At 42.5% G+C, this 115,343-nt stretch carries 85 protein-coding genes, 8 tRNA genes and 1 pseudogene (1 of these 94 running past the window's edge); 25 read left to right on the forward strand and 69 right to left on the reverse strand.

All coding sequences use genetic code 11. The features are described from left to right. Nucleotides 1-95 precede the first annotated feature (95 nt). From L2729_RS12750 to L2729_RS21835, 8 genes and pseudogenes are all read right to left on the reverse strand, one after another. Nucleotides 96-929, reverse strand: a complete 834-nt coding sequence (locus L2729_RS12750; protein WP_248988615.1) for a hypothetical protein — start codon at nucleotides 927-929, stop codon at nucleotides 96-98. Between the two features lie 118 nt (nucleotides 930-1,047). Next, on the reverse strand, nucleotides 1,048-3,885 hold the full coding sequence (locus L2729_RS12755; RefSeq protein ID WP_248988616.1) for a DEAD/DEAH box helicase: 2,838 nt from the start codon (nucleotides 3,883-3,885) through the stop codon (nucleotides 1,048-1,050). Nucleotides 3,886-4,311: 426 nt separating this feature from the next. Continuing rightward, nucleotides 4,312-4,779 carry a restriction endonuclease subunit S domain-containing protein gene (locus tag L2729_RS12760; RefSeq protein WP_248988617.1) on the reverse strand — a complete coding sequence of 156 codons (468 nt, stop codon included), beginning with the start codon at nucleotides 4,777-4,779 and terminating at the stop codon, nucleotides 4,312-4,314. Between the two features lie 482 nt (nucleotides 4,780-5,261). Continuing rightward, the gene (locus tag L2729_RS12765; protein ID WP_248988618.1) at nucleotides 5,262-6,116 is read right to left on the reverse strand and encodes a hypothetical protein; all 855 of its coding nucleotides are present in this window, start codon (nucleotides 6,114-6,116) and stop codon (nucleotides 5,262-5,264) included. Nucleotides 6,117-6,205: 89 nt separating this feature from the next. Next, entirely contained in the window at nucleotides 6,206-6,643 is a 438-nt protein-coding gene (locus tag L2729_RS12770) for a hypothetical protein (RefSeq protein ID WP_248988619.1), read from the reverse strand. A gap of 150 nt (nucleotides 6,644-6,793) precedes the next feature. After that, entirely contained in the window at nucleotides 6,794-7,696 is a 903-nt protein-coding gene (locus L2729_RS12775) for a DUF5677 domain-containing protein (protein ID WP_248988620.1), read from the reverse strand. Nucleotides 7,697-8,646: 950 nt separating this feature from the next. Then, nucleotides 8,647-9,432 (reverse strand): helix-turn-helix transcriptional regulator, encoded by a 786-nt coding sequence (locus L2729_RS12780; protein ID WP_248988621.1) that lies wholly within the window; start codon nucleotides 9,430-9,432, stop codon nucleotides 8,647-8,649. A gap of 18 nt (nucleotides 9,433-9,450) precedes the next feature. Beyond that, nucleotides 9,451-9,984, reverse strand: a pseudogene (locus L2729_RS21835) (YbhB/YbcL family Raf kinase inhibitor-like protein). An 869-nt stretch (nucleotides 9,985-10,853) separates the two neighbouring features. Here L2729_RS21835 and L2729_RS12790 point away from each other — a divergent pair. From L2729_RS12790 to L2729_RS12810, 5 genes are all read left to right on the forward strand, one after another. Then, nucleotides 10,854-13,007 (forward strand): S8 family serine peptidase, encoded by a 2,154-nt coding sequence (locus L2729_RS12790; RefSeq protein ID WP_248988622.1) that lies wholly within the window; start codon nucleotides 10,854-10,856, stop codon nucleotides 13,005-13,007. 12 nt (nucleotides 13,008-13,019) lie between these two features. Then, a complete protein-coding gene (locus L2729_RS12795) occupies nucleotides 13,020-13,493 on the forward strand; it encodes a hypothetical protein (protein WP_248988623.1) in 474 nt (157 codons plus the stop codon). 120 nt (nucleotides 13,494-13,613) lie between these two features. Continuing rightward, nucleotides 13,614-16,235 carry a TonB-dependent receptor plug domain-containing protein gene (locus L2729_RS12800; protein WP_248988624.1) on the forward strand — a complete coding sequence of 874 codons (2,622 nt, stop codon included), beginning with the start codon at nucleotides 13,614-13,616 and terminating at the stop codon, nucleotides 16,233-16,235. Nucleotides 16,236-16,546: 311 nt separating this feature from the next. Continuing rightward, nucleotides 16,547-17,083: a phiTE_072 family protein gene (locus L2729_RS12805; RefSeq protein WP_248988625.1), complete on the forward strand. Its 537-nt coding sequence runs from the start codon at nucleotides 16,547-16,549 to the stop codon at nucleotides 17,081-17,083. A 433-nt stretch (nucleotides 17,084-17,516) separates the two neighbouring features. Then, on the forward strand, nucleotides 17,517-18,647 hold the full coding sequence (locus tag L2729_RS12810) for a major royal jelly family protein (RefSeq protein WP_248988626.1): 1,131 nt from the start codon (nucleotides 17,517-17,519) through the stop codon (nucleotides 18,645-18,647). Between the two features lie 605 nt (nucleotides 18,648-19,252). Here the strand turns inward: L2729_RS12810 and L2729_RS12815 are convergent. The 5 genes from L2729_RS12815 to dsrO form a co-directional block, all read right to left on the reverse strand. Then, complete coding sequence (locus tag L2729_RS12815; protein WP_248988627.1) at nucleotides 19,253-22,810, reverse strand: ABC transporter permease/M1 family aminopeptidase; 3,558 nt, start codon at nucleotides 22,808-22,810, stop codon at nucleotides 19,253-19,255. An 11-nt stretch (nucleotides 22,811-22,821) separates the two neighbouring features. After that, complete coding sequence (locus tag L2729_RS12820; RefSeq protein ID WP_101090668.1) at nucleotides 22,822-23,703, reverse strand: ABC transporter ATP-binding protein; 882 nt, start codon at nucleotides 23,701-23,703, stop codon at nucleotides 22,822-22,824. 1,277 nt (nucleotides 23,704-24,980) lie between these two features. Beyond that, a complete protein-coding gene (locus L2729_RS12825) occupies nucleotides 24,981-28,073 on the reverse strand; it encodes a tetrathionate reductase subunit A (protein WP_248988628.1) in 3,093 nt (1,030 codons plus the stop codon). A 17-nt stretch (nucleotides 28,074-28,090) separates the two neighbouring features. Then, nucleotides 28,091-29,194, reverse strand: coding sequence for an NrfD/PsrC family molybdoenzyme membrane anchor subunit (gene nrfD, locus L2729_RS12830; protein WP_248988629.1), 1,104 nt, complete (start codon nucleotides 29,192-29,194; stop codon nucleotides 28,091-28,093). Beyond that, nucleotides 29,191-29,958 (reverse strand): sulfate reduction electron transfer complex DsrMKJOP subunit DsrO, encoded by a 768-nt coding sequence (gene dsrO / locus L2729_RS12835; protein WP_248988630.1) that lies wholly within the window; start codon nucleotides 29,956-29,958, stop codon nucleotides 29,191-29,193. Before dsrO ends, nrfD begins: the two co-directional genes overlap by 4 nt. Before the next feature lie 169 nt (nucleotides 29,959-30,127). Here dsrO and L2729_RS12840 point away from each other — a divergent pair, with 169 nt between their 5' ends. From L2729_RS12840 to L2729_RS12855, 4 genes are all read left to right on the forward strand, one after another. Further along, entirely contained in the window at nucleotides 30,128-31,948 is a 1,821-nt protein-coding gene (locus L2729_RS12840) for a sensor histidine kinase (RefSeq protein WP_248988631.1), read from the forward strand. Between the two features lie 2 nt (nucleotides 31,949-31,950). After that, nucleotides 31,951-32,565 (forward strand): response regulator transcription factor, encoded by a 615-nt coding sequence (locus L2729_RS12845; protein ID WP_248988632.1) that lies wholly within the window; start codon nucleotides 31,951-31,953, stop codon nucleotides 32,563-32,565. A 269-nt stretch (nucleotides 32,566-32,834) separates the two neighbouring features. Beyond that, on the forward strand, nucleotides 32,835-33,125 hold the full coding sequence (locus L2729_RS12850; protein WP_248988633.1) for a hypothetical protein: 291 nt from the start codon (nucleotides 32,835-32,837) through the stop codon (nucleotides 33,123-33,125). Between the two features lie 63 nt (nucleotides 33,126-33,188). Further along, complete coding sequence (locus L2729_RS12855; protein WP_248988634.1) at nucleotides 33,189-35,456, forward strand: TonB-dependent receptor; 2,268 nt, start codon at nucleotides 33,189-33,191, stop codon at nucleotides 35,454-35,456. 645 nt (nucleotides 35,457-36,101) lie between these two features. Here L2729_RS12855 and cyoE read toward each other — a convergent pair. From cyoE to L2729_RS12885, 6 genes are all read right to left on the reverse strand, one after another. Beyond that, a complete protein-coding gene (gene cyoE, locus L2729_RS12860) occupies nucleotides 36,102-37,034 on the reverse strand; it encodes a heme o synthase (protein ID WP_248988635.1) in 933 nt (310 codons plus the stop codon). Nucleotides 37,035-37,047: 13 nt separating this feature from the next. Next, nucleotides 37,048-37,383, reverse strand: coding sequence for a cytochrome o ubiquinol oxidase subunit IV (cyoD, locus tag L2729_RS12865; protein WP_101090659.1), 336 nt, complete (start codon nucleotides 37,381-37,383; stop codon nucleotides 37,048-37,050). Next, on the reverse strand, nucleotides 37,383-37,994 hold the full coding sequence (gene cyoC, locus L2729_RS12870; protein ID WP_248988636.1) for a cytochrome o ubiquinol oxidase subunit III: 612 nt from the start codon (nucleotides 37,992-37,994) through the stop codon (nucleotides 37,383-37,385). Before cyoC ends, cyoD begins: the two co-directional genes overlap by 1 nt. Then, nucleotides 37,991-39,976 carry a cytochrome o ubiquinol oxidase subunit I gene (gene cyoB / locus L2729_RS12875; RefSeq protein ID WP_248988637.1) on the reverse strand — a complete coding sequence of 662 codons (1,986 nt, stop codon included), beginning with the start codon at nucleotides 39,974-39,976 and terminating at the stop codon, nucleotides 37,991-37,993. The genes cyoC and cyoB overlap by 4 nt, the downstream gene beginning before the upstream one ends. Nucleotides 39,977-39,978: 2 nt before the next feature. After that, the gene (gene cyoA / locus L2729_RS12880; RefSeq protein ID WP_248988638.1) at nucleotides 39,979-40,881 is read right to left on the reverse strand and encodes a ubiquinol oxidase subunit II; all 903 of its coding nucleotides are present in this window, start codon (nucleotides 40,879-40,881) and stop codon (nucleotides 39,979-39,981) included. Nucleotides 40,882-41,071: 190 nt separating this feature from the next. Next, nucleotides 41,072-41,461 (reverse strand): hypothetical protein, encoded by a 390-nt coding sequence (locus L2729_RS12885; protein ID WP_248988639.1) that lies wholly within the window; start codon nucleotides 41,459-41,461, stop codon nucleotides 41,072-41,074. A gap of 352 nt (nucleotides 41,462-41,813) precedes the next feature. Between L2729_RS12885 and L2729_RS12890 the strand changes: the two genes are divergently transcribed. Further along, nucleotides 41,814-41,996: a hypothetical protein gene (locus L2729_RS12890; RefSeq protein WP_248988640.1), complete on the forward strand. Its 183-nt coding sequence runs from the start codon at nucleotides 41,814-41,816 to the stop codon at nucleotides 41,994-41,996. A gap of 265 nt (nucleotides 41,997-42,261) precedes the next feature. Here L2729_RS12890 and L2729_RS12895 read toward each other — a convergent pair whose 3' ends face one another. After that, nucleotides 42,262-42,603: a zinc ribbon domain-containing protein YjdM gene (locus tag L2729_RS12895; RefSeq protein WP_248988641.1), complete on the reverse strand. Its 342-nt coding sequence runs from the start codon at nucleotides 42,601-42,603 to the stop codon at nucleotides 42,262-42,264. 574 nt (nucleotides 42,604-43,177) lie between these two features. Next, nucleotides 43,178-43,900, reverse strand: coding sequence for an oxygen-insensitive NADPH nitroreductase (gene nfsA / locus L2729_RS12900; RefSeq protein ID WP_248988642.1), 723 nt, complete (start codon nucleotides 43,898-43,900; stop codon nucleotides 43,178-43,180). A gap of 353 nt (nucleotides 43,901-44,253) precedes the next feature. Here nfsA and L2729_RS12905 point away from each other — a divergent pair, with 353 nt between their 5' ends. From L2729_RS12905 to L2729_RS12930, 6 genes are all read left to right on the forward strand, one after another. Next, nucleotides 44,254-44,814, forward strand: a complete 561-nt coding sequence (locus L2729_RS12905; protein ID WP_248988643.1) for a CBS domain-containing protein — start codon at nucleotides 44,254-44,256, stop codon at nucleotides 44,812-44,814. A gap of 359 nt (nucleotides 44,815-45,173) precedes the next feature. Next, the gene (locus tag L2729_RS12910; protein ID WP_248988644.1) at nucleotides 45,174-46,556 is read left to right on the forward strand and encodes a metal-dependent hydrolase family protein; all 1,383 of its coding nucleotides are present in this window, start codon (nucleotides 45,174-45,176) and stop codon (nucleotides 46,554-46,556) included. 65 nt (nucleotides 46,557-46,621) lie between these two features. Beyond that, the gene (locus L2729_RS12915) at nucleotides 46,622-47,293 is read left to right on the forward strand and encodes a DUF3299 domain-containing protein (protein WP_248988645.1); all 672 of its coding nucleotides are present in this window, start codon (nucleotides 46,622-46,624) and stop codon (nucleotides 47,291-47,293) included. 13 nt (nucleotides 47,294-47,306) lie between these two features. Beyond that, complete coding sequence (locus L2729_RS12920) at nucleotides 47,307-48,560, forward strand: carbohydrate porin (protein WP_248988646.1); 1,254 nt, start codon at nucleotides 47,307-47,309, stop codon at nucleotides 48,558-48,560. Between the two features lie 108 nt (nucleotides 48,561-48,668). Beyond that, entirely contained in the window at nucleotides 48,669-49,667 is a 999-nt protein-coding gene (locus tag L2729_RS12925; protein WP_248988647.1) for a helix-turn-helix domain-containing protein, read from the forward strand. 194 nt (nucleotides 49,668-49,861) lie between these two features. Then, the gene (locus L2729_RS12930) at nucleotides 49,862-50,860 is read left to right on the forward strand and encodes a lipid A deacylase LpxR family protein (protein WP_248988648.1); all 999 of its coding nucleotides are present in this window, start codon (nucleotides 49,862-49,864) and stop codon (nucleotides 50,858-50,860) included. Nucleotides 50,861-50,954: 94 nt separating this feature from the next. Here the strand turns inward: L2729_RS12930 and L2729_RS12935 are convergent, their stop codons facing one another. Next, the gene (locus tag L2729_RS12935) at nucleotides 50,955-53,186 is read right to left on the reverse strand and encodes a cation:dicarboxylate symporter family transporter (RefSeq protein WP_248988649.1); all 2,232 of its coding nucleotides are present in this window, start codon (nucleotides 53,184-53,186) and stop codon (nucleotides 50,955-50,957) included. A 13-nt stretch (nucleotides 53,187-53,199) separates the two neighbouring features. After that, on the reverse strand, nucleotides 53,200-54,363 hold the full coding sequence (bshA, locus tag L2729_RS12940) for an N-acetyl-alpha-D-glucosaminyl L-malate synthase BshA (RefSeq protein WP_248988650.1): 1,164 nt from the start codon (nucleotides 54,361-54,363) through the stop codon (nucleotides 53,200-53,202). A gap of 308 nt (nucleotides 54,364-54,671) precedes the next feature. On the opposite strand from bshA, the gene L2729_RS12945 reads away from it, so the two are divergent. From L2729_RS12945 to L2729_RS12955, 3 genes are all read left to right on the forward strand, one after another. Next, nucleotides 54,672-56,831: an LruC domain-containing protein gene (locus L2729_RS12945; protein WP_248988651.1), complete on the forward strand. Its 2,160-nt coding sequence runs from the start codon at nucleotides 54,672-54,674 to the stop codon at nucleotides 56,829-56,831. A gap of 11 nt (nucleotides 56,832-56,842) precedes the next feature. Further along, nucleotides 56,843-57,361 (forward strand): hypothetical protein, encoded by a 519-nt coding sequence (locus L2729_RS12950; protein ID WP_248988701.1) that lies wholly within the window; start codon nucleotides 56,843-56,845, stop codon nucleotides 57,359-57,361. Nucleotides 57,362-57,740: 379 nt separating this feature from the next. Further along, on the forward strand, nucleotides 57,741-58,235 hold the full coding sequence (locus L2729_RS12955; protein ID WP_248988652.1) for a CIA30 family protein: 495 nt from the start codon (nucleotides 57,741-57,743) through the stop codon (nucleotides 58,233-58,235). 60 nt (nucleotides 58,236-58,295) lie between these two features. Here L2729_RS12955 and L2729_RS12960 read toward each other — a convergent pair whose 3' ends face one another. From L2729_RS12960 to L2729_RS12985, 6 genes are all read right to left on the reverse strand, one after another. Continuing rightward, entirely contained in the window at nucleotides 58,296-58,880 is a 585-nt protein-coding gene (locus tag L2729_RS12960; protein ID WP_248988653.1) for a lipid-binding SYLF domain-containing protein, read from the reverse strand. A 443-nt stretch (nucleotides 58,881-59,323) separates the two neighbouring features. After that, the gene (locus L2729_RS12965; protein ID WP_248988654.1) at nucleotides 59,324-60,337 is read right to left on the reverse strand and encodes an HD-GYP domain-containing protein; all 1,014 of its coding nucleotides are present in this window, start codon (nucleotides 60,335-60,337) and stop codon (nucleotides 59,324-59,326) included. 34 nt (nucleotides 60,338-60,371) lie between these two features. Further along, a complete protein-coding gene (locus L2729_RS12970) occupies nucleotides 60,372-65,096 on the reverse strand; it encodes a response regulator (RefSeq protein WP_248988655.1) in 4,725 nt (1,574 codons plus the stop codon). A 63-nt stretch (nucleotides 65,097-65,159) separates the two neighbouring features. Then, the gene (locus L2729_RS12975) at nucleotides 65,160-66,227 is read right to left on the reverse strand and encodes a DUF2955 domain-containing protein (protein ID WP_248988656.1); all 1,068 of its coding nucleotides are present in this window, start codon (nucleotides 66,225-66,227) and stop codon (nucleotides 65,160-65,162) included. Then, nucleotides 66,217-67,377: an HlyD family secretion protein gene (locus L2729_RS12980; RefSeq protein WP_248988657.1), complete on the reverse strand. Its 1,161-nt coding sequence runs from the start codon at nucleotides 67,375-67,377 to the stop codon at nucleotides 66,217-66,219. Before L2729_RS12980 ends, L2729_RS12975 begins: the two co-directional genes overlap by 11 nt. A gap of 268 nt (nucleotides 67,378-67,645) precedes the next feature. Next, nucleotides 67,646-70,927, reverse strand: coding sequence for a S41 family peptidase (locus L2729_RS12985; protein WP_248988658.1), 3,282 nt, complete (start codon nucleotides 70,925-70,927; stop codon nucleotides 67,646-67,648). 243 nt (nucleotides 70,928-71,170) lie between these two features. Here L2729_RS12985 and L2729_RS12990 point away from each other — a divergent pair, with 243 nt between their 5' ends. Continuing rightward, nucleotides 71,171-71,584, forward strand: coding sequence for a hypothetical protein (locus L2729_RS12990; protein ID WP_248988659.1), 414 nt, complete (start codon nucleotides 71,171-71,173; stop codon nucleotides 71,582-71,584). Between the two features lie 67 nt (nucleotides 71,585-71,651). On the opposite strand, the gene L2729_RS12995 is transcribed toward L2729_RS12990, so the two are convergent. From L2729_RS12995 to purE, 3 genes are all read right to left on the reverse strand, one after another. Continuing rightward, nucleotides 71,652-72,281: a hypothetical protein gene (locus L2729_RS12995; protein WP_248988660.1), complete on the reverse strand. Its 630-nt coding sequence runs from the start codon at nucleotides 72,279-72,281 to the stop codon at nucleotides 71,652-71,654. Then, a complete protein-coding gene (locus L2729_RS13000) occupies nucleotides 72,274-72,828 on the reverse strand; it encodes a sigma-70 family RNA polymerase sigma factor (protein WP_248988697.1) in 555 nt (184 codons plus the stop codon). Before L2729_RS13000 ends, L2729_RS12995 begins: the two co-directional genes overlap by 8 nt. A 320-nt stretch (nucleotides 72,829-73,148) precedes the next feature. Beyond that, entirely contained in the window at nucleotides 73,149-73,652 is a 504-nt protein-coding gene (gene purE / locus L2729_RS13005) for a 5-(carboxyamino)imidazole ribonucleotide mutase (RefSeq protein ID WP_101090631.1), read from the reverse strand. Between the two features lie 901 nt (nucleotides 73,653-74,553). Between purE and L2729_RS13010 the strand changes: the two genes are divergently transcribed. Then, nucleotides 74,554-75,765: a sensor domain-containing diguanylate cyclase gene (locus L2729_RS13010; RefSeq protein ID WP_248988698.1), complete on the forward strand. Its 1,212-nt coding sequence runs from the start codon at nucleotides 74,554-74,556 to the stop codon at nucleotides 75,763-75,765. A gap of 500 nt (nucleotides 75,766-76,265) precedes the next feature. Here L2729_RS13010 and L2729_RS13015 read toward each other — a convergent pair whose 3' ends face one another. The 4 genes from L2729_RS13015 to L2729_RS13030 form a co-directional block, all read right to left on the reverse strand. Further along, nucleotides 76,266-76,883, reverse strand: coding sequence for a transglycosylase SLT domain-containing protein (locus L2729_RS13015; RefSeq protein WP_101090630.1), 618 nt, complete (start codon nucleotides 76,881-76,883; stop codon nucleotides 76,266-76,268). Nucleotides 76,884-77,006: 123 nt separating this feature from the next. Then, nucleotides 77,007-77,414: a hypothetical protein gene (locus L2729_RS13020; protein WP_248988699.1), complete on the reverse strand. Its 408-nt coding sequence runs from the start codon at nucleotides 77,412-77,414 to the stop codon at nucleotides 77,007-77,009. A gap of 23 nt (nucleotides 77,415-77,437) precedes the next feature. After that, nucleotides 77,438-79,003, reverse strand: coding sequence for a glutamate--cysteine ligase (gene gshA / locus L2729_RS13025; RefSeq protein ID WP_248988661.1), 1,566 nt, complete (start codon nucleotides 79,001-79,003; stop codon nucleotides 77,438-77,440). Nucleotides 79,004-79,180: 177 nt separating this feature from the next. Continuing rightward, nucleotides 79,181-82,018, reverse strand: coding sequence for a M16 family metallopeptidase (locus L2729_RS13030; protein ID WP_248988662.1), 2,838 nt, complete (start codon nucleotides 82,016-82,018; stop codon nucleotides 79,181-79,183). A gap of 493 nt (nucleotides 82,019-82,511) precedes the next feature. Here L2729_RS13030 and L2729_RS13035 point away from each other — a divergent pair, with 493 nt between their 5' ends. Next, nucleotides 82,512-83,762 carry a dicarboxylate/amino acid:cation symporter gene (locus tag L2729_RS13035; RefSeq protein WP_283104229.1) on the forward strand — a complete coding sequence of 417 codons (1,251 nt, stop codon included), beginning with the start codon at nucleotides 82,512-82,514 and terminating at the stop codon, nucleotides 83,760-83,762. A 97-nt stretch (nucleotides 83,763-83,859) separates the two neighbouring features. After that, complete coding sequence (locus tag L2729_RS13040) at nucleotides 83,860-84,048, forward strand: hypothetical protein (protein ID WP_101090627.1); 189 nt, start codon at nucleotides 83,860-83,862, stop codon at nucleotides 84,046-84,048. Between the two features lie 58 nt (nucleotides 84,049-84,106). On the opposite strand, the gene L2729_RS21720 is transcribed toward L2729_RS13040, so the two are convergent. The 21 genes from L2729_RS21720 to alaS form a co-directional block, all read right to left on the reverse strand. Further along, a complete protein-coding gene (locus L2729_RS21720; RefSeq protein ID WP_283104230.1) occupies nucleotides 84,107-84,232 on the reverse strand; it encodes a hypothetical protein in 126 nt (41 codons plus the stop codon). A 253-nt stretch (nucleotides 84,233-84,485) separates the two neighbouring features. Next, complete coding sequence (locus L2729_RS13045) at nucleotides 84,486-85,616, reverse strand: sodium ion-translocating decarboxylase subunit beta (protein WP_202288842.1); 1,131 nt, start codon at nucleotides 85,614-85,616, stop codon at nucleotides 84,486-84,488. Nucleotides 85,617-85,624: 8 nt separating this feature from the next. Beyond that, the gene (gene oadA / locus L2729_RS13050) at nucleotides 85,625-87,433 is read right to left on the reverse strand and encodes a sodium-extruding oxaloacetate decarboxylase subunit alpha (protein ID WP_248988663.1); all 1,809 of its coding nucleotides are present in this window, start codon (nucleotides 87,431-87,433) and stop codon (nucleotides 85,625-85,627) included. A gap of 17 nt (nucleotides 87,434-87,450) precedes the next feature. Next, nucleotides 87,451-87,696 (reverse strand): OadG family protein, encoded by a 246-nt coding sequence (locus L2729_RS13055; protein ID WP_248988664.1) that lies wholly within the window; start codon nucleotides 87,694-87,696, stop codon nucleotides 87,451-87,453. A gap of 521 nt (nucleotides 87,697-88,217) precedes the next feature. Then, the gene (locus L2729_RS13060; RefSeq protein WP_248988665.1) at nucleotides 88,218-89,483 is read right to left on the reverse strand and encodes a BatD family protein; all 1,266 of its coding nucleotides are present in this window, start codon (nucleotides 89,481-89,483) and stop codon (nucleotides 88,218-88,220) included. Continuing rightward, complete coding sequence (locus L2729_RS13065; RefSeq protein ID WP_248988666.1) at nucleotides 89,476-91,056, reverse strand: BatA domain-containing protein; 1,581 nt, start codon at nucleotides 91,054-91,056, stop codon at nucleotides 89,476-89,478. The genes L2729_RS13060 and L2729_RS13065 overlap by 8 nt, the downstream gene beginning before the upstream one ends. After that, complete coding sequence (locus L2729_RS13070; RefSeq protein ID WP_248988667.1) at nucleotides 91,046-92,047, reverse strand: VWA domain-containing protein; 1,002 nt, start codon at nucleotides 92,045-92,047, stop codon at nucleotides 91,046-91,048. Before L2729_RS13070 ends, L2729_RS13065 begins: the two co-directional genes overlap by 11 nt. Further along, nucleotides 92,031-92,504, reverse strand: coding sequence for a DUF4381 domain-containing protein (locus L2729_RS13075; RefSeq protein WP_248988668.1), 474 nt, complete (start codon nucleotides 92,502-92,504; stop codon nucleotides 92,031-92,033). The genes L2729_RS13070 and L2729_RS13075 overlap by 17 nt, the downstream gene beginning before the upstream one ends. After that, a complete protein-coding gene (locus L2729_RS13080) occupies nucleotides 92,501-93,439 on the reverse strand; it encodes a DUF58 domain-containing protein (protein WP_248988669.1) in 939 nt (312 codons plus the stop codon). The genes L2729_RS13075 and L2729_RS13080 overlap by 4 nt, the downstream gene beginning before the upstream one ends. A gap of 19 nt (nucleotides 93,440-93,458) precedes the next feature. After that, the gene (locus L2729_RS13085; RefSeq protein WP_248988670.1) at nucleotides 93,459-94,436 is read right to left on the reverse strand and encodes an AAA family ATPase; all 978 of its coding nucleotides are present in this window, start codon (nucleotides 94,434-94,436) and stop codon (nucleotides 93,459-93,461) included. A 101-nt stretch (nucleotides 94,437-94,537) separates the two neighbouring features. Beyond that, nucleotides 94,538-96,088 (reverse strand): arylsulfatase, encoded by a 1,551-nt coding sequence (locus tag L2729_RS13090; protein ID WP_248988671.1) that lies wholly within the window; start codon nucleotides 96,086-96,088, stop codon nucleotides 94,538-94,540. 459 nt (nucleotides 96,089-96,547) lie between these two features. Beyond that, nucleotides 96,548-96,639: transfer RNA gene (locus L2729_RS13095), tRNA-Ser, on the reverse strand. Nucleotides 96,640-96,743: 104 nt separating this feature from the next. Continuing rightward, a tRNA-Arg gene (locus tag L2729_RS13100) sits at nucleotides 96,744-96,820 on the reverse strand. Nucleotides 96,821-96,853: 33 nt separating this feature from the next. After that, nucleotides 96,854-96,930: transfer RNA gene (locus L2729_RS13105), tRNA-Arg, on the reverse strand. 30 nt (nucleotides 96,931-96,960) lie between these two features. Continuing rightward, nucleotides 96,961-97,037: transfer RNA gene (locus L2729_RS13110), tRNA-Arg, on the reverse strand. A gap of 33 nt (nucleotides 97,038-97,070) precedes the next feature. Further along, nucleotides 97,071-97,147: transfer RNA gene (locus L2729_RS13115), tRNA-Arg, on the reverse strand. A gap of 32 nt (nucleotides 97,148-97,179) precedes the next feature. After that, nucleotides 97,180-97,256: transfer RNA gene (locus L2729_RS13120), tRNA-Arg, on the reverse strand. A 32-nt stretch (nucleotides 97,257-97,288) separates the two neighbouring features. Further along, nucleotides 97,289-97,365, reverse strand: a tRNA-Arg gene (locus tag L2729_RS13125). A gap of 21 nt (nucleotides 97,366-97,386) precedes the next feature. Continuing rightward, nucleotides 97,387-97,478, reverse strand: a tRNA-Ser gene (locus L2729_RS13130). A 200-nt stretch (nucleotides 97,479-97,678) separates the two neighbouring features. Further along, complete coding sequence (csrA, locus tag L2729_RS13135) at nucleotides 97,679-97,876, reverse strand: carbon storage regulator CsrA (RefSeq protein ID WP_101090617.1); 198 nt, start codon at nucleotides 97,874-97,876, stop codon at nucleotides 97,679-97,681. A 474-nt stretch (nucleotides 97,877-98,350) separates the two neighbouring features. Beyond that, nucleotides 98,351-100,975, reverse strand: a complete 2,625-nt coding sequence (alaS, locus tag L2729_RS13140; protein WP_248988672.1) for an alanine--tRNA ligase — start codon at nucleotides 100,973-100,975, stop codon at nucleotides 98,351-98,353. 60 nt (nucleotides 100,976-101,035) lie between these two features. Here alaS and L2729_RS13145 point away from each other — a divergent pair, with 60 nt between their 5' ends. Further along, nucleotides 101,036-101,251 carry a hypothetical protein gene (locus tag L2729_RS13145; protein ID WP_248988673.1) on the forward strand — a complete coding sequence of 72 codons (216 nt, stop codon included), beginning with the start codon at nucleotides 101,036-101,038 and terminating at the stop codon, nucleotides 101,249-101,251. Nucleotides 101,252-101,704: 453 nt separating this feature from the next. On the opposite strand, the gene recA is transcribed toward L2729_RS13145, so the two are convergent. Beyond that, nucleotides 101,705-102,772, reverse strand: coding sequence for a recombinase RecA (gene recA, locus L2729_RS13150; protein ID WP_101090615.1), 1,068 nt, complete (start codon nucleotides 102,770-102,772; stop codon nucleotides 101,705-101,707). A gap of 319 nt (nucleotides 102,773-103,091) precedes the next feature. Here recA and mutS point away from each other — a divergent pair, with 319 nt between their 5' ends. Beyond that, nucleotides 103,092-105,674, forward strand: a complete 2,583-nt coding sequence (mutS, locus tag L2729_RS13155) for a DNA mismatch repair protein MutS (protein ID WP_248988674.1) — start codon at nucleotides 103,092-103,094, stop codon at nucleotides 105,672-105,674. Between the two features lie 75 nt (nucleotides 105,675-105,749). Here the strand turns inward: mutS and rpoS are convergent, their stop codons facing one another. The 11 genes from rpoS to mazG form a co-directional block, all read right to left on the reverse strand. Next, entirely contained in the window at nucleotides 105,750-106,718 is a 969-nt protein-coding gene (gene rpoS, locus L2729_RS13160; protein WP_248988675.1) for an RNA polymerase sigma factor RpoS, read from the reverse strand. A gap of 76 nt (nucleotides 106,719-106,794) precedes the next feature. Continuing rightward, nucleotides 106,795-107,691 (reverse strand): peptidoglycan DD-metalloendopeptidase family protein, encoded by an 897-nt coding sequence (locus L2729_RS13165; RefSeq protein ID WP_248988676.1) that lies wholly within the window; start codon nucleotides 107,689-107,691, stop codon nucleotides 106,795-106,797. A gap of 82 nt (nucleotides 107,692-107,773) precedes the next feature. Next, the gene (locus tag L2729_RS13170) at nucleotides 107,774-108,409 is read right to left on the reverse strand and encodes a protein-L-isoaspartate(D-aspartate) O-methyltransferase (RefSeq protein WP_101090611.1); all 636 of its coding nucleotides are present in this window, start codon (nucleotides 108,407-108,409) and stop codon (nucleotides 107,774-107,776) included. Nucleotides 108,410-108,443: 34 nt separating this feature from the next. After that, nucleotides 108,444-109,196, reverse strand: coding sequence for a 5'/3'-nucleotidase SurE (surE, locus tag L2729_RS13175; protein ID WP_248988677.1), 753 nt, complete (start codon nucleotides 109,194-109,196; stop codon nucleotides 108,444-108,446). Then, nucleotides 109,193-110,260 (reverse strand): tRNA pseudouridine(13) synthase TruD, encoded by a 1,068-nt coding sequence (gene truD, locus L2729_RS13180; protein WP_248988678.1) that lies wholly within the window; start codon nucleotides 110,258-110,260, stop codon nucleotides 109,193-109,195. The genes surE and truD overlap by 4 nt, the downstream gene beginning before the upstream one ends. Nucleotides 110,261-110,275: 15 nt before the next feature. After that, nucleotides 110,276-110,755 carry a 2-C-methyl-D-erythritol 2,4-cyclodiphosphate synthase gene (gene ispF, locus L2729_RS13185; RefSeq protein WP_248988679.1) on the reverse strand — a complete coding sequence of 160 codons (480 nt, stop codon included), beginning with the start codon at nucleotides 110,753-110,755 and terminating at the stop codon, nucleotides 110,276-110,278. Nucleotides 110,756-110,793: 38 nt separating this feature from the next. Then, the gene (gene ispD / locus L2729_RS13190; protein WP_248988680.1) at nucleotides 110,794-111,495 is read right to left on the reverse strand and encodes a 2-C-methyl-D-erythritol 4-phosphate cytidylyltransferase; all 702 of its coding nucleotides are present in this window, start codon (nucleotides 111,493-111,495) and stop codon (nucleotides 110,794-110,796) included. 33 nt (nucleotides 111,496-111,528) lie between these two features. Further along, nucleotides 111,529-111,825 carry a cell division protein FtsB gene (gene ftsB / locus L2729_RS13195; RefSeq protein ID WP_248988681.1) on the reverse strand — a complete coding sequence of 99 codons (297 nt, stop codon included), beginning with the start codon at nucleotides 111,823-111,825 and terminating at the stop codon, nucleotides 111,529-111,531. 90 nt (nucleotides 111,826-111,915) lie between these two features. Next, nucleotides 111,916-113,211 (reverse strand): phosphopyruvate hydratase, encoded by a 1,296-nt coding sequence (gene eno / locus L2729_RS13200; RefSeq protein ID WP_101090605.1) that lies wholly within the window; start codon nucleotides 113,209-113,211, stop codon nucleotides 111,916-111,918. 128 nt (nucleotides 113,212-113,339) lie between these two features. Continuing rightward, entirely contained in the window at nucleotides 113,340-114,977 is a 1,638-nt protein-coding gene (gene pyrG, locus L2729_RS13205) for a CTP synthase (protein ID WP_101090604.1), read from the reverse strand. Nucleotides 114,978-115,093: 116 nt separating this feature from the next. Then, a protein-coding gene (mazG, locus tag L2729_RS13210) for a nucleoside triphosphate pyrophosphohydrolase (protein WP_248988682.1) crosses the window boundary here: on the reverse strand, nucleotides 115,094-115,343 show its 3' portion. It continues 554 nt past the right edge of the window; 250 of the gene's 804 nt are visible here — the last part of the coding sequence; the start codon falls outside the window, past its right edge; it ends in the stop codon at nucleotides 115,094-115,096.

Here is a 115,343-nt window from a genome sequence, read left to right on the forward strand (position 1 = left end):
TTACAACCAAGTCAGGCCACATCAGTACAACGGTGGTTTGACGCCTGCAGAGTCTGAACGATTATTTCAGAATGACTCTAAGTCCTTGGCCAAAATTAGTTGACCACTTCAGTAGGTTCATAAGCAACAAAAGATAAATCTTCTATGTTCTTTAAAGTGAACTTAGGATCATTAACAATGTGATCATCGGATGGAAAACCAAAGGCAGCTGCTAAGGACTTAGTAATGGTTTCGAGACTCAGAACTATTTCATCTCCCTTAAGGTTTTCTGAAAGGCGTTTAATATATTCATAGACCGTTGGAAACTTAGCCGATGCAAGCATGTTTGCATGCAATGCCTTAGTTTTTTCATGGGCTTGGCTTTCTTTTTCAGCTGCCCGTTTACTTTTCTCTAGCTCTAGTTTTGCTTGTTCCGTATCTAACTTAACCTTTTCAGCGATAGCTTCTTCTCTTTCCATTTCAGCAACTTTTGTTGCAGCTTCGGCTACAGTCTTCTTAGCATTAGCTTCTATCTGCTCAATATCAGCTTTTATCTTAAGGCCAATATAGTCATTTTCGGGGTTGGACTTATACTTCTCCTCATTAAGCTCGCCAAGCTTCTTTTCCTTTTCAATGTCAGTTCCTACAACTTCATTGTGTCTCATTAACTCAGAATGTCTCTTTAACTTTTGAGTCAGTACATTTAAGTATGGCAAGCCAAACACATAAACTAATGCCACCAGTAGTGGCCACAACCAGAACTGTAAATCAGCAAAATTGGCTGTTTCTTGGAAAGCTTTTAAACGCATATCAAGTTTGCCTTCCCCCCAAAACAGTAGCAAGAATTTATCCCAGTTAAATAAAACCCACGCACTTATAAATGCACCAACAACCGGGCTCGTTAGCTTAATTTCACTATCCTTTGCCCACTGAGAGAGTATGTCCTTCACTACTTATATTTCCTATATTTTTTGCTAAACAGCCTGTTCGACGATGGTGTCGGTGAGTTAAACTGGTACCAAGTAAGTAGTAACTAACTGCACCCCTTTGATCCTTATAATCATATCGCTAATGATTAACAGTAAGCCCCTTCCCTAATAAGCCTAAAGCATCTGTAAAGTAAGGCAGTGCAGACCACTGTTTATAACAGCCAATTATATATACCCGTTTTTTTGCCCTAGTCACAGCAACATTAAGTAAATTAGGCTTGCTAGCAGCCCACTTAGCTGCTCCTGCGCTTTCTGTTGCGCCTAGAACAAAAATCACCAGTTTTTCCTCTTTACCTTGAAAAGTATGGACTGTACCCACTCGCCCTTTTAGCCAGTTAGTAAATTTCGAACTTGGTACATCTGCATGTGAAAAATTTTGTTCAAGGTAATCAAGTACCCCTACCTTCACATTCGAAAATGGTGAAATGATGTAGCAGTCAGGTAAATCGTTTTCTTCATCAACGAACTCATAAATCATATTGAGAACATGCTCTGCTTGCTCAGGTACATAATGCTTACCATCTTCAGAGCCGCTAATGTCAAACCAACAACTCGGTCCCCACACAAACTGAGCAGATTCAGCTATTTTATCTAAGCCATGTAACATTTTATTGTTATAAGCTATTTGGTTAGAAATTGAGAACATAGGATCACTACAACGTCTATGAACACGAAGTGGACTGCCTAACCATTTATCAACTGCAATTTGCGAGGTTCCATAAGGATTCACTCTATCGGCTAACTCTTGTACTGAAATCATAGAAGGAGACCAATCAAACCAATTTTCTTGGAGTAGCCTTCGACCTAAATGTTCAACAATATCGGGAGGCGTTGTAAATACAGGCTCAATTTGAAGCGGGTCACCAACGACGACTGCTTTTTGGGCTCTCAATAAAGCGCCTACAGCTTGGGGAGGAGTTGCTTGACCAGACTCATCAATAAACAACCAGCCAATATCACCCTGCCCAAAACTTGAAAATTGATTTGCGACCGAAGCAAAGGCTGATGACACAACTGGGCATACCATAAATAACGTTTGCCACATGAGCTTAGCATCAGCTGGCAGTGCTATTTTATCTTGTAATAAGTTGGGCAATTGATTAATAGTCTGCTTAAAACTAGTATCATAACTTGCTACCAACCAAGCTTGATGAAGTTCAAATGCACTTGCCGATAATTTAGAGCGTAATAGATTTAGTTTACCGCTATGACCAAACGCTTTACGCTGAATACAATCTGAATCTAAACTTTCATTTTCTTGTGAAAATATTACATCATGATGCACTTTTACAATGAGTACACAATCATTTAATTCACGCTTGAGCTTCGTCTCAAAAAGGTTCGCAAGACTTTTAAGCTTTTCACTCTTCAACCTTTTTTGTTCGGTCAGCATGCTATATGCACTACAAATGGCACGTGACCGACACCCTTTAACAATTTTATAATGCCACCAAGGTAAGCATTTACGCTTTAATTTTGCTAGATTTGCCATGTGCCTTTTATAAGTTAACTCACTTTCTAAATAGGCTATTCTCATTGTTTCAAATTTGCGCTTTTTAGCCTCAAGCGCCTCTAAGCGCTGCAAGTCACTCAAAGCTTGTTTAACTGCCTTTTCAGACTTTAAATAAGCCAGTTGCGCATTTGCAAACTGCTTGTTGGGATCACCTTCCTTAATGATCGCTTTGATCGCATCAACAAGCGTCGAATAATGACTAGATATTTCGTCTGTACTCATGCTCTGTGGCTTATCAAAAAAAACTTTGCTGCTAAACCTTTTCCGGTTTCCGGAGTTACCTAATGCTGCGGCAATGAATCCCCAACAATCATCTTGCTCAGCTAAAGCGAGTAATCTTTTGGGTTTTTCTTTATCGTTTACTGTAGCCGCGACTTTTTGCGCGACCGGTTTTAAGTAACTAAGTTCTTTAAACTCACTTCCTAAAGCTTTAGTTTGGGGAAGTTCCTTAGTTATATTTTCAACAGCGGTGTTATTACTCGATACCACCACCATTTCATAGCCAATTAAGGCCGGAATGAGTACTTTTACATCAACGGGTTTGTCACCAACTTTAATTTTTTTACTGGATGCAAATGCTGCCTCTGCATTTTTTAATCCAGCTAAAACCTTTGCTCTTTGAACGATATTGTCGGCAATAATATCGCGTAACATCGTCGTTTTACCGGTACCTGGCGGACCATTAACCGAATATAATCCACCTAGGTTAAGCTGCTCATCTAAGGTATTGATGGCAAATTGCTGCATTAAACTCATAGTATGCGCAGGATCATCTGGCCAACGGCCTAATGGTGTATTTTTAATCTCTAACTTATGTCTTACAATATTTTCGCCAGCTTCATGTAGTAAATCAGCTTGATAACTTGGCGTAGCGAGTAAAAAAGCTCGCAAAGGAGAGCACTCGCTCAACTTATCTGTTTGAACCAGCTTAATAGCATTGGCAATATCATTAACAAAAAAACTATTTAATAGAGGTATGTCATTTTCATTTTTCAGTGATGCGGTATCACTATCAGAACTAGATGAAGGGCTGTCTTCCTCAATATCAGTTTCTTTAATTAATAGTGGTAGACGTTTAAATTGCTCAATTGTTTTATGCGGTAATGCTAGGGCGCTTGCTAACGGCTTATCTTTGGGTGGTTTATTTAGCTGAACGATAAGCGCAAAGCGGGTTTCATCAGGAACAAAACCAGCCCACTCAGATAGCAATTTAAGAATTTCAAATAATTCAAAATGAGTAAACGCACTACTGGCATCAGTTTCACTTTTAATATTGCTCGCAAGTTTATGTATTTGCTGTAGGCGATCAGTAAACACTTGTACTTCTGCGTCAAAGTCGTCTTTACTTAGTTGATCAACATTACCTTTTAATAACTTACCCAATGCCCACGGTGCTGTAGACATTTCAAGCGTATCCAGTTGCAGTTCCGCTTGGCTGTTCAGCTTGATTTTTGCACAGCACGTTATCCCGTCATCATCACGACGTTGCTGCCAATCTTCGTCACTTTCAGTATTTAATACCGATATATTTTCATGTTGTTTAAAGTACCTATTTGCTTGCTGCGCAAATTCGCTACGGTTAAATAAGCCTAGATATAAGGTAAATGAGTAAGCTTTGTTAGGCTGATAATCCTTTCCTGCCAAACGAATACATTGACGATTAAACCAGGGTAAGCATTGAGGATCTAAAGAGAGTTCTTTCGAAGTAAACTGCAGCGCACCGCCGTCGCCATCAGGTAATAGCTTTTTAAGATCTAAGGTACTAAAAAACTCTGTTTGTAACCAGAACGACAAGACTTTAAGTGCATGCTGTTTATCAAAGCTCATGGCCTATTTTACCGCCTGTTCGACGATGGCATCGGTGAGGTGGAGCTGGGTAGTTTGGGCATCAGTTAAACGGGCTTTGAGTTGGTCGCACAAATCCATTAGCTCATCGACTTTTGCGACAATTTTATCTTTCTCTTGCTTTGGTGGTATTGCGATTAAACAACCTCGTAATTGAGTTTTGTTTATTGAAGCAAGGTTAGTAGTTTGTTTACTTGACCCTGCAAAATAATCACGAGCGTAAAGACCATTCAGGTACTTTTCTAACCAGACCTCGCTTTGTTCTTCAAGAAAGATACGGGCTTTAAATACGTGATTCTGATGAGCTACATACGGCAATTCATCCGACCAAATCGCAGTACGACCAACTTTGTCCCTAAACATGTGAGTTTTCCAACCAGCTTTACTGATCGATGGAGTGATAAACTTGGTACAGATATCGCGTTCGCTAAGTTTCTTTTTATCTAAGCTCATCCCTAAACTCACTCCTAACAAAAATTATCGCACACCCTCGGATTGTAGATTGTGCCACACCACATCCTGTAAACACACGATTCATATCAAGAAAATAGGAAACAACTTCAAATCTAATCAATACTAAACGAGCAAGTTCGTAAACTCTATCACTAGTAAATGTCGCGACCAATGGAGTGCACAATAGAGTGGTTGTAGCTAAAAACATAGACCAGGTTTTATAGCCTACTAAGCACCTCATCAGTTAGTATCTTTCCCGCCAACACTGAAGGCCTTGGCGACCCGGCCAAATGTGATGAGGTTTACTTTAAGAATGAGACTAAGCCGCTTATCCGGAAGATGGTTAATGCAGTAGAGCAAGATCCCGTAGTAGGCGGCAAGTTGGAATTGGTGTTTGATTTGGGATGAGCTAGATATGAAATAGGCCGTGTAGCAATAACTACACGGCCTATTGAATTTGGTAAAGCCTAAATCACCTACAATTATTGTAGTGGCAGTGCTTTCAAATGCTTTTCAAGAGCTTCATTCATTAATTTTAACTTATAATAGAAACTAGCATCAAAGAATATTTGACTTGAAATAAAAAATGGTTCAACTATTTTTTCCATTAATTTATCGGGGCTAAAGGGAGTTTTTGGCGTGTTATTATCCCATAAAATCACCTGTCCCGTAGTAACGTCATATTTCCAATTTCGATGAGACGCAGCATTTCTTAACCATACAATATCCTTGTGTAACAGCAAAGGGTAATTAGATTTTAAGCTTTCCACTTGTTGTGGCATACCCCCTAGCTTTTTACTCGGATATTTATTTTCATTAGATAACACATACTTACATGAAACTAGAAATGATAGATAAACTTTATAGCAATCTTCAATTAAAGTTGGTGCAATTGAAATTACTTTTCTAGCTAGCTTTTCGCCACTAAGTCCGTCTAATTGAGCAACTAGGCTATGACCTTCAAGCCTGTTTTCCATGGAGCCAAGAATTCCGGAAGATTCGATTAGCTCAACAGCTTTATTTGGTTCAACAGCATCAACATCAGCAAACAACTGTAACAACTGATCAAAAATTCGATTAGCAGCATTTCGTTCTTTAACTGTTTGAAGTTGTGTACCTAAAGTTTGAGAAAGTAACTCAATAAAATTTTCTTGAGAGCTTAATATATCAATGAGTTGAGGTTCCATTTTATTTAGCATGCCTTCATCAACTTCTAATGCATTCTCAAATCTACTTTTAAAATCCGATAATGACGATAAAGGCGCTTCAAAGTCGACAACCTCTCCGCGCTCTAGCTCATCAAGCACTTTTTTAAGCTCATCCGTTTCTTTAAACATCTACCTCTCCTAAATTTATAACGCCTTGCTAAGTGGAAAATAATGGTTGGTTATAATCGCGAAGCACTGGCCAAATGTTATGCACAACCTTAAAAACTGGTTAAATCATCAGCAGTTACGGTAGTATCTTTGCCTTGAATAATTTTACGAATTTTAACCAACATTTGCTTAGTGGTTGTCATACCCTGATGAGCAAGAAGATTGTTTAATTCTTTTGTTTCTTCATCTGGTAACCATAAAGAAGCTTCCCATAATAGCTTGTGAAGGTGTTTTTTATCTACTGGGTTACTAACCCACTCAGCTAGTAATTCAGCAACGAAAGCAGACTCTTCACGCTTTTTGGTATTAAAACTGAGGACAGATTTGATTTCTTCTAATTTATTATCATACTCATGCTTGATAGAGTAAGTTATTTTACCTTTTAGCCAGACGGCAATTAAAAATTGAATTCCAGATAGTAAGATTGTAAATAATCCAAGATCAGTCCATCCCAGTATCATACCGAATTCATTAATGCTACTTTCCATTTCCTCTCCAAACTATGATATATGTATAACGCTGCATTAAGATGTGAGCAACGCTACTACCATGCTTAAACCATTGCGTCTTAAACACGAAACCCAACCTTGAACTAAGAATGCCATGCGTTGGGAATCACTCTAAAATACTTTTTAGGTTCATTTCACTTGTATTTGCTCTCTTATTAGTTCTGGACCGCGCTCAACAACGAGAGTTATGGTTTCAACTGTTTTATTTGTTAATTGGCCTAAACTTTCTACGTCTATTCCAAATTTCGCGATATACATTGCCGAAGCCGTAATATGATATTTTAGGGCAGTTAGAAGAAGATAAAGTGAAAAGTTATATTGTTCAATCCACTGTGCCTCTTCCATTCCTGAAACGTTTTCTATAACACGAGACATTATTTTATTCAGGATATCTTCAGCGTCGTTATGTGCTTGAGAACACAGTGCTGCATAAACTGTTCTATAACCGACTTCATCATCAATTTCTTTAAAGCGGTCAAATATACTAGGCCATTTCAGATCTACTGCATCAAAATCCACTCCGGAAAGCTTCAATGAGCCCTTTAAAGCTTCTTCATAATAATTAAGTGACGCTTCTTTTTCTAAAATCCTATCCAAATGATGATCTTTTGCATCTTTTGAATAAGCTGATGCTTCAACACTCTGTTTCCAGTTTTTATTTTGCTTACGCTCTGTTACCAGGTGATTCTTGAAATAGGCGATTTGCTTACCCATAGCATCACCAAGACTAACGTAGTGTAAGTTGACTGCACCTTCGATAGCCGTTCGACTCAGTGCTTCGCTTGATTGGAACTGTCCAATCAAAAAACAGCTTAGAACTCCACAACAATACTCATAGTTTCTTTTGTACATGTCGTGCATAGTTGGCCAAGGAACATTTTTTACTAATTCGTCTTGATTCTGTTCACACAGTTCTTCAACCAACTCATTGGATTTTTCCAAATACAATATTGCATTATATAAAGGCTCATTGAGATCCATATCTTGAGACAAAGCTCTTTTCTCAATAAAATTCACCACTAATTTGTCCATTTACTCTCCTAAATCTCTAATGTTTTTATATTACGGCCCTTGCAAGGTTAAAGCCTATGATAACCAAATAAATGGCGCATGATATTGTTCTATATAAAATTTCACAAAAAATATTGCATATGACAAACATTACCATTCCAGACTCGTAGTGCTGTTCAAAAACACAGTGTTATCACGTAAACTAAGCAGATTAAATCAATTGGGAGGTTGTGATACGGCTTCTTTGTCCCGGCTGTGGTTCTGTTGCTATAATTGGAAAAATAAATCGGCTGAGTCTGACCCATGCCGTTCTGTATTGTTCATGAGCTACACCATAAAATTTATCGGTTTTATGGTTACGAAAAAACGACACAGTAGAGCCGAATGAGCTTATATTGGTAAAAGGACAAATTTGTCCATAAGACTCCAGACAGCCCGTATTGCATTAACAACCTTTGCACTAATTCACTTTAAGAAAAAATATTATTGATTAGTTCAGAGAATAGCGGTGGTACCATCAAATTAATGTAACACCCAATGGAACACCACGAGAGGCACAGAGCAACCAACACCAAAATAAACAATACCTTACTAGAGCAACTAGAGCCCCGCCGCCTCCACCAAATATAAAAAGCCCCGATACGAAAGTATCGGGGCTTTTTTCTGCCTGTAAAACACCAAAATCAATAACTGAGCGTCTATTAACGGCTATTACATTAATGGCAAGTGCAGTTAGGCTGCCCGCGAGCTTCTTGCTAAAGGCATTGTCTCTCAATCTCACCTACAACAAAACAAAGCGAAATTCCCCAAGAATGATTAACAGCATATTCAGAATCCTTCTTTAGTTCATTTCAGAAACAAAAGTAAGCATTGAGAAAACTTTAGCTCACCGAATTAAGATTAGTAAAGCAAAGACAAAGCAATGGAGGAAATATCAAAATTAGAAAACACTCGTTTTCTGGCCATCGGAATTATTTAACGACGACCGTTTTAATATAATCACTTGGTGTCTGACCGAATTTTCCTTTGAAACGTTGACCAAAACGCCCTTGGGATTGATAGCCGCACAATTGCGCTAGCATTGCGACGTTGTAGTGACCATTTTGCATTAAATACAGCGAATGGTTTAAGCGTACTTCTACCAGCACTTCCCTATACTGCGAGCTTTCTTGCTTGAGTTTCCTTATCATAGTTGCACGGCTCATAGCAAAGCGTTTTGCTACTGCTTCTAGCGTATGATCCTCACCAGGAGAGTACGACAGGTAGCGACTCAATTTCTGAGTTAATGTCGTGTTCTTACTAGTAAATAGGTGATGTAATACACCCCGCTCCGCCAACTGTTGATAAACCCCCATGACCCAAAAAGTTTGCATTTCGTTACTCATGCTGTGTAGGTCAAATGAGAACAGCGCATTGAGAGTATCTTGCAACGCTTTGTCGGCTTCTACCATAAGAGTTTGCCCTCCATCTCCGTTGCGCTTACTCTGTTCAATCATCCAATCACTAGGTAAGCAATAGAAGTTAAATACCCTGGAAAGAAAACGCCTTTTTTGTGGTACGTTCTCAAAGCTCAATGAGACAGAAGCTTCACAGAGTAATAATCCTAAGTGAGAAATGTCTATGACTGAATCTTTCCAAAATAAACGCTTACTGCCAGTAATGATTTGAATAATACTAGGGGAATGAATCCTCACGTTTCTAAGCCTCTGGAGTTGTTCGGCACGAAATGTTGTAACTTGATATTGATGACTCATCATTCCCATTTACCTTTCAATCTAGCGTTTATAAGTAGCGGTCAATTTCGCTTTGCCTAACGCATTGCTGTTCAATGAAAAACCCACGACAGCAGCTGGTGTATTTTCATCTAGCTGCATTTTTGAAGTCGGTAACGCCCAAATTGTAAATTGATAACGGTGCATGCCATCTCCTTTTGGAGGGCAAGCACCACCGAAACCTACGGTGCCGTAATCGATACGAGATTCTTTTCCATTCAACTTTTTATATTCACACCACGCGGCAGTTCATTCACCGACGCAGGAATATTGAATGCTACCCAATGCCAAAAACCACTGCCTGTTGGTGCATCTGGATGCATAAGCTGTTATTGCAAAGCTCTTAGTCCCTGCAGGTGCATCTTTCCACATTAGCTGTGGTGACTGATTGCCACCACCACAACCCCAGTTGTTGAATTCAAAGGTCTTGGCCATTGGATGTCCTTCTTTAATATCTTTACTCGTTAACTCAAACCCTTGAGCCGAGCCAACCGCCAATACGCCTAGTGCTAATACAGATATAGTGATTACTTTCATAATTATGTTCCTATTCTTGAGTATGAACTAAGTGTATTCCTCCCAAGAAATATTTTGAACTCAGTAAGTATCACAAATAGTCATTATGCATTGCCTTTTGATACTTTAAGCGTAAATAAAAATTAGGACTCAAGTCTTGCCTTTTTCCACTCGTTATTGTCTTTTCTACAGACTAGTAATATATCAATTGTCTAGTTTTAAATTTAAGTCATATGTAAAAAATCAGTCAACATCCAAATATTTTATATGGTTACAAAGTTACTTTATTCATACTTAATCATGCCTTTCGTACCTACTAATACAACTTTAATAAATAGAAACTTAAAAAGTAAATCAAAATCCGACTAAATATGACTCGCTAACCTACGACGACTCATAAGAGACAACAACCTATTTGTTACAAGACTGTTAGTGAAAAATCAGTCATCCAGTTTAAAAACAAGTGAAACTCTTTGTAATTTCACTTCGCACATCAACAAACAGTTTCTTAAGTTAAACTTTAAGTTAAGCAAACTAAAAGTATATTAAATACAAATATTCATTCTAGAGTTGCTTTACACATAGTAGTTAATTAATGCCTCTTTCAGGTAATAAATCGAAATTTATTCCTAACTCATCCAAAGTTCCACTTCTTAAATTAAAATTAATCGATGTTGTTTTTTTGTTAGATTTATATCAACAACTAATTATATAGCAATAGCTTAAGCGATACTTTCATGTGAACAAGATGTAACCACTTATAGATAGATACATCCTGTTACATGTGTTGAGTTTGGAGGTGGTTTTATATCTTTTACATTGAAGCCGCTTCGTATCAATCGAAGGAAGGAAGTTAATTATTAAAAGGTATTTATAAAAAGGTATTAAAAATGTATAAAAAAACAATACTTTCTATTTGTATTACTACAGCTATTTTAGCCGGCTGTGGTAGTGATAAGAATGATAGTAATAAGAACATTTTGTCACCGACAAGCTCTGATGTAACGGTCAGTGCAAGGCAGTCAGTTACCGTTACGGGTACACTTACTGGAAACGATAAAGATAGCGATATTACTTTCTCAATCGTTGATCCTGATTCAGTAAAATTGGGCAAGCTAGTCATAACTGATGCAGCGAAAGGCACATTCACTTACACCACTTCTGCTAGCGAAGGAGTTGAGGTCATTAATTTTAAAGTTAGTGACGGGGTAAATAAGGACTCTATATCAGAACTAACGATTAACATTGATGGAGGTGATCCGCTATATACTCAACAATGGCACTTAAATAACACGGCTCAGAACTCGTTTTCCTTAGGTCGAGGTCTAGCTGGTAACGATCTTAATGTTGAGGGCGCAATTTCGAGCGGTGCTACCGGCAAAGGTATTATCGTTGCTGTTGTGGATAACGGTGTAGAAATTTCCCATGAAGATTTACAGAATAATGTAATTGCCGGGGGCTCTTATAACTTAATTACCGGGACAAATAATCCAACACCTTTTGCAAATAGCGCTGCGCATGGAACTGAAGTCGCCGGTATTATTGCGGCTGAAGGGTGGAACGGTATAGGCGGTCGTGGAGTTGCGCCAGATGCAAGCTTAGTGGGCTTCAACTTTTTAGATCAAGATCCATTATGTGCTCAACCTACATTAGATAATTTCTCAACTTGTTTAGCTGGTGTGCAGACATTTTCTAACTTCGCTAAATCCCATGGTAAGAGTGCTTTTAGCGACACCGCAAGAGTGTTTAATCAAAGTTACGGCTATTCACCAACCCTACCCTTTACTGCCGATACAGATGAAGACGAGCTGATGCTAGATGTCGTCAATCATGGTCCAGATGGAAATGGAAGTTTATTTGTAAAAGCTGCTGGCAACGGATTTCAATACTTCAAATTTCAAAATGCATATTGGGCACCAAGTATCGCAGTAATCAGAGGTGAAGATAACAACCACGGTCTACCTTTCCACAATGCCAATATGTCACCAGATAATACTAACGTGTTCAATTTGGTTGTTAGTGCAACCAATGCAGCAGGTCAATTATCAAGCTATTCATCGATTGGCTCTAACGTGTTTGTCGCTGGAGCTGGTGGAGAATATGGTGTAGAAGCTCCTGCCATGGTGACAACCGATAGAATGACTTGCACAAAAGGAAGCGCAACAACCAATGATCGCCCCAGTACGGGCTTTATGGGCGGCGCTCATCCTCTAAATGAGCAATGTAACTACTCATCAACAATGAATGGAACATCAGCTGCAACGCCAAGTGTAGCAGGTGTTATCGCATTGATATTAAGTGCTAATCCTGATCTAAACTGGCGTGATGTTCGTGAAATATTGGCGAAGACATCAACCAAAATAAACCCTGAACTATCACCAATAATGCTCGATGTTGCTGGTAAAGCTGATTTTGAAGCTATGGGTGCATGGATTGATAATGCTGCAGGCTACCACTTCAATAACTTATATGGCTTTGGTCGCGTAGACGCAACAGCCGCAGTAAATCTTGCTAGGGCCTATAAAGTAAATTTAGGCGTTTACGTCATTAGTGATTGGACTCAAAAAGACAAATTAGATAAGGCAATTCCTGATGGCAATCCAAGTGGCGTAACTGATTCGAATACAGTTCTAGACAACCTCGTTATTGAGGGGGTTCAAATAGAGCTAAACATCGATCATAAGCGCTTACCTGACTTAGCTATCGAGCTTATATCTCCATCCGGTACTCATAGCATGGTCATGACACCATACAACGGTTTTACATACCAAGGTGTCGCAGATCAAACGAAACCTGACGAAATCGTTACAGGCTATGTAGATACCCCAATGCTATCTAATGCTTTTTATGGTGAAGAGTCGGCTGGCGATTGGACTCTTAAAGTGACTGACGTAAATAACGGCCAATATAGCTTCTGGACTCAATATAGAGCAGGTACAGCTCAGAATCCTACCGCTAATAAGAAAGTCGTTGAAATACCTAACGATGCAAACGGGCTACTTAAAGGTTGGTCTATCCGTTTCCATGGTCATGCAGCCAGCTAATTGGAGTTACAAATGAAAAATTTTAAAACAGTTATTTGCTTATCTGTATTACTCACCTCCTTTGTAGGAACACTTGCGTTCGCTGAGTCGAATAAAGCTGAGAAGCTAGAAGTGGCTGATACTAAAATAAATGAACAAAACCTCGTTGACCGTACATCGTCTACAGAAGGTGCATACAAAGTGCTGCAAGGTGACTCCATTGTTCGTTCAGATACCCTCAACAAAGGTCAAATTGTCTTTGACCGATTGTCTCAACCATCAATAGTCACGGGTGATCTTGTTATTAAGCTGCGAGATAGTGCGTCATCGGAAACATTTGCTAAAGACCATGGTCTGTCTGTTTCTATGAATACGGAATCTAACTTAGGGGTTTATACACCTATTAGCGATGCTGGCTTAGTTAAATTACTTGAATCAATAAAGAAAGATGCCCGTGTAATTAGAGCCAAGTTGGATAAATCTACTAATAAATATCAAATCCAGTGATAGATATATTTCAATAATCCGAACTAAAAAAAATACATTTATATTAACCCTCTTAGTGATTAGTTTTTAATTAAAACTTCTTGTATCTGAGGGTTATAAGAACAAATTTGGAGATAAACAATGTTTAATACAAATAAATCAACAATCAGTATCCGAATTGCTCTGTTAGCCGGAGCGACAGCAGCTTCAATGGCTTCTATTGGAGCCTTTGCAGCTAATGATGAACAACAAGTTGAACGCATACAAGTAACAGGTTCTCGAATCAAGACGACCGATTTAGAAGGGTCTTCACCAGTAACCACCATTAATATAAGTGACATTGATAAAACGGGTCAAATGTCGGTAGCTGACTTACTTCGTAGCAGCAACTTAAATACGTTTGGTTCAACGTCCGAGCAGTCGGGTAATGCTTCACAATCACAAGCTTCTGTTAGTTTGCGTGGTGTGGGTGCAGACCGAACACTAGTACTGCTTAACGGAAAGAGAATGCCGGGGTCACCAACATTAGGCGGTACCGCAGTAAACCTCAATGCTTTGCCTACTGCTGCTGTTGAAAGAATTGAAATACTAAGTGATGGCGCTAGTGCGATTTATGGCTCTGATGCTATTGCGGGTGTAGTGAACATCATTACTAAGAAGGGATATGATGGGCTAGAAATTTCAGCCACTAAAAGCAATCCTACCCAACCCGGCGGCGAAGAGTGGAAAGCGAGTGTTATCGGTGGTGTGTCTGGCGATAAGGGCAATGTCACATTCTCTGTTGAGCACCAGCAACGCGAAATCATCTTCCAGCGTGATCGTTGGTTCTCTTCTTCTACTAATTTAGATGCTAAAAAATACTCAGATGTAACAGGCGTTTCTACTTATGCTCGTAACTTCAATGACAGCACGTCTTACGTCACAAGCCCATTAGCAGGCTGTAAAAACCCTGATATGGTCGGTGATGGCCATATTTATGATGCAGAAGATGGTGATTACGTATGTGGATACGACTACACATCACAAGCCGCTGATCATGCAGCAAGAAAATATGACGCTGGCTTTGTAAATGCTGATTATCAAATTTCAGATGATGTTCGTTTCGAGGGGCAGGCTATCTACTCCCGCAATCAGACATTTGGACGTTATGCACCAGCTGCGGGGAAATTCAAAGTTGATGCCGGGGCAGTAGACGTTCAACATTATGATGCGTCAGGCAATTATGTAAACACGACTAAGAACGAACATGCAGGGCAAGCGTTATACCGTTTCACTGGTGTAGGTACTCGTGATAGCACCACTACGGATTACACTACAGACTTACAGCTAGGCTTTGTCGGTGAACATGATTCCTTTGGTTGGGACGCTACGTACCATTACAGCCTACAAGAGAACAACAATAACGGTACTGGCTATGTCCATCGCCCAACTGTTGAAGCTTTGGTGAAAGATGGCAAATTTAACTTTGGTCCAGAAGGTAATACACCAGAAGTCATCGCGGCTATTACGCATGATGTATTCCAGCAAGATGCTATGGAGTTTCAAAGCGTGAATGCAGGTATTAACTTCGATGGTGCTGATTTGCTTGGCGCTGGTGAAATGGGCTTGTACTTCGGTACTGAGTTTATGAAGTACAAGTACACATCAAAAGTAGATGCTGAATCAGCTAATGGTGAAATCATTGGCTCTGCTGGTAATGGTTCATCAGGTGATCGAGATGTATCGGCGGCATTTGGTGAAATGTCACTACCAATCACTGATGATTTATCACTAAGTGCTGCCTTACGCTATGACAAGTACTCTGACTTTGGTTCTGCTGTAACGCCTAAAGCATCTATACGCTATGCGGCTACTGATGATTTAGTGCTACGTGCTTCATGGGGTAAGGGCTTTAGAGCACCATCCTTATCTGATTTGTATGCTGCTGATTCATTTAGTGCTGATTTTGCGACTGATTACCATTACTGCGAACAAACGGGTAAAGCTATTTCAGAGTGTAGACAGTCTCAGTACGATGTGACCCGAACAGCTAATGAAGACTTAGAAGCTGAAACCTCTGATTTCTACAATGTGGGCGCTATCTGGGATATAACAGATAACTTTAGTACTAAGATCGAGTACTACAACTTGAAGATAGATAACGTGATCACCTTTGTGTCACTTGATTCATTACTAAGTGAAGAGAAGAAAGTTGGTTATGGCAATTTAGCTTTAGGCAACATCAAGCGCTTTGGTGATAATCCTAATGGTAAGATTGAAGAAGCTACCACTCCGCAAGTTAACGGTAATAGCCTTGCTACATCAGGTATCGACTTTAATCTTGCTTATCGCAACCTAGAAACCTCTATTGGCGATTTCAGCGCTAATATCGATACTACCTATGTAATCGACTACAGCGATGAAGAGTACTTCAATGGCCCTGTACACAACAAGATAGGTCGTAACGGGTTACCGCAGATTCGATCAACAGCTACGTTAGATTGGGAGTTAGGCGATAACACTGCATCACTGGTAGCACATTACATTGACAGCCAAACAGAGAAGACAGACCCTAATACTTATGAGCAGCTAGGACACTTAAGTTCACAAACCACATTTGATGCTAGCTATGGCTATGCAACATCTTGGAATGGAAAGGTATCTATAGGGGTTCGGAACTTAACAAATGAAGATCCAGTATTAGATTCGAATATTGATTATGATAAGACTCTATATAATCTATATGGACGTACTTATAACTTATCGTACACTCAGATGTTCTAAAGTAAGTGGTTTTCACTATGTCACTACTGACTTGTCTTATGCACTCTTAACAAGCTAGATGAAGCCCTTAGCCGAAAGGCTAAGGGCCTCTTATCTATAGCTGTGCCCAACAGGCAGATAAAGTTTAATATGAACATTTCTCCCCTGTCATCCCTACATTACAGGCCAAAAAAATCGAGAGTCGAATAAGGTTAGCATGCAGTCGAAAATATCACATTGATAATACTTTGAAATAATGTGGCGCAATTAAAATGTAGGAATTAATGATCCATTAACTACATGTTAGTTTAAAAACATCAGGAGATAAGACCATGAAAATAAAACATTCAAACTATAATTACATAAATATAAAAATTTATGACCCTCAATGCACAAAACCTTTAAACGTGATAATTAAAGACATATTACCCGGGGTAAGCCAAATAGATTTTTATCGTGTTGACAAATATTATTCAGCTACGTGGGCGGCTATGAAAACTGACATGGTAAAATTTGTCATTTCAATTAGCGATGAATTTTTATCCAAAAATTGTGGAGGACCAAGAAAGATGATAGATGATAATAACGAAGCTATCATTATAATTAAAAAAACGGCATTTGAAGTTCATGGCGCGAAGCATGAAATAACACTAAAATTAAATAGATTCACAGAAAGCGAAGTGAACATGGCTAGAAATCAAATAAGTAGGGAAATGCTTAACCACCTAAATGAAAATGATAGTTTAGAAATTATATTTCCAACCAAAGTAAACCCAGAATGGAATAGCTTTTGTAGAACAACAAAAATACTGAGAGAAGGTTTAATTAAATACAAGGAAGATACTGAATCAACCCTAAAAATTGAGTAACAATGTCTAATTCAGGCCATTGGTAGTATACTGGTTCAGTCTAAAAATTAGAGTGAGTGGTTATAAGTTTATAGAATAGGATATAAATATCCCTCCGTCACATAATCAAATTAAAATATTTAGGCAACTATCGAAAATATTCTTAAAAAAGTAGCATTAAATTAGAGGGATATTGAAGTGAAAGTATGCCATCGTTTTGGTGGGCAGAAATTTATCACTGTTTACTCCCTAACGATTACAACGGGTTTATAGATAATTGAACATCTAAAATACAGAACTAACACTATTATAGATCTATCTGTACTCGTATACAGTTCCCAAATTTAATGATTATAAAAGTATTTTTGATACTGATCTAATTGTTAAAGAGCTTATCAATTAACAATATTCCTTTAGCATAGCAAACACTTAATGACGTAAAAAAGGACTGTTTATGAAATCTGTTGCAATGCTCGTTGCGATAGGGATATTGGGGATATTAATTAAAGATGCTTCTGCAAATCCACTGACAGAATCAGAAGTATTTGCAGAGGTTGACGGTGGTGTCGGAGGGATAACATTCACTTCAGATGACAGAGTCATCTTTAGTTATCACCCTTTCTATGAACCTCAAATAAAAGTAGCAGAGCTATTGCCGGACGGTACAACCTTGCCATTCCCAAATATGGAATGGCAAGGTTGTCAAACCTCCAGCCATGTAGCGAAAAACCCTGATACTTGCCTTAACTGGGTATTGGGAGTTAGAACTGATGAACAAGATAAAGTTTGGATGTTAGATTCAGGACAACAAGCTCCTAGAGTTGAACCCAAGCTAGTAGTTTGGGATACGAAGACTAATCAACTAGATAAAATTATACACTTGCCGTACCCACTTTCGTTACCAGAATCCCAACACAATGACTTTGTTATTTCTAGCCGATTTCAATTAGTTATTATTGCCGATGAAGGTATTGCAGAAGGACCTCTTGGTGATAAAGCAGCACTTGTCGTAGTAGACCTTAAGTCTGGCCTACATAGACGAGTTTTACAGGGACATACGAGTGTAATGCCTGATCACCAAAGGCCTATTGTTGTAGACAAAGGCCAGAAAAATGAAAAATCAATTCCTGTATTTGTAGGAGTCGACGGGATTGCTTTAGACAAAAATCAAAAATGGCTTTACTTCGCTCCTCTCAATAAAGATAAGCTGTATCGCATAAAAATGGCCTATCTTGCAGATGAGAAACTGTCGGAAAAAGAATTAGCTAAGGAAGTAGAGTTTTATGCTTATAAGCCAAATAATGGAGGCTTAAGTATTGATATTAAAAATAACCTTTACTTAACCGAAGTTGGTGAGCGACGTATTGGCATTATACCACCTGATACTCGAAAATACCGTCCCTATTCACAAGATCCTCGTATGATTTGGCCTGACGGAATCAGTTATGGTAACGGTGGATATTTATATACAGGTGCAGCACAACTCCCATTGTCAGCACCATTGAACAATGGAAAAGCGAGCAATACTCCTCCTTATTATATTTTCAGATTCAAGCCACTAGCACCTGGGATTCAAGGAAGATAACCTAGAATATTTTAATTATCAGAATACTTTGATGTTATCAATAGTTTTTACACACTCCAGAAATCAATTTATATACAGTAAAGTAGCAACAAAACTGAAACTGAAATATGTAACGTCAAGTTGGTATCAACACTGCCTTGTATAGGAGAAGTAAATTTATGAACTCATCAAATGTTTAACTTCATTAAACATGATCTGGGTTTTGACTTCATTATTTGCATTAATGGGACTAATAGGCCACCCATTTGAATATTCAGGTGAATCTACGGATTTTTTAACTGTTTATGTCAAAAGTGCCGTTGTACTTATACCAAGTCCAGCTGCAATTTAAGGTAACTTTATTACGTTGATTAATCTAAGCTGACTTAAAGCATTAAATAGCCAATTTTAGGCGTAATGCGTCCCCATGAAACATGCAAGTTATGTATGTATGACATTGAAGCTGGCTGCTTAGTCAGGCCAATACTGACAAACTTCCTTTTCGCTAGACAGTAATGAATTGCCACGCCATTTCATTTAAGCAAAGTAAATCCATTTTCCGCAATCAAATTTCTATCCTTAAAAAAACTGACGCTTTAAGCGTCAGTTTTACGTTAAAGAACCGATTAAAGCTTAAAGATATTATCCTTCGCATCACGGTCAATTAGCTTAATAAAGGGATCAACCCCTACATAGCTTGGCTTACCATCAAGGACTAAAGTTAAGTTATTCTCTCCACTAACAAGTCTATGCTTCTCTAATAGCAGCACTTCACTGTCATTTTTAAGGTTGTCAGGATCGGCGCTAAATACACCAATATCAATTAAGGCATCTAATGGTAATTCAGATTCCTCACCTTTGCCTTGGGCAGCTTTACGACCAGCATGAATAGTCAAGTCCAACTGTACTTTGCCATTATCCAATTGAGTCATCACTACATTCGTCAAACGTAAATCATATAATATGATCTGGTTAAATGAATCTTCGATAAACTGCGCTTGTTCCTTATCGACCCCCTGTTTAAGGTAGCGGACGAGATCCAAAGTGGTTGGAAAAGGATCATTACGATATTGATAACGTGTTAAAAATGCCTTCAAGTTATCATTAAGCCTATCTTCCCCTATAGCATCTTTAATCGCCATCATCACCACAGAGCCTTTTTGGTAGTGAATATATTGCTGGTTCTCACTACGCAATAACGGCATCTCTCTTATCGATTCAGACGACCGACCACGTAAGTATCGATCCAATTCATATTTAAGGAATTTACGGATCATTTTCTTGCCATATTTCTTTTCCAGCACCATCAAAGCAGAGTACTGAGATAAGGTTTCTGAAATAACAGCACTGCCCTGTACGTCAGCAGCCCCCACTTGATGTCCCCACCACTGATGTGCCACTTCATGCGCCGTTACGTAATACACGGGGTCAATATTGTCTTCATCACGTAAGTCGGTAATAAAACCAATACGCTCAGAATAAGGCACTGTATTAGCAAAGCTTTGAGCAAAACTACGGTAACCCGGAAACTCCATGATCCGCATTTGCTTATGCTGATAAGGCCCAAATGCTTGAGTGTAATAATCAATAGAATCTTCCACTGATTCGATCATGCGATCGACATTCCAAGGGTGGTCTGGGTGATAGTAAACCTCAATCGCAATACCCTTATGTTCAATACGTTTAACTTGATAACGTGCCGAAATAATAGCGTAAAAATTCACCATTGGACTGTCCATCAAATAGTGAAAATACTGCCGCCCATCTTTCTTCCACTGTTTTTGTAAGTATCCGGGTGCTAAGGCTATTTGGTCAGCAACCGTCGAAATGGTGGCTTCAAACTGAATAAAATCACCATTGGCCCCAAAAAAGTTCTGCGTGTAAAAGCGATCATCCTCAAGCTTGTTAGCACGCTGTTTTTCAGCTAAGTCACGCTTTTTACGCTCGTGACGATCTGACAACTCATAGCCTTCTTGGTAACCAAATGCCGGTAATAACTCAAAATTATTAATGAAAGTACCATTTTCAACAACCGTGAAATCAAAGCCTGATTCGGCAATCCCGACTGACTCGCGGGTTAATTGAATATCCCCTTGTACTTTATCTCCTGGCATAATCGGCGTTTGGAAAGTCAGCCAAGTATTGCGGTAACGGTCATCAAACTCTCCTAGAGTTGAATGAGGAATATTGATCTTTACTGTGTCTGCACGTGTGTGCTCCGGCAATTGTACTAACATTTTTTCGATTGGCTTATCTGACTTGTTTTGCCATTCAAATTTAATGTTCGCCACAACTTTACGGGCTTCAGGATAAAGATCGATATTAGCATTTACTTTTGTCGTCACTAATATAGGCCAGCCTTGGTATTGCTTGAACGCTTTTTCGTAGTCTGCTTGTAAATCGGCGCTTTCATCTGCAGTTTGGTACTCATTTAGCACTTTTGTTTGGTAAAATAAGTAACTCCCCATGCCCAGAAACACAACAAGAGCACTTGCCACTATAACCTTGCCACCGCCACCTAATTGGTAGCCTAACAAGTTCATTCGCGTCTTAAGGCTCTGCTGTGGCCCTCTGTGGTACAAGCCATAGCCTAAAACAAATAAGACTACGCTTAGCGCTCCCCAGTAAATCATGTACATACTCTGGGTGAACAAGCCCCAACCGTAACCATTCATATCGGAGTAAGCTAAGGTGGGTGCCTGAGCAAAATTATATAAACTATGACCAAAACCCCAACTGGACATCACAAACGTCGTTAAGTAATAGCCAACAAACAGCCCCATACCTACGTACTTATTCGGACTCAGCACTTGCAGGAAAAATGCCAGCACCGCGGACATAATCAAAGGCACAAGATAATAAAATCCAAGTCGAATAATATATTGCGATAACTCAAGATTGCTCTGGCCTTTAATTAACTGAAATACAATCGTGGTGCACATGGCCAGTAAATAAAGCAGGGTCATTACGATAACAACGGACACCAACTTTGAACTCCAAAAGCTCAAATTAGACACAGGCATGCTGTCAACAATATCCCCCATGCCCGATGTGCGTTCACGCCAAACAATTTCAGCACTGTAATAAATCAGCACTATGGTCATTAATAGGCCCGTAGCACCGGCAATGTTGTTAACCATGTCTTGTGTCAATGGCCAGTTTGAGGTCCCATACCACCCAAAGTCAGTAAACATTGGGCCAATTAAGTTAAATACTGTTAAGGCCCCTAAGACCACAAAAGGTGCTGTCAATAATACTTGGCGAACTTCAAACTTTACTCGCGTCCAAAACTGCAAACGGCCATTTGGCTGCGTCGCCACGGCCAATTGTGATAGCGGTGTAAGCTTGGGAAGTGTACCGGCTTGCAAAGACTTCTTTTCACGTTGCTTAGTTAACTTAGGTTGACTAAAGATGCCAGAAAACCCGAGTAATACCGCAGCAATACCTAGCCACAATAAGCGGTTTTGCAACATGATCCCTGACAATTCCACCAACTGAGTATTTTTTTCACTGATGGTCCAATAACGAGTGACATCAGCAAAAGTACGTAGTGCAAAGGGATCAAGTAATGCAGCGATGGTACGATACTGTGGCTGACCCGCCATTTCACCCGTTAAGGTATAAAGCACCAGCATTGCCACAGCCGTAAGATATAAGGCCATCAAAGACCTAAATTTGATAGCCATCGCATAAAACAGGGTCGAAATTAATAATAAACTGGGCAGCGCCAATTGAAAATAAGGCACGACATAGTTCAGTAATGAGATGGAACCAAAACGGCTAGCATCCACCCAAGGCATAATAGAACCCAATAAGAAGCCCAGCGGAATAAACGCAAACACCGCAATGACCACCAAGAAACTGCCTATAAAGCGGCCAAACTGATATGAGAATGGGGATAACGGCTTACTGTAAATCAACTCTTCCATCAAATGCTGATGGTTACGAATTGCAGTCGTCCCCACAAAATTCACCACCGCAAACATCGAAATAAAGCTCATAATGAGCATCGACTGAGTAATACTAAAGGGGCTGTTTTTCATCACTTCGCCGCCACCACCAATTTGTATATTGTTGGAAGCAACAGACAAAAAGCTCACTAAAAATAAAAGTGAAGCGACCACATAAAATGACGGTTGACGTAAATAATAACGCCACTCAAATCTCACCATAGATAACAACATAGTTCTTCTCCTTATGCTGCCTGACCATTACGGTGACGATGAAGCGTGGAAAAGTACAAATCCTCAAGACCGGCACGGGCAGCTGTGAAACCTTCTGGACATGTATCAGACATCACATGCAGAACAGTTCGACCAGCTAACAAACGTTTGGAAATGACTGATAACTCAGACTCCAGTACCGCGGCCTCAGCTTGGCTGACCGTCTTAGACCAAATTTTATCATCCAACCCCTCGACTAATTGTAATGGGTTACCTTCAAGTAAAATTTTACCCGACGCCAGCACCGCCATGTTAGCGCAAAGTTCAGAGACATCTTCGACAATATGGGTTGAAAGAATAACCACTTTTTCTTCACCCAGGCTCACTAACAAGTTATGAAAACGGTTACGTTCTTCAGGATCTAAACCTGCGGTCGGTTCATCGACGATAAGCAATTTTGGATCGCCAATCAGCGCCTGCGCAATACCAAAACGTTGACGCATACCACCGGAAAAACCACTGACCGCCTTATTCTTATGTTGGTATAAATTAGTATGAGCAAGTAAACCATCAACTGATTCTTTGCGAACTTTAGGGTTATTAAGCCCTTTTAATATGGCCAAATGATCTAATAAGTCATAAGCACTTATACGTGGGTAGACATTAAAATCTTGCGGGAGATAACCTAAGGTTTCACGCAGTGCTTGCGGATCGGCCATGACATCTATGCCATTAAAAATAATACTTCCTGAATCTGCACTTTGCAGAGCTGAAATAGTACGCATCAATGACGATTTCCCTGCACCATTTGGCCCGAGCAAACCAAACATTCCCTTGTCTATATTGAGATTAACGCCATCAAGTGCTTTAACATCATTGTCATATGTTTTATTTAAATTGGTGATAGTTAACATGTGTGCCTCTTGTTCCTTGAGAATAAAATACCGCCAAAGCACCACCTATCATTAATGTTATAGGGGACTCACGATAAAATAAGATTTGAGCTATTTTTTGACCAAATGAAAATGAATGCTAATCTCTTTTATTTACTGATTCAATCTGACTTTGTTACGGAATGTATAAGGGGCCGTTGATCTTTCGAGCTTAGTTTTTGTTCAACTCTTTCCGCTAAAGAATAATGCTTTTAGTATCAGGCTATTTAAACGTGTTAAATAAGCGCCTAATAAACGCTTGTAGTAAAAGAATAAACGCTTTGAAACGAACTCAAATGACCACGCTGCCTGGCTGTTTTTTAGTCGATATTTAACCGGTACCTAAGTGTTAAACATTTGTTTTGTCTGCGAACAAAAATCAGACTGTCACCCTGTGATTTACACTCAAAATTGGGGGTGAAAAAGTGCAAACATTAGTTTGCAAAATTATTATGACTCAATAAGATATATTTCAAATCATCTCATTTAGATTTTAAAACTCGCTGTTGTATAGAACAAACGCCTCACATTATCATAAGACCCAAAACCTGATCCCGTGCCTGTAGTTCCATCAGGTAAGTCACGATCAAACAAATTTTCAATCCCAATTTTTAGCGTAATACCTGATTCAAAGTGAAGATCACAACTCTATCAAAAGGGGCTCTTGTGCTTGCTCAATAAAGTCTATATTTCTAGACTCTAATGGTGCGAGTACTATCAGGAACCATAAAGTACATAAAATTAGACTTTATGAGATTGAAGATTGTTCACTTACTAGCGTTAATACGTGGAAGGTCGCTGATGATTTTTTCCAAGTTTTAAATTTTCCATAATCATTCAAAGTGACCCACCTTAAACGGAACACCCGATGTAACAGCCATCAAAACAACATGATAAAAATCAATCGAAATACAGTAACTTAATAATTAACACAAAGCCCCACAGAACCACCAGATACAGGAAGCCCCGATACGAAAGTATCGGGGCTTTTTTTCTGTCTGCAGAACACCAAAATCAATATCTTACGTAGAGTAAAAGCTTATTCCACCAAGAGTTGCGGTCTTGGTCGTTATCCAGAGGTACCGCGGGCTAAAACAGGAATTAACAGGTGAGGCTCGTAGATGTGTAAAGCACAACGTTATTCGACTTAAAAATATTTAAGCCAGCATGCAGAGCCTAGTCTTCGTCTTAAGATAAGCCGCGCGGCAAAGCTCTCTGCCAGAGCAGAGAGCTTTATATCGTCCGAATATCTATCAATATTACGCTTTGCGAATTTTAGCAGGAAGAGACTGACGAGCAGCCGAGCCGACGACCCAATCAAGCATCACGCCTTTACCTTCACGAGTCGGGTCTATTAAGCCGATATCGTTAATATTGACACCATCACCGCCGCGATTTTTGACTGGCTGTTGTTTACCATCAATCCAGTGTGAACGCTCACCCAGTTCGGTGTGTCCAAATCCGTGTTCAAAACCGAGGGTACCGGGCTTGATCCCATCGAGCACCATGGCGATAGCTTCGGTACTTGCACTCGGTGTTTCAACGATGAACCTATCACCGGTTTGAATCTGCGCTTTTTCAGCATCAATTGGATGGATATACACCGGATTAATGCCTTTAATCGAATGCAGACGTGGAGAAAGGTTAGACACCGAACTGTGAATGTTTGACTTGAAATTAGTCAAACTAAATGGCCACGCCTTAGGTGGATACTTTTCATCTAACGGCGTGCCGTCGCTGAGCTTTTGAGGATACCAAGTTGGGCAACCACTGTAGAATTCGCCCGTCATGGTGTTTCTAGAGGTACCGACCTTTTCGTTCCAGATGGCGAGCGGCTTAGTCCATTTGTGTTTCATGGTGTCGTCTTGATACGCATTAGATGCATTTTCGAAACGGCCTCCACGAGCAAATATGTACGCAACCCGTTTCATTTCGTCAACGGTGAGGGTTTTCTGCATTGCCGGCATTAGACGTTCTAACCCAGACCAAGCAATATCTTCTGCAGAAACCTCTGGCACACCGCCTTTGACATACGCAAGGTTGGCGGCTGAGCGCAGATAAAAGTCTTCAGCGCAATGAATGCTATGCCAATTACCCTTGCTATCAGGAATCGATTTGTCACCAAAACCGCCTAATTTCATTTTCTTGGCGATGTCGATTAAAAAATTTTCTAAACAGATTGAGCGGCCATCTTTACTTTTAGCGGTGCGCGGCTCAACAACCGGCCAACGGGCGGTAATCGCCTTCACTGGTACGCCGTGCCACGGTGCGGTCATTCCCCAGCTTTCATAGGTCACTGTGTCTGGGACCATATAGTCTGACAGTGCAGTGGTTTCGTTAATGAACGCATCAACTGACACAATCAGCCCAAGCTGCTTAGGATCTTTAAGTTTATCCTCAAGTAGATTTTTTAGGCCGGGAACACCATACATTGGATTGGCCATATGGTTGATCCACGCTTTAGCACGATACGGATAACCATCAATTGCCGCTGAAAGATGCTCGGTTAATAATGGCGCTGAGATAGGATACCAAGGCGCGCGCGTTGGATAAGGTGACTCTCCGGCTGCTATGCGACGTTTATATTCACTGGTCTTGTGATACGGAAACTTACTGCGTGACAGGAAGATACCTTTAGGCGCCGTTTTTCCCTCAAACTGGGTAAAGTCATAACGTGGGCCTTTAGCAGATGTAGGATACCCCCCTGCTCTTGCCATTGCGCCGCCTTTGACATTAACGTTACCGACAAGGGCATTTAGCATCATGATAGTAAAGGCATTATAAAACCCATTGGTGTGCATGTTGCCACCGTGGGTGTCGACGACCGCTTTAGTGCCATGGCTGGTAAAGCGTGTTGCTAGCGCGATAATTTGCGCTTCGGTTATCTCACATTGCTGGCTGTAAAAGCTCAGGTCGTGTTTAAACGCTTCATCTTTGAGTCGTTGTAGCGACGATTTAACTCTGACAGTGTCATTAGCCAAAGTAACGTCACGGTCAACAAACAGTGCCGCTTCGTCAGCTTGAGTATGCAAGCCAAATTCATCACTTTTGGCATCGACAATCACGTAATGATCCGTCTCAGAATGGGCTTCACCTTCAAAAGGCATGTTCATGTCTGATGCACGCAAGAAACTGCCGTTACGAGGGTGCTTGTCATCACTAATGACCAAATGGGTGGCGTTACACCAATGCGCAGTGCCTGCATGCTCCATGGCATTGACGCCAGGTTGTGCGAGGAACGTTTTATTAAAACGTTCATTTTCAATGATCCACTGGATCATACCCAGCACCAGCGCCGAGTCACTGGCAGGCTTAATTGGCAGCCAGTTGTTATCATCCCCCGCCGCTAGACTAGAAGAACCCGCCGGCAAGCTAGGCGTAATGATCGTGTACTGCAGGTTGCCATCGGTACGCGCTTTTGCCAATTGGCGAGCTTGTAGCTTAAACGGATTACCCGCTTGTGCTGGAGACATACCGATGAAAATAATATATTCGGCATGATTGAAGTCAGGCTTAAGGTGAGCAAACTTTTTAAGGTCATTCATAAAGGCGCCACTTCCCGCTCGGAAAGCATAACCACAGTACGAACCATGATGACCATAGTTACGGGTACCAAAGCTATTAAACGCAAAGCGCTTTAAAATATCATCACGCCCTTCGTTACCCGCATTGGTAACTAACAGCTGATTGGCTTTTGGGCCATATTCTGGGTTTTGGGCATCAATAGGGGTATTGATATCGCGTATGGCTCTTAGGCCATCAACGTGGCCTTCACCGAAGAGATCACCTCCTTCAACAACTTCTTCTATTAGCTGCTCATAGCTAATTTTTTGCCACTTGCCTTCGCCTCGCTTACCGACACGTTTTAACGGCTCGGTAATACGATAAGGACTATTGCGGATTTCAAGCATGCCATTTCCGCGAGCACACGCGGTTGAACGACCTTCAAGCCCTGACTCACCCGTTAGACTCAAGTAAGCGTCTTTTACCGGAGTATTAAAAGGAATGGGAGTTTGATGTGATAACGGGTGGTAGGGATTACCACTGATCCGCAAAATATCATCGGTACGATTATCGATTCGGACTCGTAGCCCGCACAGCGTCCAGCAACCAAAGCACATTGATGGCGCAACGCGCTGATTATGATTTGGAATTAGGTTGCCATTTTTATTCACTTGATACTCGGGTTCTAACGAGTTTCCGTGGTGAATATCGCGAGTTTTCTTGCCCGATGTCCCTTCAATCACCCCTTCTACCAGATGTTTAGTGGTGCCAGCGTATCCCGCTGAAAAAGCGCCCAGACCACCAACTGCGAGGCCTGATTTCAAAAATTGTCGACGTTTGTTGTCCATAGTGAAATCCTCTTTAATTAGTGGTTGGTTAGCGCGGTATCAGCACTTTGACTACGCTTGGGTTGTACCAGCTCAGATGCCAGCATGGCGAGCGCCATCCACAGCCCAAGCATGCCAACAATACCGAGTAAGCCACTGCTGTCCATGGGTAATGAATAGGGATAAGGCCCTACGTCGAATTTAGGAATGGTTTGCACTTCCATCATGGTTATCCAGCGGGTAATCCAACAGGCTGCAAGTAACATTAACGCGTTACAGAGCAATACAAAGTTACTGCTGTTATGACGTAAGGTTAACTGCACTAAAACGGCACAACTTAATATCGATACTGCTAACAGAGTAAGGTTACTCGCCCATTGGCTATCATCAAAGAGCGAAAATGAAGGATTATTTGAGGCCCATATAGGGATAAGAATTAACGCTAAAATGCTGCTCAGTATGGTGGTCTGTTTGATGAGGCGAACATCCGTTTTAGACAGTCTGTCGCTCGCTTCTTTTTGAGGGAAGAGTAACCATATAATAAGCGATAAACCCACCGCACCGAGAAAAGCAGTGGTAAACCAAAGCAGTGGTGATGCCGGCTGGTCCCAAAGCGGACGAGCATGAACCGCTGCAATTTCAGCCCCGGTATAAAAGGCAATCGACACACTGGATATAACGGTAATCGCCGCCACGCTAAGCATCATTTTAGCGCTGGTCTTCCACTGGCCTAATGATAATTTAGACACTGTTCTAAAAACCTTGCTATCACTGTCTTTAAAACTCATTAAGTCGTCGCGCAGATACAGCCATGCCGTGACAACAGAGAGTCCTGAAAATACAGGTAAGAAAAACGAGCCCATAGACATCCAAGACCACGGGGTGATATACGCATAAAAATGCCAAGCGCGACCCGGCTGATGCAAATCGCCAGTAAGGGCTAATGGCCCAACAATGGCGCAAATGGCAAGCGTTAGGACTAATGCTGCGCGTAAGCGATGGCTGGTATGCTTTTTAAAGAAAAGCGTGAGCAGAAACAACATTGCTGCCGCATAGGCTGACCCAATAAAAAAGAAGTACTGTGTCGCCCAAGGTAGCCAAGCCATTTGTTGAGCCGGGACTAAAACTTCAGTAATGTTCATGCCTCACCTCCTTTGGGATCATAAATGGCGGGTTTGCCTTCAATGTGGCTGGTAAAGCGTTCATCCATACCAATATAAAATACGTGCGGTTTAGTATTTTCTTCTGGCTTGAGTACTTTTATATCTTGATGATTTTCTTTTAATAAGCGATTAATCTCACTAGACGGATCATTTAGATCGCCAATCACCCGGGCTCCACCCACACACGTTTCGACGCAGGCAGGCAACAAGCCTTTTTCAAGGCGGTGAGCACAAAATGTACATTTGTCAGCGGTGAGGGTTTCTTCGTTAATAAAACGAGCATCATAAGGACACGCTTGGACGCAGTAGGCACAGGCAACACAACGACTGTTATCAACCATCACGATACCGTCTTCACGCTGAAAGGTCGCTTGCACTGGGCACACGGCAACACAAGGTGGGTTTTCACAATGGTTACAAAGCCTAGGTAGCATAAAAGATTTTACTTCTTTAACCCCTTGAGAACCGTCATTAAGTGTCACTTCATATTGCTTAACCGTGGTTCTGAACTGGCCGATTGGCGCTTGGTTTTCAATGCTGCACCCAACGGTACAAGCCTGACACCCTACACATTTTCGTAGGTCAACGACCATAGCGTAGCGTTTTCCGACCTGACCTTTACGATCCGGTTCGTCATTATTACGTATAATAGTTCCCGCAGTTGCCGTGTTAACCCCAACAATAGGGATCAACGCGGCTCCGGCGGTAATAGCACTCAAAAAGCGACGTTTGTTAGAATCCATAATTCACCTGACTCGATTATTTTGATCTTGTTATCATTGTCAGTAAAATATGCTCAGCTCGGTATTGTGGATTTCCACATGTCTGAATAAACATTGATCTAAAACAAGTATAAAAAAGACTGCAAAGGCTATTACTCTGTTATTACAAGTATTCAATTTAGGAAAAGTGATGATGATAAAACGATGGTTTCGTTATAGTTTCCATATTCTAGTATGGATGATAGCGTTGTTATCGTTGCCGGTATCAGCCACAACAACAGCTGCAGCAAATACACCTAACGTTGATATTGGCGTACTTGCCACGCGTGGCCATTTATACACAAAGCAACGTTGGCAGCCGACCATCGACTGGCTTAATCTGCAAATACCTGAGGTTAACTTTGTACTGCATCCACTGGATTTAGATACCATGGCTAATGCAGTCAGCCAGCAAACTATGGACTTTGTACTCACCAATCCGGGGCAATCGGTCACATTAGGACGTCAGTATGCTTTGTCGTGGATAGCGACGTTAACGAACAAGGCACCAAGCAGTACTAACTTTGGTATTGGTTCTGCACTCGTAGTGAGAGCCAGCTCTGATTATCAGCGCCCTAAAGATATCGTAGGCCTGCCTATGGCTGCGGTGTCCGAAAATGCCTTTGGCGGCTATTTAACACTCCGCTATGAGATGGTGCAACAAGGGATTAATCCCAATGACTTTTTTGCTGACGTGCACTATTTGGGCTTTCCAATTGACGCAAATCTTTATCAGCTTAGAGATCGAAATGTTGAAGCGGCGGTGGTACCCGTCTGTCTGTTAGAAAATATGGTCAAAGAAGGCTTACTCAATAAAGCAAAGTTTCGAGTATTAAACCCAAAAGAGAATGGCCATTTTACTTGTCAGGTTTCAACACCTCTTTATCCAAACTGGTCACTGGCAAAGACAGAACGAGGCTCGGCTCAATTAGCAAAGAAAATCTCTCGTATTTTGCTTTCTATGCCTCCAGAAAATGCAGCAGCAATCGCGTCAGGAGCATCGGGTTGGACATCGTCGGTTAACCTGTTATCTATCGATAAAGTGTATCAAGCGCTGGATCTTTTACCGCTGCAGCAACCTTGGTGGAAACAGGCATTGCGTTGGCTTCGAATTCATCAGGAGTGGGCTTGGGCCCTATTTATCTTTTTTATTTTTATCAATGTTTATCATTTCTGGCTTGAATACCGCTTTAGTAAAAGTAAACAAGTGTTGGAGCAAACACTGCACCGCTTAAAAGAGAAAGGGGAAATGTTAGAGCATTCTCAACGTGTTGCCATTGTAGGAGAACTGGGCAGTAGCTTGGCACATGAGATAAACCAGCCATTAACCGCGATTAGAAATTACAGCGAAGGCGGATTATTACGTTTAGCTAAACAGCGACCGTATGAAGATATTATTCCTGTTTTTGACAAGATCCAGAGCGAAGTTGAGCGCGCAGATGCGATAGTTAATCGCTTACGTACCTTGATCACCAAGCGAACGGTAAAAAAGAAGATGTGTGATATTGAGCAGTTGCTTAACGATACTATAGAGCTATTGCATTTTCGGTTACAAAAACAAGGGGTAGTCATTGCGCGAGAATTAACAGGAACAGCGGTTAAGACTGTCGTTGATGTTGTTGGTCTACAGCAAGTGATGATCAACGTTATTAACAACGCGATTGATGCCTGTATGACATATCTTGATCGCCATCCCGCTGAGGGATATCAAGCTAACATTATTGTACGAACCCATTATCAGCAAGACACCATCAGCATCGAGATTGTAGACAACGGTACCGGACTTGAACATGACAATCCAACGGAAGCATTTGTCAGTACCAAGACCGATGGATTGGGGTTAGGACTGGCGATTTGCCGCGATGTGATGGAAATGCATGGGGGAGAATTTATGATCCAGTCTCTCAAGTCAAAGGGTTGTGTTGCCACCGTATCATTGCCCGTCCTATCTAAAATCAATAACAGGAGATAACCATGCTCAACCTCGCTAAAACCTTAGCCGTGTATGTGGTGGATGACGATAAATCAGTGCGGGACTCACTGGCATTTATGCTTGAGGAATATGAATTTAATGTCACCACCTTTGAAGATGGTACGCTGTTTCTTGAGGCGTTAGATCTAACACAACCTGGTTGCGTTATTTTGGACTGCCGTATGCCTAAATTGCGAGGTCAGCAGGTGCATCAATTATTGAATGAAGCCAAGAGTCCGTTGGCTGTAATTTACCTTACCGGCCACGGTGATGTCCCAATGGCGGTAGATGCTTTACAGGCAGGAGCGGTACACTTTTTTCAGAAGCCTGTCAGAGGAAGTGATCTGGCTTTAGCCATTGAACAGGGGTTAATCCAGTCCGCAGGAAAAATGAATACACTCGCGGTCAATGCCGCTTATGATTCATTAACCATAAGGGAAAAGGACATACTCCGCCTGCTCATTGCGGGGAAACGTAATTTAAGAATAGCCGACGAGCTCTGCATTGCGATGCGCACTGTAGAGGTACATCGTGCGACCTTGCTAAAAAAATTCTCAGCAAAGACAGTCGCTGAATTAGCTTACATTTATGGGCACTGCCACGAAAACGCATTTTAGTCACATCAGGACTTAACGTAGTGCAGGCTCATCTCCCGGATCAGACAATCAATGTAAGCAGTAAACTCCTTTAGGCGGTAAATAATACCATAAGGGTAGCAATCGCCCTTTAGCCTATAGAACTAAAAAACTCGGTTTAGGCAGCCATTCTAATGGCGAAATAAAATGATTTACCTAATTTAAATGCTAGACAATTGAGACATTACTAAATTAAGATTAGCGACTTGTAAATTATCAGATGTTCAAACATAGGGGGAATGTTAACCACAATGACAAATCAGCTCCCCCCAAAGTTTAAAGGTTATCTCTTACTCGCGTTTGGCTTATGGTTGATTGTTCTACAATCAATAACCTTCTCACACGCTGCAGAACATGCTTTAGAAGCTGATAATACTCACTGTTTGTACAGTAACGTTTACCATGATGAAAGTGCTGGCCCAACATCAAATGTTGTACCCGTCATTTGTCCGCAACAAATTGAAAGTAGTGTTCCGCCATTATATCTACAACCTTCTCTTGCTTGGCAACGTAACCTACAGGTTCGAGCTCCCCCTTTATAGTCCTTAAGCAAACTCCACATCATTTCAAATTTATTTTTTTGCTTATCTATAAGGACAAGCATAATGAAACTTGCACTATCATATGTAGCGCTAGCTGTTGCTGGCTGTTTTTCACCTGTAATGGCGGCTCAGCTACAAGGCCAAATTACCGATAATAATGGTACTCCAATCCCGAATGCGCATGTCAGCATAGACGGGGGTAAAAAGACAACCAGCGACACCCAAGGCTACTATCAATTATCCCTCGCAGATAACAGCCATGTTCACCTACATGTAAGTAATGATAACTTCAAACATGCAGATCATGATTTACATATTGCGACAGGCACAGTGACGCAAAATGTTTCACTTGAGCAGGCTATGATGGAAAACATTGTCGTTACAGCATCGCCTTTTCTTCGCTCTGCAATGGAAAGCACCACGCCAATCAGCGTGATGACGGAAGACCAACTAAAGCTGAATATCGAGCCAACCTTAGGCGATACACTTGAAAAATTGCCCGGTGTGCAGGCCTCTCATTTCGGTGCAGGTGCTAGTCGCCCAATCATCCGAGGTATGAGTGGTCCCCGTGTCATGGTATTAGAAAATGGTCTATCGGTAGGAGATGCTTCAACAGTATCAGCTGATCATGCGGTGACCACCGAAGCCGGCACCGCGCAGCAAATTGAAATTCTACGAGGGCCAGGTTCTCTACTCTACGGCAACGCCGCCATTGGTGGGGTTGTGAATGTCGTCAATAACCGAGTACACGAGCAATCTGTCGATGAGTTATCTGGTAACTTCGGCACCCACTATGTTACTGGTAATAATGGTCAAACCGTCAATGGTGAGCTAAACGGTGGCGACGGTAAATTCAATTGGCATTTAGACGGCACCCATCGTAATACGGATGATTTTGATATTGCCGGAAATGCTATTGAGGGCCAAGCTGAAACTCACGGTAGCGTTGCTAATAGTCAGCTAAAGCTGGATGACTATGCGGCGGGTGTTGGGTACACAGGTGATAACAGCTTTGTGAGTCTTTCTGGGGCAAATACTCAATCTAACTACGGCATTCCCGGCAGAGGTGTACAAGGCGATCCAGACATCACCATTGATCTACAAAAGACGGCCTGGCAACTCCACAGTGGCTTGTTTGATCCATTTGCAGGGGTAAGCAAAATTCGCTTTGATGCCGGTTATACCGATTACCAACATGCCGAGCAAGAGAATGGTGATGCCGATACTTTCTTTTACAACAAACAGAGTGAAGCGCGTTTAAGCGTTAACAATACGCCTTGGGGAGAATGGCAAGGCGTCATGGGTCTGCATGCTATCCATCGGGATTTTTCTGTTCAGGGAGAGGAAGCACTGACACCTGACAGTAAAACCGACACCATTGCGGCATTTATCGTACAAGAACGTAAACTCGGTGACTTTCGCATCGAACTCGGTAGTCGCATCGAACATTATCGTTTAAACCCCGACAGCATGAGTATAGAAACCTTGAATGGCTCACAAAACTATCAACCCGATGGTTTGAGTGATAACAATATCACGCTGTCCGCTGGCGTAGTCTGGGATTTTGCTACAGCCTATAACTTGGGCTTATCAATCGAAAGAGCCGAGCGCTCAGCCACTGCAGAAGAACTTTACAGTTTTGGCGCTCATGATGCGACCCAAAGCTTCGAGGTGGGTTCTCAATTCAAGATTGAAAATGGTAATGTCATTCCAGACAGTGGTGACAGTGACAAGGAGATAGCCAACAATATCGACTTAACCTTGCGTAAATTAGAGGGCGCATGGACGGGGTCTTTTAGTGTTGCCTATAACAAGATCAATGACTTCTACTATGAAAAAGATACAGGGCTTGTCGCCTCTGATATAGGATCAGAAGGAGATCTGCCAGTGTACCAATTCACCCAAGGCGATGCCGAACTCTATTCAGTCGAAGCCCAAGCCAACATCCCCTTTAACGACACCTGGTCACTGGATTTACTCAGTGATTATACTCGCGGTAAATTGGTCGATGGCGGGAATCTACCACTGATATCGCCGATGCGATTTGGCTCAACCCTCAACTTTGACAAACAAGATTGGCATGCCGAAGTCGGTGTCATGGCTTATGCTAAGCAAACCGACACCGCCGAGAATGAAACAGATACAGCAGGTTACTCCTTAGTCGATACCGCTCTAACCTATCATTTACCGACTGAGAATGGCGATATGATGTTCTATGTGAAGGGCAATAACTTACTCGATCAGGATGCGAGGCCACACACCTCATTACTCAAAGAGTATTCTCCTCTCATGGGTCGGAGTTTCATGCTTGGCATGAACTACGACTTTTAATCGAGGCTAAAACACATCGCTTGATGTGAGAACAAACCCCAAGGCGAAGTCAGTGACTTCGCCTTTTTAATAAGGCGATCTATCGTCATTGTGGTTTTAAAAAAAATCCTTTGATAATAAAGAATTATCAACCAAACTCAGCAAACCAATATGTGAATGGCGTTAAAGAGTGACAGCGTTTAACAACTATCCAATGGTTAGGTTAGGTTAGGTCAAGGAGCACAATAGCACTAAGCAACACGTTACTGCCGACACAACACGTCATATAACATGGCTTTCACAGCCATTATTTACGTGTATCTCTATAACAATTAGGTATCGATTTACCTGCCGGAGATGCTAGTTTCAACCCGCTTATCCAATACCCAAAGGCATTGAACTCGAGTCTATATCGCGCTAGTGACCAAACAAAAGCGTAGCTTCACTATTGATCACACTCAGTAATGAGCGTTCAAGCAGATGTGCAACGGGAACGAACGAAAGGTTGAACCACCCTACTATTTCATATCTCGGGCAGTAGCAGTAAGGTTAAAAGTGCAATCATCACCATCAAATAGTCGAGCATAAGATGATAGTGATTACAGGATGTCGCACGCTAATAGACCAATAAACTATTAGCGTGCTTAAGCATAAAACTCTCTAAAGCTAGTTAGCCAAAATTAATAATGGTGTTTGTGCAACCTGTTGAAAATCGAGTGCCATAGTCACGCTTAACGCGGTAATAGTTATGATAGAAAAACCAAATACCTGACGCGCCCAACTGTGCAGATTAATATCACGGCGATACCCTTTTAATGCCATGGCAAGCCACCAAAAACTGGTCGCACAGGTTACTGCCATAAAGGCGATACCGGTATAACCCGCTAACGGCAGCAACACACTCGCCAGTGCAAATACCGCTATATACAGCACAATATGCAATTTAGCCTTAGCCATCCCCTCAGATACGGGTAACACGGGAATATTAGCCGCTGCATAATCATTGAAACGATAAATAGCGATGGCGTAAGAGTGTGGCATCTGCCACAAGCTAAACATCAGCAGCAAAATAAGCGCTCCGGCATCCATTACCCCTGTCACAGCGCAGTAACCAACCACGGGCGGAACCGCACCTGAAAAACTGCCCACCAAGGTGCCATAGACAGAGTTTCGCTTCATATACAGGCTATAAACACCCACATAGACTAGGTAACCAATCACGGCAAATATCACCGCTAAACTATTGGTATATATCATTAAAGTGCCAAACCCTAATATGCCTAAGAGCACGCTATATATCAGTACCGATGGTACCGATATCGCCCCCGTCACCGTGACTCGATTACGGGTGCGTTGCATCTTCGCGTCGATATCACGATCAATACAGTTGTTAAGTCCACAGCCCGATGCAACCACCAAAGACAAGCCCAGCATGGTCATCAACATCAAGGTCAAATCCACGTTACCTTTAGCAGCAAGTAAAAACCCACCCGCAACGGAAATCAAATTCCCCATGATAATGCCAGGCTTAGTCACCTGAATATATCCTTTCAAATACGTCTTCCACTGCATAGACATCAACCGACCTTGAATATTCATAACCTGCCTCTTACTACATCATCAAATCGTTGGCTGCATAGATAATCCATACAGACAAACCCACCACCATGACAATAATCAAGGTAGTAAACAGAAACGAAAATGTATTGAGTCTGCCCTCTTTAGAGAAATCAAGATGCAGAAAATACTTTAAATGCACCACAATCTGAACAATAGCGGTCACCAGCACGATGCCTAAGGTTATTGGTTTATCAAAGTGATGCGTCATCACAGCCCAAAATGGGATCCCAGTTAAGATAACCGACAATAAAAAGCCGACCAAATAAGACTTAACACTGGCGATCAGGCTCTCTGAAGTATTACCTGGTGTTGTATGCGCTAGATTCATCACAATACCCCCAATAAATAAACCACGGTAAAGACACAAACCCACACAATATCAAGGAAGTGCCAAAACAAACTTAGGCAACTCAAGCGAGTGATGCTACGTTTGGTTAGGCCTGTTTTACCCACTTCAAACATCATAATTGCCATCCAAATAAGCCCTGCCGTAACATGTAAACCATGCAAACCGACTAAGGCAAAGAAGGATGACAAAAATGCGCTACGCTGAGGACCGTGACCCGCCTCTATCAAGTGATGGAACTCGTAAACCTCCATACTGATAAAAACACACCCTAAAACAAAAGTAACCATCAGCCAGACTAAAGCGGCTGAACGCTTCTGATGTTTCGCGTAGATTAGGGCTAACCCAAAGGTGATACTACTCACCAACAGTGCAGCCGTTTCAATAAGAACAAAGTTCAATTCGAAGATATCTTTCCCCGATACGCCACCATCGGTATTCATAAACAGTACTGCATAAGTTGCAAATACAGAGGCAAACAAGATGCAATCCGTCATCAAGTAAAGCCAAAAACCTAATAGCGTATTTCCGCTAGTGTCATGGTGCTCATCTGCTTGTTCAACGTATAAATCTCTTGAGATAGCAGTACTCATATCCGCCCCCTTGCCACTTTATCTAAGTGTGCATTTTCGATGCGAGCTATTTCATCAGGTTGAACGTAGTAATCATGGTCGTTGCTATAAGCTCGGAACAAGAACACTACAAAAGCCCCTAACATACCCGCGATAGCTAACCAAAGAATGTGCCAAATAGCCGCAAAACCAGCAGCGGTAATACCCAAGGCCATCAAAATACCACTGGCCGTATTTTTCGGCATATGGATTGGCTGATAACTCTCATAACGTTGATAAGCTTCCCCTTTCTCTTTCATGTCAGTGAAACAATCGATATCTGACACTTGAGGATCTTTAGCAAAGTTATAGAACTGTGGCGGTGAAGACGTTGACCACTCTAGTGTATGGCCATTCCACGGATCGCCGGTAGTATCAAGATTTTGTTCTCTATCTCTAAAGCTCACATACAGCTGTACGAACTGTAATATGATGCCAACAAAGATGATAAAGGCACCCACTGCTGCCAAATAAATCCAGATGTTCCAATCAGGATTATCAGTGTGATTAATACGACGGGTCATACCTAAAAACCCAAGGACATATAGAGGCATGAATGTGACGTAGAAACCGATCTGCCAGCACCAAAATGCGGCTTTCCCTAAGCGTTCGTTAAGCTTGAAACCCATCGCCTTCGGGAACCAATAAGCAAAACCTGCAAAATAACCGAACACAGCTCCACCTATAATGGTGTTATGGAAATGAGCGATTAAAAATAAGCTGTTATGCAAAACATAGTCCGCACCAGGAAGGGCCAACAATACGCCTGTCATCCCACCAATAGTGAACGTCGTCATAAAACCTAACGTCCACAAAACAGGCACGGTAAACTTCAATCGACCTCGATAGATAGTAAACAACCAGTTAAATAACTTAACTCCGGTTGGCACCGCTATCACCATGGTCATCACCCCGAAAAAGGCGTTGACGTTTGCACTCGACCCCATCGTAAAGAAGTGATGTAACCACACGATAAAGCCTAAAACAGAGATAGCACCACTAGCCCAAACCATTGATTTGTAGCCAAACAATCGTTTAGAGGTAAATGTGGAAATGACCTCAGAAAAAATACCAAAAGCAGGTAATACGAGTATGTAAACTTCAGGATGACCCCAAGCCCAAAAGAGGTTGATGTACATCATGGCGTTGCCGCCACCATCATTAGTAAAGAAGTGGAAACCCATATATCTGTCAAGGGTTAACATGCCAAGTACTGCCGTTAAGATTGGGAAAGAAGCCACGATCAAAATATTGGCCCAAGTACAGGTCCAAGTAAAAATCGGCATCTGCATTAACTTCATGCCCGGCGCACGCATTTTAAGCACCGTCGCGATAAAGTTAACCCCTGTTAACGTCGTGCCTATCCCTGAAATCTGTAATGCCCAGATATAGTAATCGACACCGACCCCGGGGCTAAATGACAGCTCAGACAATGGCGGGTAAGCCACCCAACCCGTTTTAGCGAATTCACCTAATCCCAACGAGATATTAATTAATATCGCGCCGCCAGTGGTAAGCCAAAAACTTAAGTTATTAAGAAACGGAAATGCGACATCTCTAGCACCAATTTGTAATGGCACAACTAAATTCATCAGACCGATCATAAATGGCATTGCCATAAAGATAATCATGATCACGCCGTGAGCCGTGAAGATTTGGTCGTAGTGCTCTGGTGGCAGATAACCTGCCGCGCCATTAACTGCCAGTGCTTGTTGGGTTCGCATCATTATTGCATCTGAGAAGCCACGAACGAGCATCACAAAAGCAAGCACAATATACATAATACCTAAGCGTTTATGATCAACTGAGGTAATCCAGTCATTCCACAATACGCCCCATTTTTTATATTTAGTGATCAACCCGACAAGCATTATGCCTATTATGGCGACAACCGCTAAGGTCACCATAATAATAGGCTCTTGATACGGAACTGATTCTAACGTTAGTTTTCCGAGAAAAGACATGGTTACTCCGTCTCCCCATTGTTAGGGGATGAATGTCCTGAATGGTGTGACATATCCATACCCGCATCCTTATGCATATATTGCATCACGATCTGGTTAAACATGCCTTTACTGACTGTTCCGTAATACTCAACAGGATTATTTTCACTCTCGATAGCGAGTGCTTTGTAGCTTTGGCTATCAAGATTTCTGCTTTGTTGTTTCACTTTTGCGACCCAAGCATCAAAGTCTTCAGCTGTCGCTGTCGCAATAGCCTTAAACTTCATCCCAGTAAATCCAGCGCCGCTATAGTTAGCTGAAATGCCATTGAAGGTTCCGGGTTCATTAGCAATCAAATGCAGTTGAGTCGCCATCCCCGCCATCGAGTAAATCTGGCTGCCGAGTTGCGGAATAAAGAAGGAGTTCATTGCAGTGTCTGAGGTGATTTTAAAATTCACCGGCACATTGGCAGGAAATGCCAACTCATTGACCGAAGCTATCCCCAACTCAGGATATATAAACAACCACTTCCAGTTGAGGGAGACCACCTCAACAGTGATAGGTTTAGCCTCATGTTCTAATGGTTTATAAGGATCTAAATCATGTGTTGACCCCCAGGTGATGACACCAAGAATAATCACAATCACAATCGGTACTAACCAAACAACAATTTCAATGTTTTTTGAATGAGCCCATTTAGGTGCATAAATTTCTTGGTCACGGCCATCACGGTACTTCCAGGCAAAATATAGCGTCATGAAAATCACCGGGATCACCACAATCAACATCAACAGGGTGGCGACAACAATGAGGTGTTTCTCATCAATGCCGATTTGCCCTTTGGGATCGAGCACACCGCCTGCACAGCCGCTCAGCAATATTGCAAATATCGCCAGAGCAGCTTTACTTAAATTTCGAATTAACAAAGGAAGATTCCTCTCACCTTAAGGTTTTATCTCTCTGTAGGCAGGTATTCACTCGCCGCACAGCAGTGGCTAATACACTGATCAAACCATGATTACGCAATATACAGCTGTGCATAAGCGCACTCGAATTAAGTCATTCGAGATTATGATCTAATGGGCGATTAGCTAAATGTTATAAAGAAATAGAAGTCTAAAAAGGAGGAGCGCGGCAACCGTGAGCGTCTTGAGCTAGAGACTGAAGCGAAGGAACTGATAAATCGGATAACAGATGACCTGAGTTTAACTTTTTGGTTAATTTAAAGATGAAGCTAATCAACCGCCAAAATTGTTTGATCACCAGTGGATTAACCAGCAACAAACTAAATAAGCTAACTCCCAAACACTCAACAAAGAAACCATCACTCAGAGCAATTAGTTCACTTACATCAACGTAGCCGCCAGTAGAAACGGTTAGACCATCAGATAAAAATAGCAGAAATAATCCCCCTAAAAACAGGGATAGGTTTGTCTTACCTGCATTAGAAAGCTTTACCGCTGAGGGTAACTTTGCAATCAATTGTTGGTAAGAAGCTAATTTCAAAGAGAGTGTCCAGCCTACTAATACGGTTAATGTTGTGAATGCAAAGCATTCAGAGCTCATCTGTCGCAGGAGAATAACAAGAAGGCACAGCCGAATGAAAGTAACTTAACGCTAAAAATTACCTTTATATTAAATAAACCTTAATTAATACATCATCCACTACAAATAATTACAAAGTTAACAACAAGTAAACCTTTAGCATCTCAAAAAACACCACCACCGTGAACCAACTCACTAACGCGACCAAGCAAAAGTGAGTAACGCCTCACTTATTTTGCAGAAAACGCGGTTATTTGAAATAACGATTAACCTAGATTAAAGATAAAGAAATCGCGAAGTCAGGTGTTTGCTAGTGCTTAAGCTGAATATTGTTTGGTGGGATAGGCTATTTGGAACCTATTCAGTTCAAGCCAGTAAAGCAGACAATGATATCGACATTGGCCTCGGCGAATATCAAGATGCCAAACATAACGCCAAGTTATGGGGATTATTAAGGATGCCATTTCTGTCCAGCAAGTCATTCAAAAGGGAATAACCATTTTTTTAATTATGTGTCTTGCATTGAAAATGCCTGAGAGAGCTCTAAATTAGTCACATTTATGGCGTTGGTATCGTTATTTGGAGATATAACTCAGGTAAGCGCAGGTTCTAGCGAGTGATTTAAACTGTATCGAGGTTTAGTCAGCCTCGCCTAAATTCGATGTTGATACTCAATGGTTTCTTTTCTAGGCATAAAAAAACACCTGCGCTAAGCAGGTGTTCTTATAAAGTAAAGCAACCGAATCAGCTTTGAAGCTCGATTAGTTCTGCTTTTTAACAAATTTAGATTTAAGCATCATAAAGCCTTGGCCATCCACTTTACAGTCGATATCGTGGTCGCCGTTAACAAAGCGTTTAATAACCGCTTTAGTGCCAACTTTAAGCACTAACGATGAACCTTTCACCTTAAGGTCTTTGATTAGTGTCACTTTATCTTCTTCTGCTAATAAGTTTCCTACAGCATCTTTTAAGATAATGACGTCTGGATCAACGATAGTTTCGTTAGGATTCCATTCATGAGCACATTCTGGACAAACGAGTTGTTCACCATCTTCGTATACATAAACTGATTCACATTTTGGGCATGGTGGGAGAGCGCTCATGATATTTTCTCTTTAATAAATAATTTGTTGAATCGTACTTGATGGTCCATTAATGACACAATCACCTATACAACTCGCTTTTCAAAGATACATTATAATCAATATTTCGAATATCATCTAGATTCAACATCAGGTCTTGTGAACAAGCCTCTATTTGCATTCAGCAATTTATGACCACTATCGATGACCACTATCGATGATCACTATCGATGATCACTATCGATGATCACTATCGATATCAAGCTTCATACCCCTTGCTCATTTTACCCATTTCTGCAATTTTTCGTTTCGTTTAGCCTGTAATAACCAGCCAATAACGCTGCTATTGATATATATATATATATATCAAGACCAATTTCAACGTTTCAGAGATGATGAGCACTATTATCTCGACGCTCTGCCAGCGCAAATAGACGTAAAAAATACCTATAAGTAAGCCTTTAAAAGGGGGAAAAGTCGGTCGCCGAAGCGATGAAATAGATGGTTAACATCTGCGTCAAAAATTGATAACCAATACCAATTTTCATTCGTAAGCAGGCAATTATCGCCCCTTAAAAACAGCCAGACTATTCCGTTATTGAGTGCTAAAACCTTGTTTGTTTATAGCGTTCAGCATAAAGGGCCTCGCCTCTTTATTCAGTGTTGCAGTGATTTGTTCTGACCAAGAAACCTGTTTGTTATTACTTGTTCGAGAGCCGTAATACTCTCTAATATGTTGGTCATATAGTGCTAAGGCGTCAAAATCTAATGCCTTATAACTGTCTTGATGCACCACTATCGATTGCGGTAAACGCGGTTTAGACTCTGGTGCTTTAGCAGCATAGCCTAAACACAGTCCAAATAACGGCATCACATGCTTTGGAAGGTTTAACAGCTGTACCACTTTGTCAGGGTTATTACGGATACCACCAATAAAAACGCCGCCTAGGCCAAGTGATTGCGCTGCCAACAATGCGTTTTGCCCCATCAAAGCGGTATCGATTGCTCCGATAAGTGTTTGCTCACAAAAGCCCAGTTGCGCTTGCGGGTTTATCTGCTGATGACGATTAAAATCAGCGCAAAAGACAAAGAACTCTGCCGCGCTAGCAACATAAGGTTGGCCACCAGCGTATTCAACCAACTTCTCTCTCGATGCTTTAGCGGTAACCCGAATAATACTGGTGCATTGAATAAAACTTGAGGTCGATGCTGCGATAGCACAGTTTAAAATCTGTTCCAGTTTATCGGCTTCAATCGCTTGCTCGGTAAAGTGCCGTATAGAGCGGTGTTGTAATATGGTATCTATCGTTGAGTTCATAGTCGCTTCGCTTATCATTACGTTACCACTAGCCTACTGCTCCTTTACGTTATGGGCAATTGAAAATAGGCAGTGACATAGATTCAGCCTGCAACATTTAATCTAAACAATAGAAAATTTTAAAAAACCTTCAGAATCAACCATATTGATAACAACTTTAGCATTAGCTTAACCTACATTAATTGTACTTAATGTTATTGACCCTCTACCGCCATCAAGACTAGTTTGTACTGATACGGCTAACTAATGACTTCGCATTACAGCATCAAGTCGGTGTGAATAGAAATAAAATATAGCTGTTACCTCCCCGAATCAATCGCCTGAAAGATGTACCTTGTACAGGAGAAAACCCTATGAGAAACCTAGATCTATATAGCACCGCATCTATCGACCACTTACTTTGGTCGACCGATGAAGATAAAACGCAGCTAAACTCGCCAGCATTAAGTATTTTTACCGACTTTGATCATTCTCAACCTATGGTCATCGACGCTTCAACAAACGCAATAGATACGTTGGATGTGATGAATAAGACGCATGCATTTATGCGGTTAGTGGTCGACAAAAATAATCAATTCCTCGGCGTGATAACTAAACACGAATTACTGCATCGTAAAATGGTCAAGCTAGCCAACAAGTTTGCTTGCAGTATTGAGGAGTTATTAGTGACCGACATGATGATTGCTAGAGATAAATTGTCGGCACTGGATTACCAGCAACTATCAACGGCAAACGTCAGTGATGTTGTGCGGTCCTTGCAAGAGAATGGCTTACATCACATGCTCGTCATTGACCACCAGCAACATCATATTCGGGGCTTAATCGCAGCAAATGATGTTGCACGCAAGCTTAAAGTACCGATTAATATCGAACTGCCACCTTCGTTTATGCATATTTTTAAAACCGCTATTTAACGATGGTTTCGCACTACCACTATTTTTAAAACCACCTTTAGGTGGTTTTTTTATGTCTGCTAGCTAGCCATCTCTCACTTCTCTTTAACCAATGTCACCAAATGGCAACCATCCGATGTCTGCAGCCCTTATTGTTATCTAGAACCATTAATAGCTGGGTATCGCGTCCTTAAACAGTAGCCAATAGCCGGGATAGAATTATCTTATTTTTTAGATGTATACACTCAATTTTGACACACAAAAAATCATCTTACTCGCTTGACTAACACTCGTCCTCTTACTACGTTTTATGGGGAAATAAAGTATTTGTATAGAGATGGTTTGCTGAATAAATTGATAAGAAACAATAAGGGAAGCGCATGAACAACATTTCAAAAGTATCATTGGTCGCCTTGCTCGTGAGTTCTGCCGCATTTGCAGAAGAGCCTAGCAGCAAAATCATATTCAAAAATGTCCATATATTTAACGGTATAGATGATGAACTGCAGCGAGATCAACATGTTCTTATCGAAGATAACTTCATTACCAAAATATCTTCTGCTCCCATCTCCGCAGCTAATGCCCAAATAATTAATGGTCAAGGGCGTACATTGATGCCGGGTCTCATTGAAGGCCACGGACACCTGCAGATGAACGGCACCTCATTACCCGATATCGAAAATAACCGTAATTGGGAGGAGCTAGCGGTACGTTCAGTGGCACGGGCTCGCTCTGCGTTGATGTCTGGCTTCACTACATGGCGAGATGCTGGAGGTATGGGGGCTGGACTTAAAAAATCGATAGACAGTGGTGAAGTCATAGGCCCACGGATCTACCCTTCCGGCGCGTTTATTGGTCCTACGGGGTCGCATGCTGACTTTAGAAATTTCACCACTCCAAATGAAACCTTTAATGGCCAGCTCTCTGCCGGTGGCCGCTTGGGCATGTCATGCACAGCAGATAGCATCGGCGATATCAAAGCCTGTGCCCGTCAAAACTATATGCAGGGCGCCACCCAAATAAAAGTGATGTCGAGTGGCGGTGTTGCCTCATCTTTTGACCCTTGGCAACTTAATGCATACTCAAAGGAAGAGCTAGAAGCTGCGGTAGAAGTCGCAGACGCCTATGGCTCATATGTGATGTCGCATGCTTACAGTAAAGTGTCCCTATTACGAAACTTAGATGCAGGCGTCAAAACCTTAGAACATGCTTTTATGTTCGACAAAGACGTGTACAAACAAATGAAAGAGAAAGACGCCTTTATGACCACTAATATGACCGCTTTCTCTCCCTATTTAGGCCAAATAGAAGCGATTAGCTCGAACCCTGCTTCAGCGCGCAAAGCAGCAACAGCACAAGCGGCTTTTAAGGACTATTTAGACAATGTAAACAAATACAAACCGCAACTTGGTTTTCACGTAGATTGTGTCGGAGGCGTATTTGCCTGCGAGCAGCAAGCCGATCACTCTATCTATTTAAGTGGTCAGTTTATCGGTAATTACTACACTCTAAAATCGATGACCTCAACAAATGGCAGAATGGTTAAACTCTCTGGCAAAGTATTGGACCCTTACTACAAAGGAAAACTCGGGGTTGTGGAAGTTGGAGCCTACGCAGACCTACTCTTAATCGATGGTAACCCTTTGAAAGACATCACGGTCATTGGTGCTAATGAAAAGTGGTTTGATGCGCCAAAACGTGACGGTATAAAGACGATGCGGGTCATCATGAAAGATGGAAAAATTTATAAGAATACTCTTTAGTCTATTAACTCTTGAGCAGGAGCTTGGCTTAAAGCCCCTGCTCATAGTCCGACAGGAATCTTATTGTGAAGAGTATTCAATACTTATCGAAATTGGTTTTGTTCGCTTTTATCGCTATCAGTTTAAATGTAAAAGCCGCTCAAAACTTAGATTGGCAGCAACTTACCCCAAACATTAATCACCCACTGCCTCATTTACCCGATTTGACACAGGAACAAATTGAGCTGTTAAAAAGCTACCTCTATTATCAACGTAAAACGAAACAGGCAGCGCTCACCCCTAATGAGTTACATCGTGTTACCCAGATTAAAACGGCTTTAATCGACCACAACATAGATATTGAACACGTATTGGCCGCCAGAGAAGAGTACATGCAGCAAGCCCAACACAACGCTGAGGCAACACAAACGGTATTCAACACAGAGAAAGTACGATTATCGGGATTCTTAGTTCCCTTAACATTTAACGGAATGCTGGCCACCGAGTTTTTGTTAGTCCCTAAGGCTATTAGCTGTGTACACACCCCGCCGCCAGTCAGAAATCAAGTCGTCGTCGTAAAGGCGAATGCGTTGTTCTCTCTCGATAGCCTTTATACCCCAGTGTGGGTCGAAGGCACTATGATGACGCACCATAAAGAGCACACGGTTAGATTATCAGACGGTATTGCCCAAATATCTTCCAGCTATGAACTCACAAACGCGTCAATTCAAAAATATTATCGAACACAAGCGGACTAATATTAAGGACACCATGGATAAAAGTACTCTGCATACCATTTTATCGATCCCGCTGTGTTTAAGCCCTTTGCCATTATTCGCAGGTACCGATTTTTCTGGTCCTAATTCAGTGAATAACACCCTTAAAGCCAATAAAACGGAGAGTCAGCAAACATGGAGAGAAACGCTCGCAGCTAAACACAAAATAACATTGGGACTCGACTATCAAATGATAGGGCTAAAGGGCACGGGGACTTTGCCAGAAACTGATGATTCCGCGGCGTCAGGAGTCTTTAGGTTCTACGGGGCGTGGGAACTGGTTAGTGACGAGTCTGGCAATACTGGAGAGCTCGTCTGGAAAGTTGAGCATCGTCATAGTTATACCGATATTCCCCCAAAAGGGTTAGGGTTTTTAGGCGATGGTTCGTTCAATGGTGGGCTCGGTTACGCTGGCGTCATTGCCCCAGCCTATAGCGACCAAGGGAGTCGGTTAACCAATCTTTACTGGAAGCAAAAATTCAATCAAGGTAACACCGCCCTGATGGTGGGCTTTTTAGACACGACTGATTACCTTGACAGCTACGCTCTTGCCAGCCCCTGGACAGGATTCACCAATTTAGTCTTTAGCACGGGCTCGGCGGCTACGGGTCTTCCAGACGACGGGATCTTAGGGGTTGCGGTTGGACACATGCTTAACGACAACTTTTACCTCATTGCTGGGCTTGCTGACGCTAAAGGCGATTCAAGCAATCCTTTCGAAGGCGTTGAAACTCTATTTAACGACCACAAATTATTTACCTCGTTGGAGATTGGTTGGACAAAATCTCAAGATAATATTTACACTGATAATGTTCATGTTACGGCTTGGCAGTTAGATGGCAATACTCAAAATACTAGCTTGAGTAATCCCGATATATCCAGAGGGTTAAGCTTTTCCGCTAGCTATTTTATTACGTCTCAGATTATGCCCTTTATTAGAGGTGGTTTCTCAGATGGTCCCGCTGCGTTATACACTAAATCAATGACGATAGGGCTCGGTTATTTTGGATTATTAGCAGACAACAACACCCTTGGATTAGCAGTCAATGCCGGTGAAGTTAACGAGGACTCAGGTGCATTTGGTCAGAGTAACTTTGATACGCAGTATACATCTGAGCTTTACTTCAACATTGCATTAAGTAAAAGAATACACCTCACTCCCAATCTGCAGTACATTAAAAACCCAGCGTTAAATAGCTATTCTGACAGCAACTGGGTATTTGGCTTAAGAGCCAGAATGGCTTTATAAATGACATTACCATCAGCATTAATTGAAGTTGATTAATTAACCCCGGTAGCGCCAATACGACAATAATAGAATCAGTTGGCCAACCGATATCACTGAAGGATTGTAGATATGAGTAAAGTAACGCCCATCGTTCCTTTGATTAAATCTCAATATGCGATCGCTTTCGTCGACATACTCAAACAGATAGATAATGATATCTATCCCACCATCGCCAAAGCCCAACTTCCAGAAAACATCCTCGCGCCTGATCACGACTATGTACCGCAACTGCCTTTGATTAATCTACTGCGTATTATCGGTGAAAAGGCAGGACCGGATAAATACGGCCAACTCATATGGCAAGTATGCCGACAAGTACTCATTCCTAGTTATGTTGAAAAACTCAAGCACGCTAAAACTCTTGAGCAGGCTATCGAAGAGTTCGCGGTATTCTTTAATCAAGAATCAACTCACTCAACGGTCAAGTTGCGTCACTTAGTCGGTCGGCATTGGTTCATTAGAGAGCATAACTTTAATAAGGAAAAGCTGTTGGATTTCAGAGAGCAGTTCATCCTAACCTTTATGATTGAACTCATTCGTCACTTAACCACACGAGAGTGGTCTCCAGCCGAGATAGTGTTAACTTCTGATAATGCTGGTGAACTAAAAAAGTCATTACTCGTTGAAGATTCGATTTTTTATGTCAATCGCAGTGTTATTGCTATCTCTTTAACCTCAGCAGAACTCGCACAGCCGATATCGCTAAAATTAGGCTGGCATGAAGCTAAACCCAGTGAGCCACGCAGGCCAACTCAGTTTGTTGACTCATTAAAGCAAGCGCTCAAACCTTATTTAGGTTTAGGTAGGCTCTCCATTGAGTCTGCCGCAGACATATTGGGCATGAACGTCAGAACACTTCAGCGCCGTTTAAAAGCAGAAAAAGCCAGTTACTCAAACATCGTCGAGAACGTGTTGTTCACTCAGGCCTGTGAAATGATGACCGATGGCAATATCCCGATTTCCCGCATAGCCTCTTCACTTGGTTACTCAGATCTAGCCCATTTTTCTCGAGCCTTTAAGCGGATCACAGGCCTGTCCCCCCGTGCTTATCGTAAGCAATTCCAGTAACTCATTTAAGTCACTTATATAAATAGCTCACATGAATAAGGCGCTTCGTCGCGAGTGCCAATAGCCCGGCGGTTATGAGCGTAAGTTGACGGTAATAATTGCAATGATTGTCGTTTTAGCGCTATGCTGCAAGCGTTATCTTTAACGTAGAACTTCGCCTGAAATCATGCATTGAATATAACGGGAACCTGCAATTGAAGCCTCTACTTACTTATAAATCACTGATTTCAGTCGGCTGCGCCGCTGTGCTTGCAAGCGCTCCTTTATCCTCTTTAGCATCTCAATGGCATATTGGTTTAGATAACGATGTTGTGATTGGCGATGACGGGGATTACTCCAACGGTATTGCCATTAGCTGGCAAGCAACGCCTCAAAATGACTTCTCTAACGCATCTTGGCCTTTTAACTGGCAGAGCCTGTTACTTTTTCCACAACAGAGTAATACTAGTCAGTGGGGCGCAAACCTATATCAACGCATGTGGACGCCCATAGAGATAAAACATGACTTTGAGCAACCTTTTGACCGCCCTTATGCCGGGCTGTTAGAGATTGAGAGTTTCAGCGGAGTCTATGGCGATGATTTAGCACAAAAGAACTGGTTTGCAGTCGGTGTTATGGGCCCAGGCTCCGGCGCAGAAGCGACTCAGGAGTGGGTGCATAAGCTAACCTCATCTACCGCGCCACAGGGCTGGCAGTATCAAATCGAAACTGAGATGACGTTTCAGTTTGCCTATGAAGCAGACATACTATTGCTACGGCAGCAGGCTTTTAAAGACAGCCAATGGGAACTTAGTGGTCACAGTTATACCCAATTAGGTAATTTCCGTACCGAATCAAATGTAGGCTTAACCTTGCGCTGGGGAGATGACTTGAACCAGTCTTTCGGGCAGATCAGCAGCCATGCTGGACACTATGGTCAATACAGTGTTTCAGCCAGAGAAGGCGGCAGCTGGACCGTTTTTGCGAGAGCACAAGCGGGTTACCGTCTGAACGACTTAAGTATCGAAGGCGATCTGCCTTATGACTCCTATATTCAAATGAAACATCAACAAGCGAGCGCGAGCACCGGAGTTATCTGGGCCTTTCCCGGCTGGTCAGTTAGCTGGAGTTTTGATTTGTATAGCAAGGAATATGAATCAGATCCACAAGACTGGCATGGTTACGGCGTGATCAGTTATAGCTGGCTGATGTGATGATGTGATGATGTGACGGTATAGCGCCTATATAAAGTGGCCAGGTTAATCCAGCCACTTTCGACAATCACCTATCACAACTTAACACTGTTAATTATTTATCGGCCTCAACCCAGTGCAACACATCCTTAATGACTGACCAACGGGGTGTTTTGGGTTTAGCGTTTTCACCCAGAATCCAATAGTTGTAGAGAGTATCGACATAACCCGAAGATTTTTGGATCTCAAGCCAACTATTGAGGAATGTTTGCAGCGAAGCATTGTCCCTTGCAACCGCGTACGATGCGGGGAATGACTTAATCTCTTCTCGATTATAAAGCGTGGTGTATTCTGGGTACAAAATAGTCCAGGTCTTACCCGCTTCAAGGCTGATCATTAACCCATCCCATGTTTTGCCATCATCTTCAAAGAACAAACGGTCAGATTGAATCGTTTCAAACTCAAAGTTGGGAAACTTCTCTTCAAGCTGAGGGATAATCGAATAGCTGCCTACCGACGCTATTTTAATCGTGCCCGCCTGGCGCAACATTTTATCGGTTTTGAATTCATCGGCTCGATGATCTTTCACCACAAATGAGTAATGAAGATTTAGCACTGGAGTGGTAAATCCGACAAACTCTATCCGCTTCGTGGTCATTTGCAGCCCTGAAATGGCAATATCAAACTGTCCTTTATTGATGGCGCTCAAAACATTACCAAAGGTATAAGGCACAAACGCAATTTTGACTTCCATTTCTGCTGCCAGCTTTTTCATTAGCTCCACATCAAAACCGACGAGCTGATCTTGCGCATTATAAAAAGAGAATGGGACTTGGATGGGGTTATATCCGACTCTTAATATGCCACTTTCTCTTATCGCTTCTAAGTTTCTTGGACCCGTTGCTTGCGCCAATTCGTCCCATCTAAAGGAGGTGACCTGATCGGGAACCTTCTCTGCAGCGCTCATCTGCGCCACCACTTCATCCATGTTGTATTCGGTATTAACAATACTACTGAGTAGCCAGCTAGACGCTAATAAGCTGACGCCGAATACCACCGGTGTTAATGCGCTATACATAATCAATCTCGCCATGCTGACTTTTGCGATGCCGACCAGCATCGCGGTGCCACCTACGGCAAGAATGAATATATTCATCGCCGCTAGCAATGAGGTAAAGCGGCTAGTAAATAAGCTCGACACCATATAAAGCTGAAATAGATCCGATGACAATTCAAGCGAATCGAGCAGCATTGGAATGGTTAAATATACGCTACCAAATAGACTAATTAGGCCATTTATCGACATAGGCACATAAGTTAAAAAATCAATATCTTCACCTGAAAACCAAGCGGCAAACAGCACAAAAACAATGGTCAATAACTTACCCAGATTAGGAAAACTAAAGACCACAGGAATAATGATATTGGCATAGTCATCTGTTTGTTGATTACCAATATTATACTTATGAAATAATTCCTTAGTTCGCTGAATAAGCAGTGGGATAACAATAAAAATATTACCTGCAGCGAAAGCGGTAATCATGGCGTCTTTGGCAATGCCAGTAATGTCTCGGTACGAGAAAGGAGTAATCGTGGCCAAAATCGCGGGCAATACCCAATAGGTTAAAATTATTGTCATCACCACATGAGCCACAAAATACACTTGCAGCTTTTGAAACTCCTCAAAGTCCATCGTTCCTGCTGTGGCAGCAGTCATAGCAAAAATACCAATCGGCATCAGTTTTACAATACTTTGAGTGACCTTATTAAATGCCTCACCAAGTAATTGCATTGGTCTCATCAAGGAATCTTTCTTGTCTATTGAGATAAGTGCAATACCGGTTGCAACACAGAACAATACAATCGCGGGGATATAACTATTAGACAGCGAGAAAAACGGATTTGAGGGAATATAGATATCTAATAGATTAATCGAATTTGGATCTTCTAGCGCTGTTAAACTGAAGAACTCACCTGCTTGCCAGTCAGGAAAAGTGTATTTTATCAGGTACATTGTTAGCAAACCAAACAACCAGATCACCAACATCAGCTTACCCACTTTAACCCCCAGCGACTTTGCTTGGACCATGGTTAAACTGCCTAAACTGGAGATAAGTGAAACGATGATATAGGGGATAATCGTCATTTGAAGCAGTTTGATAAACGCATCGCCAATCACAGACATCCACGCAAGCATCTCACCAAAGAACAGCCCTGCAGCAATCCCGGCCGCAAATGACAGTAAAACCAATGTCGACATGCTCATCTTTTTTTTTGGTTTTTCTATCACCGATATTGCAAGATCGCTATCATCCTGTCTGTCGGCAACCGTTGTTTTATCGACCATCAGCCTGTCCTTTTTATTTGATGCTTACTTGAAGAGGTACAATGTCATCTTCAGCAATTGCGTCGTAATAGCATTCCACGTATTGACCAATTTTTTGTGCAGGGCTAAATAATGCTCTTGCTCGGCTGCGACCGGCTTGCCCCATCTGTTGCTGCTTATCAGGGTCGCTCAAGATCCCTTCCATTGCTTTCGCCATCCCTAATGCATCATCTGGATCAAACATAAAGCCGCTGACGCCTTCCTCCACAACTTCCGGGACCCCATCAACATTACTACTGACGGTCGGTACTCCACAGGCCATGGCTTCAAGTAATACCATGCTAAATGACTCTCTATAGCTTGGTTGGATCATGCAATCAGCATTGGGGAGAAATGACTCCACATGCGTAACTGATCCCATGAAGGTGACGTGCTGCAAAATATCGAGTTTTTCACACTGCTCTTTAATCTTATCGATATAAGGCCCGCTTCCTAGTAGGACTAAACGAGCATTCACCTTTCTAAGCAGCAGGTAAAATGCCCTAACGACCGTATCGGTATTTTTAAGCGCTCTAAAATTAGAGACATGCATCACCACTTTTTCGTCATCCATTGCCATTTGTCGGCGAATATTAATGTCGGCACTTGTTGGAGTGAAAACCGTTAGATCAATGAAGTTATGGATCACTTCTATTGTTTTGTCTTTTTCAAAATGGCTATAAATATAGTTTCGTTGATAAGCTGACACCGTGGTCACTTTAGTGCTTTTATGAATACTAAATTTATTCAACGGGTAAAGTGGTTTGTCTTGACCAACAATGGTGACATCTGTGCCGTGAATGGTGGTGACGGTAGAAAATTTGTGGGTGCTTATCTCACAGGCGAGATACGCACACAACGAATGCGGGATTGAGTAGTGAGCATGAACAACATCCAGTTGATATTGCTCTGCAACTTCGACTATTTTTGCAGTTAAAGCAAAGGTATATAAAGGATCAGAGAAAAGTGGATAATTAATAGCTTCGACAGAATGAAAAAACAGTCGTTGAGAATCTTCAATCAGCTTGAATGGTCTGACACTGGAAATAAAATGAACTTCATGCCCAAGCTTTGCCAAGCCAAGACCCAATTCCGTTGCAACTAAACCTGAGCCACCGATGCTGGGGTGGCACACAATCCCTATGCGCAGTTTCGACATAAATTTACTACCACCTAAACAATAGTTAATAAAATGTTACGTACCGATAAAACTTAGCATTGATATAGAGTTAAGCCAAGTAGTATGAAAAATATACGCCCTCTCTTCGACCATTATTCACATGGATCTGTAGATATTAGCCCCTTTTATCCCATTCGTACCCGTCATCTCGATTTGCAAAATGCGAATAATGCTTCTTAAAATAAAGCCGTAAACATATAAACACCTGATAAATAGTGACTTTAATTATTGGCACGGCTTATGCTCTATTCAATTTACTTTGATAACGTTACAGCGAGAGAAGCATTATGAAAATATCCAAATCTATTTCATTTAGCTGCAGTTCACCTTTAATTTTGAGCCTTCTTATATCAGCGAATGTTAATGCGTCTGAGCCATTTAGCGCTTGTCCAACAGAAGCGTTTGTCATTCAAAAACAATCAAGTACTCCAAAAAGCTACGGCGTAAACTTAGCCACAGGTAGCTATGTTGTATTGTCCAGCGATATGGGAACAGGTAACGGCTACAACGGTGTCGGTTTTAACTATCATGATAACTATCTTTACGGTTGGGATTACTCAAACGCGACACTAGGCCGAGCTGGCGATGATTATCAAATTGCAGCTCTTAATGTTATTAAAGATGCATCCGCCGCAGCGGCAGGTAACTTCTATGTAGGTGACGTTGCGGTGACTGAAAACATTTGGTATGGCTACCGTAAAGGTAAAGGGATGTTTAAAATCCCGCTCGATAACCCTGCCAGTTACAACATGACCATCATTCCCGGCAGTAAGAATTTTGCCACTTATAATATTACCGATTTAGCCTTTCACCCTACTGATGGCTACGCCTACAGTATTAGCAACGGCTCTACGGGTAAGCTACTTCGCATCGATACTACCACCGCAGAAGCGACCGATTTAGGCCCGGTCATCACCTCCAATTCAGGTAACTTTATATTTGGCGCACAATTTTTTGATCCTGATGGCAACTTATATGTCAGTAATAACAGCAACGGTAATATCTACAAAGTTAACGTAGAAGATGTATCTCCTAGCGCTGTGCTGTTTGCTTATGGACCCGCCTCTTCAAGTAATGATGGTGCACGATGTGCGTTAGCCGAAGTTACCGTTGGCGAGTCAGTCGATTTTGGGGATGCACCTGATTCATACGGGACACTGCTGGCATCAAACGGAGCCCGACACGCAATGACAGACAGCTTATACCTCGGTGCCTCAGTGGATAATGAGTCCGACGGATATGTCTCTCCTTTATCAGACGATGCTAGCGACAGCTCTGATGATGAGGACGGCGTTTCAATGCCAACAGGTTTCGAACTTGGTGAAAGTGCCATTTTATTGGTTACAGCAAAAGGTGGAGACGGTTACCTCAACGCTTGGTTTGACTGGAACCAAAATGGCGCTTTTGATTTGGAAGAACAGATCATTTTGGGCGAACCGCTCGATAACGGTATTAATACTATCAGTATTGAAGTACCCACTTGGGCTAAAGAGGGACCCACTTGGGCACGTTTTCGTTTAAGTACCCAGCAAGATATCACTGCAACAGGCGGAGTCGGAGATGGCGAGGTTGAAGACTACGCCGTTACTCTCACTGAAACAGGAGTGACCATCAACTACTACCCTTCATCGTCAACTTATACCACCCTCGCTTATGAGGATCTGTACCCAGATCAAGGTGACTTCGATATGAATGACGTAGTGGTACAGCTACGTATTATTGAATATGTTAAAGACAATAAAGTGAGACGTATCGGCTTCAAAGCGCAACTGGCTGCAATGGGAGCCGCTTACCACAATGGATTTGGTGTGCATCTACCTGGCGTTAGCCGCAATAAAATTAAAGAGTCTTTAATTAATTGGACTATTGATGACATTGCACAAGATAGTTCGCCATTAGAGACCGGGCAAACCAACGCAGTCTTTATCTTCACTCAAGATTTGTCTGATTACGTCACGCTTGAACAAGGCTGTGAATTTCTACGCACCGAAACAGGCTGTGAGAGTGCCTTTAGAACCACATGGTCACTTGATATCCCATTTGACAGCCCAGTGTCTGAGAGTGTCATTCCAGCATTCCCTTATGACCCATTTATCTTTGCCACGCCAAATACCGATCATGGATCTGCGGCTAAAAATGCAGTGGGAGCAAACCCTGGTCGTCAACTGGAGGTTCATCTGAAAAACCAAGCGCCTACAGATAAGTTCTCCAGCAATTACTTTGGTTACAGAGAAGATGCTTCCAACCCTAGCGCTGGCCAATACTTCCAGAATGAAAATGGCATGGCTTGGGCAATTGAAATTCCAGTCACCTGGAAGCACCCAAAAGAAAATCAACGCTTAGACAACGCTTATACCGAGTTTGTTGATTTTGCCGCCGACAACACAGGTACCACCAATCCAACTTGGTATGAAAATGCTAATCAAGCACTGATCTTTAACGATTAATGGAGAATGTCATGAAAACTCAACTTATAAAATTTATCTCAGTGCCAAGCAGCCTAGTCGCGTTCTCATTTGTTGCTCTTACTGCATGCGGTGGCGGCGGTGATGGTGATAGCCCAACACCGGCACCTGTGGCTGTGACGCCAACACCAATAACAACAACTCCACCAGTGACACCAGATCCAGAGCCAACACCGGATCCCACATCACTCGATGACTTAATCGTCGACGCAGACAACGTAATGCAGGCTGCATATATGCTAACTATCAACGTCGATAAAAGTAATCAAAGTCGTGGCTACTTCTCACTCTGTGATGATTATCAGAATCAAGCAGGAAGCTATACAGTTAACTTCGACTCCTGCCTATTTAGAGGCCCACTGAGCGACGGTAAGATCAGTAAACAGCTAAAGATTGCTAATCATGAGAGTCAATTAATTGCAGTTATCTGGTTCTATGAAGGTCAAAATCCACAATATCAGGAGTGGAGTTATATGACCGATAACGATGAGCAAGTACTCACCATGAACTAACATTTCCGGGTAACAGCCACCTTTACAGCGATGTGCAACGACATGCATCGCTGTAATTGTTTGCCTTAGGTTATCTCAACAAGCTGAACTCGATTTTATATTACAACCCCGAACATTAGGCAATGCTAAAGCGCTAGTTTCACATTATTAATCTCGAGTTCAAATTTACAACAATGACAAAGCTTAAATTTGACTCATATCGCTGCTCATTGAGTCATCCAAATGGACGGCATCAACGTATTGCTAATAAAGCCTTCAGCATGAGATTTTTATGCCAAGATTAATACCTAGCTTATTCAGCTATATTAAGATGGATTTAAGCGTCAAAAAAAAACGATACTCTGCAGCTAATATTGCATTACTAATAGGCAGTCTAACCATGAGTTTAATCAGTTACGCCAAGCCACTCGTCCTAGAGACCGCTGATAAATGGAACATCATTAATGATTCTGTTATGGGAGGGATATCGACAAGCTCAATCATTAATGATGGTGATATAGCCACCTTTAGTGGTGATTTATCGCTAGAGCGTAATGGTGGATTTGCCTCTACACGAGCGAGTTTATCGAGTCCGTTGCCGCCAAAAGTAGAACAGATAAAAATACGAGTAAAAGGTGATGGTAGAGAGTATCAGCTACGACTTCGTACTGATAATAAATGGGATTCTATCGCTTACACACGTCCCTTTAAAACAGAAAAAAACCAATGGCTAGCATTTAGCTTTCACGCAAAAGAGTTTGTAGCGGTGTTTAGAGGACGAACGGTTAGTGCTCCGAACCTAAGACTGGACAATATTAAGCAGGTAGGCTTTTTACTCGCTGATAAACAGCCCGGTGAATTTTCGCTTTCATTTAAAGCTCTTGAAGTGGAATAAGCCATCTCTTTAAAGCAAAAATGCCAGGTTGTTAACCTGGCATTTTCATGTTGAACCCGCTTACTTTTCTTTCTCAATGAAATCATCAGAAAAGTCTGTTTCCCAATATTTATAACCTTGAACCGTCGCCTGCGCTGCAGCGCCCATTAAGTTAACTTGGTAGGTTTTGACTCCTGAGATATCGACAGATTGATTTGCCGATGCTTGATCGCCACTTTCGTCATACTTAGCACTGGCTTCAGCCTGTGCTTGGCCTTCATAACCGGACTCTTTATAACGTGTCAAAGGCTCCTTATTCATGAAAGCTTGAACGAATGCGAGTTGCTTCCAACCAATGCCCGCGCCAACGCCACCGGTTGCAAATCGATAATAGGAGTTTTTGCTTCCCTCATGCAAAACGCAAACGCCACCACCAGTAGACAGTGCAAATAGATAAGTATTACTTCCAGTACAAACAACATAACCCACTGACTCAGCGACTGCTGACTTGGCTTCTGGATGCTTCTTATAGATCTCTTGTAATGCCGCTTGAGTCTCTTCACGAGCATTCATCTTTTTATCATCGGGAGTGTTTCCCGTTGCGCAACCTACAAGTACCGCTGGAACTAGAATTGCCGCAAGCTTAAGTTTATTCAGTTGGAACATAGTTTTATCCTTTTGGTAAAACAAAAGAGCGTACAAACCCGCACGCACATAAAAAGTGACATCAGCTAAAAACTTGAATTCAGGTATATAAGCTATAGCACAAGAATCAAGCTATTGATTCGACTATATATCACTATCTTGCTTAACCGATGTTGAATCACTTTAATTAACATCTTAAGCGCAACTGCATTTGTAACCTTACAACTCAGTAATGCTGTTGGTTGTGGCGCTATATAGCAAATTTGATGGGATGTTTAAAAATAAGCACACCCTCACTAAAAATACACTTTTATTAATTAGAGCGACTTTTATAAACAGAGCCTATTTTGTCGTCAATTTACTATCGTAACTCTCAGTATTTAACAAGCATTCCCCATAACGACTGATCGCTTAAGTGATGATTGCTAGCCAGCAAGCTGAGATACCCAAGTGGATAGTGACCCCTAATCTTTAAAGGATTCCATAATCTCTGTCATTTCTTCAATATGCTCGATAAATAATGGCACTAATTGTGGATCGAAATGCTCACCGGCTTCTTGCTGCAGTAACGATACCGCATCTTCTACTGTCCATGCTCGCTTATAAGGTCGCTCGCTAGTAAGGGCATCAAACACATCAGCAATCGCAACAATACGGCCTATACGAGGAATATCCTCCCCTTTTAATCCATTGGGATAACCTGCACCGTTCCATTTTTCATGATGGCTAATGGCTACTATTTTGGCCATTTGTAACAGTTCGGATTCATTATCTCCGATGATCTCAGCCCCAATTTGAGCATGCTTTTTCATCTCAATAAACTCTTCAGCCGTCAGTTTGCCAGGCTTACGCAATATCGCATCATTGATGCCTATTTTACCAATATCGTGCATCGGCGCCGCTGCCATTAACATATCAGCATCAGCTTCACACATACCTGCGGCTTTAGCCAATATATGGGTGTAATGACTCATTCGAATGACGTGCATACCTGTTTCATTATCTTTGTATTCAGCTGCACGCCCTAGCTTTTGAATGACTTTTAATTGTGTATCGGCAAGCTCCGCAGTCTTTTGTTTAACCTTAATGGCTAACTCTCTACTTTGGTTAAAAAGCGCTAACTGAGTACGTACTCTTTGCATCACTATCGGCGGGTTAAATGGCTTAGTGATGTAATCAACAGCGCCCAGTTCCAGCCCTCTTAATTCATCCTCAGCGGTGATTTTTGCGGTGACAAAAATGATAGGGATATGGCGGGTGGTATGATCGTTTTTAAGGCGTCTGCAAACCTCAAAACCATCAATACCTGGCATCATAATATCGAGTAAGATTAAATCCAAAGGTGACTTATTAGCGATTTTAAGCGCTATTTCGCCACTTTTAGCCACTTTTACATGATAATCATCTTTTAACATACCGGCTAAAACATCAATGTTAGCCGGTGTATCATCGACGACGAGTAAGGTTTGTAGTTCCATCACATCCTTCCTATATCGTTAAAAACCTAAGAGCTCAGCTCATCTTGTTAGCAACAAGAGTTTGCATCTGTACTGCCACTTTTAATGCCTCATCAAACTCATAATCATCTAACTGTTTTTCTAATTTCTTAAACAAACTTAATAGCGGCTTAGACGCCAAAATTGAACGTTGTTCAGCGATAAGTTCTGTTGCAGCCATATCAAAATCGTTAAGCATAACGATGAGTTGAGTCAGTACCTCTGCCGCTTTTTCAGCATCAAACTGAGTATCAATATCAGCCACTACCAACTCCGCTAATTGCACTGTTATTTCGCTACAGACTAGCGCAAGTTCCTCCACTAATAATGGATAAGTTTCGCTAGCGGTAATATCAGATGCTTTATCTTGTGCATGCTCTGAATCTTGCTCCAAGCGCTCAGCAAATTGAGTTAACTTTAGCGCACCAATCGCCCCCGATACGCTTTTTAATGTATGAATAAGTCTCGCAGTGGTCACTGGGTCATTAGCAGATAAACTAGCATTAACCTGTGCTGTAAAATCCTGTTGCCCGCTAACAAATTTATACAACAGCTTTTTGTATAGACTGCTTTTTCCCTGAGTACGACTTAAACCGAGCTGAGTATCGATATGTTTAAACAGACTAAAATCCATATCGTTATGCGCTTCATTTTGAACATGTTCGTGTAACGAAGCGGGGTTTTTAGGCGTAACCCATTTCGCAATGGTAACAAACAACTCATCGACATTAAGTGGCTTGGGAATGTGATCATTCATACCTGCATCGAGCGCTTTTTCTCTGTCACCTGCCATCGCATTCGCCGTCATGGCCAGCACAGGTAAATGTTCAAACTGCGCTTGTGCACGAATATGTCGAGTGGCAGTATACCCATCCATTATTGGCATTTGGCAGTCCATTAACACGCCATCAAACTCCTCTTTCGCGAGGCAATCGAGCGCTTCTTGGCCGTCGTTTGCCAGGACAGAGGTAATACCATTACTGGTTAGCAACTCAACAATCAATTCCTGATTTAAGTCGTTATCTTCAGCAACCAATAACTTGGCTCCAGCGAGTTGAATCAAGGCGGTATCCACCCGAGTTTGCCTCTGACTTAAGCGAGTCTGTTTTCGCGGCGCAAAACCTAAAGCGGGTAATAGTGCATCCCATAGCGTTGACTGCGTTACAGGCTTAGTCAGCACTGCGTCAATCGTCACATTTGCAGCATCAAGCAATAACTCCTCTTTACCGTAGGCTGTCACCATCACCACATGGGGCGTTATCGACGCTGGAAGCTGCTCAATAAATCGAGCAACTTCAATGCCATCAAGCTTGGGCATTTTCCAATCAAGCAATGCAAGTTGGTAAGGTGACGCTTCACTCGCCTTAAGCATTTCAACGGCTTCCATACCATCTTTAGCGTAATCAACTTGCACTTTTAATGTTGACAGCATCGCTAATAAAATCTCTCGAGAACTGGCATTATCTTCGACGAGTAACACTCGAACATCTTCCAAATCCCCTTGATAAATCGGCGCGGTGTCATGATGTTCAACAATTGGGAATACACATTCAAAATAGAAACGACTGCCGACATTTAACTCGCTGGAAACGCCAATTTCACCTCCCATCAAATCTGCTAGGTTTTTACATATCGCAAGCCCTAATCCAGTACCACCATATTTTCTGGTGGTTGACGCATCAGCTTGTGAAAATGGTTTAAAAAGATCCTGTTGTTGCTCAAGCGTCATGCCAATACCACTGTCAGTGACAGTGAATTTAAGGGTGATCTCATCATCTGTCAGTGATTCAGTATTGACCGCAAGAATGACGCTACCGTGTTCAGTGAACTTAACGGCATTATTCGCGAGATTGGTCAGTATCTGCGCTAACCGGAGCGGGTCTCCTTTCAACATTGCCGGGATAGTCGGGTCAATATCAAATAGTAGCTCTAACTCTTTTTCGGCCACTTTAATCCCGATCAAATTAATAATGTCATCGAGCACATCTTCTAGTCTGAAATTAATCGTTTCAAGGTCGAGTTTGCCCGCTTCAATTTTAGAGAAATCGAGAATATCGTTAATGATCCCCAGCAGTGATTGGGCTGAGCGATGTGATTTATCAATATAGTTGTACTGTTGACGCGTCAACTCCGTTTTTAAAGCAAGATGTGTCATACCAATAATCGCATTCATAGGAGTACGAATTTCATGGCTCATATTGGCCAAAAAATCTCCCTTCGCCCGGTTGGCATCATCCGCTTTTTCAATAGCCGCGGCTAACTCCCTCTGCAGCTCTTTCGACTCATTAATATTAAGATGCACGCCACTAATTCGGCCAGCATGTCCATCTTCGGTATAGTGATGAACTTGGCCAATACTCATTATCCAATCATAGCCGCCATCTTTTCTGCGCATTCTAAATTCACGCTTAAAGATTTGTGAGTTTGACTGGGAGTGTGTGCTTAAATGATCGAGGACTAGCACCCTATCATCAGCGTGTATTAACTGCAGCCATGTCTGCTCACCATTCATCAACGCTGACCATTGGTCGTCATCAATACAAAGATCCTGCACATCGTAACCAAGCATATTGGCGTACATACGATTAATAACCACTTTGTTGTCTTTCGGGTAATAGTCCCACATCCCCATTCGGGCACTTTCCGCTGCCACCGTGAGCTTGTCTTCAGATAGATGTAATCTATTTTCAGCCAGTTTTTGCTCGGTAATATCAAAAATAGTGCCATCAAAATAACAAGTGTTATTTAAGGTATCTTGGACGAATTGGGCTTTAATCTGGAGGAAGCGAAGCTCATCAGATGCCGTAAGGATACGCACATCTTGAGTGACAAAACTGTGTGTTTTATATGCTTTACCTAGCACATCCCTAAGCTGAAGCATATCTTCTTTTACAACCATGTCAGCAAAGCTTAACCGCGGGTTTTCGCCGAGGAAATCACTATCTTGGTAGCCCGTAACGACTTCAACATTTGGACTTAAGTACTCCAGTTTGTACTCGATACTGTCGGCGACATTAATTTTATAGCGGTATACCACCCCTTGAATATTTTCCAGTAACACCTGATATTGCTGCTGATTTTCTAACATTGCTAAGCGAACATTCTCCTGCTCGCTAATATCCAATAATGAGAAACGAACCTCTGTCACTTTCCTTTCACTATCAAAAGCAAGATCGGTTGATATTGAAACGAACATTACTTTTTCGTTAACATCGACCAGTTGCACACGGGCATCTTGGGTCTTAACACCCTTTAATGCTTGCTGATAAACATCATCAATTAGACGATTTTCTTCTGTTGCAATATCGCGCCACTTTAGGCGACTAAATTCTTCTCTTTCAACGCCTGCCAATAGAGAGAATTGCCGATTATGTTTTATAAAACGGCCGCTAGGACTCACAGAGGCATAAGCCACCACCGAGTTTTCATAAAGATCCCATAAGGCCTTCTCTCTATCTTTTAACTCTTTGGTTCTGAGATTAATTTCGCGCTCAAGGTTTTCATTATCAACCTGTAACCTGTCATGCACCAATCGACCTATCTTTACCCCACCAAATGACAGCAACACACACAGCAGCACAATGGCCGACATAATCCCAATGATGATGTTTTTAAAGAAGACATAGTTACTTGCAGCCTCTTGCAAATCCATTTCGGTAATAACACCAAAACCATAACGACTATCCCAATGCCAAGCGCCAATAACCTCTTTACCACGGTAATCTCGATAGCCTTTGTAGTTGTGACCATCCATACGAATACTTAGCTGATTAGCGCTATAAGTTAAGGGTTTATCATTATGTTCAGCGCTTGCTGGTGCCTCAGGCGTGAGTGTTTTTCCGGGATTGGTCACTCTAAGGTTTAATACGGACATCTGCCCAGGTTGCACCAAACCAAGCGATTGAAGTTCTTTTTCAAAACGGCTATGAGATAATATGTAGCCTTCTTGCGACACAAAATAGGACTCGCCGGTTTTGCCAACCCCTGCACTTTCAGCTAGTTTTGCAAACTCGATATAAGGATCAATGCGCAACATTAATACTGCCAACACGTTGCCTTTAGCGTCTCGAATTGGGCTGAGAACGAACATAGTTGGCGTTTGTGTTTGCTCAATACCATACGGATTTGCCAGTACGACTTCAGATCGTATTGGTGCTGTAATGACCGTTTCTCCCGCAACTGCACGGGCAAATATGTTGGGGACTTTTCGCGCGACAATGTTTTCTGTTGCTACATTTTCATCTCTTGCCGAGGACAGATTAATCCCCTCTAAAGAGGTGATGAAAAAACCTAGAGACCCGAAAGATTCACTGTACCTTTGATAGGCGTCTCTCGACCAAATAAGGTTATCGCTTTCAATTAAGGTTTCATGCGTAACTGACTCAGTAATTAGCTTTTGAGTTCGAGCTTGTAAAAGTGGGTTACTTGATACTGCAGTGACGCGTGACTCCCAGCCTTTCACCCAAGAGCTTAAGGCAACATCTGTGGTTTTCGTTAATGTTCTTAACGCCTCACCGCTTTTATTCACCTCATGATCATAGGTAATAGACAATCCTATGGCGCCGACTAACTGAAGAATGAGGGTGAATACCAGCAGTGAAAGACCAGCAAAGATGCGATTTTTCTTTAACTTGAAAAAAATTGAAATATCTTGATTTACAGCACGTTTGAGCTGTAAAAATAGCCCTACGAGTAGAATAAATAAGCCTAGTAGGGTGATACCAGTCAGGACATTTTCCATTACCTATAGACTCCTTTATGCAGGCACGACTCAAGCCATTGTTTAGCTAATAAAGACTCTTTATTAGAGACTGTTTCTTTTATTTAAGAATTTCCAATCTCTTGATTCTAAATAGAAAGAGGCAAATACCATGTATACACCAACAAAGAAAAGTTGCAATATTCTAAGATAGAAATTGACCGCGACATCTTTGTCTGTAGAGGACACGGTAGAACCTACCACCACCAATAATGCAGATAAAATGCCCGCAAACAATGGTGCTTTGGCGGGATCGGCGTAAATTTTCTGGCCGAAGATTAACGCCGCAAGCATCGACATACCGATGTAAAATGGTAACTCTGGCACTATCGTCAATAAGTTATAAAAAACAATCGCCAACACCCCGCCAATACCGTTAGTCACCAGTAAAAACAAACTGACTTTAATGCTCTTCGCCCCCGCCGCCTGCAATGAAAGAATCGCAATAAAAATCATGGTCAGTAACGCACCTGATATCTCTAAAAAATAGAAAAAACAGATCACGGGAAAGGCTAAAACCAACGCTCTAAACGCTTCATGAGTGCGCTCATCATGACTTTGTTCAGCCCCAGCCAACGACTCTCTTTCAGGAGAAAGATCGGGCAGTAAAACGTGTAGCAGTGCAAAGATGCTAACGGCAACGACCCCAGAGAAACTCAATCCAACGCCCACCATCAGTGATGCGCCAGGCTGCAATAAACCAAGGTAAGGTAATAGTAGCGTTGCAACGATAAAAATCGTCGCAAAGAAATTCCACTTTGGGTTGCTAAAGAGGTAATAAGCCCAAAGCATCATCATTGCGAGTAAGGGCAGTAATACCACAGGATATTGCGTCGGGCCAAAACTCACCAACCAAGCAATAGCGATGGTACAGATCATCGAGATCAGTAGTTCATAGACGGTTTGCACTGTTGGTTCTTTTCTATCAACCAAAAATTTGGCAACAAAAACCGGTACTATAAACGCTAATGGCCAAGCCCATATCGATGAAATGGCCACCGCAAGACCTATTCCGAGAGTAAACCTAAGCACCCTACGCGTATAAATAGCCTCATCGAGTGCTTCCTTATTAGCAGCAGCTATAAGCGCCTGCTCGTGGACACTATCTGACATAAGAGAACCAACTTGATACACGGATCCAAGCGCGGCCAAATAGGTTAATCAACGAGTTATCTTTGGTGTAAACAATCACATCAGCTTGGCCACCCACTCTGCGTAACCCAACAGCTTCCTCTTTTGATAATACGATGGTGACAGGAAATCGTTGCGATTGTCTGAGCCAGCCGGTTTGACCAGAGATCTGTGCAAGCTTGCCTGTTTCTTCACTCTGTCCCCAATCAATACCGTAATCAATACTACCTACCGTTGCTTTAAACACTTCCCCAGGCGCATAATCCAAGGCGAACTCAACTTCATCACCCGCTGAAATATTACCCAAACTATTTTCTCTAAAATAAGCTTCAATCCAGACATCTTCTGAAGAGATAAATGTCATTATTGGCTGGCCAGCGTTAGCATATATCCCCTCTTTCAATCTGAAGTTAGAGGCTACGCCATCGGTGGGTGCGGTAATGGAAGTGCGTTGTAAATTGAGTTGAGCTTTTTCTAAGCTAAGCAGCGCAGATTTAATATTAGTATTATTTTCGCCTTCCGCACCTAAGCGTTCATTAGCTTTCGCTAAGTCAGCCTTAGCACTGGCCACGCCCGCCTCCGCTTTGGTTAATTCCGCTCGAGCATTGTCAGCATCGGCTTGTGACATGACTTGCTTTTCTACCATGGTAAAAATTCGCTTAGACTGAACTTGCGCATTTTTATAATTGGCCACCGCGTTGGTGACTTGAGCTTGTGCAGCCGCCACATTTGCCGTTTGTGCACCAACATTTTGGCCCGCTTTTTTCAAAGATTGCTCAGCTTGCTGTAATGCTATTTCATAATCGGTAGTGTCAATCTTTGCCAGTACGTCACCCGCCTTAATAAAGGTATTAGGTGTAGCCAAAATTTCTATAATCTCACCTGATACCTGTGGGCTAATAGGGACGACATAGCCACGAATACGGCCTAAATCTGTTGAAGGAATAAAGCGGTCTGCAATCAAGTGAAATACAAACAGAAAACTAACAATAATTAAAATGATATTGGTCGCTTTACGAATTTTGTTGCTCTTTTGGTCAACGGGTTGGCTGCTTTCTATCGGTGCGTTTTCGGCCTGTGAGCTTTCAGTCTGTAGCGCCTGTTCTTCAGCCGTAGCCTTTTGTTCCGTCATATTAATTCCTATGCATAATCGGTGCTTTATACGCCCAAAAGAGTCACTAACGCGGGCTTGTTTTTAACCAGTTTAGTGTTAAAAATGCATAAAACTCAATATCTTTCTTAAATAAACTCGCTTCGATATGGCGATGATGCTTAACAACTTAAAGAATGCATTGATTAGGAGGGAGTCACCTTGCAAAAAAAAGAGCGTTATCAACCTGGGAACTGCTTGGCCAATAACGCTCGAAACACTTAAATATAAAAGATACGACAGACTAAAATTAGTGAGCTTTTTTTACGTCTTCAGCCATACCTTTAACGGGCAAGGCGTTCGGCACAAAATCGACTTTGGGTTGTTTCTTTAACGCTTGTTGTAAGTAATCCATCGCCTTTTCAAGCTGGGCATCTTTGCCAGTAAACGTAGCGTATGGCAGGTTGTCGACTTCGATGTCTGGACTCACGCCACGACCTTCAATAATCCAACTACCGTCCATTGCATATTGCGGATACTCGGCAACACGTGCCATGCCTTTATCGGTTAATGAGTTTCTCCCAGACAACCATACTCCTGCACCCGCGGTTTGCTTCCCGATAAGGGGGGCAATGCCCAACGCTTTAACACCTGCTGAGAAGGTTTCACCATCTGAATAGGTCAGTTGATCGGTTAACACCACTAATTGGCCATTAAAGGTTTGCTGCATGTTACCTGATGGTGTGCCGTGGGTCGGCGCCCAAAATGCCCATGTCCGTCTAAGGAGTTTTTCAATTATCCAACTATCAATATTGCCGCCTCGGTTACGGCGAACATCGATAATCAATCCATCTTTGTCATAATTGGCGTAGAATTCACGCGCGAAACTGGCGATATCACCACTGCCCATAGCGTAAAGATGCAAGTAACCAATCTTGCCATCGCTTGCATCATTAACAGCGCTACTGTTATGAGTAACCCAATCTAGATATCTGAATTTTGCGTTGGCAGATGCGGTGATAGGTTTAACGATAGTTTGGTGTGTTTTATTGCCACGTTTAAGTAACAACAGCACCTGCTTTGCGCTTTGATTGCGAATAAGACGAGTGACATCAGCAATATTATTCAAGGTTTTACCATTGATCGCTAAAATCACATCACCCACTTTTGCGTCTACACCCATCTTATTTAACGGCGCTGCTTGTGATGGTATCTCTGGATCGCCTTGGTAAATATGCTCAATAACCACACCGGCTTTAGTCTGCTCTAGACGGGCACCTAAGCTAGCCGATCTGGCCTTTTTAGGATCTTTTGCAAAATCACCACCGCGCACTTGTGAATGCAGCGAGTTCAATTCTCCCATCATCATTTTAAAGATATCATTGAGTTCATGACGATCCGTTAAACGGTCAACTAAGGGTTGGTATTTAAGCTTGGTTTGCTGCCAATCAACACCGCGCATCTTTTTGTCGTAGAACGAATCTCGATGCATTAACCACGCATCCTCAAAAATTTGCTGCCATTCTGCGGCAGGTTGAATCGCTAACTGCCAGTTTTGCGTCTGCACCTTGGTGTGCTCGAGCTCTTTTGGCAGTTTGTCACCCGCATCAACAATCAACATCTCCTTGCCTTGCTTTGATTGCTTGCGGATAAACAGTTTTTTACTGTCGACAGATAATGTATATGAGCCTACATCTTTAGAAAATGTCTCTACCTTAGGACCTAAAGCGGCAAACTTAACCACTTTCAACGATGATTTACGGCTACCGACGTCTTTGTCCAGTAAGTACAGTTTATCTTCGCTCAATTGCAGTGAAGAATAATTTCCCGCAGGCACTGGTACTTGCCATAATCTTGAAGACAAACCATCCCAATCAACCTGCGTTTCAGCCTTGTCGTCGCTATCTTTTTTGGGCTCGCTCAATAGCTCATTAGGCTTTTGAAATGCAAAACGAGCCTTGTTGTTAAGCGCAATAGCAAAAATCTGCGTACGTTTATTGAACATTGGCCCCAAATTTCTATCGCCCCAAGGCGAACTAGGGGTGGACACAAACTTACGGTTTGAAAGGAAGTATAGCCAATCTCCGTCTTTACTAAAGCTCGGTGAAAACGATTCATATTTATCGGTAGTGATCGATTGAGCTTTATCTTTTTTAAGCGAATAAAGTACGATCTGTGGACGCGCTTTACCTATTTCAGCTTTGGTTAAAGCCATAAACTGACTGTCGGCAGACCAAACAATATCTGCATATGGGCCTAAGCCTTCACCTTGAGTAATGATCTTTTGGTTTCGAGACTTTTTTAAATCTAACAGCCAAACATTGCCATCGTAATCATCGTGTGCCAAATAACGTCCATTTGGCGACAAGTGCAGATCCATGCGCAGTGCTTTGCCATTTTCGGTTAACTGTTTACGCTTATCGCTGCCATTTGCGGCAAACTGCCAGATCTCCTGTTCGCCGCTAATATCACTAATACCATAAACCCACTTGCCATCTTTGCTCATGACCGCGTTGCGGATCCGGCTATCTCCTGGCAGGGCGATTTCAACGAGCCTTTGACCGTCTGTTGACGCGACAACCACATGGCTTCGAGCCGTGATAACCACTTTATCACCTTGCGGCGTAAACCTGGTCGAGGTTGCGTACTTCATCGGCTCAGTGACCCAATGCTCACGCTTATAGGCAAAGTCGGAGGTAAGCTCTATATCAACCGCTATCTCTTTATTTGCCGCGATATCAAATAACTTAATATCGGCGCCTTGTTGGAATACAATGCGGCCTTCGTTGAGTTTGGCACTTCTTACCTGCCACTCTTTATAATGCGTGTGTTGCTGCAGATCTTTGCCATCGATTGACATAGACCAGATATTGTCATTACCGTCGCTATCGCTGATAAAATACAAGCGAGATTGCCACAACATAGGTTGTCTAACAGAGCCATCATGTGTCGCTGCGAGCTGCTGCGCTTCTTGTTTAGCGCCTAATTTGAACCCCCAAAGCTCTCCTTTAGCGCCGCCTCGATAAACCTTGGCGTTGTCGCCTGTGGTTTGTAGGCCAAAACGGGTGAAATAGACATACTCATTTTGCTCGTCAATCACACCTTCTATCGCATCTGCTAGCGGTAAGTCAGTGGTCACTAAGCTCATTGGATCAACCGTGCGCAATACCCAGTAATTGGCGGGACCAAAGGCATTATCAGTGGCATAAAGCACTTTGCCATCACTCGTCCAGCCTTGCACTCTCACACGAGAGTTTTCGAAACTAACGCGCTTGGCTTGACCCCCTTCAATGGCAATAACATAGACTTCAGACGAACCTTCATAGTTAGCAACGTACGCAACAAACTTGCCATCGCGAGATATTGTCGCACCTAATTCTTCAGCCGGTAAACTGGTTAAGCGCCTCGCTTTTGACTCTCCAAGATCTTGAGTCCAAAGGTCGCCTTCTGCAGTAAAGACTAAGGTTTGCTGGTTTAACGCTGGCGAACGAAAATAACCGGCTTTATCGCTAGCATCAGAGGCAAATGTAGGAGCTATATTGATAGTGCCAAGGGCTAACATGCAACAGGCAAGTGAGTGACGAAGTTTCATCTAAAGAAGCCATCCTATTGTTATTTTTATTAATTGAGAGCAATCCAAGCCAAACAAAATAGCAAACTTTTAGCTACGCTTCAGTAAAATAACAACAAAGAATTATTAGCAAATGTGTTTTGTATTTAACTCACTGATATGTTGTAGGCTTTTGCTATTGCCCACTTTCAACTACGCTTAATCAGCTTAGTGATTTTTTTGCTGTGAAAGGCTTTAATAATTAATATATTCAACGAGGTATAAATGGTCTCAGACTATCAACGCCCTTCATTGCGGGATGATCCACGCGTTAATAAGGCATTACTGAATATGCCTAGCAGATATGCTAATAGTTATACTGAGGCACAGCTTGTCTATTTCAGGTTCGCGCTTGTCGATAATCAGTGGCAAAAGCACTTTATTGATCATCGAGGCACTTTTTATTTTCCCTTTATTGGTTGGCGTTTTTTCTACGTATTCCTGCTAGGCAGGAACAAGCGAGCGTTAAACAGAAAAGAGAAACAACTATCGGTGCTGATTTTTGCCCTTTCAGTGGTGGCATTTATGGTTATCTCAATGGTCTTTGGACTGCTATTACTTTACTTACTCAAGTCTGCTTTGGGGATCGACCTGTTCGAAAACAGCTCTTTAGGCATTTGGGATTGGTTTAAGAGTTAATACGATACTCAATAATAAAGTGCCGACTGGATAAGCAGGCACTTTATTTTGAGTGTATTGAATGTTGCTATTTCTGCTGTAGCTTGAGCAGTGTTTCTAATTCATTGAAGCGTTGATTTAACGGAGCATTAACCAACAACGTCGCCGCATAGTCACTCTTTATCTGCTGTAAATCACGTTCTGCCTGAGCATAATCTTTTTGACTGATTAACTCAGATACCTTATTAAGGCTAGCAAGCAGTTGTTGATTTACCGTCTCCACTCTTACAGCATCTTGATTATTATCAAGGCCATTTGATTGCTGCATTAACGGTGTTTTCGCCGCCTTTTTAACAGTATCGCCAGCTGACATATCAACCTCTAACGTTTGATTCGGAGACGCTATTCTCATCAACGCAGGAGCTGGACTGTCTTGCGGTGTCATCATTAATGTGGGCATCGCCTCATCACTGATGTCACCCGTCGGTACGGGTGGATTAATCACAAATAGAGTGACGACCATTAGCACTGAAGCTGCAGATGATAAAGACCAGCGATGCTGACGCCAAAACGATTGGCTGTTTAACTTAGGTTTTGCGTTGGTAACAGACAAATTTAAGATAGCTTTATCAAGTGCTTTCGGCGGCTGTTCCTGCGTTATCTTTTGATAAAGCGCATGCACCTCTTTACGAATATTATCATCATTATCGTTAATCATATTCCACCTCTTGCCACTTTAAGTCGACACAGGCCTTGAGGCCTTTTTGGGCATAACGCAGACGACTCTTAGTTGCTTCAAGTGTCGCGCCGGCAATATCGGCAATCGTGGCTGCGGTAAAGCCCATTTCAATATTGAGTAGAAACGCTTCTTTTTGAACATGGGGCAGATCTTTAACACAATTTTTGAGTAGCTGAGCCTTCTTCTGCTGCTGTAATTGTTGCTCTGGCGTGTCAATCGCACTGGCTAGCATTGCATCAGGATCTTGTTCAGTGTCATAAACGTCACTGAAACTACTCTCAGGCTTTTTAGCTCTGACATGATCAATAATTAGGTTATGGGCAATACGGTATAACCAGGTGGTAAACTTTGCTTTAGCCTCATAGGCAGAGGCTGCTTTAATCACCCGACTCCACGTTTCTTGGTACAGGTCTTCCGCAAGTTGCTTGTCGTAAATCTGCCGTACAAAATAGCGATATAACGGCGCTTTATGTTTGTTGTATAACAATTCGAACGCGCGAGTATTACCGTCTGCATATTGCAACATTAACGCTTGATCAGGATCAGCATCTAAAGGTTGTTCTACTGTGTGAGTGGGCTGTAACACACCAAGGTCCTTACCAAAAATCTTATACATTAAGTCTGCATCGGTGCAGGTTGTTTGTCTATAGCACGAATACGGAAATATAGTGCCCCAAGCAATGTCAGTGTTGCTCTCTGGCAAATGACAGGGCAATACTGCCAATGCATTAAATGATAACGCGCAGTAAAAATAGAGCCGGATTTATTGAGGAGGTTTACAGTGGGTGTGACATACATAAAAAAAACCGCAGTAACATGACTGCGGTTTAATGTGATTAGCGTTGTTTAAGCAAGCTTTGCTTGTAGCGCTGCATCTTTAGCTTGAACCGCTTCAGCTGACTTAGCACGCTCTTCTTTCACTGCGACAGCAAGTGCATCATCAGCGACGGCTAACATTTGCGCTGCAAGATAACCCGCATTTTTAGCCCCAGCGCTACCAATAGCAACGGTTGCCACAGGCACGCCACCAGGCATCATCACTGTAGATAACAGTGCATCATGGCCTTGTAGTGGACCACAATCAATTGGAACACCAATCACTGGGCGAGTAGTGATACCAGCAACGGCACCCGCTAGATGTGCAGCAAGGCCTGCTGCACAAATAAATACTTTACATCCACGCGCTTCGGCGTCAGTCACGTAAGCATGAGTCGCCGCAGGTGTACGATGCGCCGAGGTCACTTTAGCTTCAAACGTAATGTTAAAAGTTTTTAATACATCTAAAGTTGATTGCATTGTAGGCAGGTCAGAATCAGACCCCATTAATACTGCAACAAATGGTTTGCTCATTTTTATTCCTTCCGTAGGGCGGTACATTATTATATTTGCGCGCATTATAATGATAATAAGTGCAAAGAGTAAACAGGCTTCCCCCAAAGCCAATGCCGCAATTATCCCTAAGCTTTGAATGGACTGCAAATAACTTATTAGTACATATGTATAACAAATTAATACGATAGCATCATAGCCGTTAATTTAACGCTGCTAATGCGCTTACAGCGAGCTAGACACTAGGTTTAATTACCTCCTGCGCATCAAACAGGCTGATAATGTATCATTTTGTAGAAGCTACGAAACCATGATGAGGCAAATAGGTCAATCAAAGGGTTTACGCATATATTGACGCTAATCGCTCGAAATATAACGGTTCTTCAATCAAACCGTTTTGTTAAACTTGCTCAAGACGCTGCCAACCAAATTTTTTATGCAAGATCATTTATTTCACCAAATTCGCTTGTTTGAAATGTTCTTTTTGCCTATTATTTAAGTTAGTTATGATTGATTTGGCTAAAGTGATTTTTAGTAACAGTATTTTTAATCTAAGTACCTTTGGCTAGGGGCTGTTGATCTTTTACGGTTGTTTTTGCCGCAGTTTATTGGCTATTTTGACAAGGCGGAGGCGATGTCGTTTAGTCATTCTCCACAAATAGCCTACAACACCGTAAAAATAGCCAAGAAGCGCGGCCCTTTGGGTTCGTTTCAATGCTTTTAGTCTTTTATGACTAGAATGCGTTACGAGCTTTTCGCTTAGGTTGCTAAATCATCGCTCAAGCCTTGTACTAAATCATTATTCTTTACGGGAAAGAGTCGAACAAAAACTAAGCTCGAAAGATCAACAGCCCCTAGAGTCTTTTCAAGTTTTTGGATGCAACAAACAAATGGTTTGAACAAATAGAATAGGATATTCATGTTGTCCATCAAAGATAGTTTAAAAAAGAAGAAAATTGATGCGCTGGATTTAAAGACACATCTAGCTTTGCTCGGCGTGCCTTTACTCTTGCTTTTTATCTGTTGGATTATTTTCTTTAGTATTAGCGCAAATCAAAATTCAGTCGCAAATTTGCTCTTGATAAGTATTATCTATCTACTCGGTTACAGCCTAAATTACTATTTCCATCAAGGCCGGCTCAGTCGACTATGGGAACACCTACTGCAGGTAGTCCATGTTAATGAGACCACCTTTGAGTTAGTTAATATTGCTAACCAATATCAAGATGAAACCGCCTTTCTGAACGCGTTACTCAATAAAGCCGTTAGCTGTATTGACGGTGCTGAAATGGGCACCATTATCCGGGTTGAACATGATACAGGTTCCTTATCATTTGAGTCTGCTGTGGGCATTGATATTAACAAGCTCAGACAGCTCAATATCCATTTGGAACAATCTTTTGAATATCGGATAACAAAAGGTAAATGTGACCGAGTGGTGGTCATTGACGACATGGAAGCCATTAATGCTCACAGTTCGCTAAGCGCTTCAGATCAAGATGTCTTGCTTGAGGCACCCTCAATACCAATACGCTCGACACTATCAAGCCCAATTCATATCGATGGTAAGCTTTACGCAATGCTCAATTTAGACAGCGGTAAAGTAAAAGCCTTTAGTCATTATGATCGAAATCTGGTCGCGATATTGACTCATGAGGCGGCGAACGCAATATCTCTTTACCAAAAAACACACAAAATCAATATGCTAGCTAACTTTGATAGTTTAACCGGTTTATATAATCGCCAGCGCTTTGAAGCCCTCGCTAAGGAATGGACCTTAAAGCCTCATTTTGGCAGTTATTTAGTATTAATCGATATCGATAATCTAAAGACCATTAATGATCACCACGGACATCAAGCCGGCGATGCCGCACTACAAAAGGTAAGCCGTTTACTGAAAGCTCAGTGGCACCAAAAGCAGTTAGTCGCCCGTTACGGTGGAGATGAGTTTATCGCCCTTTGCCATGGTCCATTAGAACGTATAGAAAGCGAGATCATTGCAATAGAGACTGACCTCAGTGAACAAGGCGCTGTCTCCTTTAGTTATGGAATTGAGCAATATAACGGCCAATGGAATAAAACCTTAAAGGCCGCTGATGAGGCAATGTACCGTAATAAACGGGGCAAAAAATAGCGATACGCAAATCCGTTTTAGTATTGTATCTAACGTTGCTGAGGTCGCTTTTTGCTCTCTTGCTTGCTCAGCAATCGTTTTTAAACTGCTATGAACATCTTGGCTAAGTCTGGATATTTCACATGATCGATAGTTAATGCTTGAAGTTGAAGTTGAAGTTTGTTGTCCCTGAATACTGTAGTTAATGTTGCAGGTACGGGTCAAGCTGTTGAAAAACAATGCCTATATTAGCAATATGTTTGCGATACCCGTTCACATTGCAATAAGCTTTATGTGCAACTTGTGATCATAATTATCTTGCATAAGAAGTTCTGACTTGAGGGCGTAGTCATGGGTTTAATTTTAATCGCTGCAGCAGAATAAAATTGATTTAACAAACTATCTACATAGTTATCGCCCAAAACAAAAAATATAGAGGGCGGGACATTTGCCACAAAAAAAGCCAGTCACACAATGACTGGCTTTTAAAAAAAATAATCAATTAATATGAGTCGAGTTATCTACCCAAAAAACAATCGCCACAACCAAGATGAATCAAGATCCTCTTCGCATTGTCTGTACTGACCCGCATAACGCTTAGAGCGATCGTCGACTTTTTTAGCGACTTTAATTAACCAGGCTTTTTGGTTATAAGTTTTACGTTTATAGCCGCCCCAGCCTTCATGATAATTTAGATATTGATTACGTGCGTCCCACTTAGACACCCCGTTAATTTTATTGGTCTTATAAATAAACCAACCCATGAAATCCATGGCATCATCAAAATCACTGCGGCTTGACCAAGAGTTACCCGTCTCTCTCACATAGTCATCCCAAGTCATGGTTTTAGCCTGAGCATAACCATATGCGTCACTCGCTCTACCTGTCGGTATGAACCCTAAAAAATACTCCATTGGCGGCGCGGCATTATGTTTAAATGAGCTTTCTTGATACATCATTGCCAGTGGAACGTGCACAGGTACGCCCCACTTTTCTCTGGTATTTTTGGCGGCGCTATACCATGAACGATTCTCTTGAAATATCGAACATAGATTTTCGGGATCTTTGGGAGGAGGAGTTGCGCAACCAGTTAAAAATGTTGCCAAGATAACAGTCGCAAGTAATGCAGGCCATTTCATAAAAATTGATACCAACGGACAATAATAGCAAAGTGCTAGTGTCACATTGATAGCTTGAATATGCAATTGGGGTTTAATTAAATTGTGTTAAAAATCAGACAGTGAAACACATCATTGCAACGATTATCGCGACGCAGGAAGCTCACAATTGTAGGACTCTTGTTGCCATACTTCTGGTTGCCAAAAGCCGCTATCTTTACCTCTATAGACTTTGTCGCTATTAAACTTAGCGGCTAAGTGATAGCGCGTATTGGCTTCTACGACCACGATCAAATCTTTTGGGGTACGAGATGCCAGCGAGACTTTTAAAGTCGGTGAATCGATTAACTCCGCCAGCGTAAAGCGGTGTTTGCCAACGCTAAGGCGATAATTAGGCTGAGAAATCACAGGTTTGCCATCGAGGTGGGTAACGACTGCTCGATAGATCCCAAGCTCTGGCTCAGGAGCCAAAAAGCTTGAGACGGTGCCACATTGATGACTGCTATCGGGTTGCGATGCGCAGCCAGATAGCAGTAATACCAACACCAACATAGAGGCGTTAAGCTGTTTCACCGTTATTGCTCGAAGTAATCAGCGAGAAATTGATCAAAACTAACTTCATCAAGCGCCTCACTCGCCGCTTGCTTGCCGAGTGACGTTTTTGCATCTTGCTCATACCGAGCCAACACAGAGTCGCTAATAGGCAGGTCTATAAGTTGCTGATGATATTGCTGTGCAAGCTCTTTCACCCAATGGCCGTGATCAACTTGTTCCTTTTGAAGCTTAGTCATGATCCGACCCGATAAAGTCTCATCAGGGTTCACGACCGCTTTATGCCAGTGCGCTAGAGCCTTTTGATACTCCCCCTCAACACCGTCATCAAGCAGTTCAGCAATCGAGCCTAAGTTAATAAATAACGTTTCGAGCCACTGTGTCAACGAAATGTCGGCACCATTCTGACTCAGGACTAAGCCTGGTTTACGCCCTTCTAACACAACGGCTTGTAAGTTAGCTGAAATTTCAGCTTCTTCGGTTTCGTCGCTGTTGCTTGATGGTTGTAATAAACAATTAAGCAGGAACATATCCAAGAAACGAATTTGTGACTTCTCAATACCAACCGCGCTATAGGGGTTAACATCAAGCGCCCTGACTTCAATATACTCAACGCCTGCACGCGCTAAAGATTCAGAAGGTTTCTCATTTCCTTTGGCGACTCTTTTGGCTCGTATAGGAGAATAAAATTCATTTTCAATCTGTAAAACATTAGCGTTAAGTTGACGATATTCGCCTTCGACTTTGACACCAATTTGGGCAAAGTTTGCAGATGGCATATTGATAGCGGCGTTCATGCCATCAAGGTAAGAAGATAGATTGTTATAACTAATGTCGAGGCTATCTTGTTCTTGATTGGTATAGCCTAAATCACTCATGCGCAGCGATGTGGCGTAAGGTAAATAAAGCGTGCCCTTGCCAATTTTTTCGAACGGTAGCGTCGTCTTTTGATCTTTAACAAACGATCCGCATAGGGCGGGTGATGCACCAAATAAATAAGGTAACACCCATACCAAACGGCGATAATTACGAATAAGGCCAAAGTAAGAATCAGAGATAAACTCTTCTTTACTCAACGCTTTATTAGATAATTCATAAAGCCGTGTCCAAAGATCGTCAGACACGGAAAAGTTAAAATGCACTCCGGAGATAATCTGCATGAGTGCGCCATATCGATAGGTTAATCCTTTACGATACAAACGTTTCATTTTGCCATTATTTGAACTGCCATAATCAGCAATCGGAATGTCAGCAACATCACCCACATAGCAAGGCATACTGACCGGCCACAATTGCTGGCCATTTAAGTTACGCACGCTATACGCATGTGTATATGTTAAATCTTCAACGAGTTCATCAATGTTTTCAAACACGGGAGTAATAAACTCAAGCAAGGACTCACTATAATCGGTCGTGATCCGCGAATGCATTAAGGCAGAGCCTAATGCTTCAGGGTGACTATCCGTTGCTAAGTGACCTGTCTTTTCAATTCTAAGCGCTTCACGTTCAATGCCTCGCTGCATTGATTTTAGTGCTTGACGACTTGTCGGATCCGACAGATCCCCTACTAATTCATTGAATGATTTCAAAATCTTATTCTCTAGTACGTGACTTTAACCTAAAGCTCATGACAGTCAGACCTGCTTTAACTGACTAAACTTTCAAGTCATACCAAAATAGTCTTTACGTCACTGTCATGACGATTATAGATGAGGTAACCCCATTAACTAGGATTACCTCTTGTATATAGGGTCTCCCCACTTACTTTACAACTGTAAAACCTCAATTGGATAACCAAGTGTTGATAATTCAGACTCTATCTTGGCACGATCACCTACAACAAGAATAACCATATCGTCGATTTTCAACTGGCTTTCAGCCAATGAGTTCAACTCATCAAGTGTTATGTTATTGGTGATTTCAGTTTGCTGTTCACTGTAATTATCATCCAAGTTATAACGTTGAATATTACGCATTAAACCCGCTTTTTGGTAAGGAGTTTCGTAGTTAAGTGCTTTGGATTGTGAGATAGAGTTCTGCATAAAGCTAAGCTCGTCCTCAGTCATCCCCGTGGCTTGGAATCCATTAATTTCTTTAATAAATTCCACTAACGCTTCGGTCGTCACATCACTACGTACACTAGCAGTCGCTTGATAGAAACCTTGCTCTGGTCCTCCCGAGAAAAAGCTTCTCGCACCATAAGTGTAACCTTTGTCTTCACGAAGATTGAGATTAATACGGCTATTAAAAGCGCCACCCAGTGGATAGTTCATCAAGTAGGATTTGAAAAACGTTCCCGTAGCATCATAAGGCAGCGCGCGTTTACCAATTTTTATCACTGACTGCGCCGCTTCTGGCTTATCAACAATATAAATTTTCCCACCCGTAAATTCAGGAAGAACAGCTAATTCAGGAAAGGAAGTTTTAACCCCACTCCAACCGTTGAACCCTGTTAGCTTGGATAGCATTTGCGCTTCGTTTAGATTACCAACGGCCACTATTTGCGCATTACCCGCGGTATATTGACGTTTATAAAAAGCTTTAACATCATCTAAGCTAATCGCTGTTACTGATGCAATTGAACCACCACTGCTAACACCAAACGGGCTCTTATCACCGTATAACAGAGTACTAAATGCTCTTGAAGCCAAATAGTTTGGCTCCGTTAATTGCCGTTGTAGATTCTGTAATACCTGTTGTTTAACACGATCGAAATCAGCTTGATTGAATGCAGGTTCAAACAACTTCTCTTGGACAATTTTCATTGTCGCATCAAGATTTTCTGTTAGCGATGAAATCTGCAATCGACTTTGATAGCCACTGGCACCGAAGCTGACATTACTGCCAAGCATCTCTAATGCTTGAGTCAGCTCCTCAGAACTGCGCTTAAGGCTCGACTCATTCATCATTGACGCTGTTATCGACGCTAAGCCCGCTTGCTCTATATCAATAACGCGGTGGCCACCATTGAGGTAAACAACCACTTCAACGGTCGGCGTCTCGTTGGTTTCAGTACCAATAACCTCAATATCATTGGCCAGTTTACCTTGCCAAAGCGTAGGTATTTTTAATACGGGCGCGGCACCGACTGGCGGCACAACGTTGCGATCAAACGCTGACGTAATTTGAGGTGCGACATTAAGATCTTGAACCGCAACGGCTGCAATCTTTTCAGTTGGCGCGACAAAGTTATCGGCTTTAGCAATAAGCTGTTTTTGCCCTTGAGGCACAACGCTCATCACTACCATCGGCTTGTCTTTAATATATTTGTTAAACACCCGCATAACATCTTCTTTGGTGACATTGGCATAACGCGCCAAATCAGTACCAATCATATTGGGGTTACCAGAAAACGTTTCATTGAATGCTAGGCTTGAGACTTTTACCTGTACGCTTTGCAAACCAAAAATGGTGGCAGCTTCAAAATTGACTTTAACTTTTTCTAGGTCGTCATCCGTCACACCGCGTTGCTCAAATTCAGTGACTGAGTCACGCATGATTTTTTCTAAATCAGCTAACGTGCCACCCTGTGCTGGATTGGCTAATGCGTACATTGAAAACTGGCACGCCAATTCTTGACATGGATGACTCACACCGGCTTGGACCGCATAGCCATCTTTAACAAGATTTTTATAGAAGATTGATGTCTTACCACCACCTAAGATATTAGACAACAGATCCAAAGCGGGCTCATCTTCATGGCGAGCATAAACCGTTGGCATCGCCATTTTAATCAAGGGTAAATGCACTCGATCTTCCATCGACAGATAAAGTGTCTTATCCAGTGTCACTAACGCTTTTACGGGCGCCTTAACTTCAGGACCTGCTGGAATTTCACCAAAATACTGATTAACCCAAGCAAGAGCCTGCATCTCGTCAAAGTCGCCACCAATAGTCAATGTGGCATTATTGGGGCCATACCAGCGCTGAAAAAAGTGTTTAACATCTTCAACATCTGCTCGGTCTAAATCTTCTGGCCAACCGATAACAGGCCATGAGTAAGGATGACCTTGCGGATAAAATGCTTGATCAAAGCGCTCACCCATACGGCCATAAGGACGATTATCAATACGCTGTGCACGTTCGTTTTTGACCGTCTCACGTTGCACTTCAAACTTTTCTTCCGTTAGAGCCGGTAGGAAAAAGCCCATGCGATCAGATTCTAACCACAGCATTTTTTCTAACTGATTATTGGGCACGGTTTCGAAATAATTGGTTCTATCGGTATTGGTTGTACCGTTAAGGTTTCCACCCGCTTCAGTGACCATTTTAAAGTGTTGTTCATCAGCGACATGCTCTGACCCTTGGAACATCATGTGTTCAAACAAGTGTGCAAAGCCAGAGCGCCCGACTAATTCACGTCCTGAACCCACATGATAAGTCACATCAACATGGACTAATGGATCAGAGTGATCTTCGTGCAAAATAACGGTTAAGCCATTGGCTAATTCATATTTACGATAGGGAATACCAACATCCTGTCCTGAAAAACTTACCGACTCCAGTAAAGTCACACCTGCGGGTAATGTCGTTTCAGACTGTTGTTGACCGGCACATCCAAATAACGCGGCACTAATTGCTGCGGCTAATATCCATTTTTTCAATTATTATCTCCTTCGCCAGAATGCGATATCGTTTTATCATCAGATCAGTAAGCTATGCTTGGCACTAGTATTACCCAGTAAGCTTGAAACAACCAGTGACTGTTAATCAGTTTAAATCACTTACGATGTAAAAAAGGTTTTGCGATTTCTGCTAACAAAATATTTCCATCACCTTAATCAGCAATCATAGCTCATCTAGGCTTAAGCCATGAATCTATTATGGTTTCTATAGTTTTTACAGTCACCTTCGCCATGTTACGTAAAAGTTAACTGTTAATATAATTAAAACAAGCTTTTATATGACAATAAGTTATAACTAAATCGGTTTGTGATGCAAGGTGCTCTATCTATAGAATGCCAACGATTGGGTAACTAAATGTAAACCTTCACAGCATTGAAGTGTTAGTCTCCTAGCAAATTATTGCAATAAATTATGTGGCAACCCTGTCACTTAAACGAATGACATAAAAATAATATATTTGGAATATTGATAATGTGGCAAGTAATTAAAAACATCCCTTTTTGGCAGAAGGTATTAGCCGCCTTTGTACTTGGTGCTACTGTTGGTGTCATTTTTGGTGAATCGGCAACGGTATTAAAGCCTTTAGGTGACCTATTTATTAGCGCGATCAAAATGCTGGTCGCACCGCTTATTTTCTGCGCCATTGTGGTGAGTATTACCTCTTTAGGCTCAGAAGCTAACCTAAAGCGGTTGAGCTTTAAGACGTTAGGCATGTTTATGTTTACCGGCACTATAGCGTCGTTTATCGGCTTAACCATTGGCTCGCTCATTGATATGGGCGGCTCAATGGAATTGGTTGCTACTGAAGTGAGCGAACGTCAGGTTCCTGGTTTTGCACAGGTACTGCTAAATATGATCCCCGTTAACCCATTTGCCTCTCTGGCAGAAGGGAACGTTCTCCAGATAATTGTATTTGCAGCATTAATTGGTATCGCTATCAATAAGGTTGGCGAAAAAGCCGCGCCCTTGAAAAGAACCCTTGAGGCTGGGGCTGAAGTGATGTTCCAGCTGACTCGTATGGTATTGCAACTCACCCCGATTGGCGTGTTTGGTTTAATGGCCTGGGTGGTCGGTGAGTATGGTTTATCCATGCTGTTACCGCTTGCTAAGTTCATCGGTGCTATCTACCTTGCTGCGTTAATCCACATTGTTTTTGTCTATGGTGGACTGGTAAAATTCGCGGCTAAATTAAGCCCTTTACAGTTTTTCAGAAAAGCCATGCCAGCACAAATTGTGGCATTTACGACGGCATCAAGTTTCGGCACATTGCCGGCAAGCACACGTTGTACTGAATCAATGGGTGTATCAAAACGTTATAGCTCATTTGTATTGCCCCTTGGCGCGACCATGAACATGGATGGTTGCGGTGGGATCTATCCCGCTATTGCCGCCATTTTTATTGCGCAAATTTATGGCATTCAACTCGATATGACTGACTATATGCTGATTGCGGTAACAGCAACCGTTGCATCAGTCGGGACCGCTGGTGTGCCGGGCAGTGCCATGGTGATGCTGACGGTAACCTTAGGTGTTGTTGGCCTACCACTAGAAGGGATTGCATTTATTGCCGCTATTGACCGGATCATTGATATGATCCGCACAGCAACCAATGTCACCGGGGATATGATGACAGCCGTTGTTATTGGTAAATCTGAAGGACAGCTTGATCAAGAGCAATTTTATGCCGAAGAGAGCACTAAAACAGCACCTGTAACAAGTTAGTAAGATTACTGTGAAAGAAAAAGGCCGCAATTGTGGCCTTTTTCTTTTATACTTTAAAATCATATTGCTAAGTGATTCATATTGAGGGTGTTTAAGTATGGCTAAGCTGTTTTTTATTCCACTGCTACTATCTCTCGCATGGGCGCTATTTCTTAATTACAACGGTGTGCCTCTAAAGAAGGGAAGAACCGGGTTTATCTATATTGTCGGCATTAGCATAACGATTATTTTGTCCTTAGGCTTTCTACTTTGGCTGACCGCAAACCAAAACATTCGTAGTTGGTAACCCACAAATAACCCAACATCGCTTACGCGCCTAGCTCGAAAACCAGGCGCTAACGGCATCAACCTAACGCTTCATCGTTTAATGACAGACCACCAATATCAGTATCACTCCAGATCACCACATCGCCCTCCAGCACTGTCTTAAGCTCAACTTCTATTTCAAATTTTAAACTACTTTGTTGCATCAGTTTGTTGCGCGTAACATCTAATGACGCTTGCACAACAAGCAGGAATATAACGATAAGGGTGTGATAACTAGAGCTTGTAATGACACGGCCAAACAGTTGTAAATGGGGAATGCTGGTGCATAGGTGATTAAGTTGTTCTTAGTAAATCCAAGCGCACGCTATCATTTTCTGCAGGCAAAAAAAATCCCGCACTCGAAAAGTACAGGATTGTTTTAATTGAAAAATACTATTCTACATTTTATAGAAATGCTTATCCTAGTACCGCTAGTAACACACCAGCGGCAACCGCACTTCCGAGCACGCCAGCCACATTTGGCCCCATTGCATGCATTAACAAAAAGTTCTGATTGTTCGCTTCGAGGCCGACTTTATTGACGACCCTCGCCGCCATTGGCACTGCTGAAACACCTGCAGCGCCGAGCAGTGGATTAATCTTACCGCCAGATAATTTACTCATTAGCTTGGCCATTAACACCCCAGTTGCGGTACCGATACCAAATGCAACCGCCCCCAAGACCAAAATACCTAAGGTTTCAATTTGCAGAAACTGATCGGCAGATAATTTAGAACCCACTGCGAGTCCGAGAAAAATAGTGACGATATTAATCAGCTCATTCTGGGCGGTATTAGACAATCTATCGACCACACCGGACTCGCGCATCAAGTTACCTAAACAAAACATACCCACTAACGGCGTTGCTGCAGGAAGGAACAAAATAGTTAGCCCTAATACCATGAGTGGGAAGATTATCTTTTCCTTCTTACTCACTTCACGCAGCTGCTCCATCTTGATCTTACGCTCAGATTCTGTTGTCAGCAGCCTCATAATCGGCGGCTGTATAAGCGGCACTAACGCCATATAAGAGTAGGCAGCAACCGCAATAGCACCGAGTAAGTCAGGGGCGAGTTTGGACGCTAAAAAGATAGCTGTGGGTCCATCTGCGCCGCCAATAATGGCTATAGCAGCAGCATCTTGCATTGAAAACTCAAACCCAGGGACTAAATTCAAACCAATCGCCCCGAGCAAGGTGGCAAAAATACCAAATTGTGCTGCGGCGCCAAGTAATAACATTTTAGGGTTAGCAATCAATGCCCCAAAATCGGTTAATGCCCCCACCCCCATAAAGATCAATAGCGGGAAGATTCCCGTTTCAATACCGACATGGTAAGCGAAATAGAGCAGCCCACCTTCGTCAGTAAATCCACCATTAGGAATGTTGGCTAAAATAGCGCCAAAGCCTATCGGTAAAAGCAGTAACGGCTCAAACCCTTTTGCGATAGCTAAAAAGAGTAATAAGCAGCCGACACCCATCATTAACAATTGACCTGGCGTAAAGTTGGCAATGCCGGACTCAGACCAAAAGGCGATTAATCCTTCCATGATGACTCCTATGCTAACGCTAACAGCTGACTACCAACTGATACCGAATCACCCTCTTTAACCCAAACCTGAGAGATCACTCCATCAGCCTCGGCTCTTATTTCCGTTTCCATCTTCATCGCTTCTAAAATAATGACAACATCACCCTCTTTCACCGTGTCACCAGGAGACACATGCACTTTAAAAATATTACCTGATAGCGGTGCATTTTGTTCCAACTTGACCACCAACGACTCAACGGCGGCAGTTGTCGCGGGAGCAGCAAAAGGAATCACATTCTCGGCAGAAGTTATTTCACTGATATCTCCCCCTTCGGCCACTTCAACGACAAATCGCTGACCCTGCACCGTGACAGTGTAAGTTGCTGGCCCTTGCTTATTGGCAGCTGCTAGCTCTGCTTTTTTTACTTGTTCAAGCGCTTGAGCAGCGACTTCAGGTTTGGGTTCAAATGCGTCTGGATTATTGCGGTTTTTAAGAAATTTAAGGCCAATCTGCGGAAATAGTGCGTACGTTAAGACGTCATCATCTACCTCTGTTGATAGGGTAATCGCTTCGGCTTTGGCCTTTTCAACTAACTCAAGGCGTAACCTGTCGAGCTCAGCTTCGAGTAAGTCTGCTGGGCGACAAGTTATGGCTTCAGCGCCCGCTAAAACGCGTTGCTGCAGCTCGCTATTTACAGGCGCTGGCGTGGCGCCATATTCGCCCTTGAGTACGCCTTCTGTTTCTTTGGTAAGCGATTTATAACGCTCACCCGTAAGCACGTTAATCACCGCTTGGGTACCGACAATTTGAGAGGTTGGCGTGACTAAGGCAATGAAACCTAAGTCTTCACGAACGCGTGGGATCTCTTCTAACACTAAATCTAACTTGTCTGCAGCGCCTTGCTCTTTCAGTTGGCTTTCCATATTGGTCAACATGCCACCTGGGACTTGAGCACGGAGAATGCGCGAATCAATACCTTTAAGTTCACCTTCGAAAGCTGCATATTTTTTGCGTACCACTCTAAAGTAAGCGGCTATCTCTTCCAATAACGCCATGTCATAGCCGGTCGCTCTGTCAGTATCTTCAACCATTGCCACCAGAGTTTCTGTCGCGCTGTGACCATAAGTCTGACTCATTGACGAAATGGCGGTATCAAGTACATCAATGCCCGCTTCAATCGCTTTTTGGTAGGTAGCGGTGCTAAGCCCTGTTGTTGCATGACACTGCATAGAAACAACCAAATCCGTTTGAGATTTGATTTGGCTAATCATGTCAAAGGCATCGAACGGCTTTAATAGCCCGGCCATATCTTTGATACATAAAGAGTGACAGCCCATATCTTCAAGACGCTTAGCCATGTCAATCCATGTGTCCATCGTGTGCACTGGGCTCGTTGTGTAGGATATAGTACCTTGCGCATGTGCACCGACTTCAACCACAGATTTAACTGCAGTTTCAAGGTTACGCACATCATTCATTGCATCAAAAATACGGAATACATCAACCCCGTTAGTATGAGCACGTTCGACAAAACGGTTAACTAAATCATCAGCATAGTGGCGATAACCTAAAAGATTCTGTCCTCTTAACAGCATTTGTTGAGGGGTATTAGGCATGGCTTTTTTAAGCTCTCTAATACGTTCCCATGGGTCTTCACCAAGATAACGGATGCAAGAATCAAACGTTGCTCCGCCCCATGACTCAAGCGACCAAAAGCCGACTTTGTCGAGCAAAGGTGCGATCGGTAACATATCTTCGGTGCGCAACCTAGTAGCGAGAATGGATTGGTGAGCATCTCTTAAGACGACGTCGGTTAAAGCCAGTGGCTTGCTCATTGTAACTCCCTACTTATTTATGCTTTTTGGCGGTGCTGATGAATTGCAGAGGCGATAACGGCTGCCATTAAAGGACTCACTGCGGGTTTAGTTACTGCCGGTTGGCGAGCATTAACGGTTGCTTTCTCTTGGGGTACAGGCGCATATTTTTTAGCAACTAGCTTCATTCCCAAAATCAATATACCTAAAAATACAAAAACCAACGACATGCCGAGGATCATGATCCCAAGCGCATCGGTTAACTGTTCTGATATTGTTTCCATCTCTTCCTCTCTAAAGCCCTATATACACTAAGACAAAAACGGTGCAACCAAATGAGTGTATGCTAGTTTTGTCGGCCCATTTTACGGATTATGTAAATATACTGGAATAAAACAAATATTTATTCACTAACTGTTCACATGTTATGCATTCATTTCGATAATGCCTAAGCTTAAAGCCACTAGAAGACTGCTGTCATCGGCAAAAACAATAACCAATCTATAACAAAATAGCGAGACCTTTGTAAATTGGTCATACCAATAAGAATAAAAATATCACAGCAGCGATGATGATTCTATAATTTATCATTAAAATAACTAGAGAATCATCAGCATCTTCCACAATAACCCTCGAAGTTTATAATTTGAATATTAAGTTAAAGGAAAGTAATTTCAGATATAAGAACAGAGAGTGACCTTATGACTAGAATGAGATTTTATGCAGTAATCAATCAAACTATTGGTCTCGTTAAACTTAGTCATTCAGGAGCACAAATTAACTGAGTAGCCTTTTTCAAAATCCACTATTTTATTAAGAACATAAAAGCCTTTTTTACTGATAGAACAGCTGTTTTTTTAGACTTGTATACGTGGTTATCCTTTTCAGCAGTAGCGCTAAAGCATGCTTTAAATAACTGCGATATAAGTTGATGCTTTTTCAGTACCTCTGTCGAAGCATACGGCGCTTGCAATGGTAAAGACGGTTTGATTAGCACAGGCGCAGAGATGAGATCTCCGCGTTGATACATTAGATTGATAAATTGTCGCCAATCTCCCGCTAATAGTGCTTGAGTCAATTTTACTCGTATCGGCAACGTCAGCTTACTCAGCCCCAATAAAACCATTATCACTAACACAAATCCGACGAGAGCAAACAGCATGCGATATCGGTTAGCGTTAGCCCCGATAACCTTGAGTTTAATTTCAGCTAAGTTTAGTCGATGTAACCCGCCGTCAGGCTGCCACCAAACCACCTCTTCTCCTCCAACAGTAAATTCTCCTCCTGCTTCAATAATATAACTAAACTCTTGGCTAAGTATTGCGCTATTTTCACCACGATTATTGCTGTCAGTAAGTTTAGCTTCAAGCGCCATAACGTTAATGCCATTAGGCGCCGTTATGCCTATTCGAGGTATATTCATTGCCGGAAGATTAGTAACAGAAATGTTGATTTCACGCTTAATCACATCACCAATGTTGTAGCTTTGCTGTGGCTCTGACCACTGCTCATCAATCGATACAGATTCAGTGACAATGTATTGCTTCACATCTTTAAGACTTGCTGGAATGTGTGCGTAAAGAGCAACGGCATCCGACATTAACGTTGCCGTTTTTGGTTCTCCGCTACTGCTATCCATATACTTTATTTTGAATCGAACACTTGGTACCTCAATAACACCTTTATGTTCGGGATAAAGATACACCTCCCAGATCTGAGAGGACAGCGCTTGCCCAGCAATCGTTCTGCTGCCATTAATGGCAAATGCAGATGCTTGGGATAATCGTGCACTCGACATAGAAGGTAGATCAAACTCAGTGCCACCGTTAAAAAAACCGTTAACCAGTAGCTCAAAACGTAATACGGTTTGCTCACCAACGATAGGATGAACATTAGAAACTTGTGTCACTATTTGAGTCGAAGAAACCCCGGTACTGGCAACAAAAGTCGCGCTATTAGTCGTGGAGGAAGTATTATCGGCAATCACGCTACTGCTGAAACCAAGGATATAAAAGCCATACAAAGCGACACGCTTATATTGGAGTAAAAAACAGATAGCCTTGCTAATCATTCCCCTCCTCCTTAGCATCGTCGTTACTCTTTGCCTCTGGAGTTAAAGAGCTCTCATCCTGTTGAGACAAGTTGTACTGAGCTTGAAATTTAGCGGCCAAAAACTGTTGAGGGTCTTTACTGATATCTCTTAACCACTGCTCCTTTTTAGTCTCACTATTTAATAACTCCTCTACTGACAACTGCTGCAACTCAACTTGTATTTTTCCCATTTGTGGTTTGTCGGCACCAAGCTCCATGTCTGTCATATCGTCGGGATCTATTGACTCTGGTGGGTTTTCCTCTTGTTGGCTCTCGCCAAGCTGCTTAATGTCTTGTATAAGCTGAGTCACTATTTGTAAGTTCTTTCTGGCACCCGCAAAGTTTGGTTCAATATCGAGTAGCAATTGATAAAGCTGCTTTGCTTTACTGTAATTACGCCCACGAGTGTAGGTCATTGCAAGATTAAAAAGACTTTGCAGATCATCCTGCTGGCGATATATCTTAGCCGCCTTGCTGTACTCTTTAGCTTGGTAATAGGCACGCGCTTTCCAGCTCGGGTCTTTAAAGCGTAATGCAGCTTCTTTAAAATCACCGTTGTCGTAATAATATTGTCCTTGCTGATCGGCACTAAAGAACAAGTCGAGCCATTGTGCATGCGCTGGCGCTGGCATCAAGCTGACGCATAACACAATAGAAGTCGCCCAATACAAACTAAAACCTCTGCGGAAAAACAGCAATAACAGCAGTGCAGCAGGATAAAGTAACCAATACCCTTGGTTAACCATCAAACTTGATTGACCTATCGCAGCCTGTTCTAACTCTGAAACCTTCTCTATCAAGTTGTCATTGCCAGATAAAAGGCTATCCGCAGTCATCACCGTAAAACCAAGCTGTCTCGCTGCAGGCTCTGTGGATGCCGTTAATGCAGCGAATAACACTTGGGCATTTTGTATCTGAGTAAACTTAGCCAACGCTTTGCCTTCACCTTCAAAACCATCCGATAAGACCAGTAAGTCAAAACCAAATTTTTGTGCGTCGGGAATGGCTACAATAACGTCAATCAAACGATCAATATCATCACCCTCCACAGGCATAACTTGAGGCGACATATAGCCCAAATATAGCGTTAACAGCGCAAATTGATCCGATGGCGGTAATACTTGGTGACTGCTGCCTGCAAATGCAACCAGCGAAATAGGCCTAGAACTGCCCTGCTTTAACAGTTTTAATATCAGTAACTTTGCACGTTCTAGGTGATTTATGCTCCCTTCGCTCTTTAACATTGATGGCGAAAGATCAAGGGCGATGATCAGCGGAGATTTGATATCATCGTCACTGGGCTTTAGCCAGCTTGGTCCCGCGAGTGCAAAAATGATGAAGCTAACAGTGAGTAAAGTGAGTGCTATCGGCGCTTTAGTCGCTTTGTGACTATTTTGCATTGAAAATACTGTTGCTAAGTGCGCTGCGATGACGCCCTCACCAGCTTGTTCCTGTGCCCTTTTTTGATTGCGCCAAAGGCCATACATTAGCAGAGCAATAGGCAAAAATAACCATAACCAGAGGGGCTCTGCAAGCTGCAAGCTACTTAACATAAGCTTGCCTCTTTGCTGCCACTGCTGTTGAGATAGTGAGCGCCAACCATACACAAATATAGATGATTAACATCGGTCCCATGAGCCAAGGATAAATGTCTAACTTAGGTAAATAACTTTGTTGTTGATACTTTGCTGGTGCAATCTCATTCACCTGTCGTAAAACCTGTTCAATAGCGTCAGTACTATTGCCTTCAAATGCATGGCCCTTGGTGATCTTAGCTATTTTATTAAGCGTATTAAAATCAACTTTATCCTCGCCTTCAGTATCAATTGAGCCCATGCCTAATGTAAAAACGGCGATACCCTCGGCTGCAGCCACTCGGGCTGCATCCACCGGATCTAGCCTAGAGCTAGTATCACTGCCATCAGTGACTAACAACAGTATTCGCTGGGTCGTATTGGAACCATCAAAAGCACGAATACTCAAGCCTATTGCATCACCAATTGCGGTAGCGGGGCCCGCCATCTGAGTATCCATTTGCTGCAATAATGTCTGCCAGAGCGTAATATCTTCAGTGAATGGGACTTGTAGATATGCGCCAGAACCAAAAACAATCAGCCCCAACCTATCGCCATTACGCTGCTTTGAAAAGGTGTTGAGCAAAGATTTAAGTGCGACTAAGCGAGAAACCTTACCTTGTTCATTGAGCTGGTAATCCTCTTGTTCCATTGATTGAGATAGGTCGACGGCGACCATCAGATCTCGTCCTGTCTTCTGCGTAATGACGGGCTCACCTAGCAGTACCGGTCGTGCTAGGCAAATGATGGTCAGTAGCCAACTGAGTAGTAATGCCACAGCCTGAATGCGCTTTCGTTGTTTAACTTGGCTACCTGACGTAGGCGCTTGCCCCGTCGCTGCGACTAATCGAGCAAAAAAGGGTAAATAGATAGATGCTGCAGGCTGCAGATACACCGGGAAAATACGGAAGACAAAGACCGGTAAGGCAACCAATGCTAGCATCCATGGATACTCAAGACTGATGTTCAAAGTGGTGCTCCTTTACCCAACGCTGACATAATTGATTCAGCTTAGAAAAGTCACTCTCTGACAGATACCGCAAAGCTTGTGTAGCCGATTGATAATTTAACCGTTCTAGTTGTTGTAACTGCGCCTCGGTAAAAATGACATTTCGGCTACTATTTATTATCGCTCGGTACCAAAGTGCCCCTGTTTGGCTTAATTTAACATCACACAGATTTGCTGACATTGCTGTATTTCTTATGACTTGGTTCATCCTTCCGGCATCATTCAGTGTTAATGATTGCAGCTGCTTCAATGCAGCGCGCCTATAGCCATCAGCAACCCAGCGTTGTCTTTTTCGATACATAAGCACAAGCAAAAATAATAATCCGACAAGCGCGACTCCATACCAGCCTGCCGCTAAAGGCCACCATGGAATAGCGTTGGGTAAAGGTATATCGACGAGTTGGGTAACCTGATTCATACTGGCTCACCCATTAGCAAACGACTTAATTGGGTAATGACAGGCTCATAAGTATTGACGAGTCCCACGGGTAATACGCTTGCTAGCACCGCTTTTTTTAAACAGGTTAAACGCTGCTGATAAAGCGCATCATATTTCTGTTGATTTTGAGCGTTGGCTTGGATATTAATTTGCTGTTCTCCGAGAGAAACACTCAAGCCATGAGCACGCGTTAAGTCGTCTTCAAGCGGATCTTGGACGACAAAAAGCAGCACATTTGTTTTTTGAGCTAAAATCTCTAATTCTGCGAGCTCTTCAATCTCAATACCTTCGATATCCGTAATTAATATCATCACACTTTGGCTGTTTAGCGTGGCAATTAACGGTCTAACTTGAGACAGAAGTGAATTTGATATGCTGTTTATAGTATTTTTTTTAAGTGAAGCTAAATCCAATTGATTGTTGGCAACTACAATTGCTTCGAGTAGATGAATAACATTATGGCTGGCACGTTTAGGTGACATCTGCACCATATCTCTGCAACCAATAACTGCGCCACCAACGCGGTCTCCCGCATCAAAAACTTGCCATGCTAGCAACGCCGCCAAGTGTGCAGCCGTCACAGACTTAGTATTCACTTGGCTGCCAAAAAACATCGGTAGCCGTTGATCAACAATAATATGAACTGGTCTGTCTGTTTCTTCTGAATAGACTCTTACATAAGGTTTTCCTAGACGTGCAGAAACTCTAGAATCTATTTGGCGTATGTTGTCCCCCGCTTGATATTGACGTAACTCTTCAAAATTCAAACCTCGGCCCTTTATACGCGATGCATGCCTGCCAGAGAGCATGCCTGCGGGCCGATAACGCGGTGACAATGACAAATGACGGCTGTCGTCCCTAAGTGCTAGTAACGCACTTAAATTAGTATAAATTCGTGAGTCTTGCTTACTCATAACTTGCTCATCGTTTGCTTCATAAGACGGGGGTCACGCTTACGAGCTCTTTAACGACATCTTGAGCGCTTTTGCCATCGGCCAATGCTGCGTATGAAAGCATGACTCGGTGACTTAGCACTGCTAATACAACCGCTCTTACGTCATCAGGGTCAACATAGTCTCGGCCCTCTAACACTGCATGGGCGCGCGATGCCTTATCAAGCGCGATAGAAGCTCTTGGGCTAGCGCCTATTTTTATGTACTTCTGTAAGGCGCTCTCCGGATACCTTTCCGGCTTTCTTGTTCCCATAACCAAAGCGACGATATATTTCTCAATGCTCTCAGACATAAAAACGTCATGCACTAAGCTACGGGCCTGTGTAATTAATGCTTCAGCATTATCTATCTTGATTAGAGGGCTATCCGTTCTAGCTTCTTGACTTCGGGTTAGACGAATGATCGCTAGTTCGGTTTCGTCTTCAGGATAATCAATCACCAATTTAAATAAAAAACGGTCCATTTGAGCTTCTGGTAATGGGTAAGTTCCCTCTTGTTCGATAGGGTTCTGAGTCGCCAATACCAAAAAAATAGATTCCATTGGATGGCTAGTATTGCCAATAGTGACTTGCCGCTCCTCCATTGCTTCCAGCAATGCGGATTGCACTTTAGGCGGCGCTCTATTAATTTCATCTGCAAGTAGAATATGGTTAAAGATCGGACCTGGATTAAAGTTAATTTTATTATTGTCAGACGACGATAACGCTTCATAACCAATGACGTCCGAAGGCAAGAGATCAGGGGTAAATTGCACTCGACCTTGCGTTAGGTGCAGCAAGTTAGATAGCGTTTTAACCGAACGCGTTTTGGCGGTACCTGGTAACCCCTCGAGTAGCACGTGCCCATCAGCTAGCAGCGCTAAGATCAATCCTCTTACAACATGTGCTTGACCGAGAACCTGCTTCTCTAAGGCTATTTGTAGATCACTCAGCTGTGAATATATAGCTTGGCTGTCCATACGATAGCTTTCCTTTTTACCCATTCCATTTTTAAAGAATACTTAATAAGTACCCTTTAAAAATAGAAAAAGGGCGCAAGCGCCCTTAGTGATACTGATTTTTATTTGCTCGCAGGTTGCTGCAACTTCTCCATCACTTGATCTAAGCTAAAGCTAGCCGCCTTTTGACTCGGCGGATATTCCTTAAAGGTTTTTAGGAATTTGCCTACATAAGCTTGGGCCGGAACTAACATAAACGCTCGATCTAACATCCAGTCCCAGTAAGTATTCGAGGTAATGTCCGCATTTTCGTAAGGATCCGTTCTCAGGTTATAGATTTTTGGTAGTCTTAGTACCACAAATGGCTCAGCCCATAATGCTAGAGTCCCTGCCATTCTCTGCTCCATAAATACCAGCTTCCAATTATTAAAACGCAACGCCGCTAAATCACCATCATCAGTAAAGTAGAAAATCTCCTCACGAGGACCCGTTTTATCTTTGCCCGTTAAATAAGGTAAAAAGTTATAACCATCAAGGTGATTCTTAAACTTCTTACTTCCAGCTTTATGCCCTTTTAATAACTTGTCTTTAACTTTGCTATCACCCGCAACTGCTGCAAAGGTCGGTAACCAGTCCATATGGTGCATAATTTCGTTTGAAACTGAATCAGCTTCGATTTTCCCAGGCCAACGTACCATTGCAGGCACACGGTAAGCCCCTTCCCAGTTGGTATTTTTTTCGCCTCTGAAAGGAGTCGTTCCTGCATCAGGCCAGGTATTCATGTGTGGCCCATTATCTGTCGAATAAAAAACAATGGTATTATCTTTAATTCCTAACTTATCAACAGTATCAAGTAGTTGCCCTACATGATTATCATGTTCAATCATACCATCGGTATAATTACTTAAGCCGCTTGAACCTTGCAGTTCAGGTTTAACATGGGTACGGAAATGCATACGGGTACCACTCCACCAAACAAAGAATGGCTTTTTGGCTTTTACCTTTCGCTCCATAAAGTCTATCGCAGCAGCAACGGTCTCATCATCAACAGTCTCCATACGTTTCTTAGTCAATGGACCGGTATCTTCAATCTTACCGTCAGCAGATGATTTAATAACGCCACGTGGACCAAATTTTTTACGAAACTCAGGATTTTTGGGATAGTCAGCGTTTTCAGGTTCCTCTTCAGCATTGAGGTGATACAAATTACCGAAGAATTCATCAAAACCGTGATTTGTAGGCAAGAATTCGTCTTTATCGCCTAAATGGTTTTTACCAAATTGACCCGTTGCATAGCCCATAGGCTTGAGTATTTCAGCGATGGTTGCATCAGACGCCTGTAATCCGACATCGGCTCCAGGCATTCCCACTTTTGACAAGCCAGTTCGGAACACACTTTGCCCTGTAATAAAGGTAGAGCGGCCTGCAGTACAGGATTGCTCACCATAATAATCAGTGAACATCATCCCCTCTTTGGCAATGCTATCAATATTCGGGGTTTGGTAGCCCATCAAGCCAAAGGTATAGGCACTGATATTAGATTGCCCAATATCATCTCCCCATATAACGAGAATATTAGGTTTATCAGCCGCCGTGGCCGCGAAAGACATTAGTCCAGCGGTAACTGATAGCAGAGCCAATTTTTTAGTAAACGTATTGCGAGTTAGCGTCATAAAAGATCTCCATTCTTTAATACAAACTTGTTGTTATACAAACCTGAATTCATTCTGCGCAATGCGACTTCCAGAATGATTACGACAAATATAGTTGCTAACTTTAAAGTCACACGTTACCAAAGTGTAATCAACTAAAATTACAACTATTTGACTCCAACTATGGATTAATGGACTAAAAGTAAGGTAGGGCTGCAATATTTCGTGGCGGTCGTAAAACTAAAGTCTACCTTTAGTGAGGTAAATAGATGAACAAAGCTTTGCTTGGAATTTAAAACTATTGATGCAATCTGTTGTTAATACTGCAAGCAACTATCAGGAAAGTTGCAAGTAACGGATTAAGATAAAAACGAAAGGAGATTATTGTGGGTACTGACACTGATGAAAATAATGACACTATTCATATAGGTAAAACTCAGGCACAAAAAAACCGCTATTAAGCGGTTTATTGTTAAAGAATGGCGGAGAGGGAGGGATTCGAACCCTCGATGGGATTTAACGCCCATACTCCCTTAGCAGGGGAGCGCCTTCGGCCACTCGGCCACCTCTCCGCAAAACATGGTGCGCATGGAAGGAGTTATATTCACCATCCGTTTAATTAGTTTCCAAAGACATTATCGATGAAAACTAAAACGCAAAATCTGTAAGCCTTATATGGTGCGGATGGGAGGAGTCGAACCTCCGACCGCCTGGTTCGTAGCCAGGTACTCTATCCAGCTGAGCTACATCCGCATATATAAAGATAAAACATTTAAAACAACTTAATGGTGCGGATGGGAGGAGTCGAACCTCCGACCGCCTGGTTCGTAGCCAGGTACTCTATCCAGCTGAGCTACATCCGCATATATTAAGGTAAAAATTTAAAAACTTTATGGTGCGGATGGGAGGAGTCGAACCTCCGACCGCCTGGTTCGTAGCCAGGTACTCTATCCAGCTGAGCTACATCCGCATATATAAAGGTAAAGCAATTAAAACAACTTAATGGTGCGGATGGGAGGAGTCGAACCTCCGACCGCCTGGTTCGTAGCCAGGTACTCTATCCAGCTGAGCTACATCCGCAAATATTAAGCAAAAACTTTCAAATGATTTAATGGTGCGGATGGGAGGAGTCGAACCTCCGACCGCCTGGTTCGTAGCCAGGTACTCTATCCAGCTGAGCTACATCCGCTCACTAAAACATTTAAACACAACAGTAAATTATGGTGCGGATGGGAGGAGTCGAACCTCCGACCGCCTGGTTCGTAGCCAGGTACTCTATCCAGCTGAGCTACATCCGCATCGTCGTTTACTGTAAGAAATGGCGGAGAGGGAGGGATTCGAACCCTCGATGGGATTTAACGCCCATACTCCCTTAGCAGGGGAGCGCCTTCGGCCACTCGGCCACCTCTCCGTTTCTTGGCGCACATATTACTGTTTGCCGAAAATAAGTCAAACCATTTCGAAGAAACTATTTCCGTTTGGACTGTTTTTAAGCATGTTGACTGTATATCCGCCTAAGAACGCCCATAATAAGACTTTTCATATCCTAAAAAATAAAAAAGCCAGTTAAAAAACTAGCTTCTAAAATTCTCAGTAATCATCAAACTACAATCAGAAGTTTCCGCCTTCTGGAGCAGTCCCTGATTTTTCAGATTGAATGCGTTGATATATCTCTTCACGATGGACAGAGATTTCTTTAGGTGCATTAACACCAATTCTTACTTGGTTACCTTTAACGCCTAATACAGTGACCGTAACTTCATCACCAATCATCAGTGTTTCACCAACACGACGAGTCAATATCAGCATTATGTTGCTCCTTTAGTTCCTAAACTTGCTTTATACGGCATTATTCCGCTATATACTTATTATAGAGTTAGCTTAGTACAAATTAACAGTATTCAATTTGAAATACGCCAATTAATTGCACCTTCACTGCCTTTATATACAGTTCTAGCATCAAAACCCTACAAGCCATATTAAAAAAATTCTGCACTAAAAGGCTATTATCAAACATAGAGATTAAACGGGCATGAAAACAGTTTGAAGACCATTTTAGCAACACCTTTAAAATCCATTAGCCAAACAACGTTTCATTGTCACAATCACCATACCAAAGTTAACTGTTATATCTACTAGTTTTCTCGTAAATAGTGATATTTATGCAATTAGTTCGCTAAACATAGCGGCTACCATTAGCACTTATGCTAACTTTTAGCCTTCAGACAACAAAAAACGCTCATAAAGAGCGTTTTTCAAACTTTCATTCAACAGCCATCACGATTAAGCCAGCTTGTCAGAAATCCAAGGTATAACGCTATCTAATGCACTTTGAAGGTTTTCAGGTTGGCTACCACCTGCTTGTGCCATATCAGGACGCCCACCGCCCTTGCCACCAACTTGTACAGCGATAGAGGCTATAAGCTCACCCGCTTTCACTTTGCCAGTGAGATCTTTAGTGACACCCGCGATGAGGTTCACCTTGGCGTCGCCAGCAATCCCTAATACAACGATACCAGACTTAAGCTTCTGCTTGAGTTCATCTTGCAAACCGCGAAGCGAACCTGCATCAACGCCTTCAAGCTTCTTAACTAAAACTTTAATACCATTGACCTCAACAGCTTCACCGACGAGATCGGCACTGGTTGCAGCCGCAAGTTTATCTTTTAGCTGTGCAAGCTCTTTCTCAAGCAACTTAGCCTTATCCAGTTGTGCTTTAAGCTTTGCAACAACAGAAGCACTATCCCCTTTCAATAACGATGCAGCTTCTTCTAGTTGAGCCTGTTGCTTAGCAATATAAGTCATTGCAGCTACACCTGTTACCGCTTCAATTCGGCGTATACCCGCAGCAATACCACCTTCAGAGGTGATCTTAAACAGACCGATATCACCAGTACGACCTACGTGTGTGCCGCCACAGAGTTCAATCGAGAAATCACCCATAGTGACAACACGTACTTCAGCGTCATACTTCTCGCCAAATAACGCCATTGCGCCTTTCTCTTTGGCTTGATCTATGTCCATCACTTCAGCGGTTAACGCGTGGTTACGTCGGATCTGAGTATTAACCAACTCTTCTACTTCTTTGACCTCTGAGGCTTTGACGCCTTCAAAATGAGAGAAATCGAAACGTAAACGTTCAGGGTCAACTAACGAGCCTTTCTGAGTAACGTGCGTACCTAACACTTGGCGCAGCGCCGCGTGAAGTAAATGCGTAACGGAGTGGTTTAATTCTGTTCTTTGACGACATTCTTTGTCGACATGAGTAGCAACGGATTGGCCAACCTGAATTGAACCAAGCGCGAGCTTACCAATATGACCAATAGCTTGGCCATATTTTTGAGTATCTGTAACATTATACTCAACACCATCGGCAACCAGTAAGCCTTTGTCGCCAGACTGGCCACCAGATTCACCGTAAAATGGCGTGTTATCAAGCACGATGACCGCTTCATCACCCGCAGCAAGCTGACTGACGGATTCACCCGCTTTATAGATAGCAATAATAGTGGCTTGGTTATTAAGGTCCTCATAACCTACAAAATTACTTTGTGCATCGATCTTAAGGCCTTCGTTGTAATCAGTGCCAAATTGACCCGCGGCTTGAGCACGGCTTCGTTGCTCTGCCATTGCGATTTCAAAGCCTGCCTCATCGACCGTAATATCACGCTCACGACAAACATCTGCGGTTAAATCAACAGGGAACCCGTAGGTATCATACAATTTAAAGGCTGTTTCACCGTCTAATACTTCACCTTTTAGATTAGTGAGTGCATTATCAAGAATACCTAAACCACGTTCGAGCGTACGAGCAAATTGCTCTTCTTCGGCTTTAAGTGACTTTTCAACAATCGCTTGAGTAGCCACTAAACCTTTAGCGGCATCACCCATAACTTCAATCAATGTTGGGACTAACTTGTAAAAGAAACTATCAGTAGCACCAAGCTTATTACCGTGACGAACTGCGCGGCGAATAATACGGCGAAGGACGTAACCGCGGCCTTCATTTGATGGCATAACACCATCAGCAATCAAGAAAGCACATGAACGGATATGATCTGAAATCACACGTAATGATTTATTTTCTAAATCAGTAACACCAACAATTTCAGCAGTCTTTTTAATTAGCGCTTGGAAAATATCAATCTCATAGTTTGAATGCACGCCCTGCATAATCGCAGCGATGCGCTCAATCCCCATTCCAGTATCAACAGATGGCTTTGGTAATGGGTTCATGTCGCCGTTAGCTTGGCGGTTGTACTGCATGAATACGATATTCCAGATTTCAATAAATCTATCGCCATCTTCTTCTGGAGTACCTGGACGGCCACCCCAGATATGATCGCCATGATCATAGAATATTTCACTACAAGGACCACAAGGGCCTGTGTCACCCATCTGCCAGAAGTTATCTGAATTATAAGGAGCGCCTTTGTTATCGCCTATGCGAATAACGTTTTCAGGAGCAATACCGACTTTTTTCGTCCAGATATCGTAAGCTTCGTTATCCGTTTCGTAAATCGTGACGCATAAACGCTCTTTAGGCAGGTTTAACTCTTTGGTTAGAAAAGTCCAAGCAAAGTTTATCGCGTCTTCTTTAAAGTAATCGCCAAAGCTAAAGTTACCGAGCATTTCAAAAAATGTATGATGGCGCGCTGTGTAACCAACATTATCTAAATCATTATGCTTGCCGCCCGCTCTTACACAGCGTTGAGATGAGGTGGCACGGCTATAATTGCGCTTATCTTCTCCAAGAAATACGTCTTTAAACTGGTTCATACCCGCATTAGTAAATAATAACGTTGGGTCGTTACCTGGTACTAGAGAGCTACTATCAACGACCTGGTGACCGTTGGTGCGGAAATATTCCAAGAAAGCACTACGCAGTGCTGCAGTGGTTTGATACATGAAACCGTCCTGAATTAGGTTGTGCAACTAGCTCGAAAAAGAGCCTAATGATAAATTTTTATGGATAGTATTATAAGCAGTGTCATGGCTAACAACCAGCCCTGTCGATACAAAACAGTGGGAGCAATTAAAAATAACAGCGGTATCGCGGGATCATTCTCTGATATCAGCAGTGAAAATGCGGTTTGTAGCAAATTATCCATTGCTCGTTGGCATCGTATTCAAGCGCAAATCGTATTCAAGGCCACAAGATATCTGCTCAAACCTGAGCTCTAAAATCACGCATCTGCTTAGCCCCATCTTTTGATCCACGAAATGTCTCAACACTTTTTAAGCGTTAAAAAGTCAAATCCGTTCAATCTGTTCGTTGAAGTTCTGCTTTCGCTTTATCTCTGACAACACCTTTGCCAGTATCACGGCTGGGGTTCTAACATTACTGAGCACTTTCTCGATAGGACTTCATCACCATGGAGCATGGCAACGTTCATCTCAATGGCCTTTATACTTACAGCTATTAAGAACCGTTTCGACTTCTAACACGCCAAACTAAGGGAGTTTTAGCTTCGTCTGGATATTTTTGCGGGAATGATCGCGACGCGCTAAAAATACGACGGCGACATGTATTACTGACAGGGAGTAAAATGCAAAAAGTTAGCTTGAAAACGCATTTAAAAACGCGTTTAAAAAGCTAACTTTAAAAGTGACTTAACATACTAATTTTAAAACAGCCTAAAAAACTTCGCCTGTTTCTAAATCAACATTGTCACCTGCAGTGTCAGTAGTTTCCGCTGTTACTTTTTCGCCTTTGCCTAATAACATTGAACGCAAAGTAGCCTCAATTTCGTCAGACACTTCTGGGTTTTCAATTAAATACTTACCAGCGTTTGCACGGCCTTGACCAATTTTACTGCCTTTATATGCATACCAAGCACCTGACTTTTCAATTAACTTATGAATAACGCCTAAGTCAACTAGCTCGCCAGTACTGTTAATACCTTTGCCATAAAGGATTTGGAATTCAGCTTGCTTAAACGGTGCAGCAATTTTGTTCTTAACCACTTTAACGCGCGTTTCGTTACCAATAACTTCATCGCGGTCTTTGATCGCACCAGTACGGCGAATATCTAAACGAACAGAAGCGTAGAACTTAAGTGCGTTACCACCAGTCGTGGTTTCAGGGTTACCAAACATGACACCAATTTTCATACGAATTTGGTTAATGAAGATAAGCAAAGTGTTTGATTGCTTAAGGTTACCTGCAAGTTTACGCATTGCTTGGCTCATCATACGCGCCGCTAGGCCCATGTGAGAGTCACCGATTTCGCCTTCGATTTCAGCTTTTGGCGTTAATGCCGCCACAGAGTCAACAACAATAACGTCAACTGCGCCAGAACGACTCAATGCATCACAAATCTCTAACGCTTGCTCACCAGTATCAGGTTGTGAGCAAAGTAAATTATCAATATCAACACCTAGATTCTTTGCATAGATGGGGTCCAAAGCATGCTCGGCATCGATAAATGCACAAATCTTGCCCTGCCTTTGTGCTGCAGCAATCACTTCCAACGTTAGTGTTGTTTTACCTGATGATTCTGGACCGTAGATTTCGCAAATACGCCCCATAGGCAGGCCACCGGCACCCAACGCCACATCCAAAGATAGAGAGCCAGTAGAGATTGTTTCAACATCCATTGAACGATTTTCGCCCAACTTCATAATTGAACCTTTACCAAATTGCTTTTCAATTTGACCTAAAACGGCGTTTAACGCTTTCTCTTTATTTGGATCGATCTTCATTATTATTTCCTTAAAATCACAGTGCTAACACAGTTTCAGCACTGTATTATCATTTTGATGATGACTCTAATATCTACTTTAGAGCCTCAATATGAAACTAGTATACTGTACAATCATACAGTATCAAGTACTGTACGAGATTTTTTTATTAAACCAATTAAATCAAACGGATAAGCATTCATACGTAAAAAACGCCCTTAATTAACAGTATTTCATCATAATAATCCCCACTAAGATGAGTAAAAAATTGTTAAGATTGGCAACCATAAATATTTAATGGCCACTACGCGCCGCAGTAAAGTACAGGCAAAGCAAATCGATGACTGCTATTGATCCGCAAAACTTAGAAAAACACACCCCGATGATGCGTCAATATTTGACGCTAAAAGCGGAAAATCCAGAGATGTTGCTATTTTATCGCATGGGGGATTTCTATGAGCTTTTTTACGACGATGCCAAACTCGCATCTGAGTTGCTCGGTATCTCATTAACGGCACGCGGAAAAAGTGGTGGCGACCCGATCCCTATGGCTGGCCTACCCTACCACGCTGTTGAAGGGTATTTAGCGAAGCTAGTGCAACTTCGTGTGTCTGTCGCAATATGTGAGCAAGTGGGCGATCCAGCCACTTCAAAGGGGCCTGTTGATCGCAAAGTTGTCCGTCTCGTCACCCCTGGGACTTTGACTGATGAAGCCTTGTTACAAGAGAAGCAAGATAATTTACTTGCCGCACTCTATCAAGGTAAAGCGGGATATGGTTACGCAACTCTTGATATCGCATCCGGCCGTTTTGTGGTCACAGAGCTGAAGAATACCGAGGCTCTGGAAGCTGAATTACAAAGAACTAATCCGGCAGAATTGCTTTATAGCGAAGACTTTTCCCAAATGAGCCTTATTGCAGGGATGAATGGCACTCGCCGTCGACCTGAATGGGAGTTTGACTTTGATACATGCCACCGTTTACTGCTAAACCAATTTGGCACTAAAGATCTCAATGGTTTCGGTATTGAAGATGCCAGGCTGTCGCTGCAAGCTGCAGGTTGCTTAATGCAGTACGTCAAAGATACTCAGCGTACGGCATTACCGCACATTAATTCAATTGTACGTTTCAACCAAGCTGATAGCATCATACTTGATGCTGCAACCCGTCGTAACTTAGAGCTGACGGTAAATCTCCAGGGCGGACAAACTAACACCTTAGCATCAGTATTAGATAATACTGTCACCGCAATGGGTAGCCGCATGCTGCAACGCTGGTTACATCAACCGCTGCGTGATCACCAAGTGATTCAAGCCAGGCAATCGTCTATTGCCGAGTTAATCACTAGTGAGCATTACGCTACCCTTTCTGAAGACTTAAAAGCGTTAGGTGACGTTGAGCGAATAACAGCTCGTATCGCCCTTCGCAATGCCCGTCCAAGAGATTTTGCGCGCTTACGTCAAGCATTAGGCTTGTTACCGCAACTACAGCAAACGCTTAAGTCGACAACAGTTCCTCACCTTCAATACCTGTCTCAAGTCATTGGCGAGTTCCCTGAAGAACTAGCCTTGCTGTCAAATGCAGTGGTAGACAATCCGCCGATGCTTATTCGCGATGGCGGTGTCATTCGTGATGGCTATGATGCGGAGCTGGATGAATGGCGAGTATTGAGTGCTGGCGCGACCGATTATCTTGCCCAGTTAGAAGCACGAGAAAAAGAACAAACGGGAATATCCACCCTGAAGGTCGGCTACAACCGAGTGCATGGATATTACATTGAGGTCAGTCGCCGCGAATCTGATCTGGTGCCCTTGAGTTATCAACGCCGTCAAACGCTAAAAAACACAGAGCGTTATATCATTGCGGAACTGAAAGAACACGAAGAAAAAGTCCTTTCAAGCCAAGGTAAAGCACTCGCATTAGAAAAACAGTTATGGGAACAGTTATTTGACCTCCTATTGCCGAAAATACATGAGCTGCAAGAGTTTGCCAAAGCCGCGGCTGAATTGGATGTCTTGTGTAACTTTGCTGAACGCGCTGAAACACTTAACTACGCCTGCCCAGAACTATCAGAAGCTTCAGGAATACATATAGAAGCAGGTCGCCATCCTGTTGTCGAGCAAGTAAGTCAAAGTCCCTTTATAGCGAACCCAGTAACGCTAGATGACCAACGTAAAATGCTGATTGTTACCGGTCCAAACATGGGGGGTAAGTCCACCTATATGAGGCAGATAGCCTTAATCACGTTGATGGCACATATTGGTTGTTACGTTCCTGCGGAGCATGCCGTAATTGGCCCTGTCGATAGAATATTTACCCGTATTGGCGCGTCAGACGATCTCGCTTCTGGACGATCGACTTTTATGGTCGAGATGACCGAAACGGCGAATATCCTTCATAATGCAACGCCAAACAGTCTGGTCTTAATGGATGAGATTGGCCGCGGTACATCGACCTACGATGGCTTATCATTGGCATGGTCGGCTGCAGAGTATTTAGCCAAAAACCTTAACGCAATGACGCTATTTGCAACGCATTACTTTGAGTTAACCCAGCTTCCGGAGCTGATGGATAACGTCGAAAATGTGCATCTGGATGCCGTTGAACATGGTGATTCAATCGTGTTTATGCATGCGGTGCAAGAGGGCCCAGCCAGTCGAAGTTACGGATTGCAGGTTGCCGCACTTGCAGGTGTGCCAAACAGCGTCATAAGTGCTGCCAAACAAAAGCTTCACCATTTAGAAAGCCGCGATCAGGCAATGGAGCAATCGCAAAATGGTCATATTTTGGCTCAACAAGCCATCAGTTTGCCAACACAAGCATCATCAGCTGTGATTGAGGCACTTGAAAAGCTCAATCCCGATGAACTGACACCAAGGCAAGCCCTCGATTATCTTTATCACTTAAAAAAGTTATCACTGTAATAATATAAGTCTCTTTGCTTTAAGCAATAGAAACAAAAAAGGCGCCAGCGGCGCCTTTTCTTTATCTATCGGTTGCTAAATTCTAAAAATAGCCTCAACAGATAGACCTTGGGCGCCTAACAAATCTTTTAAACGCTTTAATGCTTCAACTTGAATTTGACGTACACGCTCACGGGTTAAGCCAATCTCTTTACCGACGTTTTCAAGTGTTGATGGCTCATAGCCTAATAAACCAAATCGGCGCGCTAGCACTTCTCTTTGCTTGGTATTGAGTTCACCTAACCACTTCACTACCGATTTAGACATATCTTCATCTTGAACCTTATAATCAGGTCCAACATTGTCGTCATCAGCTAATACATCGAGTAACGCCTTATCACTTTCGCCGCCCAACGGGGTATCAACTGAGGTGATGCGCTCGTTTAACTTGAGCATACGACTGACATCGCTGCTTGATAGATCGAGTTTATCTGCAATTTCTTCTGCGGTAGGCTCATGGTCTAATTTTTGAGCCAGCTCTCGTGCAGTACGCAGGTAAACATTAAGTTCTTTTACAACATGGATGGGTAATCGAATCGTACGAGTCTGATTCATAATTGCTCGTTCGATTGTTTGTCTAATCCACCACGTCGCATAAGTTGAGAATCTGAAACCACGTTCAGGATCGAACTTCTCTACGGCACGGATTAAGCCCAAATTGCCTTCTTCAATAAGATCGAGCAGCGCTAAGCCGCGATTGTTATATCGACGTGCAATTTTTACGACTAATCTGAGATTACTTTCGATCATGCGGTTGCGGGATTTTTCACAGCCTTTAAGTGACTTGCGTGAAAAAAACACCTCTTCTTCTGCGCTGAGAAGGGGGGAAAATCCTATTTCGCCTAGATACAGTTGTGTCGCATCGAGGTTTTTTTGTAAATCGTCTTGTACTTGTTGCTCCAACTCTGCTTCTTTAACTTCCTTTGTATTGACGTCTGATGTTATTCCTTTTACAGAAGCATTCGTAGATTTTTCTGCCACGACGGCATTATTTGTTCTGCCCATAATATATCTCCCAAATTTCATATTTGACTACTGCACTGTACTGTCCTCCGATTTGCCAAACTGGCAGCCTAATCAACTATTGCTTAGGCAAATATTTAAGTGGGTTTACTGACTTCCCATGATAACGGATCTCAAAATGTAGCATGACCCGATTAGTGCCTGTATTACCCATTTCAGCAACTGTTTGTCCAACATTAACAATTTGCTTTTCTTTTACTAAGATCTTATCAGCATGTGCATATGCACTTAGATAATCGTCACTATGCTTTATAATAACTAAATTACCATAACCTCGTAGTGCACTTCCTGCATAAACCACTCTACCACTAGCAGCAGCTTTAATTGCATCACCACGATTACCCGCGATCTTTATTCCTTTATTTCCCTGCTCTTTGGCTGAGAAAGTTCCAATCACCTTACCTTTCACTGGCCAGAACCACCGACTTACCTTTTTAGGTAACGTTGACTCTTGCTTGTGGATAATTCGGTTAACATCTTGTTGACTGCTTGTTACAGAGTACGCAGGCTTTGCAACTTGATCAAGCTGTTTTTTTGACGCTGTTTTAGTCGTTTTTTTATCAACGGAATTATGATTAACACTTTGTTTACTAACAGTTTTAGTGTTCTTTGCTGTCGATTTAACAGCTGTTTTTGACGTTTTTTTGGCAGTATTAGTATTTGTAACAGGTTTTTTAGAGCGAAAACTCAATACCTGTCCAGGGTAGATGGTATAAGGCTTTCGCAGATTATTGACCTTAGCGACATCAGCAAAATCTTTATTTGCCCCCCAAGAGATAGAGTACAAGGTATCGCCCTGTTTAACTTTATATCGGCTACTGGTAATCGAACCTCTATCATAAGACGGCTTTATCGGGGAGTTCAAGGATTCTACAGGTGCGGGACGCTCAGCTTGAAAGCTGCAACCTGATAATGCAAAAGCAAAAATGATACAGAAGTACGCAATAAACTTCATATGACTCGGCTACCCCAAATCGCAAATCTGCGACCATGACTTAAAATTTAGGACAAGGACTACTACGAGGAAGACAATAAAGTTAAGCAAGTTCACCACTCACTAATGGCACAAATCGCACAACCTCTATTGCCTCAGACACACATTTATCACCCACACGAGTGACTTTGAGTAATTGCTGAGATGCTTCTCCTACAGGGATAACAAGCACACCACCCTCTGCTAGCTGCTCAATTAACGCGCTAGGCACACTCGCAGCAGCAGCGGTGACCATAATCGCATCATAAGGCCCTTTGCTCGGCCAGCCTTGCCAACCGTCCCCATATTTAAAAGCAATATTATGCAGATCAAGCTTTTTTAAACGTTGTCTTGCTTGAATTTGTAGGCTCTTAATCCGTTCAACAGTACATAGCTGTGGTACTAACTGGGCTAATATTGCCGCTTGATAACCAGATCCAGTGCCTATTTCTAACACCTTTTTCGGTTTACTTTGCAATAAAATCTCGGTCATTCTGGCCACAATATAAGGTTGTGATATCGTCTGTCCTTGACCAATTGGCAGTGCCGTATTTTCATAGGCTTTATGCCCTAGCGCAGCATCTAAAAAACGCTCTCTTGGCGTATTAGCCACCGCTTTTAAGACTGACTCTTGACGGATGCCAGCTTCATACAGACTTTTTGCGAGATTCAAAGCTGACGTTGACGCGAGCCGGTTCATAAATAACGGTTCCAATAGTATTAAAATTATTTGTCTACAACTCTACGGCTGCTAACCAAGTCGTCATTGCCGTTAACTGCTCAAAAGCGGTTAAGTCGACAGTCAATGGCGTTATAGAAACATAGCCGTTGGCAACAGCATGAAAGTCAGTACCTTCACTTGCATCTTGTTGATCGCCTGGCGGGCCTAACCAAAATATCTCTTTGCCTGCGGGATCTTGCGTCCTGATCATCCCTTCCGCCCGATGCCTTGCACCCAACCGGGTGATCTTGACGCCTTTAACATCAGCAATAGGCAGATCAGGCACATTGATATTCAAAATTTTATCTTGTGCAATAGGTTGTTTCTGTAAGCCTTTAACAATCTTCAACGCAAAATAAGCTGCTGTTTCATAATGTTTTAACTCTGAGCCAACAAGCGAAATGGCTATCGCTGGAAAGCCTAAGAAGCGGCCCTCCATTGCCGCCGCAACAGTGCCAGAATAGAGGGTATCATCGCCCATATTTGCACCAGCGTTGATCCCCGACACAACCATGTCTGGTTCATCTTGATACAACTCTCTTATCGCTAGGTGTACGCAATCAGTTGGAGTGCCGCTCACCGAGATATAACCATTGTCTAACTTATTCAGCCGCAGTGGATTCGTCAAGGTCAGCGAGTTACTCGCACCAGAGCAGTTACGATCTGGGCCAACAGTTAAGGTTTCTGCTATCTGCTTTAACGCATTTGTTAAAGCAACGATACCTTCGGCATTTACACCATCATCGTTACTAATTAAAATTTTCATTCTGTTGCAACGAGTTCCTGTTGTGCCGCTAGCATTTGTTTTCTAGCCACCTCTTGCACATCCTGATACTCAAACAGTTCTCGTAAGACAGAAGTAGCATAAGAGCCTGATGGTAAAGCAAATTTAAGCGTAATGGTATCTTCTTCAATTTGATACTGTAAATGCTGTGGTTCAAGTAGCAGAGCACGACGCTCCTGACTTAGCCCCGCATGTTCTAATCCATCACGATCAATAGCTAAGTCTTCAAGCGCGTTTGCTTCCACTTCAGCGGCGTCAGCTTGAGCTAATGGCAAACCACGTCCCCACATAGGAGCCGAGAGTTGGATATCTTTTTTAGCCAAACGTGCGGTTAAGGTCTCATCCCATTGCTCGGCAATGAAATAGCTCTTGCTACCCGCCAGCATGACACAATCACCGCTAAGCGTCGCAATGCCATGTAAGGCTAATCTCGCGGATGTAGCCACATTAAACACGTTCGAGCGAACAGCAGAAAGATACATACTGCGTTTATTACGGTCTTTAACATTACGACCGCCAAACATCTGCCGACCAAATACAAGGTTCTTGCCTTCATGGCCAAAACGTTGCTCACCAAAATAATTGGGTACACCTATTTGGGTTATTTTTTCCAGCCGAGCGACAACATCTTCAATCTCGGTGACGTTTCTCAGTACTAAGGTGAAACGGTTTCCCGCCAAAGCCCCTATCCGTAATTTTTTACCATGGCGAGAAGCGGTCATCACTGTGATTTTGTCACTGTTAAGTGCTTGCCAATTAGGGGTTTCTTTACCTGGGATACGCACACCAAACCATTGTTCGGTCACTGCATGTTTATCTTTTTGCCCTGCGTAAGTCACCTCTTTTGGATGAACATGAGCAAAGCTTGAGAGCATTTTTGCTACTTCGAGTGTATTAAGGCCATCTTTGCGAATGTGTAGCAGGTGGTGCTCGCCCTCGCCCGTTGGCACAAAAGGCAGAATTTCTTGTACTAAGAAGTCACTATTATGTGTTCTTAGATCAGCCGTAGCTGCGGGCTTACCGTGTAAATAATGAAGTTCGCTCATATCTCTATAATCTCTTTATATCTTTGCCATCAGCACTACAGCTTCAACTGCAATACCTTCTTTTCTGCCTGTGAAACCAAGCTTCTCTGTCGTCGTCGCTTTAACATTAATATCGGCAATATCAGACTGCAGGTCCGCAGCTAACAAACAACGAATACTATCTATATGTGGTGCCATCTTTGGGGCTTGTGCAATAATGGTCACATCCAAATTTGATAACGAAAAGCCTAGATCCTGCACCAATTTATAACAATGCCTCAGCAAGACCCGGCTGTCAGCGCCTTTAAACTGGGCGTCAGTATCCGGAAAGTGCTTACCGATATCACCCAATGCCATTGCACCCAGTATTGCATCAGAAATGGCATGTAACACCACATCACCATCAGAGTGTGCAATAAGACCAACATCATAGGGTACAACAACGCCCCCTAAGATCAATGGTGGTTCGCCGCCAAATTTATGCACATCGAACCCATGGCCGATTCTAATTTTCATTTCAATTCCTAGTAATGACACTAACCAGCGTTTAAGCGTTAGCCTATGCTGCTTAGATTTTTAAGAAATAGCGAAGCCAGCTGCAGATCATCAGGATGGGTCACTTTTATATTGTCAGCGCGGCCGCAAATAATACCCGGCATAATGCCCGCCCACTCCATAGCTGACGCTTCGTCAGTGATAAGTGCTCCTGCAGCCAATGCAGTTTTTAGATTGTCCCTTAACGGCTTAACAGGAAAATACTGCGGTGTTAAGGCATGCCAAAGTTTGTCACGACAAACTGTATTACATATTTCGCCATTATCCTTGCTGCGCTTCATGGTGTCACGCACTGGAGCGCCTAATATCGCCCCTTGTGGAAAGACCGGGCTTGAAGCTATGAGTTTATCGATATCCTCATGACTTAAACAGGGCCGAGCCGCATCATGTACTAACACCCAACTGTCTTCATCTGCATGTTGTAGAGCAGCAAGCACTGAGTCAGCTCGCTCACTGCCGCCTATAACCGTTAACAACTTGGGATGTGTCGCCTGAGGCAGCGCTGAAAAATACTTATCTTCTGGATGAAGCGCAATGATCACCCTTGAGATGTCAGCATGACTCAACAAGCAATCCAAAGTGTGTCCGAGGATCGTTTGCTCGTTAAGGGCTAAATACTGTTTTGGCACCTCAGCACCCATGCGGCTGCCTATCCCTGCGGCCGGCACGACAGCGATGATTTGTTTAGTTGATTGGCTCATTAGAGAATTCCACTTAGCAGCTGATATCTAGCATCAATCATTCTGTTTTGAGAGGCGGTCACCACCAACAACTCGAAAGAATGTCTCTCCCTCTTTAACCATGCCTAATTCGTTACGGGCTCGCTCTTCAAGCGCTTCCGTTCCGCTACGTAGATCATTGATTTCTTCTCTTAATACTTGGTTTCTAGCCACCAACTGTGCATTGCTCTCTTGCTGTAGTTTAATCTGCTCTTGCAGGTGAATAGAGTCCGCAAGGCTTTTATCCCCTAACCAAAGGCGATATTGCAGCAAGATAAGTAACACTATTAAGGCAAGAAGAAGGCGTTTCATGATGCTAAATAGAAAGAGTCTGGGAATAGTAAATAGATAGTACAACAAAAAAGGCCACCGAGTGGTGGCCTTTTCAAAATTTTTAGCAAATTATGCTTGGCCTTTAATCTCGCTTAAGCCGTTATAAGGTGCTTTTTCGCCAAGTTGCTCTTCGATACGCAGTAATTGGTTGTATTTAGCAACACGGTCACTCCGACATAGAGAACCTGTCTTAATTTGGCCAGCAGAAGTCGCAACAGCAAGATCAGCAATCGTTGAATCTTCTGTTTCGCCGCTACGGTGTGAAATAACAACAGTGTAACCCGCTTCTTTCGCCATGCGAATTGCAGCCAATGTCTCAGTAAGTGAACCAATTTGGTTGAACTTAATAAGAATTGAGTTAGCGATATTGTTGTCGATACCACGCTTTAAGATTTTAGTGTTAGTCACGAATAAATCGTCACCCACTAATTGAATCTTGTCGCCCATGATTTGAGTTTGGTAAGCCCAACCATCCCAATCAGACTCATCTAAGCCATCTTCGATTGATGCAATTGGATACTGCTCAGTTAATGACTTAAGGAAGTCAGAGAAACCGTTTGCAGTGAAAACCTTGCCTTCGCCAGCAAGATTATACTGACCATCTTTGTAGAACTCAGAAGCAGCACAGTCAAGTGCAAGCGTGACATCAGTGCCTAGCTTGTAACCCGCTTTTTCAACAGCAATCTTGATCATAGCAAGTGCATCTGCGTTAGAAGCAAGGTTTGGAGCAAAACCACCTTCATCACCAACAGCAGTGTTTAAGCCTTTAGACTTAAGTACGCTCTTTAGACTATGGAAAATTTCTGCGCCCATGCGTAATGCTTCACGGAAGCTCTTAGCACCAACAGGTTGAACCATGAACTCTTGGATATCAACGTTGTTATCAGCGTGCTCACCACCGTTCAAGATGTTCATCATAGGAACAGGCATAGAGTACTGACCTGGAGTACCGTTCAGCTCAGCAATGTGCGCATATAAAGGCATACCTTTAAATGCAGCAGCTGCTTTTGCAGCAGCCAAAGAAACAGCAAGGATCGCGTTAGCGCCTAACTTATCTTTGTTCTCAGTGCCATCGACATCAATCATAATCTGATCGATTGTCGCTTGTGCCGTTGCATCTTGGCCCAATAACGCGTCTTTAATAAGACCGTTAATGTTTGCCACTGCCTTTAATACACCTTTACCCATGTAGCGAGACTTGTCGCCATCACGAAGTTCTAGTGCTTCACGGCTACCCGTAGATGCGCCAGATGGTGCTGCAGCCATGCCCATGAATCCGCCTTCTAAATGAACTTCAGCTTCAACAGTTGGGTTACCGCGAGAATCCATGATTTCGCGACCGATAATGTTAATAATCTTAGCCATAATGCCCTCGATTTAAGTTTGAAAGATAAATTTAAAGTAAAAAGTAAAACGAATTTGTAATATCTAAACTCACATCACCAAAAACAAAAAAACCGCTCCCATTACATGGAAGCGGTTGATATTTTGGTTTAGCCTAAATCGCGTTTCTGATACGCGGCAGCTGCTGCAATAAACCCTTCAAATAATGGCTGACCATCACGAGGTGTCGATGTAAATTCAGGGTGGAATTGACTCGCTACAAACCATGGGTGATTTGGTAGCTCAATCATTTCAACCAATTGACGATCTGAAGAAAGGCCACTAAAAATCATACCTGCATTTTCAAGACGATCTTTGTAGTTGTTGTTCACTTCATAACGATGACGATGACGCTCAACACAACTGAGTTCTTTATAGGCTCCAGCCGCTTTAGTGCCTTCTTCTAGATGACATAACTGCGCACCTAAGCGCATAGTACCGCCTAGATCAGATGTTTCATGGCGCTCTTCAACCTGACCTTCTTCGTTTGTCCACTCAGTGATCAAACCAACAACAGGATGAGGTGTCTCTTTATTGAATTCAGTTGAATGCGCACCCTCAAGGCCCGCAACATTACGTGCAAACTCAATCAGCGCAACTTGCATACCTAAACAGATACCAAAGTAAGGTAAGTTATTCTCACGAGCGTATTTAGCCGCCATGATCTTACCTTCGATACCACGTTCACCGAATCCGCCAGGAACCAAGATACCGTCAAGACCTTTAAGGACTTCGTCGCCTTTGGCTTCAACGTTTTGTGAATCAATGTACTTAATATGCACCGATACACGATTAAACAGACCCGCGTGCTTCAACGCTTCGTTAACTGATTTATAGGCATCAGGTAGTTCAATATACTTACCGACCATACCAATAACGATTTCGCCCGTTGGGTTCGCCTCTTGGTAGATAACGTGTTCCCACTCGTGCAAATCAGCTTCAGGGCAATCAATGCCAAAACGCTTAGTGACCAGTTGATCAAGATTTTGTGCTTTAAGCAAAGCAGGGATCTTATAGATGCTATCAACATCTTTAAGTGAAATAACGGCACGTTCTTCTACATTACAAAATAGCGAAATTTTCGCTTTCTCATTTGCAGGTACAGGACGGTCACCACGACAAACCAATACATCAGGAGCGATACCGATTGAACGGAGCTCTTTAACTGAATGCTGGGTAGGCTTGGTTTTAACTTCGCCTGCAGCGCCTAAGAACGGCACTAACGTAAGGTGCATAAAGAGTGTTCTTTCGCGACCGAGTTCAACACCCAGTTGACGAATAGACTCAAGGAAAGGCAATGATTCAATATCACCTACCGTGCCGCCAATCTCAACGATGGCAACATCGTGACCTTCGCCACCGGCGAGTACCTTTTCTTTAATTGCATTGGTGATATGTGGGATAACCTGAATAGTGGCTCCCAAATAATCGCCACGACGTTCTTTACGCAATACTTCTTCGTAAATACGACCGGTAGTAAAGTTATTACGGCGATTCATTTTGGTACGAATGAAACGCTCATAGTGACCTAAATCGAGATCTGTTTCCGCGCCGTCTTCAGTCACAAACACTTCACCGTGCTGTGTTGGACTCATGGTACCTGGATCAACGTTAATGTATGGATCCAGCTTCATAATGGTTACGTTTAGGCCACGGGCCTCTAAAATTGCAGCCAAAGATGCTGCTGCAATGCCTTTACCTAGTGATGAAACAACGCCACCAGTAACGAAGATATACCTTGTAGTCATTCTGAACCTGAGAAAAATGAGTTGGAAATATGTGCTTGTAAGAAAGCACGAGGACGGGGAAATATTATACCAAAGCATAGCGGATTCGACAAACTAGAATTAACCTAAAATTCAGTTTATTTGTCCGACTCAGCTCGTTTCACTTGATCCCAATAGCTATCCAATTCTGCTAATGAGTGCTCACTCATTAGCTTACCGTTAGCCTCAGCACAAGTTTCAACCCCTCTAAAGCGTCTCTCAAACTTCTGATTTGCTTGCCTTAATGCAGCTTCTGGCTCAACTCCCAAATGCCGAGCTAGATTGACCACCGCAAATAGCAGATCACCCATTTCGTCTTTGACTCTAGCAGGATCAATATCGTCTTGA

Origin of the sequence: Shewanella gelidimarina, assembly GCF_023283945.1 — a bacterium.
Taxonomy (GTDB): Bacteria; Pseudomonadota; Gammaproteobacteria; order Enterobacterales; family Shewanellaceae; genus Shewanella; species Shewanella gelidimarina.

Excerpts from the sequence above, each read along its gene's own strand:
- L2729_RS12825 (WP_248988628.1), bottom strand. The coding sequence starts at position 28,073 with ATGGACAACAAACGTCGACAATTTTTGAAATCAGGCCTCGCAGTTGGT.
- L2729_RS12855 (WP_248988634.1), top strand. The coding sequence starts at position 33,189 with ATGAAACTTGCACTATCATATGTAGCGCTAGCTGTTGCTGGCTGTTTT.
- ispF (WP_248988679.1), bottom strand. The coding sequence starts at position 110,755 with ATGAAAATTAGAATCGGCCATGGGTTCGATGTGCATAAATTTGGCGGC.
- L2729_RS12810 (WP_248988626.1), top strand. The coding sequence starts at position 17,517 with ATGAAATCTGTTGCAATGCTCGTTGCGATAGGGATATTGGGGATATTA.
- L2729_RS12950 (WP_248988701.1), top strand. The coding sequence starts at position 56,843 with ATGAAAACTCAACTTATAAAATTTATCTCAGTGCCAAGCAGCCTAGTC.
- rpoS (WP_248988675.1), bottom strand. The coding sequence starts at position 106,718 with ATGGGCAGAACAAATAATGCCGTCGTGGCAGAAAAATCTACGAATGCT.
- L2729_RS12925 (WP_248988647.1), top strand. The coding sequence starts at position 48,669 with ATGAGTAAAGTAACGCCCATCGTTCCTTTGATTAAATCTCAATATGCG.
- L2729_RS12910 (WP_248988644.1), top strand. The coding sequence starts at position 45,174 with ATGAACAACATTTCAAAAGTATCATTGGTCGCCTTGCTCGTGAGTTCT.
- pyrG (WP_101090604.1), bottom strand. The coding sequence starts at position 114,977 with ATGACTACAAGGTATATCTTCGTTACTGGTGGCGTTGTTTCATCACTA.
- L2729_RS12790 (WP_248988622.1), top strand. The coding sequence starts at position 10,854 with ATGTATAAAAAAACAATACTTTCTATTTGTATTACTACAGCTATTTTA.
- L2729_RS12815 (WP_248988627.1), bottom strand. The coding sequence starts at position 22,810 with ATGTTGTTATCTATGGTGAGATTTGAGTGGCGTTATTATTTACGTCAA.
- L2729_RS12975 (WP_248988656.1), bottom strand. The coding sequence starts at position 66,227 with ATGTCAGATAGTGTCCACGAGCAGGCGCTTATAGCTGCTGCTAATAAG.
- recA (WP_101090615.1), bottom strand. The coding sequence starts at position 102,772 with ATGAAGATCGATCCAAATAAAGAGAAAGCGTTAAACGCCGTTTTAGGT.
- L2729_RS13080 (WP_248988669.1), bottom strand. The coding sequence starts at position 93,439 with ATGAGTAAGCAAGACTCACGAATTTATACTAATTTAAGTGCGTTACTA.
- cyoB (WP_248988637.1), bottom strand. The coding sequence starts at position 39,976 with ATGTCTTTTCTCGGAAAACTAACGTTAGAATCAGTTCCGTATCAAGAG.
- L2729_RS13055 (WP_248988664.1), bottom strand. The coding sequence starts at position 87,696 with ATGGAAACAATATCAGAACAGTTAACCGATGCGCTTGGGATCATGATC.
- ftsB (WP_248988681.1), bottom strand. The coding sequence starts at position 111,825 with ATGAAACGCCTTCTTCTTGCCTTAATAGTGTTACTTATCTTGCTGCAA.
- L2729_RS12850 (WP_248988633.1), top strand. The coding sequence starts at position 32,835 with ATGACAAATCAGCTCCCCCCAAAGTTTAAAGGTTATCTCTTACTCGCG.
- csrA (WP_101090617.1), bottom strand. The coding sequence starts at position 97,876 with ATGCTGATATTGACTCGTCGTGTTGGTGAAACACTGATGATTGGTGAT.
- dsrO (WP_248988630.1), bottom strand. The coding sequence starts at position 29,958 with ATGGATTCTAACAAACGTCGCTTTTTGAGTGCTATTACCGCCGGAGCC.
- L2729_RS12955 (WP_248988652.1), top strand. The coding sequence starts at position 57,741 with ATGAGTTTAATCAGTTACGCCAAGCCACTCGTCCTAGAGACCGCTGAT.
- L2729_RS12965 (WP_248988654.1), bottom strand. The coding sequence starts at position 60,337 with ATGGAACTACAAACCTTACTCGTCGTCGATGATACACCGGCTAACATT.
- purE (WP_101090631.1), bottom strand. The coding sequence starts at position 73,652 with ATGAGCAAACCATTTGTTGCAGTATTAATGGGGTCTGATTCTGACCTG.
- L2729_RS13085 (WP_248988670.1), bottom strand. The coding sequence starts at position 94,436 with ATGGACAGCCAAGCTATATATTCACAGCTGAGTGATCTACAAATAGCC.
- L2729_RS12770 (WP_248988619.1), bottom strand. The coding sequence starts at position 6,643 with ATGGAAAGTAGCATTAATGAATTCGGTATGATACTGGGATGGACTGAT.
- L2729_RS12795 (WP_248988623.1), top strand. The coding sequence starts at position 13,020 with ATGAAAAATTTTAAAACAGTTATTTGCTTATCTGTATTACTCACCTCC.
- L2729_RS12895 (WP_248988641.1), bottom strand. The coding sequence starts at position 42,603 with ATGAGCGCTCTCCCACCATGCCCAAAATGTGAATCAGTTTATGTATAC.
- L2729_RS12945 (WP_248988651.1), top strand. The coding sequence starts at position 54,672 with ATGAAAATATCCAAATCTATTTCATTTAGCTGCAGTTCACCTTTAATT.
- L2729_RS12990 (WP_248988659.1), top strand. The coding sequence starts at position 71,171 with ATGGTCTCAGACTATCAACGCCCTTCATTGCGGGATGATCCACGCGTT.
- nfsA (WP_248988642.1), bottom strand. The coding sequence starts at position 43,900 with ATGAACTCAACGATAGATACCATATTACAACACCGCTCTATACGGCAC.
- L2729_RS13015 (WP_101090630.1), bottom strand. The coding sequence starts at position 76,883 with ATGAAATGGCCTGCATTACTTGCGACTGTTATCTTGGCAACATTTTTA.
- L2729_RS13060 (WP_248988665.1), bottom strand. The coding sequence starts at position 89,483 with ATGATTAGCAAGGCTATCTGTTTTTTACTCCAATATAAGCGTGTCGCT.
- L2729_RS12920 (WP_248988646.1), top strand. The coding sequence starts at position 47,307 with ATGGATAAAAGTACTCTGCATACCATTTTATCGATCCCGCTGTGTTTA.
- L2729_RS12935 (WP_248988649.1), bottom strand. The coding sequence starts at position 53,186 with ATGGTCGATAAAACAACGGTTGCCGACAGACAGGATGATAGCGATCTT.
- L2729_RS13045 (WP_202288842.1), bottom strand. The coding sequence starts at position 85,616 with ATGGAAGGATTAATCGCCTTTTGGTCTGAGTCCGGCATTGCCAACTTT.
- L2729_RS13165 (WP_248988676.1), bottom strand. The coding sequence starts at position 107,691 with ATGAAGTTTATTGCGTACTTCTGTATCATTTTTGCTTTTGCATTATCA.
- L2729_RS21720 (WP_283104230.1), bottom strand. The coding sequence starts at position 84,232 with ATGCAACAAAGTAGTTTAAAATTTGAAATAGAAGTTGAGCTTAAGACA.
- alaS (WP_248988672.1), bottom strand. The coding sequence starts at position 100,975 with ATGTATCAAACCACTGCAGCACTGCGTAGTGCTTTCTTGGAATATTTC.
- L2729_RS12905 (WP_248988643.1), top strand. The coding sequence starts at position 44,254 with ATGAGAAACCTAGATCTATATAGCACCGCATCTATCGACCACTTACTT.
- L2729_RS12800 (WP_248988624.1), top strand. The coding sequence starts at position 13,614 with ATGTTTAATACAAATAAATCAACAATCAGTATCCGAATTGCTCTGTTA.
- L2729_RS12765 (WP_248988618.1), bottom strand. The coding sequence starts at position 6,116 with ATGTTTAAAGAAACGGATGAGCTTAAAAAAGTGCTTGATGAGCTAGAG.
- L2729_RS13170 (WP_101090611.1), bottom strand. The coding sequence starts at position 108,409 with ATGAACCGGCTCGCGTCAACGTCAGCTTTGAATCTCGCAAAAAGTCTG.
- L2729_RS12960 (WP_248988653.1), bottom strand. The coding sequence starts at position 58,880 with ATGTTCCAACTGAATAAACTTAAGCTTGCGGCAATTCTAGTTCCAGCG.
- truD (WP_248988678.1), bottom strand. The coding sequence starts at position 110,260 with ATGAGCGAACTTCATTATTTACACGGTAAGCCCGCAGCTACGGCTGAT.
- eno (WP_101090605.1), bottom strand. The coding sequence starts at position 113,211 with ATGGCTAAGATTATTAACATTATCGGTCGCGAAATCATGGATTCTCGC.
- L2729_RS13065 (WP_248988666.1), bottom strand. The coding sequence starts at position 91,056 with ATGTTAAGTAGCTTGCAGCTTGCAGAGCCCCTCTGGTTATGGTTATTT.
- nrfD (WP_248988629.1), bottom strand. The coding sequence starts at position 29,194 with ATGAACATTACTGAAGTTTTAGTCCCGGCTCAACAAATGGCTTGGCTA.
- L2729_RS13090 (WP_248988671.1), bottom strand. The coding sequence starts at position 96,088 with ATGACGCTAACTCGCAATACGTTTACTAAAAAATTGGCTCTGCTATCA.
- L2729_RS12760 (WP_248988617.1), bottom strand. The coding sequence starts at position 4,779 with ATGAGCTTAGATAAAAAGAAACTTAGCGAACGCGATATCTGTACCAAG.
- L2729_RS13000 (WP_248988697.1), bottom strand. The coding sequence starts at position 72,828 with ATGTTGCAATATGCAGACGGTAATACTCGCGCGTTCGAATTGTTATAC.
- mutS (WP_248988674.1), top strand. The coding sequence starts at position 103,092 with ATGACTGCTATTGATCCGCAAAACTTAGAAAAACACACCCCGATGATG.
- L2729_RS12820 (WP_101090668.1), bottom strand. The coding sequence starts at position 23,703 with ATGTTAACTATCACCAATTTAAATAAAACATATGACAATGATGTTAAA.
- cyoD (WP_101090659.1), bottom strand. The coding sequence starts at position 37,383 with ATGAATCTAGCGCATACAACACCAGGTAATACTTCAGAGAGCCTGATC.
- surE (WP_248988677.1), bottom strand. The coding sequence starts at position 109,196 with ATGAAAATTTTAATTAGTAACGATGATGGTGTAAATGCCGAAGGTATC.
- bshA (WP_248988650.1), bottom strand. The coding sequence starts at position 54,363 with ATGTCGAAACTGCGCATAGGGATTGTGTGCCACCCCAGCATCGGTGGC.
- L2729_RS12970 (WP_248988655.1), bottom strand. The coding sequence starts at position 65,096 with ATGGAAAATGTCCTGACTGGTATCACCCTACTAGGCTTATTTATTCTA.
- ispD (WP_248988680.1), bottom strand. The coding sequence starts at position 111,495 with ATGAGCCAATCAACTAAACAAATCATCGCTGTCGTGCCGGCCGCAGGG.
- L2729_RS12845 (WP_248988632.1), top strand. The coding sequence starts at position 31,951 with ATGCTCAACCTCGCTAAAACCTTAGCCGTGTATGTGGTGGATGACGAT.
- L2729_RS12780 (WP_248988621.1), bottom strand. The coding sequence starts at position 9,432 with ATGATGAGTCATCAATATCAAGTTACAACATTTCGTGCCGAACAACTC.
- L2729_RS12980 (WP_248988657.1), bottom strand. The coding sequence starts at position 67,377 with ATGACGGAACAAAAGGCTACGGCTGAAGAACAGGCGCTACAGACTGAA.
- L2729_RS12755 (WP_248988616.1), bottom strand. The coding sequence starts at position 3,885 with ATGTCTACAGCACCGTGGGCATTGGGTAAGTTATTAAAAGGTAATGTT.
- L2729_RS13075 (WP_248988668.1), bottom strand. The coding sequence starts at position 92,504 with ATGAATCAGGTTACCCAACTCGTCGATATACCTTTACCCAACGCTATT.
- L2729_RS12805 (WP_248988625.1), top strand. The coding sequence starts at position 16,547 with ATGAAAATAAAACATTCAAACTATAATTACATAAATATAAAAATTTAT.
- L2729_RS12985 (WP_248988658.1), bottom strand. The coding sequence starts at position 70,927 with ATGAAACTTCGTCACTCACTTGCCTGTTGCATGTTAGCCCTTGGCACT.
- cyoE (WP_248988635.1), bottom strand. The coding sequence starts at position 37,034 with ATGAATATTCAAGGTCGGTTGATGTCTATGCAGTGGAAGACGTATTTG.
- L2729_RS12840 (WP_248988631.1), top strand. The coding sequence starts at position 30,128 with ATGATGATAAAACGATGGTTTCGTTATAGTTTCCATATTCTAGTATGG.
- L2729_RS13035 (WP_283104229.1), top strand. The coding sequence starts at position 82,512 with ATGTGGCAAGTAATTAAAAACATCCCTTTTTGGCAGAAGGTATTAGCC.
- L2729_RS12995 (WP_248988660.1), bottom strand. The coding sequence starts at position 72,281 with ATGATTAACGATAATGATGATAATATTCGTAAAGAGGTGCATGCGCTT.
- oadA (WP_248988663.1), bottom strand. The coding sequence starts at position 87,433 with ATGAGCAAGCCACTGGCTTTAACCGACGTCGTCTTAAGAGATGCTCAC.
- L2729_RS13020 (WP_248988699.1), bottom strand. The coding sequence starts at position 77,414 with ATGTTGGTGTTGGTATTACTGCTATCTGGCTGCGCATCGCAACCCGAT.
- L2729_RS13145 (WP_248988673.1), top strand. The coding sequence starts at position 101,036 with ATGGATAGTATTATAAGCAGTGTCATGGCTAACAACCAGCCCTGTCGA.
- cyoC (WP_248988636.1), bottom strand. The coding sequence starts at position 37,994 with ATGAGTACTGCTATCTCAAGAGATTTATACGTTGAACAAGCAGATGAG.
- L2729_RS13040 (WP_101090627.1), top strand. The coding sequence starts at position 83,860 with ATGGCTAAGCTGTTTTTTATTCCACTGCTACTATCTCTCGCATGGGCG.
- L2729_RS12775 (WP_248988620.1), bottom strand. The coding sequence starts at position 7,696 with ATGGACAAATTAGTGGTGAATTTTATTGAGAAAAGAGCTTTGTCTCAA.